Annotated in this window: 84 protein-coding genes, 2 rRNA genes and 2 riboswitches; of the genes, 67 read left to right on the top strand and 19 right to left on the bottom strand. The window is 45.1% G+C overall.

Translation table 11 applies throughout. The features are described 5' to 3' along the window. From rrf to AC4EHK_RS17410, 28 genes are all read left to right on the top strand, one after another. A 5S ribosomal RNA gene (gene rrf / locus AC4EHK_RS17545) occupies window positions 1–78 on the top strand; the annotation flags it as partial. 1784 nt (window positions 79–1862) lie between these two features. Further along, a complete protein-coding gene (locus AC4EHK_RS17540; protein WP_490980051.1) occupies window positions 1863–2384 on the top strand; it encodes a DUF2179 domain-containing protein in 522 nt (173 codons plus the stop codon). Beyond that, window positions 2381–2566 (top strand): NETI motif-containing protein, encoded by a 186-nt coding sequence (locus tag AC4EHK_RS17535; protein WP_490980045.1) that lies wholly within the window; start codon window positions 2381–2383, stop codon window positions 2564–2566. Before AC4EHK_RS17540 ends, AC4EHK_RS17535 begins: the two co-directional genes overlap by 4 nt. An 88-nt stretch (window positions 2567–2654) precedes the next feature. Then, a riboswitch (purine riboswitch) is annotated at window positions 2655–2754 on the top strand. A 140-nt stretch (window positions 2755–2894) separates the two neighbouring features. Further along, on the top strand, window positions 2895–3383 hold the full coding sequence (gene purE / locus AC4EHK_RS17530) for a 5-(carboxyamino)imidazole ribonucleotide mutase (protein WP_490980044.1): 489 nt from the start codon (window positions 2895–2897) through the stop codon (window positions 3381–3383). Then, window positions 3380–4504 (top strand): 5-(carboxyamino)imidazole ribonucleotide synthase, encoded by a 1125-nt coding sequence (gene purK / locus AC4EHK_RS17525; protein ID WP_490980043.1) that lies wholly within the window; start codon window positions 3380–3382, stop codon window positions 4502–4504. Before purE ends, purK begins: the two co-directional genes overlap by 4 nt. A 16-nt stretch (window positions 4505–4520) precedes the next feature. Next, window positions 4521–5816 carry an adenylosuccinate lyase gene (purB, locus tag AC4EHK_RS17520; RefSeq protein WP_490980042.1) on the top strand — a complete coding sequence of 432 codons (1296 nt, stop codon included), beginning with the start codon at window positions 4521–4523 and terminating at the stop codon, window positions 5814–5816. A 16-nt stretch (window positions 5817–5832) separates the two neighbouring features. Further along, a complete protein-coding gene (purC, locus tag AC4EHK_RS17515) occupies window positions 5833–6549 on the top strand; it encodes a phosphoribosylaminoimidazolesuccinocarboxamide synthase (RefSeq protein ID WP_490980041.1) in 717 nt (238 codons plus the stop codon). Further along, window positions 6546–6800, top strand: coding sequence for a phosphoribosylformylglycinamidine synthase subunit PurS (gene purS, locus AC4EHK_RS17510; protein WP_490980040.1), 255 nt, complete (start codon window positions 6546–6548; stop codon window positions 6798–6800). Before purC ends, purS begins: the two co-directional genes overlap by 4 nt. After that, entirely contained in the window at window positions 6797–7480 is a 684-nt protein-coding gene (purQ, locus tag AC4EHK_RS17505; RefSeq protein WP_490980039.1) for a phosphoribosylformylglycinamidine synthase subunit PurQ, read from the top strand. Before purS ends, purQ begins: the two co-directional genes overlap by 4 nt. Further along, window positions 7464–9689: a phosphoribosylformylglycinamidine synthase subunit PurL gene (gene purL / locus AC4EHK_RS17500; protein ID WP_490980038.1), complete on the top strand. Its 2226-nt coding sequence runs from the start codon at window positions 7464–7466 to the stop codon at window positions 9687–9689. The genes purQ and purL overlap by 17 nt, the downstream gene beginning before the upstream one ends. Next, on the top strand, window positions 9665–11086 hold the full coding sequence (gene purF, locus AC4EHK_RS17495) for an amidophosphoribosyltransferase (protein ID WP_490980037.1): 1422 nt from the start codon (window positions 9665–9667) through the stop codon (window positions 11084–11086). The genes purL and purF overlap by 25 nt, the downstream gene beginning before the upstream one ends. Before the next feature lie 12 nt (window positions 11087–11098). Continuing rightward, entirely contained in the window at window positions 11099–12157 is a 1059-nt protein-coding gene (purM, locus tag AC4EHK_RS17490; protein WP_490980036.1) for a phosphoribosylformylglycinamidine cyclo-ligase, read from the top strand. Then, the gene (gene purN / locus AC4EHK_RS17485) at window positions 12150–12719 is read left to right on the top strand and encodes a phosphoribosylglycinamide formyltransferase (RefSeq protein WP_490980035.1); all 570 of its coding nucleotides are present in this window, start codon (window positions 12150–12152) and stop codon (window positions 12717–12719) included. The genes purM and purN overlap by 8 nt, the downstream gene beginning before the upstream one ends. Window positions 12720–12752: 33 nt before the next feature. Beyond that, complete coding sequence (purH, locus tag AC4EHK_RS17480) at window positions 12753–14288, top strand: bifunctional phosphoribosylaminoimidazolecarboxamide formyltransferase/IMP cyclohydrolase (protein WP_490980034.1); 1536 nt, start codon at window positions 12753–12755, stop codon at window positions 14286–14288. Between the two features lie 15 nt (window positions 14289–14303). Beyond that, window positions 14304–15554, top strand: a complete 1251-nt coding sequence (gene purD, locus AC4EHK_RS17475) for a phosphoribosylamine--glycine ligase (RefSeq protein ID WP_490980033.1) — start codon at window positions 14304–14306, stop codon at window positions 15552–15554. 208 nt (window positions 15555–15762) lie between these two features. Continuing rightward, window positions 15763–16353 carry a GNAT family N-acetyltransferase gene (locus tag AC4EHK_RS17470; RefSeq protein ID WP_490980032.1) on the top strand — a complete coding sequence of 197 codons (591 nt, stop codon included), beginning with the start codon at window positions 15763–15765 and terminating at the stop codon, window positions 16351–16353. A gap of 142 nt (window positions 16354–16495) precedes the next feature. Further along, the gene (locus AC4EHK_RS17465; protein ID WP_490980031.1) at window positions 16496–18226 is read left to right on the top strand and encodes an adenine deaminase C-terminal domain-containing protein; all 1731 of its coding nucleotides are present in this window, start codon (window positions 16496–16498) and stop codon (window positions 18224–18226) included. Between the two features lie 6 nt (window positions 18227–18232). After that, complete coding sequence (locus AC4EHK_RS17460) at window positions 18233–19252, top strand: DUF3048 domain-containing protein (RefSeq protein ID WP_490980030.1); 1020 nt, start codon at window positions 18233–18235, stop codon at window positions 19250–19252. Window positions 19253–19284: 32 nt separating this feature from the next. Continuing rightward, entirely contained in the window at window positions 19285–19605 is a 321-nt protein-coding gene (locus AC4EHK_RS17455) for a YerC/YecD family TrpR-related protein (protein WP_490980029.1), read from the top strand. A gap of 75 nt (window positions 19606–19680) precedes the next feature. Beyond that, on the top strand, window positions 19681–20382 hold the full coding sequence (gene pcrB, locus AC4EHK_RS17450) for a heptaprenylglyceryl phosphate synthase (RefSeq protein WP_490980028.1): 702 nt from the start codon (window positions 19681–19683) through the stop codon (window positions 20380–20382). A 31-nt stretch (window positions 20383–20413) separates the two neighbouring features. Continuing rightward, on the top strand, window positions 20414–22627 hold the full coding sequence (gene pcrA / locus AC4EHK_RS17445; RefSeq protein WP_490980027.1) for a DNA helicase PcrA: 2214 nt from the start codon (window positions 20414–20416) through the stop codon (window positions 22625–22627). Window positions 22628–22642: 15 nt separating this feature from the next. Beyond that, window positions 22643–24649, top strand: coding sequence for an NAD-dependent DNA ligase LigA (gene ligA / locus AC4EHK_RS17440; protein ID WP_490980026.1), 2007 nt, complete (start codon window positions 22643–22645; stop codon window positions 24647–24649). Window positions 24650–24660: 11 nt separating this feature from the next. Beyond that, on the top strand, window positions 24661–25791 hold the full coding sequence (locus AC4EHK_RS17435) for a CamS family sex pheromone protein (protein WP_490980025.1): 1131 nt from the start codon (window positions 24661–24663) through the stop codon (window positions 25789–25791). 100 nt (window positions 25792–25891) lie between these two features. Next, complete coding sequence (gene gatC, locus AC4EHK_RS17430) at window positions 25892–26182, top strand: Asp-tRNA(Asn)/Glu-tRNA(Gln) amidotransferase subunit GatC (RefSeq protein WP_215102732.1); 291 nt, start codon at window positions 25892–25894, stop codon at window positions 26180–26182. 57 nt (window positions 26183–26239) lie between these two features. After that, window positions 26240–27670, top strand: a complete 1431-nt coding sequence (gatA, locus tag AC4EHK_RS17425; RefSeq protein WP_490980050.1) for an Asp-tRNA(Asn)/Glu-tRNA(Gln) amidotransferase subunit GatA — start codon at window positions 26240–26242, stop codon at window positions 27668–27670. Further along, window positions 27667–29097, top strand: a complete 1431-nt coding sequence (gene gatB, locus AC4EHK_RS17420) for an Asp-tRNA(Asn)/Glu-tRNA(Gln) amidotransferase subunit GatB (RefSeq protein WP_490980024.1) — start codon at window positions 27667–27669, stop codon at window positions 29095–29097. Before gatA ends, gatB begins: the two co-directional genes overlap by 4 nt. A 385-nt stretch (window positions 29098–29482) precedes the next feature. After that, window positions 29483–30043, top strand: coding sequence for a thioredoxin family protein (locus AC4EHK_RS17415; RefSeq protein WP_490980023.1), 561 nt, complete (start codon window positions 29483–29485; stop codon window positions 30041–30043). Window positions 30044–30119: 76 nt separating this feature from the next. Then, window positions 30120–31034 carry a diacylglycerol kinase gene (locus AC4EHK_RS17410; protein ID WP_490980022.1) on the top strand — a complete coding sequence of 305 codons (915 nt, stop codon included), beginning with the start codon at window positions 30120–30122 and terminating at the stop codon, window positions 31032–31034. A gap of 73 nt (window positions 31035–31107) precedes the next feature. Here AC4EHK_RS17410 and AC4EHK_RS17405 read toward each other — a convergent pair whose 3' ends face one another. Beyond that, window positions 31108–31536, bottom strand: a complete 429-nt coding sequence (locus AC4EHK_RS17405; RefSeq protein ID WP_490980021.1) for an NUDIX hydrolase — start codon at window positions 31534–31536, stop codon at window positions 31108–31110. Window positions 31537–31740: 204 nt separating this feature from the next. On the opposite strand from AC4EHK_RS17405, the gene AC4EHK_RS17400 reads away from it, so the two are divergent. From AC4EHK_RS17400 to fbpA, 5 genes are all read left to right on the top strand, one after another. Continuing rightward, a complete protein-coding gene (locus AC4EHK_RS17400) occupies window positions 31741–33087 on the top strand; it encodes a cytochrome ubiquinol oxidase subunit I (RefSeq protein ID WP_490980020.1) in 1347 nt (448 codons plus the stop codon). Continuing rightward, on the top strand, window positions 33084–34112 hold the full coding sequence (locus tag AC4EHK_RS17395) for a cytochrome d ubiquinol oxidase subunit II (protein ID WP_490980019.1): 1029 nt from the start codon (window positions 33084–33086) through the stop codon (window positions 34110–34112). The genes AC4EHK_RS17400 and AC4EHK_RS17395 overlap by 4 nt, the downstream gene beginning before the upstream one ends. 14 nt (window positions 34113–34126) lie before the next feature. After that, window positions 34127–34237, top strand: a complete 111-nt coding sequence (cydS, locus tag AC4EHK_RS17390) for a cytochrome bd oxidase small subunit CydS family protein (RefSeq protein WP_394122031.1) — start codon at window positions 34127–34129, stop codon at window positions 34235–34237. 230 nt (window positions 34238–34467) lie between these two features. Next, window positions 34468–35829 carry a 23S rRNA (uracil(1939)-C(5))-methyltransferase RlmD gene (gene rlmD, locus AC4EHK_RS17385; RefSeq protein WP_490980018.1) on the top strand — a complete coding sequence of 454 codons (1362 nt, stop codon included), beginning with the start codon at window positions 34468–34470 and terminating at the stop codon, window positions 35827–35829. Window positions 35830–35972: 143 nt separating this feature from the next. Continuing rightward, window positions 35973–36131 (top strand): Fur-regulated basic protein FbpA, encoded by a 159-nt coding sequence (fbpA, locus tag AC4EHK_RS17380; RefSeq protein WP_490980017.1) that lies wholly within the window; start codon window positions 35973–35975, stop codon window positions 36129–36131. A 167-nt stretch (window positions 36132–36298) separates the two neighbouring features. Here the strand turns inward: fbpA and AC4EHK_RS17375 are convergent, their stop codons facing one another. Beyond that, window positions 36299–37159 (bottom strand): TetR/AcrR family transcriptional regulator, encoded by an 861-nt coding sequence (locus tag AC4EHK_RS17375; RefSeq protein ID WP_490980016.1) that lies wholly within the window; start codon window positions 37157–37159, stop codon window positions 36299–36301. Between the two features lie 174 nt (window positions 37160–37333). Between AC4EHK_RS17375 and AC4EHK_RS17370 the strand changes: the two genes are divergently transcribed. From AC4EHK_RS17370 to AC4EHK_RS17355, 4 genes are all read left to right on the top strand, one after another. Further along, window positions 37334–38803 carry an MDR family MFS transporter gene (locus tag AC4EHK_RS17370; protein ID WP_490980015.1) on the top strand — a complete coding sequence of 490 codons (1470 nt, stop codon included), beginning with the start codon at window positions 37334–37336 and terminating at the stop codon, window positions 38801–38803. Between the two features lie 106 nt (window positions 38804–38909). Next, the gene (locus AC4EHK_RS17365; protein ID WP_490980014.1) at window positions 38910–40070 is read left to right on the top strand and encodes a DEAD/DEAH box helicase; all 1161 of its coding nucleotides are present in this window, start codon (window positions 38910–38912) and stop codon (window positions 40068–40070) included. Further along, window positions 40067–41296 (top strand): aminopeptidase, encoded by a 1230-nt coding sequence (locus AC4EHK_RS17360; protein WP_490980013.1) that lies wholly within the window; start codon window positions 40067–40069, stop codon window positions 41294–41296. Before AC4EHK_RS17365 ends, AC4EHK_RS17360 begins: the two co-directional genes overlap by 4 nt. 12 nt (window positions 41297–41308) lie before the next feature. After that, entirely contained in the window at window positions 41309–42220 is a 912-nt protein-coding gene (locus tag AC4EHK_RS17355) for an SGNH/GDSL hydrolase family protein (RefSeq protein WP_490980012.1), read from the top strand. A gap of 206 nt (window positions 42221–42426) precedes the next feature. Here AC4EHK_RS17355 and AC4EHK_RS17350 read toward each other — a convergent pair whose 3' ends face one another. Both AC4EHK_RS17350 and AC4EHK_RS17345 read right to left on the bottom strand, forming a co-directional pair. After that, window positions 42427–42573, bottom strand: a complete 147-nt coding sequence (locus AC4EHK_RS17350) for a hypothetical protein (RefSeq protein WP_185960110.1) — start codon at window positions 42571–42573, stop codon at window positions 42427–42429. Between the two features lie 65 nt (window positions 42574–42638). Further along, window positions 42639–43712 (bottom strand): M20 family metallopeptidase, encoded by a 1074-nt coding sequence (locus AC4EHK_RS17345; protein WP_490980011.1) that lies wholly within the window; start codon window positions 43710–43712, stop codon window positions 42639–42641. Window positions 43713–43858: 146 nt separating this feature from the next. Next, window positions 43859–43957, top strand: a riboswitch (TPP riboswitch). Between the two features lie 97 nt (window positions 43958–44054). On the opposite strand from AC4EHK_RS17345, the gene thiT reads away from it, so the two are divergent. Together thiT and map are read left to right on the top strand one after the other, a co-directional pair. Further along, the gene (gene thiT / locus AC4EHK_RS17340) at window positions 44055–44630 is read left to right on the top strand and encodes an energy-coupled thiamine transporter ThiT (protein ID WP_490980010.1); all 576 of its coding nucleotides are present in this window, start codon (window positions 44055–44057) and stop codon (window positions 44628–44630) included. Window positions 44631–44763: 133 nt separating this feature from the next. Beyond that, window positions 44764–45516 (top strand): type I methionyl aminopeptidase, encoded by a 753-nt coding sequence (gene map / locus AC4EHK_RS17335; protein ID WP_490980009.1) that lies wholly within the window; start codon window positions 44764–44766, stop codon window positions 45514–45516. A gap of 101 nt (window positions 45517–45617) precedes the next feature. On the opposite strand, the gene AC4EHK_RS17330 is transcribed toward map, so the two are convergent. Further along, the gene (locus AC4EHK_RS17330) at window positions 45618–46352 is read right to left on the bottom strand and encodes a TspO-related membrane protein (RefSeq protein ID WP_490980008.1); all 735 of its coding nucleotides are present in this window, start codon (window positions 46350–46352) and stop codon (window positions 45618–45620) included. Window positions 46353–46546: 194 nt separating this feature from the next. On the opposite strand from AC4EHK_RS17330, the gene AC4EHK_RS17325 reads away from it, so the two are divergent. The 3 genes from AC4EHK_RS17325 (at window position 46547) to AC4EHK_RS17315 (ending at window position 49466) form a co-directional block, all read left to right on the top strand. After that, the gene (locus AC4EHK_RS17325; RefSeq protein WP_490980007.1) at window positions 46547–48346 is read left to right on the top strand and encodes a M3 family oligoendopeptidase; all 1800 of its coding nucleotides are present in this window, start codon (window positions 46547–46549) and stop codon (window positions 48344–48346) included. A 1-nt stretch (window position 48347) separates the two neighbouring features. Next, window positions 48348–48896, top strand: coding sequence for a GNAT family N-acetyltransferase (locus tag AC4EHK_RS17320; protein ID WP_490980006.1), 549 nt, complete (start codon window positions 48348–48350; stop codon window positions 48894–48896). Between the two features lie 87 nt (window positions 48897–48983). After that, the gene (locus AC4EHK_RS17315) at window positions 48984–49466 is read left to right on the top strand and encodes a DinB family protein (RefSeq protein WP_490980005.1); all 483 of its coding nucleotides are present in this window, start codon (window positions 48984–48986) and stop codon (window positions 49464–49466) included. A gap of 7 nt (window positions 49467–49473) precedes the next feature. Here AC4EHK_RS17315 and AC4EHK_RS17310 read toward each other — a convergent pair whose 3' ends face one another. From AC4EHK_RS17310 to AC4EHK_RS17295, 4 genes are all read right to left on the bottom strand, one after another. After that, window positions 49474–50040: a beta-class carbonic anhydrase gene (locus AC4EHK_RS17310; RefSeq protein WP_490980004.1), complete on the bottom strand. Its 567-nt coding sequence runs from the start codon at window positions 50038–50040 to the stop codon at window positions 49474–49476. A 365-nt stretch (window positions 50041–50405) separates the two neighbouring features. Further along, the gene (mreBH, locus tag AC4EHK_RS17305) at window positions 50406–51413 is read right to left on the bottom strand and encodes a rod-share determining protein MreBH (RefSeq protein WP_490980003.1); all 1008 of its coding nucleotides are present in this window, start codon (window positions 51411–51413) and stop codon (window positions 50406–50408) included. Window positions 51414–51596: 183 nt separating this feature from the next. Continuing rightward, the gene (locus tag AC4EHK_RS17300) at window positions 51597–51737 is read right to left on the bottom strand and encodes a hypothetical protein (protein ID WP_490980002.1); all 141 of its coding nucleotides are present in this window, start codon (window positions 51735–51737) and stop codon (window positions 51597–51599) included. Window positions 51738–51822: 85 nt separating this feature from the next. Beyond that, on the bottom strand, window positions 51823–53055 hold the full coding sequence (locus tag AC4EHK_RS17295) for an aminopeptidase (RefSeq protein WP_490980001.1): 1233 nt from the start codon (window positions 53053–53055) through the stop codon (window positions 51823–51825). Window positions 53056–53201: 146 nt separating this feature from the next. On the opposite strand from AC4EHK_RS17295, the gene AC4EHK_RS17290 reads away from it, so the two are divergent. From AC4EHK_RS17290 to AC4EHK_RS17275, 4 genes are all read left to right on the top strand, one after another. After that, a complete protein-coding gene (locus tag AC4EHK_RS17290; protein ID WP_490980000.1) occupies window positions 53202–54296 on the top strand; it encodes a carbohydrate kinase family protein in 1095 nt (364 codons plus the stop codon). Beyond that, a complete protein-coding gene (locus AC4EHK_RS17285; RefSeq protein WP_490979999.1) occupies window positions 54293–55204 on the top strand; it encodes a pseudouridine-5'-phosphate glycosidase in 912 nt (303 codons plus the stop codon). Before AC4EHK_RS17290 ends, AC4EHK_RS17285 begins: the two co-directional genes overlap by 4 nt. 111 nt (window positions 55205–55315) lie before the next feature. Then, complete coding sequence (locus AC4EHK_RS17280; protein ID WP_490980049.1) at window positions 55316–56623, top strand: FAD-dependent oxidoreductase; 1308 nt, start codon at window positions 55316–55318, stop codon at window positions 56621–56623. Beyond that, window positions 56620–57606, top strand: coding sequence for a class I SAM-dependent methyltransferase (locus AC4EHK_RS17275; RefSeq protein WP_490979998.1), 987 nt, complete (start codon window positions 56620–56622; stop codon window positions 57604–57606). The genes AC4EHK_RS17280 and AC4EHK_RS17275 overlap by 4 nt, the downstream gene beginning before the upstream one ends. Before the next feature lie 232 nt (window positions 57607–57838). Here AC4EHK_RS17275 and AC4EHK_RS17270 read toward each other — a convergent pair whose 3' ends face one another. Both AC4EHK_RS17270 and AC4EHK_RS17265 read right to left on the bottom strand, forming a co-directional pair. Beyond that, window positions 57839–58060: a DUF1128 domain-containing protein gene (locus AC4EHK_RS17270; protein WP_490979997.1), complete on the bottom strand. Its 222-nt coding sequence runs from the start codon at window positions 58058–58060 to the stop codon at window positions 57839–57841. Window positions 58061–58118: 58 nt separating this feature from the next. Next, a complete protein-coding gene (locus tag AC4EHK_RS17265) occupies window positions 58119–59480 on the bottom strand; it encodes an alanine/glycine:cation symporter family protein (RefSeq protein ID WP_490979996.1) in 1362 nt (453 codons plus the stop codon). A 190-nt stretch (window positions 59481–59670) separates the two neighbouring features. Between AC4EHK_RS17265 and AC4EHK_RS17260 the strand changes: the two genes are divergently transcribed. After that, on the top strand, window positions 59671–60207 hold the full coding sequence (locus AC4EHK_RS17260) for a YtxH domain-containing protein (protein ID WP_490979995.1): 537 nt from the start codon (window positions 59671–59673) through the stop codon (window positions 60205–60207). Between the two features lie 70 nt (window positions 60208–60277). Next, window positions 60278–61114 (top strand): YihY/virulence factor BrkB family protein, encoded by an 837-nt coding sequence (locus AC4EHK_RS17255; RefSeq protein WP_490979994.1) that lies wholly within the window; start codon window positions 60278–60280, stop codon window positions 61112–61114. 160 nt (window positions 61115–61274) lie between these two features. Here AC4EHK_RS17255 and AC4EHK_RS17250 read toward each other — a convergent pair whose 3' ends face one another. After that, window positions 61275–61469, bottom strand: a complete 195-nt coding sequence (locus tag AC4EHK_RS17250; RefSeq protein ID WP_490979993.1) for an SE1561 family protein — start codon at window positions 61467–61469, stop codon at window positions 61275–61277. Between the two features lie 333 nt (window positions 61470–61802). Next, complete coding sequence (locus AC4EHK_RS17245; protein WP_490979992.1) at window positions 61803–62183, bottom strand: OsmC family protein; 381 nt, start codon at window positions 62181–62183, stop codon at window positions 61803–61805. 79 nt (window positions 62184–62262) lie between these two features. Between AC4EHK_RS17245 and AC4EHK_RS17240 the strand changes: the two genes are divergently transcribed. Further along, window positions 62263–63441: an MFS transporter gene (locus AC4EHK_RS17240; RefSeq protein WP_490979991.1), complete on the top strand. Its 1179-nt coding sequence runs from the start codon at window positions 62263–62265 to the stop codon at window positions 63439–63441. Window positions 63442–63862: 421 nt separating this feature from the next. Here the strand turns inward: AC4EHK_RS17240 and rlmD (AC4EHK_RS17235) are convergent, their stop codons facing one another. Both rlmD (AC4EHK_RS17235) and AC4EHK_RS17230 read right to left on the bottom strand, forming a co-directional pair. Further along, window positions 63863–65227 (bottom strand): 23S rRNA (uracil(1939)-C(5))-methyltransferase RlmD, encoded by a 1365-nt coding sequence (rlmD, locus tag AC4EHK_RS17235; protein WP_490979990.1) that lies wholly within the window; start codon window positions 65225–65227, stop codon window positions 63863–63865. Between the two features lie 41 nt (window positions 65228–65268). Further along, window positions 65269–66168, bottom strand: coding sequence for a TIGR01777 family oxidoreductase (locus AC4EHK_RS17230; protein ID WP_490979989.1), 900 nt, complete (start codon window positions 66166–66168; stop codon window positions 65269–65271). A gap of 211 nt (window positions 66169–66379) precedes the next feature. On the opposite strand from AC4EHK_RS17230, the gene recX reads away from it, so the two are divergent. From recX to AC4EHK_RS17215, 3 genes are read left to right on the top strand one after another with little or no spacing between them, the layout of a single operon-like run. Then, a complete protein-coding gene (recX, locus tag AC4EHK_RS17225; RefSeq protein WP_490979988.1) occupies window positions 66380–67186 on the top strand; it encodes a recombination regulator RecX in 807 nt (268 codons plus the stop codon). Then, window positions 67179–67511, top strand: a complete 333-nt coding sequence (locus tag AC4EHK_RS17220; RefSeq protein ID WP_490979987.1) for a YfhH family protein — start codon at window positions 67179–67181, stop codon at window positions 67509–67511. Before recX ends, AC4EHK_RS17220 begins: the two co-directional genes overlap by 8 nt. A 4-nt stretch (window positions 67512–67515) precedes the next feature. After that, on the top strand, window positions 67516–67767 hold the full coding sequence (locus AC4EHK_RS17215) for a YfhJ family protein (RefSeq protein ID WP_490979986.1): 252 nt from the start codon (window positions 67516–67518) through the stop codon (window positions 67765–67767). 86 nt (window positions 67768–67853) lie between these two features. On the opposite strand, the gene AC4EHK_RS17210 is transcribed toward AC4EHK_RS17215, so the two are convergent. Next, a complete protein-coding gene (locus tag AC4EHK_RS17210) occupies window positions 67854–68834 on the bottom strand; it encodes a metal-dependent hydrolase (RefSeq protein WP_490979985.1) in 981 nt (326 codons plus the stop codon). Between the two features lie 230 nt (window positions 68835–69064). Here AC4EHK_RS17210 and mutY point away from each other — a divergent pair, with 230 nt between their 5' ends. The 9 genes from mutY to AC4EHK_RS17165 all read left to right on the top strand — a co-directional run bounded on the left by mutY (window position 69065) and on the right by AC4EHK_RS17165 (window position 79085). Beyond that, a complete protein-coding gene (gene mutY, locus AC4EHK_RS17205; protein ID WP_490980048.1) occupies window positions 69065–70114 on the top strand; it encodes an A/G-specific adenine glycosylase in 1050 nt (349 codons plus the stop codon). A 2-nt stretch (window positions 70115–70116) separates the two neighbouring features. Next, on the top strand, window positions 70117–70863 hold the full coding sequence (gene fabL, locus AC4EHK_RS17200; protein WP_490980047.1) for an enoyl-[acyl-carrier-protein] reductase FabL: 747 nt from the start codon (window positions 70117–70119) through the stop codon (window positions 70861–70863). A gap of 103 nt (window positions 70864–70966) precedes the next feature. Further along, a complete protein-coding gene (ntdP, locus tag AC4EHK_RS17195; RefSeq protein WP_142829796.1) occupies window positions 70967–71512 on the top strand; it encodes a nucleoside tri-diphosphate phosphatase in 546 nt (181 codons plus the stop codon). Between the two features lie 59 nt (window positions 71513–71571). After that, window positions 71572–73317: an ABC transporter ATP-binding protein gene (locus tag AC4EHK_RS17190; protein WP_490979984.1), complete on the top strand. Its 1746-nt coding sequence runs from the start codon at window positions 71572–71574 to the stop codon at window positions 73315–73317. A gap of 150 nt (window positions 73318–73467) precedes the next feature. Continuing rightward, window positions 73468–74487, top strand: a complete 1020-nt coding sequence (locus AC4EHK_RS17185; protein ID WP_490979983.1) for an ABC transporter ATP-binding protein — start codon at window positions 73468–73470, stop codon at window positions 74485–74487. Further along, window positions 74462–75445, top strand: a complete 984-nt coding sequence (locus AC4EHK_RS17180; RefSeq protein WP_490979982.1) for an ABC transporter ATP-binding protein — start codon at window positions 74462–74464, stop codon at window positions 75443–75445. Before AC4EHK_RS17185 ends, AC4EHK_RS17180 begins: the two co-directional genes overlap by 26 nt. 29 nt (window positions 75446–75474) lie before the next feature. After that, entirely contained in the window at window positions 75475–77091 is a 1617-nt protein-coding gene (locus AC4EHK_RS17175) for an ABC transporter substrate-binding protein (protein WP_490979981.1), read from the top strand. A gap of 84 nt (window positions 77092–77175) precedes the next feature. Continuing rightward, complete coding sequence (locus AC4EHK_RS17170) at window positions 77176–78180, top strand: ABC transporter permease (protein WP_142829938.1); 1005 nt, start codon at window positions 77176–77178, stop codon at window positions 78178–78180. Window positions 78181–78233: 53 nt separating this feature from the next. Next, window positions 78234–79085: an ABC transporter permease gene (locus tag AC4EHK_RS17165; RefSeq protein ID WP_490980046.1), complete on the top strand. Its 852-nt coding sequence runs from the start codon at window positions 78234–78236 to the stop codon at window positions 79083–79085. Window positions 79086–79121: 36 nt separating this feature from the next. Here AC4EHK_RS17165 and AC4EHK_RS17160 read toward each other — a convergent pair whose 3' ends face one another. Beyond that, the gene (locus tag AC4EHK_RS17160; RefSeq protein WP_490979980.1) at window positions 79122–80207 is read right to left on the bottom strand and encodes an FUSC family protein; all 1086 of its coding nucleotides are present in this window, start codon (window positions 80205–80207) and stop codon (window positions 79122–79124) included. Window positions 80208–80247: 40 nt separating this feature from the next. Then, window positions 80248–81534 carry a glutamate-1-semialdehyde 2,1-aminomutase gene (locus tag AC4EHK_RS17155; RefSeq protein ID WP_490979979.1) on the bottom strand — a complete coding sequence of 429 codons (1287 nt, stop codon included), beginning with the start codon at window positions 81532–81534 and terminating at the stop codon, window positions 80248–80250. A gap of 125 nt (window positions 81535–81659) precedes the next feature. Between AC4EHK_RS17155 and bcp the strand changes: the two genes are divergently transcribed. From bcp to perR, 4 genes are all read left to right on the top strand, one after another. Next, on the top strand, window positions 81660–82136 hold the full coding sequence (gene bcp / locus AC4EHK_RS17150) for a thioredoxin-dependent thiol peroxidase (protein ID WP_490979978.1): 477 nt from the start codon (window positions 81660–81662) through the stop codon (window positions 82134–82136). 14 nt (window positions 82137–82150) lie between these two features. Then, window positions 82151–83092: a D-2-hydroxyacid dehydrogenase gene (locus AC4EHK_RS17145; RefSeq protein ID WP_490979977.1), complete on the top strand. Its 942-nt coding sequence runs from the start codon at window positions 82151–82153 to the stop codon at window positions 83090–83092. A gap of 2 nt (window positions 83093–83094) precedes the next feature. Continuing rightward, window positions 83095–83646 (top strand): cob(I)yrinic acid a,c-diamide adenosyltransferase, encoded by a 552-nt coding sequence (locus tag AC4EHK_RS17140; protein WP_490979976.1) that lies wholly within the window; start codon window positions 83095–83097, stop codon window positions 83644–83646. Window positions 83647–83767: 121 nt separating this feature from the next. Continuing rightward, complete coding sequence (gene perR / locus AC4EHK_RS17135) at window positions 83768–84211, top strand: peroxide-responsive transcriptional repressor PerR (RefSeq protein WP_490979975.1); 444 nt, start codon at window positions 83768–83770, stop codon at window positions 84209–84211. A gap of 91 nt (window positions 84212–84302) precedes the next feature. Here perR and AC4EHK_RS17130 read toward each other — a convergent pair whose 3' ends face one another. Beyond that, a complete protein-coding gene (locus tag AC4EHK_RS17130) occupies window positions 84303–84656 on the bottom strand; it encodes a YgzB family protein (protein WP_490979974.1) in 354 nt (117 codons plus the stop codon). A 261-nt stretch (window positions 84657–84917) separates the two neighbouring features. On the opposite strand from AC4EHK_RS17130, the gene AC4EHK_RS17125 reads away from it, so the two are divergent. Beyond that, window positions 84918–85784 carry a nucleotidyltransferase-like protein gene (locus AC4EHK_RS17125; RefSeq protein WP_490979973.1) on the top strand — a complete coding sequence of 289 codons (867 nt, stop codon included), beginning with the start codon at window positions 84918–84920 and terminating at the stop codon, window positions 85782–85784. Between the two features lie 641 nt (window positions 85785–86425). Then, window positions 86426–86624: ribosomal RNA gene (locus AC4EHK_RS17120) — 16S ribosomal RNA — on the top strand; the annotation flags it as partial.

Below are 86624 nucleotides of genomic sequence, written 5' to 3'. Positions count from 1 at the left end.
CCCGAACACGGCAGTTAAGCTCTTTTGCGCTGATGGTAGTTGGGGGTCTCCCCCTGTGAGAGTAAGACGTCGCTGGGCATTTCAAGACAAACAAGTCGTTACCGATTCCGGTAACGGCTTTTTTTGTATGACAAAACATCTCCGGTTATAAAAAGATGGCTGAAGCGCTAAACTTATGGGAATTCACCTTTTTATAATGCCGCAAAATAGCTTATATCTTAGTGCTTTAACCAGCCAGTCCATATGGTCAAAACTCAAATGCTGCTGATCTTTGAGATCTCCGATCCGACAACAAGCGGGATGGGAAATTCAACTTATTGAAAAAGTCGCTGCACTGCCATTTTGTTGCAAGTGGATGTGTTCTTATTAGTAGTTAAGTCTCAGTTTGAAGTATAACGAGAAAAAGAAGAAATCAGACGTTCAAAATGCGTGTTTTCGACTTACCTTACTTCTCTCAGTCCAGTGGTATCAGCTCGTATAGCTCTTCCGCTTTACTCTTTCACTTAGTCGTCGTCTTCTGCTACATGCAACAAAGCAGTTATGCAGTAATTTAGAGAAGTGTCCTTACACCAACTTCGGAAACGGAGGTGGCTGAGAGTCTATGGAGAGAGAAACGACTGAAAAGGTATGAATGCGAGTCCATGGCAAGCATCATAAACCTGTACATAGGAATAGTTGAAATCCTGATAGAATGAATAATATATTTTTTGTGTTTACACTGAATTCAACACTCCAGATGGCCGATAAGCTTTCTCGTAGCTATTGTTTCAACTACTCCAGCAGAAGTAATCTCTCTGCGCTTCAGATCTTGAGTGAAGTAAGTTTATCAGACTTCATACAGCGTTGGATAACTAAGATTCCTTTGTAGCAGCGCAGTTGAGACTAGTGAGAGGTAATTAGCTGAACCAACCACGTATAAAACGTGCGGTTCCTTCGGATAGAATTACTCCCTACTTGTTCATATCTGATCCGGCTTAAAGCCGGATCAGATATGAACAAGTCCAGACTGTCGAGAAACTGATAACAAGCCGTGGGTTTCCGAAGCTTACCGTTCGCTTTCCGCGGGCTCGCGTCCAAGCCTCCTCAGTCACGCTGTTCCCTGCGGGGTCTCGGCCGTCTCGCTTTCTCGCTAGAGTCGAACGGACGCTTCTCCAACCCACTTAGTAAAGACTCACTTTTTGAATGCAGCGGAAGGCAGCGACTCCTACGGGAACAGCGGCGGAGCAAAGCGACAGAGCGACACGAGCTAGAGCCACTAGACTGAGCAGAGCGAGGGAAGCGGCAGAAACCGTGCCCGTGGAATGCATCCGGCTGAAGCGAAATGGATGTGTGATGCCCTTTTTCAACAAGCTTTACTTGTTGCCGTTAGAACTTTGTCATTTATGTTTCTCTTCGCCAGCTTTATCCTCCTCTTCATTTTTCGATTCTAAGAAAGGAATAGATAAACTTCCTATTAATCAGCAACTAGCTTAGGGCGGGTATGTATATAAGCTAAATGTTAAAGGAGTATTCTTCGGTTCATGCTCATTTCTTGTTTGCTCTTATGCGGCTCAATTGGGTTAAATAGTGTGATTGAAAATTTAACTTGCACAAAACTATTCACTATGGGATAAACGCTATTTTTCAAAGAAGTTCATCCACTTTTTTTATTGATTCGATGTATAAAATAATTCTCCCGTCTGTAAACTGGTTCAAAATCTATTAAAGAAATTTGGATAATTGAATAGATTTCCATACGCAGTAAGACTTTTCAAGTTTTTCGTTCTTGCATTCTTTTGAAATTTCCCCTAATATGAAAACTAATTCTTGTAGGAAACTGAAAGATTGAAAGGGTGTAGAGATTGGATGTGAATCCGTGGCTTATGGTATTGATCATATTTTCGATCAATATCGTTTACGTAACATTTTTTACCGTGCGGATGATTATGACATTAAAAGGCTATCGCTATTTGGCTGCCGTTGTCAGTATGGTGGAAGTCGTCATCTATATAGTAGGACTTGGATTGGTTCTTGATAATCTTGACCAAATCCAAAACCTTATTGCTTATGCATTAGGATACGGGTCTGGCGTTATCATTGGTTCCAAAATTGAAGAGAAGATGGCTTTAGGTTACATTACAGTAAATGTCATCACCAGTGAGGCTGGGGAATATTTGCCGAAGCAGCTTCGGGAAAGAGGCTACGGCGTTACGGATTGGAATGCCAATGGCCGCGATGGCGGGCGGCAGTCGATGCAAATTTTGACTCCCCGAAAAATGGAAATGAAATTGTACAAGGCCATCCAGGAAATTGATCCAAAGGCTTTTATCATCGCGTATGAACCCAAAACGATCCATGGCGGATTTTGGGTAAAGACAGTGAAAAGGGGCAATTTGTTTAAATGAGTAAAAATACCACATGGTTCGAAGTTGAGGAACATGAATCCATCTCCCAATGCTTGGAGCGAATGAAAGAACAGGGCTATGCAGCGGTTGGCCGAAAAGAAGAGCCTTTATTTGAAGAAATAAATGGACAGCCGGTGCCGATCAGGCAAATTGTTAAATTTAAAGGGACTAAACTGGAATAATAACAAAATATCCCTTTTAAAACCGAACGATTGAAAATATGAATACCCTATTGTTCGACTTTATCATTGACGGACTTTAAAGAGCTTGTTATGATAAACAAGGATACCCCATATATGCAGAAGAATTGGCTTCTGCGTCTCTACCAGGACACCGTAATGTCTGGACTATGCGGGAAAGCAACTTAAGTGGGTCGTAAAACGAAGGATGGGCTTTTCTGCGCCATCATCCATGAATTCGTTTCATTTACAGTCCTTAAGTAAACTGCTTTTCACGTTATGTGAGCAGTTTACTTAAGGGCTTTTTATTTTTTAAAGGAGAGTGTAATCGATGAATCCGCGAATTGGCATCATTATGGGAAGTACGAGTGATTGGGAAACAATGAAACATGCGTGTGATGTATTGGATGAATTGGGATTGGCCTATGAAAAGAAAGTGGTTTCAGCACATCGGACACCGGATTTGATGTTCAGCTATGCCGAACAGGCACGTGAGCGAGGACTTCATGTCATCGTTGCGGGAGCAGGCGGAGCCGCGCATTTGCCGGGCATGGTAGCAGCAAAGACCACATTGCCGGTTATCGGTGTACCTATTCAATCCAAAGCGTTAAACGGCTTGGATTCCTTGTTATCCATCGTTCAGATGCCAGGCGGTGTTCCAGTGGCGACTGTGGCCATTGGCAAAGCAGGCGCAGTGAATGCAGGCCTGCTGGCAGCGCAAATACTGGGGACAGTCGATGAAGCAGCGGCACAAGCATTACAGGACAGACGGGACCGGACAGCGGCTGCCGTTATAGAAAGTTCAGGTGACTTGATATGACAAAAACCATTTTGCCGGGCCAAACCATTGGGATTATCGGTGGTGGACAGTTAGGACGCATGATGGCTTTGGCAGCAAAAGAAGCCGGATTCAAAATTGCCGTGCTTGATCCGGGAATGGATTCGCCAACAGGTCAAGTGGCAGACATCCAAATTGTTGCTCCTTTCAATGATCAGCATGCGCTGGAAGAATTGGCAGAAGTGAGCGATGTCATCACGTATGAGTTTGAAAACATCGATGTTGAGGGATTGACGAAGCTCGCAGAAATCGCCTATGTGCCACAAGGAGCCGAATTGATTCGTGTGACACAGGATCGGATTTTTGAGAAGCAAGCCATTTCAGAGGCTGGTGCAACGGTGGCTGACTACATAACGGCTGCTACATTTAACGAACTTAAAGAAAAAAGCAGTGGGCTGCCCCTTCCTTTCGTTGTCAAAACGGCACGCGGCGGATATGACGGCAAAGGACAGCAAACGGTTGCTTCTATAGATGAACTGCATTTGGCAGAACCGCTTTTTGAAAATGGTGAATGTGTGGCAGAAGCTTTTGTGAAATTCACGAAAGAAATTTCAGTAATCATTCAGCGCAATGTCCATGGAGAAACAGCTATTTTGCCCATCGGGGAAAATATTCACAAAGATCATATTTTGCATGAAACGATTGTACCGGCTCGAATCGGTAAAGAAACGCTCGTTCAAGCACAGCAAGCAGCTGAAAAAATTGCAGCACATTTAAATATGATTGGCACGCTGGCGGTTGAAATGTTTGTCTTGGAAAATGGCGGCATCATCGTTAATGAGCTGGCTCCGCGTCCGCATAACTCCGGACATTACTCAATCGAAGCCACAAACATCTCGCAGTTTCATCAGCATGTCCGTGCCGTTTGCGGATGGCCGCTGCGACAGCCGAAGCTGTGGTCAGACGCGGTAATGGTCAACATACTGGGCGAACATGTTGCTCCGCTCACTTCGAAAATCGCACAATTTCCGAATTGGTCAATTCATTTATACGGAAAAGACGAAGCGAAGCAGAAACGGAAGATGGGACATGTTACGATATTAACGGAAGACTTAGAGGCAACTTTGAGTGAAATAGACGCATCCGGCATCTGGCCGGAATAATTGGAGGAACTTACTAATGATCGCACGCTACACACGGCCTGAAATGGGCGCAATATGGACAGATGAAAACAAATACAATGCTTGGCTGGAAGTTGAAATTCTGGCATGTGAAGCTTGGGCTGAAATCGGCGATATTCCTAAAGAAGACGTGGCAAAAATCCGCAAGGGCGCTTCTTTTTCAGTAGACCGCATTTTGGAAATCGAAGAAGAAACCCGCCACGATGTGGTAGCTTTCACTAGAGCGGTATCAGAAACATTGGGCGAAGAACGCAAATGGGTTCATTACGGCTTAACCTCAACAGATGTGGTGGACACAGCGCTTTCATACTTGTTAAAGCAAGCTAACGTTATTATCCGTAAAGATTTAACGAACTTCATTGAAATTCTCGCGAACAAAGCGAAAGAACACAAAATGACGGTCATGATGGGCCGTACACACGGTGTCCATGCAGAACCGACGACTTTCGGTTTGAAGCTTGCGTTGTGGCATGAGGAAATGAAACGCAACTTGGAACGTTTTGAAGCAGCGGCGGCTTCCATTGAAACCGGAAAAATGTCCGGTGCAGTTGGAACTTACGCCAACATCGATCCGTTTGTGGAAGCTTATGTCTGCAAAGAGCTGGGACTTGCAGCATCGCCAATTTCCACACAAACCTTGCAGCGCGACCGCCATGCACAGTATTTAAGCGTTCTTGCATTGATCGGTTCATCCATTGAAAAATTCGCTACAGAAATCCGCGGACTGCAAAAATCCGAAACACGTGAAGTGGAAGAATTTTTTGCCAAAGGTCAAAAAGGCTCTTCTGCAATGCCGCATAAACGCAACCCAATCGGTTCTGAAAATATGACAGGGCTTGCCCGTCTGATTCGCGGCTACATGCTGACAGCTTACGAAAACGTTGCCCTTTGGCACGAACGCGATATTTCGCATTCATCTGCTGAGCGCGTGATTTTGCCGGATGCAACCATTGCGCTGAATTACATGTTGAACCGTTTTGGCAATATCGTCAAAAACTTGACAGTATTCCCTGATAATATGAAACGCAATATGGATTCAACGCTTGGCCTGATTTATTCGCAGCGTGTGCTATTGGCTTTGATCGATAAAGGGATGGCCCGTGAAGCGGCATATGACACAGTTCAGCCGTGTGCAATGGAAGCGTGGGAAAACCAGACGCATTTCCGCAAAATCGTGGAAGCAAATGAAACGATCACTTCTAAGTTATCTAAAGAAGAATTGGATGACTGTTTCGATTACAACCATCACCTGCAGCAAGTGGACATGATTTTCGATCGACTTGGACTAAACTAAACGGGGGCTTTTAAAAATGGAAAAAGGTCAGTTATTGTACGAAGGAAAAGCAAAACGCTTGTATGCAACGGACGAACAGGGAATTTTGTGGGTGGAATATAAAGATTCAGCTACGGCCTTCAACGGTGAAAAGAAAGAGGAAATTACCGGCAAAGGCATTTTGAACAATAAAATCACGTCACTGATTTTCACGAAATTGCAGGAAGCGGGCATTGCTTCTCACTTCATCAAGCAATTGTCTGACCATGAACAATTGGTGCAGAGCGTCAGCATCATTCCATTGGAAGTCGTGGTCCGCAACATTACAGCCGGCAGCATGGCCAAACGCCTCGGGATTGAAGAAGGTGTGGCTATCAGCCGGCCGGTAGTGGAGTTTTATTTGAAAGATGATGAATTAGGCGATCCATTGATCACTGATGAGCACGTCGACATGCTGAACTTGGCAACTGCAGAAGAAGTAGCAGAGCTCAAGCAAAAGGCGCGTGAAATCAATAGCATCCTCATCGGCTTTTTCAAAGAAGTTGGGGTCGATCTGGTGGATTTCAAGATCGAATTTGGCCGCGACACGGACGGCAACATTCTGTTGGCAGACGAGATTTCGCCGGATACGTGCCGGCTTTGGGATATGGAAACAAAACAAAAGCTCGATAAAGACGTATTCCGCCGCAATCTAGGGAACTTGACTGAAGCGTACGAACTCATTTTAACTCGTCTAGGAGGACAACACTCATGAAAAAAGTGAAAATCTATGTAACATTACGTGAAAGTGTATTGGACCCACAAGGTTCTGCAGTTATGGGCTCTCTTCATAAAATGGGCTATGGTGAAGTGGAAGACGTACGAATCGGCAAATACTTGGAATTGGTTATCGCAGACAGCGAACGGGATGTGGATGCATTGGTCAACGAGCTTTGCCATCGACTGTTAGCAAACACGGTAATTGAAGATTACCGGTACGAAATTGAGGAGGTTGTCTCGCAATGAAATTCGCAGTGATTGTTTTCCCCGGCTCCAATTGTGACTTGGATATGTACCACGCGGTCAAGGACGAACTAGGTGAAGAAGCAGAATACGTATGGCATGACTCGAAAGATTTGAGCAGCTACGACGGCATTTTGCTGCCAGGCGGATTTTCTTACGGCGATTACTTGCGCTGCGGCGCGATTGCCCAGTTTTCAGGGGTCATGGACGAAGTGAGAAAAGCAGCAGAAGCAGGAAAACCGGTTCTTGGAATTTGCAATGGCTTCCAAATCTTAACGGAGGCTGGACTATTGCCAGGCGTTCTTTTGCGGAACAAAAACTTGAAGTTCATGTGCCGTAACGTTGGGTTGAAAGTCGAGAACAATAATACGTTGTTCACCAACGAATACGCGCAGGGCCAGGAAATCCAAATTCCAATCGCTCACGGAGAAGGCAATTATTTCTGCGACGATGCAACATACACCCACCTCAAGGAAAACAATCAAATCGTCTTTACGTATGCAGATGATTTTAATGGCAGCCGAAACAATATCGCAGGCATCATCAACGAGCGCGGAAACGTGCTTGGCATGATGCCGCATCCAGAACGCGCGGTGTCCGACTTGATCGGCGGCAAAGATGGATTGGCTTTATTCAGATCAATCGTAAAACAGTGGAGGGAAGCACATGTCAGTCATGCTTGAACCAAATGCTGCTCAGATAAAAGAACAGAAAATTTATCAGCAAATGGGCTTATCGGATGCAGAATTCGCAATGGTCGAAGAGATTTTAGGAAGAACTCCAAACTACACAGAAACCGGGTTGTTTTCGGTCATGTGGTCTGAACACTGTTCTTATAAAAATTCAAAACCGGTCTTGGCTAAGTTTCCGACCAAAGGGGAACGCGTCCTTCAGGGGCCAGGCGAAGGCGCTGGAATTGTAGACATTGGCGACGGACAAGCGGTCGTGTTCAAGATGGAGTCGCATAACCACCCTTCAGCTATCGAACCTTACCAAGGCGCTGCTACTGGCGTTGGCGGAATTATCCGCGATGTTTTCTCGATGGGTGCACGTCCGATTGCATTGCTAAACTCACTGCGTTTTGGTGAATTGACGACTCCACGAGTAAAATACCTATTTGAAGAAGTGGTTGCAGGAATTGCAGGTTACGGAAACTGCATCGGCATTCCAACAGTCGGCGGCGAAGTCCAGTTTGATGAATGCTATGACGGCAACCCATTGGTCAATGCCATGTGCGTCGGGTTGATCAATCATGAAGATATCCAAAAAGGCATTGCAAAAGGCACTGGCAATCCCGTTATGTACGTCGGCGCTAAAACCGGGCGCGACGGCATCCACGGAGCAACCTTCGCTTCAGAGGAATTGACCGACGGCTCTGATAAAAACCGCCCAGCTGTACAAGTAGGCGATCCATTTATGGAGAAGTTGTTATTGGAAGCTTGCCTGGAATTAATCAAATCGGATGCGTTGATCGGTATTCAGGACATGGGTGCGGCCGGATTGACTTCATCTTCAGCTGAAATGGCTTCAAAAGCCGGATCAGGCATCGAAATGGATCTCGACCATATTCCGCAGCGTGAAACTGGCATGACGGCTTACGAAATGATGTTGTCTGAATCCCAGGAGCGCATGCTTATCGTGGTCCAAGCAGGACGTGAACCTGAAATTGTTGAACTGTTTGAGAAATATGGACTGGACGCAGTAACTGTCGGCACTGTGACAGACGATTCGACGCTTCGTTTGAAGCATAAAGGGGAAATTGTCGCAGAAGTGCCGGTTGATGCACTGGCAGAAGATGCACCTGTTTACCACAAGCCATCAGCAGTCCCTGCCTACTATACAGAGTTCCAGCAGTTGGACAATGTTGAACCAAAAATCTCGGATTACACCGAAACCTTGACGGCTTTATTGAAGCAGCCGACTATCGCTTCAAAAGAATGGGTCTACGATCAATACGATCACCAAGTGCGCACAAGTACTGTAGTCAGCCCAGGATCGGATGCAGCAATTGTCCGCGTCCGCGGCACCAACAAAGGCCTTGCCATGACAACAGATTGCAACTCGCGCTATATTTACCTGGATCCGGAAATAGGCGGCAAAATCGCAGTGGCGGAAGCAGCACGCAATGTGGTTGTTTCTGGTGCAAAGCCTCTTGCCATCACCGATTGCCTGAACTTCGGCAATCCGGAAAAACCAGAGATTTTCTGGCAGCTTGAAAAAGCGGCAGACGGCATGTCTGAAGCTTGTACCATCCTGGATTCTCCAGTTATCGGCGGAAACGTCTCGTTATACAATGAAACCAACGGCACCGCCATTTACCCGACGCCGACAATCGGCATGGTCGGTCTTGTTGAAGACCTGTCGCACGTTACGACACAAGATGCCAAGAAACAAGGCGACCTGGTGTATTTGATCGGGGAAAGCTTTACGGAATTCGGCGGCAGCGAACTGCAGAAAATGGTCGAAGGACGCATTTTCGGCAAAGCGCCAGCCATCGATTTGACCGTAGAAGCAAAACGCCAACAGGAAATTCTTTCAGCTATCCAGCAAGGCCTCATCGCATCAGCGCATGACGTAGCAGAAGGCGGCGTTGCCGTGGCATTGGCCGAAAAAACATTCGGCAACGGGTTGGGAATGGACGTTACATTGTCTGGGTCCGCGACAACGGCTTTGTTCAGCGAATCGCAATCTCGCTTTGTTGTAACGGTTAGCCCGGAGAAAGCAGCACAATTTGAACAGCTTGTATCAGACGCCAAGAAAATCGGCCAAGTCACGGGAGACAACTTAGTAATCAACGGTGAAGACGGTCCGGCTTGGGTCAACGATTCAGTCGCAACGCTTCGCTCAGCTTGGAAAGGAGCTATCCCATGCTTGCTGAAATCAGAAGCTTAAATGAAGAATGCGGTGTCTTCGGAATATGGGGCCATCCCAATGCGACTCAACTGACCTATTACGGACTGCACGCGCTGCAGCACCGAGGCCAAGAAGGCGCAGGAATTGTATCAACAGACGGAGACGCGCTTCGTGCATTAAAAGGCGAAGGCATGGTCAGTGAAGTGTTCACGCCTGAAAAAATAGAGAATATTGCGGGGCACGCAGCTATTGGCCACGTGCGTTATGCAACAGCAGGAGGCAGCGGCATTGAAAATGTCCAGCCCCTGCTCTTTAATTCAACTACTGGCAGTTTGGCAATTTCCCATAACGGCAATTTGGTTAATGCGACACAGCTAAAAGGCCATTTGGAACGCCAAGGAAGCATTTTTCAAACGACTTCTGATACAGAAGTGCTGGCACATTTGATTAAAAGAAGCGGCTATGCAACGTTTGAAGAGAAAGCGAAAAATGCTTTGTCTTTATTGAAAGGGGCATTTGCCTGCGTCATCTTGACCGAAGAAGCGATGTATATTGCTTTGGATCCGAACGGCTTGCGTCCGCTTTCTCTTGGCAGACTCGGAGATGCGTGGGTAACAGCGTCGGAAACCTGTGCGTTTGATATTGTTGGAGCGGAATTTGTCCGTTCGGTTGAACCGGGTGAATTTCTGATTGTCACAAAAGACGGCATGCGTGCCGAACGGTTTGCTTATCCGGAAGAGCGTTCGATCTGCACCATGGAGTACGTCTATTTTTCCCGTCCAGACTCGGATATCGATGGCATCAACGTTCATACAGCAAGAAAACGGCTTGGTGTGCAGTTAGCAAAAGAAGTGCAGATTGAGGCAGATGTGGTAACCGGCGTTCCGGATTCCAGTATTTCGGCAGCAATCGGCTACTCAGAACAAAGCGGCATTCCGTATGAATTGGGATTGATCAAAAACCGCTATGTGGGACGCACCTTTATCCAGCCTTCCCAGGACCTTCGCGAACAGGGCGTCAAGATGAAACTGTCGCCAGTCCGCCAAGTGGTCAAAGGCAAGCGCGTTATCATGGTGGATGATTCGATCGTCCGCGGCACGACTTCACGGCGCATCGTCAACTTGCTGAAAGAAGCAGGGGCAACGGAAGTGCATGTGGTCATCAGTTCACCGCCCATTAAAAATCCTTGCTTTTACGGCATTGATATCAGCACGGCTGGCGAATTGATCGCTGCCAATAATACAGTGGAAGAAATGCGTGAAATTATCGGTGCAGATTCGCTAACCTTCCTGTCAGTGGACGGCATGGTCCAAAACATTGGACGGACCGATCCAGGCTCGAAATGCGGCCATTGCCTGGCTTGTTTTACAGGCGAATACCCAACCAATATTTATCCAGATACAGTATTGCCGCATGAAAAAGAAAAGGTAAAATAAGGGGGAACCGGTGTGTCAAAAGCATATGAAAAAGCAGGCGTCAATATCGAAGCTGGCTATGAAGCGGTTAACCGCATGAAATCCCATGTGGAACGGACAGCACGCAAAGGAATGCTGGGTGCGTTCGGCGGCTTCGGCGGCATGTTCGATTTGTCTGAGCTGAAGTTGAAAGAACCGGTTCTTGTTTCGGGAACGGATGGCGTGGGCACGAAATTGAAGCTCGCCTTCATGGCAGACCGCCACGATACAATCGGCATCGATTGCGTCGCGATGTGCGTCAATGACATTGTTGCGCAAGGTGCTGAACCTTTGTTTTTCCTGGACTATATCGCAGTCGGCAAAGCGGTTCCTGAAAAGATTGAACAAATTGTCAAAGGCGTTGCGGACGGCTGTGTTCAAGCTGGAGCCGCATTGATTGGCGGGGAAACGGCGGAAATGCCGGGTCTTTACGAAGAGGACGAATACGATATCGCCGGTTTTGCGGTCGGTGCTGCGGAAAAATCCAAAATCGTCACCGGAGAAAAAATCGCAGCGGGCGATGTTCTGATCGGCCTTGCTTCGAGCGGCATCCATTCCAATGGCTATTCGCTCGTGCGCCACATCATCTTTGACCAAAACAATTTGACGCTCGACCAAAAAGTCGAAGGCTACGAAGCACTGGGTCCGATTGGTGATGTTCTGTTGACGCCGACCAAAATATACGCTAAGGCGGTTGCAGCCATCGGCAATGAAACGGCGATTCACGGCATGGCTCATGTAACAGGCGGAGGTTTTATTGAAAACATTCCGCGGATGATGCCGGACGGTTTAGGCGCGGAAATTGCCATTGGCAGCTGGCCGGTACTTGATGTATTCACCTTGTTGAAAGAAAAAGGTGAATTAGGCGACCGTGACCTGTATTCGGTTTTCAATATGGGCATCGGCTTTGTCTTGGCTGTCGCGCCTGAAGATGCGGAGCAGGTCCTGAAAACGGCGCAAGCAAACGGTGAGCAGGCGTTCCAGATTGGCCGCGTTTCCAGCACAGAAGGCGTTCAATTCGAAGGTGAACAGGACGGCACGCTGAATGAATAAACCAAAAATCGCTGTTTTTGCGTCAGGCAACGGCTCTAATTTCCAAGCCATTGCAGACGCCATCGCTGGCGGCAAACTGCAGGCAGAACTGGTGCTTGTTGTAACAGATAAACCGCAAGCCTTTGTCTTGGAGCGTGCGCGCAAGGCACAAGTAGCTGCTTTTGCTTTTGTGCCATCTGAGTTTGAATCCAAACAGCTTTACGAACAGATGCTCAAAGAAAAACTGCTGGAGCAGGGAGTGGAGTGGATCGTATTGGCGGGCTATATGCGCTTGATTGGTCCGGTTCTGCTGGCCGCTTATGAAAACCGCATCGTCAATATCCATCCGTCCGTCTTGCCGGCTTTTCCAGGCAAAGACGCCATTGGCCAGACGCTGGCAGCAGGTGCTGCAGAAGCGGGTGTCACCGTGCATTATGTGGATGCTGGCATGGATACAGGCAGCATCATTACACAGCAGTCGTTTCCCGTTGCGGGACGCGGACGCGAAGAAGTCGAACAACAGATCCATCAGATTGAACATGAATTATATCCTGCAGCTTTGCAGCAATTATTCGACCGGTAATACTGCCGGTCTTAATCTTTAGGAGGACTATTTGTGAAAAAAAGAGCGTTACTCAGCGTATCGGATAAATCAGGGATATTGGAATTTGCACAGGAACTGGAAAAGATGGGCTATGAACTGCTATCAACTGGGGGCACCAAGAAGTTTCTTGAAGAAAATGGAGTCTCTATTACAGCGGTAGATGAAATTACCAAATTCCCAGAAATTTTGGGTGGCCGTGTAAAAACCTTGCACCCGCTTGTTCACGGTGGATTATTGGCTAAGCACGATGATGCCGAACACCAAAGCCAGATGGCTGATAACGGCATTTCACCAATCGATATTGTGTGCGTCAATTTATATCCATTCCGCGAAACCATTGCCAAACCCGATGTATCAGTAGATGATGCCATTGAAAACATCGATATTGGTGGACCAACGATGCTGCGTTCTGCTGCAAAAAATCATGCTTACGTCACGGTCATCGTCGATGCAGCGGACTATCCTGCAGTATTGGCTGAATTACATAATGAAAAGGCAACCACATCTGAAACAAGACGCCGTTTGGCTGCGAAAGTTTTCCGCCATACTGCTGCGTATGATTCGTATATCTCCAATTACTTGACTGACTTGACGGGCGAAGAATACCCGGATCAATTAACGCTTACGTATGAATTGTCCCAAACCCTTCGCTACGGGGAAAACCCTCATCAAAAAGCCGCATTCTACCGCAGCCCGCTCGGATCGGATTTTTCTATTGCCAATGCCAATCAAGTGCATGGCAAAGAATTATCGTATAACAACATCCAGGATGCCAATGCTGCCCTTCAGATCATCAAAGAATTCAAAATGCCGGCAGCTGTTGCTGTTAAACACATGAACCCTTGCGGCGTCGGGACAGGCGAAACGATTGCGGAGGCTTTTGCAAAAGCCTATGAAGCCGACTCGACCTCAATTTTTGGCGGCATTGTCGCCTTGAACCGTGAAGTGGATGCAGAAACTGCCAAGCAATTAGCGACGATTTTCCTGGAAATCATTATCGCTCCAGCCTTTTCCAATGAAGCGATTGAATTGCTGACACAGAAAAAGAACATCCGTCTTTTGACGATTCCATTCGACAGCAAAACTACAGACAAATGGAACACGGTTACCGTTGAAGGCGGCTTGTTGATCCAGCAGCCGGACGTTTTCGGGTATGAGGATGCAGACATTCAGGTTGCGACAGAGCGCCAGCCGACTGCTGATGAACTAGCTGCACTTAAACTGGGGTGGAGTGTCGTCAAACATGTTAAATCAAATGCCATTGTCGTATGCAATTCTGAAATGACTTTGGGCATCGGAGCAGGGCAGATGAACCGTGTGGGATCTGCCAAAATCGCTTTGGAGCAAGCGGGTGAGGCGGCAAAAGGCGCTATCATGGCATCAGATGCATTTTTCCCGATGAACGATACAGTGGAAGCTGCTGCACAAGCAGGTATCAAAGCCATTATCCAGCCAGGCGGTTCCAAGAAAGACCAAGAGTCAATCGACAAAGCGAACGAATATGGAATTGCCATGGTCTTTACGGGCATCCGTCATTTCAAACATTAATCGAGGTGAAGCAAGATGAAAGTACTGGTCATTGGAAGAGGAGGGCGGGAACACGCCATCGTGCGTCAGTTCGCCAAATCACCATCCGTTACAAAAGTTTTTGCAGCACCGGGAAATGATGGAATGCGAGAAGACGCTGAAATAGCCGGGATTGATGAAATGGACTTTGCCGGTTTGGCGGATTTTGCTGAACAGCAGGGAGTGGACTTCAGTTTTGTCGGTCCTGAACAGCCATTGTCCCAAGGCATCGTCGATTTTTTTGAAGCCAAAGGGCTCCGCATTTTTGGACCATCTAAAGCGGCAGCTCAAATTGAAGGCAGCAAAGCTTTTGCTAAAGAATTGATGGAAAAATACAAGATTCCGACCGCAGGTTACGAAACGTTTACAGAAGTTGCTCCAGCAATTGCTTTTATCCGGCAGCACGGTGCGCCTATTGTCATCAAGGCTGATGGCCTCGCTGCCGGCAAAGGGGTTGTGGTGGCATTGACGGAAGAAGATGCGGTTAACGCGGTCAACGATATGCTGGCAGGACAAAAATTTGGCGGATCGGGATCCAAAGTGGTCATTGAAGAATTTTTGGATGGCGAAGAATTTTCATTTATGTCTTTTGTCTACGCTGGCAAAATTTATCCAATGGTTATCTCCCAAGACCATAAGCGTGCATATGACGGCGACCGTGGTCCGAATACCGGTGGCATGGGCGCTTATTCTCCAGTCCCACAAATTCCACAGGCGATTATTGATGAGACCTTTACAAAAATTGTGGAGCCGGCTGTCCAAGCGATGGCATCGGAAGGAACACCATTTAATGGCATTCTCTATACCGGCGTCATTTTGACAGAAAAAGGCCCTAAAGTCATTGAGTTCAACGCACGTTTTGGAGACCCGGAAACTCAAGTAGTGTTGCCCCGGATGACTACCGATTTTGGTGTTTTTATCGATACGGTTTTAAAGGGCCAGCAAGCTCCACTCGAGTGGGACGATCAAGCGATGCTTGGAGTGGTCATTGCGGCAGATGGTTATCCAGAGGCAGTGAAAAAAGGTGCTCCTTTGCCTGAATTGACCAAGCTTTCAGGAGTTGAAGTGACTCATGCTGGAACAAAGCTGTCGAATGGCAGCTATGTCGGCAATGGTGGCCGTGTGCTGCTTGTTTCTGCAAGCGGACCATCTATCCACAGTGCTCAGGAAAAAGTCTATGAGCAGCTCGAAAGTTTGCATTGGAACGGCTTTTTCTACCGCACCGATATCGGATGGCGTGCAAAATAATTTTATATATGCTATAATCTTAAATGACACAAATTCGACAAGAAGCTGTGTCATTTTTGTTTTATTGCCTGCCCTATAGGTGATAAAAGCCAAAGTTGAGGATTTTCAACAGCCCACGTTTACCTCTATTTAAACTCCAGAATGGCAAACCCGTTACGACCTCAGAAACAAAATTAGCAGGGCATTAAAAATTGAAGGGAGACAGATTATGAATTGGTATGAAAAATTAAATCAGTATTTTCCAGTTGAAGAAATGAAGTCAAAAGAGCACATGGATGCATTGCTTAAAGAAAAAGGCAGCGTCTACTACAAAGATGAGGGTCCTTACCATGTCTTGATGTATGCAGAGTTTCCGAACTTTACCTTTGTGGATTATTTGTTTGTTGCAAAAGAATCCCGCGGCATGGGTCTTGGTAAAAAGACCTTGCAAATGCTAAAAGACAAAAACAAACCGATCATCCTGGAAGTCGAGCCGGTCAATTACGAAGACACGGACACGGAAAAACGTTTGCGTTTTTACGCGCGTGAAGGATTCGAACATGCGTCCTCAATCGGCTATTGCCGACGTTCTTTAGCAACAGGTGAAGAAAATTCCATGGAAATTTTGTACTGGACTCCGAGCGGAGAAACAGAAGAACAGATTTTTGAAGGAATGCAGAAAATGTATCAGGACATTCACACTTACAAAGACGAACAGTTCTACGGAGAATCGTATGATTCCGTTTCGGACGTGTTAACTTTTCAAGAAGAAGAGAAAAAAGATGTCTTGAAACCATTCAGCGATCCAATCAATAATTAATCTAAAATCCACGCCCAAAGCGTGGATTTTTTGTGTCCCCGTTAATCAGAATGTTCCCTTTTTTAAAGGGGATAACTGTATTTCAGTGTATAATTATGCTACGATATTAAGTATTGAAATAGCAGAAAGAAGGTGCTGACAAATGGTAAATCCTCTATGGAAGAACACTGAAATTCGAAATCAATTAAAAATCGTCACAAAGGAAGTTGCACCAAATCTAGTGTTGACCAATGCAACTTATCTCCACGGGATCTTTAAAAAATGGGTAACAGGGAACATCTGGATATCGAATGACCGAATCGTTTATGCTGGAAAAGAGATGCCAAAAATCGATGACTCTACTGAAGTAGCAGACATGACGGATAAATTTATTGTGCCAGGTTACATAGAACCCCATGTTCATCCTTCTCAATTATACAATCCTCAAAGTTTTGCAGATTATGCAGCTCAAGGCGGAACGACGATGTTCCTCTCCGACAACTTGACATTTTTTTTAGCGCTTGAAAATGAGAAAGCGTTTTCATTGCTGGATCAACTGAGGGAGTTGCCTTTTAGTTTTTACTGGTGGACTCGTTTTGATTCGCAAACAGAGTTAACTGATGAAGATCAACTATTCACTTCGAAATCTGTTGGGGAATGGCTTGATCGCCAGGATGTATTATTGGGTGGAGAGTTAACCGGCTGGCCCAAACTGATGGCGGGCGACGACCAAATGCTGTACTGGATTCAAAAAGCCAAAATGGGTCTGAAGAAAATTGAAGGGCATTTCCCGGGTGCCTCGGAAAAGACATTGGCCCGCATGCGTTTGCTTGGCGCAGATGGCGATCACGAAGCAATGACAGTAGATGAAGTAGAAATGCGCTTGCTTCATGGCTATGGCGTAACGCTTCGGCATTCATCCATCCGGCCAGATCTTCCCAATCTGCTAAAAGGGATTGTTGAGCGGGACTTGAACGTCTTTGACAAGCTGATGATGACAACGGATGGCTCAACCCCGGCTTTCCATTTGGATGGCGTCATGGACCTGTGCATTAAAATTGCACTTGAAGCGGGAGTACCGCCGATTGATGCATACATGATGGCGTCTTACAACGTGGCACGTTATTACAATGTAACCAGCCTGCATGGATTGATTGCGACAGGCCGCTACGCCAATTTGAATATTCTCGATACGCTGGAAAATCCAGTGCCTTCGGGAGTGCTCTCCAAAGGAGTCTGGCTGAAAAGAGATGGTGAGAAAGTCCAATCATTGCCGAATATCGATTGGTCAATTTTGCCGGATCTTGACATCGACTATGAACTGACAGATGACGATTTCCAATTTTCAATGCCTTTTGGGATTGAAATGATCAACGATGTCATTACAAAACCATATACAGTTAGCGTGGACAGCCACGATTCCGATTTATCAAAATTGCATGATGAAAGCTTTTTAATGCTTATTGATAAAAAAGGGAAATGGCGCGTTAATACCTTGATCAAAGGCTTTGCACCGGGATTGGACGGTTTCGCTTCTTCGTATACGAATACAGGCGATATCATTTTGATCGGCAAAAGCCGGAGTGACATGTGGCTGGCTTTCAATGAATTGAAACGCCTGAAAGGCGGAATCATTCTGGCTGAGAACGGTGAAATTGTACAATCTCTTCCGCTTCCTCATGGAGGTGTGATGTCGGATCTGCCGATGGAACAGTTGATCGAACAGGAAAAAGAGCTGAAAAAAGCACTCAAAGAACGAGGCTATAAGCATGGCGATGCTGTTTACACACTGCTGTTTTTGCAAGCAACTCACTTGCCGTATGTCCGCATCACGCAAAAAGGAATTTACGATGTCATGAATAAAAAAATCTTATTTCCGGCGTTTATGAGGTAAAGTCCGATGAAAAATTTTGCGTTCATTATGGGAATCCTACTGGTGCTCGCGGCATTTACTGCAGGATTTTGGCTGATTTTAAAGGAAGACCCTGTTGAAGAACCGTCAATAAATGACGCTTTGACTATTGCTCCTTTCACGGGAGAAGAAGCGGTGCCGCCGGCAAATCGGCGAACGGTTATGGCAGTCATTAATAACCATCCGGATGCCCGTCCGCAAACAGGGCTTGCAGAAGCAGACATCGTTTTTGAAATGATTGCCGAGTATGATGTGACGCGTTTTGTAGCGCTTTACCAAAGTGATTTTCCGGATGTGTTCGGTCCTATCCGCAGCGCCAGGGAATATTTCGTCGGGCTTGCTGCTGCTTACGATGCTTTTTTTGTGGCTCATGGCTACAGTCCTGATGCACGCGTAATGCTGGAATCTGGAATAGTCGACCATGTCAACGGCATCCAGCATGATGGAACGCTTTTTCAGCGATCATCTGATCGCATCGCCCCTCACAATTCTTATATTACACTTGAGAATATCGAAGCAGCGATGGAAACTGTGCAGGCTTCTCCAGAATACAGCGGAAACTCGCCTTATTATTTCTCTGGCTCGGCTGAAAATGATAAACTTGAGGAACAGGCTCTTTCGGTGAGGGTGGAGTATGGGACAAACGAGCTGTTTTTCAGTAACTTTACATACGATGGCCAATCGCATCTGTACAGCCGATCGTCCGGCGGCATACCGACAACCGATAAAGAGACCCTGGAAACAGTTGAAGTTTCCAATGTCCTGGTTTTTGAAGCGCAGCACCAAACTGTCGATTCCGAAGGGCGCCAGTCAATCGATTTGGCCAGTGGTGGAAATGCACTGCTCTTCCAAGGCGGCGGTGTTCGTGAGATAGAATGGAGTTCGTTTGACGGAATGCTCGTGCCAACTATGGACGGCGAACCCGTGAACTTGGCACCGGGGAAAACTTGGATTCACATTGTCCCATCTTCCCCTGGTATGGAAAGCTCCGTCAGCCATACGCCATGACGATCAGAGCAATGAAAGGATGTTGAAGCTGCATGCAAGTTGATAAAATTAAAGGCCATCAAACCGATCAATTGATCGAAGCCGTGTTGGCTTTGAAGGATAAAGAAGAAGCCTATCGTTTTTTTGACGATTTGTGCACGATCAGTGAAATTCAATCAATGTCACAGCGGTTGGAAGTGGCGCATATGCTTCGCATGAAAAAAACGTACGAAAAAATAAAAAATGAAACAGGCGCCAGCACTGCCACCATCTCCCGTGTCCGCCGCTGCCTGAACTACGGCAATGACGGCTATGATGAAATGCTGGGCCGTCTTTATCCAGACGAAAAACCGTTCGAACTGCCAAAAGACTGAACAGAGAACCGACTCTGTTCGGTTTTTTTGTTATAATAAATTGATAATAAATGATGCAAAGTTGGGTGAAACGAGATGGATTTCAAAACATGGCGGCATGTCTTTAAATTAGATCCGGCAAAAGCGATACCGGATGGACATTTGGAACGAATTTGCACATCCGGGACCGATGCCATCTTGATTGGCGGCAGCGACAATGTCACACTCGACAATGTCCTTCATTTAACGGAGCGTGTACAAAGTTATGGCCTTCCGATGGTACTGGAAGTGTCCACCATTGATTCTGTGGCACCGGGTTTTGACTATTATTTTATCCCGACAGTACTCAACAGCGAGGACCCCAAGTGGATTAAAGGACTTCATCATGAAGCAATCCGCGAGTATGGAGAAATTTTGGACTGGAGCGAACTGATCCCGGAAGGCTATTGCATTTTGAATGGCGACTGCAAAGCAGCCCGATTAACTGGTGCCAAAACAGATTTGGCTGCGGATGAGGTTTTGGCTTATGCTCGCCTGGCTGAGCATTTTTTCCGGCTGCCCATTTTTTACATGGAATACAGCGGCATATATGGAGATATGAACCTGGTTCGCAAAGTGAAAGACGTGCTGGCTGAAACCCGTTTATTTTACGGTGGCGGCATCGATTCAGCTGGCAAAGCAGTTGCTGCATTAAACGTTGCAGATACCATTGTGGTTGGCAATATTATTTATGAAGATATCGATAAAGCGATTAATACCGTAGAGGCAGTTGCGGAAACGGCTGACAAATCGTTATAATAATAAGAACGAATGTTCGAGGTGGTGCACAATGGAATTGATAACGAAGAATTTATTGAACGGAATGAACCCGGAACAAGCAGAAGCAGTTAAGACGACTGAGGGGCCCCTATTGATTATGGCCGGTGCAGGATCCGGGAAAACACGGGTACTGACGCACCGGATTGCTTATTTGGTGCTTGAAAAACAAGTTTACCCATCCAATATACTGGCGATTACGTTTACTAACAAAGCGGCGCGTGAAATGCGCAACCGGATTGACGGATTGCTTGGGCATGGAACGGGCCAACGCATGTGGGCTTCAACGTTTCACTCGATGTGCGTGCGGATTTTGCGTCGTGACATCGACCGCTTAGACATGTCCAGAAACTTTTCAATCTTGGATACGACCGACCAATTGACGGTCATCAAAAATGTCCTGAAGCAGCAAAACCTGGATCCGAAAAAATACGAGCCCCGGACAATGCTCAATGCCATTTCGTCGGCAAAAAACGAATGTATTGATGCCACACAGTTTGCTGCAGACATGAATCAATTTAACCCGTATGAAAAGACCGTATCTGATGTTTATACAGCATATGAGAAAAGATTGAAGAAAAACCAATCGCTTGATTTTGATGACTTGATTATGACGACCTTGAATTTATTCAATATGGTCCCTGAAGTGCTGGAATATTACCAAAACAAATTCCACTACATCCACGTGGATGAGTACCAGGATACCAACAACGCCCAGTACCAGCTGGTCCAGAAGTTGGCCAGCAAGTTCAAAAATATTTGCGTGGTTGGTGATTCGGATCAGTCGATTTATCGCTGGCGCGGAGCGGACATCACCAACATCTTGTCATTTGAGAAAGATTACCCGAACGCTAAAGTGATTATGTTGGAGCAGAATTACCGCTCAACAAAGCGCATTTTGCAGGCTGCGAACGATGTAATTCAGAAAAACACCAGCCGCTATCCGAAAGAATTGCGGACCGACAACGACGAAGGACCGGCGATCACCTTGCACAAAGCAGGAGATGAACGTCAGGAAGCACAATTCGTTGTGCAAACCATCCAACGATTAATGGATGAAGAAAACTACAAGACTTCAGATTTCGCTATTCTTTACCGTACCAACGCCCAATCACGGATTATGGAGGAAATGTTCGTCAAATCGAATATGTCCTATACGATTGTCGGCGGAACCAAGTTCTATGACCGCAAGGAAATCAAAGATCTGTTGGCGTATTTGCGGCTGATCGCAAACAACGACGATGATTTGTCGTTAGCGCGTGTTATCAATGAGCCAAAGCGTGGAATAGGTGCCACTTCTTTTGAAAAAATGGCGCGTTTTGCGATTGAACAGGATCGCACCATCATGGATTCATTGCAAGAAGCTGACTTTATGGGGCTGACCGCAAAAACAGCGCAAACGGCACTGGAATTCCGCACCATGATTGATAGCTTTACGCAAATGCAGGAATATTTATCGGTCACAGAGTTGGTGGAGGAAGTACTAAAAAAATCAGGCTATCGCCAAATGTTACAGGCTGACAAAACGATTGAAGGTGAAAGCCGTCTGGAAAACTTGGAAGAGTTTCTATCGGTGACCAAGGCATTTGAAAAGCAAAGCGATGACAAATCACTGGTTGCCTTCCTGACGGATTTAGCGCTTATTTCAGATATTGATTCTTTGGATGATGAAGAAGATGCAGACGGTCCGATTATTTTGATGACAATGCATGCAGCAAAAGGTTTGGAATTCCCTGTCGTCTTTATTATCGGACTGGAAGAAAACGTCTTTCCGCATGCCCGTTCGAATAATGACGACGAAGAATTGGAAGAAGAGCGGCGTCTGGCTTATGTTGGAATTACGCGCGCTGAGAAACGGTTGTATTTATCGCATGCATCTTCCCGCACGCTGTTTGGCAAAAGCAATTTCAATATGCCATCCCGCTTTATTTCGGAGATTTCGGAAGACTTGATTGAACAAACCACAGCGCATCACCGTGCCGGTGCAGTTACAAGCTATAAACAAGTTCCAAAACGGGCAGCGGTAACACGTCCAGGCTACAACCAGTCGGGTGGAGAAAAGCTTGGCTGGAAAACCGGTGATCGGGCAGTGCATAAAAAATGGGGTACTGGTACGGTCGTTAGCGTCAAAGGCGAAGGCGAACAAACCGAACTGGACATTGCATTCCCAAGCCCTGTCGGCATCAAACGGCTGTTGGCCAAATTTGCGCCGATTGAAAAAGTATAATCGGGAGGAAATTTTATGGATCGCATAAAAGCGGAAGAACGCGTAAATGAATTGAATGAACTGCTACGGAGCTATGGCCATGCCTATTATGTGCTGGATAAGCCGGCTGTTCCCGATGCTATCTACGACCAACTATTGAATGAATTGATCCAGTTGGAGACCCTTTATCCTGATTTAGTGTTTCCGGACTCTCCGACTCAACGCGTTGGCGGAACTCCAATTTCCTCCGTTGCCAAAGTAACGCATGCCCGTCCGATGCTCAGTTTGTCCAATGTCTTCGGGGAAGAAGATTTGCAGGAGTTCGACAAACGAGTACGCAGCGGGGCAGGCGACGGCATCGAATACGTCTGTGAGCTGAAGATTGATGGCCTGGCGGTGTCGCTCATGTACGAAGACGGCAAGTTTGTCAGAGGGGCTACGCGTGGGGACGGGCGCATAGGGGAAGACATTACGGTCAACCTCCGGACCATCCAGTCAATTCCGTTAAGGCTGAAACAGCCGGTTACACTTGAAGTGCGCGGTGAAGTTTTTATGCCGAAAGGATCCTTCCTGGCTTTGAATGAACAGCGGGCCGAACGGGGCGAAGAACTGTTTGCCAATCCGCGCAATGCCGCGGCAGGATCGCTGCGCCAATTGGATCCGAAAATAGCAGCAAGCCGCAATTTGGATGTCTTCATTTATGGAATTGGCGGCGACGGAGAAACTTACGGCTTGTCCGAACATGATGAGTCGCTCAGTTACCTTTCGGAGCTCGGATTTAAGACCAATGAAGAACGGAAGGTTTGCACGAGTGTAGAAGAAGTTTTGGCCTATATTGAGAAATGGACAAAAAATCGTACTAAGTTATCTTACGAAATCGACGGCATCGTCATTAAGGTCAATCGTTTTTTGCACCAGCAGGATCTGGGGTTCACAGCGAAAAGCCCGAAATGGGCCACAGCATACAAATTTCCTGCAGAAGAAGTGATGACAACGGTCCGCAATATTGAATTAAGTGTTGGCCGAACAGGTGTAGTGACACCAACGGCCATACTGGATCCAGTTTCTGTTGCAGGCACAACGGTGCAACGGGCTTCTTTGCATAACGAAGATTTGATCAAGGAAAAAGATATTCGCATCGGCGACAAAGTCATTATCCGAAAAGCGGGAGATATCATTCCAGAAGTGGTTTCAGCCATCGTGGATCAGCGGACCGGGGATGAGCTGCCTTTCGAGATGCCGACCCATTGCCCGGCGTGCGACAGCGAGCTTGTCCGCATCGAAGGGGAAGTCGCTCTTCGTTGTGTCAATCCGCAATGCCCCGCACAAATTACGGAAGGGCTGATTCATTTTGTTTCCCGCAATGCTATGAATATTGACGGACTGGGTGAAAAAGTGATCGAACAGTTATACCGCGAAGGCCTGATTCGAGACATTTCCGACATTTACAAGTTGACTAAAGAACAGCTGTTAGAGCTGGACCGTATGGGCGACAAATCAGCTTCCAACTTGATTTCGGCCATCGATGCTTCCAGAAGCAATTCAATGGAAAAACTGCTGTTTGGCCTTGGCATCCGCCACGTAGGGGAACGGGGTGCACGTATTTTGTCCGAGCATTTTGGCACAATGGAGCAGCTGATGAATGCATCAAAAGAAGAGCTGGTTGACATCCATGAAATAGGTGAAAAAATGGCCGATTCCATTGTTGCTTATTTTGATAACGAAGAAGTTCGGGCGTTGATGGAACGTTTGCGCGAGGCTGACGTCAATTTAACATACACCGGCACACGGATCCGCGTAGAAGCAGGAGCCAATGCATTCGCAGGCAAAAAAATCGTTTTGACCGGCAAGCTGGAGCAATTGACCCGGCAGGAAGCCAGCGCGCAAATCGAAGCGCTCGGCGGCAAACTGTCTGGAAGCGTCAGCAAAAAGACCGATTTGCTGATTGCCGGCGAAGAAGCTGGTTCCAAGCTCGATAAGGCACTGGAGCTGAAGGTGGACATCTGGGACGAAGAACGTCTCGTTGAGGAATTGAACAAATAAGGGGATTTTATATGAAACGCATATGGTGGATTCCAATCAGCTTGCTGCTGTTGACGGGATGTGTTCCTTCCGGGACCGATGAAGAAGCGGAAGTAATAAATGAGGAAGAAGAAGTAGAGACGGCAATCATTCCAAGCATGCAGCTGAATGATCAGTTTTACCGTACTCTTCTGCCATATAAAGAAAGTGCCACGCGAGGGAAAATCGTCAATCGCTTAAACTCTCGCTATGACATTGCCGAGACTGAAAATGGTTTGCTGCGGTTGTCGCAAAGACAATTTTCACCTGACGATTATTATTTCCAGGAAGGCCAAAAGATTACCGATGAAGATGCGACTGCCTGGCTGCAACGGGCCAGCAGTGACAATGCGGCTGGCCTGAATGCAGCTGACGAACGCACACCGGCACAAAGAGAGGCCGGCGATCGGCCGCCTGCCGAAATACTGGCACACGTCATTGAACAAAACTACTTGGTGAAGACCGATGACGAAACCATCCGGCTTGGCGGCATTTCAGTAGGCTTGGCGCTAAACTCGGTGTATTACAGCTCTGAAGAAGGCATTTCCTACGAGGAAGAAATTCCGCGTGAGCAGATTGAACAAGAGGGCAAGCGTATGGCGGATGAAATCGTCAAGCGCTTGCGTGAAAAAGAAGGCCTTGGCGATGTGCCGATTGTTGTAGGACTTTTCGAACAAAATTCACGCAATGCCATGGTGCCAGGCACTTACTTCTCATATGGTGCAGCTCCAGGCGGCGAGGCAGCTGTAGCGAATTGGACAACAGTTAATGAAGCCTATGTACTGTTTCCAACGTCAGGTACAGATGAACGCTACCGGGATATTGATACGGCATTCCGCAATTTCAAGCAGGATGTCGAAATCTATTTTTCCAATTTCACGAGTGTAATTGGCACTGGGTTTTATCAGGAAAATGAATTGATGGAATTGAAAATTGAAATTCCAATTCAGTTTTATGGAGCAGCTGAAGTAATCGGCTTTACGCAATATGTGACAGGGCTGGTTGTTGAACATTTCCCTGAAAATGTACTGGTTGAAGTCAGTGTAACTTCGACCAATGGACCAGAGGCATTGGTCCTGCGGGAAGCGGGAGAAACTGAGCCGTTTGTTCACATTTACGAATAAGTGCATGAAAACAGGGATGGCCATGCGGCTGTCCCTATTCATTTTTTTAGAAAAATGTTATGATATAGCGTATGTTTACTGAATCCGGAGGTGTAGAAAAATGGCGAAAATGACTAAAGAAGAAGTGATCGAAGTCGCTCACTTGGCAAGATTGGCAATTACTGATGAAGAAGCGGAACATTTTGCAGATCAATTGGAAGCAATTACGAATGCAATGGAGTTGCTCAACGAATTGGATACAGAAAATGTTGAACCAACCACTCATGTTTTGCAAATGGTCAACGTATTGCGCGAAGACAAATCCATTCCTGGATTGGACCGTGAATTGGTTTTGAAAAACGTAAAAGAGCATGAAGGCGGACAAGTAAAAGTCCCAACAATCTTAGAGTAACGGAAGGAGGAACCGTAGATGTCATTGGTAGATAAAACAGCTGCACAACTGCAGGAAATGATACATACGAAAGAAACAACAATTGCTGAACTGACTGAACGAGCATTTGACCGCATCGAGGCCCTCGAGCCAAAAGTAGATGCATTTTTAGCATTGGACAAGGAACGTGCAACACAGCAAGCTGCTGAAATGGACAAAGTGCCGTTTGCTGAACGCGGCCCCTTATTTGGTTTGCCAATTGGCGTAAAAGACAATATTGTAACTGAGGGCCTAGAAACAACGGCTTCGAGCCGGATCCTTGAAGGATTTAACCCGATTTACAATGCAACCGTAGTAGAAAAGCTAAAAGAAGCCGGAATGGTAACCGTCGGCAAATTGAACATGGACGAATTCGCAATGGGTTCTTCCAATGAGAACTCGTACTACAAAAAAACAAAAAACCCATGGAACCTTGAAACCGTTCCAGGCGGTTCTTCAGGCGGCTCTGCAGCTGCTGTTGCAGCAGGAGAAGTACCTTTCACTTTAGGTTCGGATACCGGCGGCTCGATTCGCCAACCTGCAGCGTTCTGTGGTGTGGTTGGCATGAAGCCGACTTACGGACGGGTTTCCCGGTTCGGTCTGATCGCATACGCTTCTTCGTTGGACCAAATTGGCCCAATCACAAGAACCGTTAAAGACAATGCGTTGCTATTGAACGCCATTTCAGGGCATGACGACAAAGATTCAACTTCTGCCAATGTGGAAGTTCCAGATTTCGCTGCTGCTTTGACAGGCGACATTACAGGATTGCGCATCGGCGTTCCAAAAGAATATTTTGCTGAAGGTGTCGGCGAAGCAGCAAAACAAGCTGTTCATGACGCATTGAAAGTATTGGAAGAGCGTGGGGCAATCTGTGAAGAAATCTCACTGCCGCATTCAAAATACGCATTGGCTACTTATTATTTATTGGCGTCATCTGAAGCATCTTCCAACCTGTCCCGTTTTGACGGAATCCGTTACGGATACCGCACCGAGAAAGCAGGAAGCCTGCTTGAGTTTTACATGAATACCCGTTCAGAAGGATTTGGCGATGAAGTCAAGCGCCGCATCATGCTTGGCACATACGCATTGAGTTCAGGGTATTACGATGCTTACTACAAGAAAGCACAAAAAGTCCGTACCTTGATCAAAAAAGATTTTGACGATGCGTTTGAAAAATACGATGTCATCATCGGACCAACAACGCCGACGCCAGCATTTAAAATCGGCGAAATCATTGATGACCCATTGACAATGTACGCCAACGATATTTTGACGATTCCAGTCAATCTTGCGGGTGTGCCCGCAATTTCAATCCCTTGCGGATTCGAAAATGGCTTGCCCCTAGGGCTGCAGATTATTGGGAAATACTTTGATGAAGAAACGGTATACCGAGTTGCTGATGTATTCGAACAAGCAACTGATTTCCATAAAAAAACTCCTCAAACCTGGGAGGGAGCAGCACAATGAATTTCGAAACCATTATTGGGCTTGAAGTCCACGTTGAACTAAAAACAGATTCGAAAATGTTTTCTCCAGCACCTGCTCATTTCGGCGCTGAACCAAACACCAATACCAATGTCGTAGACCTTGGCTATCCAGGCGTTCTGCCGGTAGTCAACAAGCGCGCAGTCGATTGGGCGATGAAAGCGGCACTCGCATTAAACTGTGAGATTACCCGCCACACCAAATTCGACCGCAAAAACTATTTCTATCCAGACAATCCAAAAGCTTACCAGATTTCCCAATTCGACCAGCCGATTGGCGAACACGGCTGGATTGAAATTGAAGTCAAAGGCGAGAAAAAACGCATCGGCATTACACGCCTTCACATGGAAGAAGATGCAGGGAAACTGACGCATACTGGAAATGGCCATTCATTGGTCGACTTTAACCGCCAGGGCACACCGCTGATTGAAATCGTTTCAGAGCCGGATATCCGTACAGCCGATGAAGCTTATGCTTATCTGGAAAAAATCAAAGCGATCATTCAATACACGGGCGTTTCTGATGTACGCATGGAAGAAGGATCATTGCGCTGCGACGCAAACATTTCTCTTCGCCCATTCGGCCAAGATGAATTTGGTACGAAGACAGAACTGAAGAACTTGAACTCATTCAACTTTGTCCGCAAAGGCATTGAGCATGAGCAGGTTCGCCAGGAGCAGGTACTGCTTGCAGGCGGCATCATCGAGCAGGAAACACGCCGCTATGATGAATCGACTGGGAAAACCTTGTTGATGCGCATCAAAGAAGGATCTGACGATTACCGTTACTTCCCGGAACCGGATCTAGTCGACATTGTCATTGACGATGCTTGGTTAGAGCGTGTCCGTGCCGAAATTCCGGAATTGCCGGATGCCCGGAAAGCCCGCTACGTTTCAGAACTTGGCATGTCTTCTTATGACGCCATGGTGCTGACGCTGGCAAAACCGATTTCCGATTTCTTTGAGGCGACGGTAACTGCCGGCGCTGATGCGAAACTGGCTTCCAACTGGTTGATGGGAGAAGTATCAGCTTATCTGAATGCTGAGCAAAAAGAGCTGGAAGATACCGAGTTGACTCCTGAAGGTTTGGCTGGCATGATCAAACTGATTTCTGATGGTACGATTTCATCTAAAATCGCCAAGAAAGTCTTCAAGGAATTGATCGAAAAAGGCGGCGACGCAAACAATATCGTCAAAGCAAAAGGGCTTGTCCAGATTTCGGATGAAAACACCTTGCGTGAATTTGTTACTACGGCACTCGACAGCAACCCACAATCGATCGAAGACTTTAAAAACGGCAAAGACCGCGCAATCGGCTTCCTTGTCGGGCAGATTATGAAGCAAACAAAAGGGCAGGCAAATCCGCCGTTGCTCAATAAAATTCTTCTTGAAGAAATTGCAAAAAGATAAAGAACAGCTTATATGTGAGAAGATGGTCCGTTAGGGGCCATCTTTTTTTATGGGGTATAAAAAAGTACGGTTGTTAACAATCTTTTCGACGAAAGAAATCTGGACTGAATCTATCTGCGGGAACTAAGCTTAAACCAAAAGCGTCTTTTAAAAGATAGTTTTGTGTGCACTATACTCTGGTAAATCCGGGTTTTGGCATCTCTACCTTGAAGACTTTGCCGAGGAACAGTAAACTGGTAATAAAGACAAATGTAGCTAACTGGTACGTACTTTGTATAATAGTGGTAACAGAATAAAGATTTGAATGTATTAGATGAATAACACTGCCATGCCCAGTGCGGGAAACTAACTGAATGGCAAAGCAAGATAAGGGAGATGTGATTGTATGACGATGGAGCAAGAGTATTTCGAAAACGGCATTACTTTAGAAAGTTATATGGCTCAAATGGAGTCAAATCAACAAAAGTCTTACAGTATTTATGAAAAATTTAACCTTCCGGAAGATCCGGAATTTATGGCTTTGCTAAAAAACAAGAAACCTCACGTGTTGGTCATTACCGAAGACTGGTGCGGCGATGCGATGATGAACAATGCCATCCTGAGAAAAATAACAGATGGTGCTGGTTTAGCTGTCCATTGTGTATACCGGGATGAAAACCTGGAATTAATGGACCGGTATCTGACAAACGGCGGCCGCTCAATTCCCAAATACATTATTCTTTCAGAACAAGGCGATGTGTTAGGAGATTGGGGACCGCGAGCAGCTAAAGTCCAAGAGTTTGTCGATGAGAAAAAATCAGTGCTTCCTGAAAAAGATGACCCTCAATATGATCTACATATGAAAACAGTTATTGGCGAGATTTCGGATGGCTTTGTTTCTCACGAAGATTTTTGGCAAATTGTTTATGAAGATTTGCAAGAGGCATTTGAACGAGCGTTAGCATAAAATAAATTTAGCGGAATCCATCAAGGAAACCGTATTTTTTCTTATCTTTACAGAAAGTCCAGAAAGGCTGAATCTGATGAAACGTGCACGCATTATTTACAATCCTACTTCCGGACGTGAGCTTTTCCGGAAACACTTGCCCGAAGTTTTAGAAAAAATGGAGAAGGCTGGCTACGAAACATCCTGCCATGCAACCACCTGCGAAGGCGATGCTATTCAAGCTGCGACATTTGCTGTTGAGCGGAAGTTTGATTTGGTAATCGCTGTTGGCGGAGACGGTACGTTAAATGAAGTTGTTTCAGGAATTGCTAAATTTGAAGACCGTCCCAAAGTTGGCCTCATACCGATGGGAACAACCAATGACTTTGCCCGAGCGGTCCATATTCCGCGAGACATTACAAAAGCGGTGGACATCATATTGAAAGGGGATTCAATCCCCGTGGATATTGGCCTGATGAATGGCGACCGTTATTTTATCAATATTGCAGGCGGAGGCAGACTCACTGAATTGACTTACGAAGTGCCGAGTAAACTGAAAACCGTGCTTGGTCAAATGGCCTATTACTTAAAAGGCATTGAAATGATTCCTTCTATCCGTTCTTCGCGTGTACGCATTGAATACGATGGACAGGTTTTCAATGATAGTGCCATGATGTTTTTGATCGGGTTGACCAACTCAGTTGGCGGATTTGAAAAATTAGCGCCGGATGCCAGCATTAATGACGGTAAGTTTACGTTATTGATTCTTAAAGAACTTAACATGGCGGAGTTTATCCGCGTGGCTTCTTTAGCTTTGCGCGGGGAGCATTTATCAGACCCGCATGTGATTTATGCAAAAGCCAGTAAAATTACGGTAACTACCGAAGAGCGGGTGTTGTTGAACTTGGATGGAGAATATGGCGGGCTTTTGCCTGCTGTGTTCGAAAACTTAGCTGGCCACATTGAAATGTATGTGCCGATCGATTCTTTAAGCGAAAAAGACCGAAAATAAAAAGCTGGAAAACGGAGCTAATCCGTTTTCCAGCTTTTTTTGTTTGAAAGGAAAATCTTGCTTGCTGGAAGGCTTAAAGCAGTTCGATGGCTGTGTCCTGCTCTTCTGCCAACTGCGGCAGGTTTTTAATGGGTTCCCAGCGGAACAGCAAGGTCAATCCGTTGTCGCGGCCGTGGCTCTTAATAGTATGTTCAAACTGCTCAACCGGATCGCCTGTGTATTCAAAATGGAAAATGTTCCGTTCGTAAGCTTTATCCTGATGTTCAGGATAATACGTATACTTATGGATTTTGCCGACAAAATCAATTACTTCGCGGGGTAATCCTGTTTCTTCTTTCACTTCCCTGTACAAAGCATCGATTAACAGTTCATCGTCTTCAATGGTGCCGCCCGGTACTTGCAGCCCAACTTCGGGTTCGCCTTTGTACTCAAAGACAAGCAGTTCCCGGCTTTCTTCAACGCCTCTTGTGATATACGCAAATACTTTCCGTTTTGTTCTCATGATGCCTCACCCTTTTTCTTTATTATCTATAGAATACTAAAAATTGAGAAAAATTTCAATTCTATTTCCATTATCTCTGTCACAGCTTATTCAAAGTTTGGCTTAAAAACAAGGCTTGGGAGGCGTTTTGGAAAGTGGGTTTGATGTACAATAAGAACAAGAGTTACGGTAAATCACACGTTTGAAAAAAAGGAGACGAGTAGATTGGAATTTCAAGATCCGGCTTTTCTGAGTCGCATTCTAACGTTATTGACTTTATCATTCCATATTCTTTACGCAACGATTGGCGTAGGTGTCCCTCTCATGATTATGATTGCCCAGTGGGTGGGTATTAAGAAAAAAGATGAACATTACATTTTGCTGGCTCGCCGTTGGGCCAGAGGATTTGTAATTACGGTTGCAGTAGGTGTCGTTACCGGTACGGCAATTGGTTTGCAGTTATCGTTGCTGTGGCCAAACTTCATGCAATTGGCCGGTAATGTCATTGCTTTGCCATTGTTTATGGAAGTATTCGCATTTTTCTTCGAAGCTATTTTCCTTGGGATTTATCTTTACACATGGGACCGTTTTGAAGATCAACGAAAGCACTTCCTATTGCTTATTCCGGTTGCACTGGGAGCAGCTGCGTCATCTGTATTTATTACCATCGTCAATGCCTTCATGAACCAGCCGCAAGGTTTTGAAATATTGAACGGTGAAATGGTCAACGTCAGCCCGCTGTTGGCTATGTTCAGTCCAGCAGTGCCAACAAAAGTGGCGCACGTTATGGCCACGGCATTTATGACCAGCGCTTTTGTACTGGCTTCTATTGCAGCGCTTCGCATGTTGGGCGGCTCGAATCATATTTATCATAAAAAAGCATTATTTCTAACGATGAAATTAGGATTGGTATTTGCCATCGCTACCGCTTTGATCGGCGATTTTTCTGGTAAATACTTAGCAGAATATCAGCCGGAAAAACTGGCGGCTGCAGAATGGCATTTTGAAACAGAAGAAGATGCTGGTTTGGTTATGTTCGGTATTTTAGACGGCGAAGAGGTCAAGTATGCCATCAGAATCCCTTACGCACTGAGTATTCTGGCACACAGTGATCCGTTTGCTGAAGTGACCGGACTTAACGAATTCCCGGAAGATGAAAGACCCCCGCTTTGGATCCATTATCTTTTTGACACCATGGTGACCATCGGCATGTGGCTGGCATTCTTCTCGTTTGTTTACGTCGTTGCCGCTTTCCGCAATTGGTCGTTTATTCGCACAAGATGGTTCCGTTGGCTCACAGTGGCTGGAGGGCCTTTAGCGCTCATTGCCATTGAGGCAGGATGGTGGTTCACGGAAGTGGGACGCCAGCCTTGGATTCTTAGAGGCCATATGAGGGTAAGTGAAGGAGCAACCACCAGCGGAAATGTCGATTTGATGATTATTTTGTTTGCTGGCTTGTACCTTATTCTTGGTATCGGTACAGTCGTTGTCTTAACCCGGATGTACAAACGCAACCCGGTTGAAAAAGAGTTGGAGGCACGTAAATCCAGCAAGGGCGGTGAAGAAGAATGACATTAGAAATTATTGGCATATCCGTACTTTGGCTGTTTCTGTTTCTCTATGTCATCGTGGCGTCGATCGATTTTGGCGGCGGCTTCTTCAATGCTTATAGTGCGTTCGTTGGCAAACAGCATATTTTGACGGGAGTTATTCAGCGCTACTTGTCGCCGGTCTGGGAAGTGACCAATGTCTTCTTTGTGTTCTTCTTTGTCGGTGTCATTGGTTTTTTCCCGCAGACCGCTTTCTATTACGGCACAACGCTGCTGGTTCCAGCCAGTTTGGCGCTTATTCTGTTGGCAATTCGTGGTTCTTACTACGCATTTGCAACGTATGGCGCTAAAATCAATCATCGAGGCTACATTTATATGTACGGCTTGTCCGGTCTTTTGCTGCCGGCTGCCTTGTCGCCAGTACTCGCCATGTCTGAAGGCGGATTTATCTTTATGGATGACGGACAGCCTTACCTGGACTACTGGGCATTGTTCACAAGTCCGTTGATGTGGAGCATAGTGGTTTTGAGTTTGACTGCAGTTCTCTACATTTCATCGGTTTTCTTGACTTGGTATTCCGCTAAAGCCGGTGATGTGAAAGCTACTGATTTGATGCGCAAGTATGCATTGGTTTGGGCGGCTCCTGCCATCATCACAGCGACCGGAATTATCTATGAATTGCGCAGCCACAACCCTGAGCATTTTGCGCGTATTCTTGATTTGTGGTGGGCATTTGCCGTATCGTTCCTATTGTTCGCTGGAACGGTCTACTTGGTTTGGAAAAAGCGCCATTACGGGTGGGCTTTCATACTGCTGGTAGGACAGTTCTTTACCGCGTTTTTCGCATACGGCGCGTCGCATTATCCGTATTTGCTGTATCCGTATTTGACGATCTACGACAGCTTTACAAATGAAGCCATGGCAATTGCGCTGATCATTGCGTTTATCGCAGGCCTTTGCCTGTTGCTGCCATCGCTTTACTTGTTGTTCCGTCTGTTCTTGTTTGATAAAGATTACATTGAAGGCAAATCGGATTATCACGCATAGAGGAGGAATTGTTTATGCAGGATTTCATGATATTTTATGCACCATTTCTGGTGTTGTTCGGAGCCATCATTTTTGGTTTCTGGTTCTCGCTGAAAGATGGTCCCGCCACCAAAGACCGGGACTAAGAGCGCGTGCAGGCTTTTGCCTGCCGCGTTTTTTCTTGTTTAAATAAAATTTACAACTCTTTGTTTATTGTCTAGACTTTAGTGCCCAAATTCTAGGGTCATAAGCCATTCTGGCTATGCGGCTGAAAACATGCCACTTCGCCAGAATGTCTTATGCCCGTCGAATTTAAGACGGGCACTTTCGCTTTTCTTGTTGTATGATAAGTAGATGTGAAATGGAGTGAATAGTTTTGAAACCAGTGAATAAAAATGATCGGATCACGGTCCATGTAGAAGACTTAACGCATGACGGTGCGGGTGTAGCGAAAGTTGACGGCTACCCGTTATTTATCCCAGGCGCTTTGCCGGGAGAAGATGTGTTGGTCCATGTAGTAAAGACGTTGAAATCTTATGGCTTTGCGAAGCTCATTGACATACAACAAGCTTCACCTTTTCGTGTGGCTGCACCTTGCCCGGTGTTTGATACGTGCGGCGGCTGCCAGATTCAGCACCTTTCTTACGAAGGGCAGATGACGTTCAAGCAGAAATTGGTACGCGATGCTATTACCCGTATTGGTAAGTTGCCGGACGTGCCAGTTCATCCGGTAAAAGGTATGGATGATCCGTGGCGTTACCGCAATAAATCTCAGATTCCATTTGGTACGCAAAACGGCAACGTGGTGGCCGGATTTTATCAGCCGCGTTCGCATGACATTGCAGATACGGATATTTGCCTCATCCAGACACCGGAAGCAGACGCTATTATGGTGTCGTTGAAAAAGAATTTGGCTGAACTAGGAATCGAACCATATGAAGAAGCGACCCACCGCGGAATGCTGCGCCATGTAGTTGTGCGGAAAGCCCGGGCGACTGGAGAAATTATGGTAGTACTCGTTACCAAGAAAAAGAAATTCTCACAGGCAGCACGTGCGGTTGAGTTGATTCAAAAGACAGTTCCAGAAGTGACATCGATTGTCCAAAACATCAACACAGAAAAAACCAATGTTATTTTTGGAGATGAGACCTTGACGCTTTGGGGCAAAGACGTGATAGAAGACCAAATCGGCGATGTCCGTTTTGAAATATCCGCACGTTCTTTCTACCAGATCAATCCCGAGCAGACAGAAGTCCTTTACGGGCAAGCGCTCCAATATGCGCAATTGACCGGCCAAGAAACCGTCATTGATGCGTACTGTGGCATCGGAACGATTTCACTGTTTCTCGCACAGCGCGCTAAATTTGTCATGGGTGTCGAAATAGTTCCGCAGGCGATTGAAGATGCAAAGCGGAACGCTGAGTTGAACAGCTTATCCAATACGCTGTTCGAAGCGGGGCCTGCTGAACAAGTCATACCGCGTTGGTACAAAGAAGGCAAGAAGGCAGACGTATTGGTCGTTGATCCGCCAAGAAAAGGTTGTGATGAACAATTGCTGCGGACCATCCTTAAGCAGCGCCCGGCGCGCGTGGTTTATGTATCCTGCAACCCGGCAACCTTAGCACGTGATTTGCGGATACTGGAAGACGGCGGTTACCGTACGAAAGAAGTGCAGCCTGTTGACATGTTCCCGCAATCCACACATTGTGAAGCAGTAGCTTGGCTGGAACTGGCGTAACAAAAAGACCCAATCAGTGTTTCAGGCTGATTGGGTCTTTTTACTTTCAGTCAAAAATGACATTTTATTCAGTTACAGGTTTTAAGCAAACAGAGTATAGGGTAAAGAAAAAGGAGTGCTTCTAAAAGGAGAGAACGATGAAAATGGAACAGATACCAGAGTCAAAATTCACAGACAAACGTGAAACCGTCATTCAAGGGTTGGTCGAACAGAATATCTTTAAAATTAACGGACGCCAACTATATGAAACTTCACTTTACGAACTGCTGAAAACCTATACAGAAACTAACCAAGCCGGCTGATGCCGGTTTTTTTGTGGATTTTGCTGTATGAAATAAAACTGAGGAGCAGGTTGAAGCACGATCTACAGGAAGTAAAGTGCCCGCACTGGCTGGAACTACACATCACTATTCAATTTAGGTAAACCTTATTTAGATTTAGGAGCGAAGCCATTGAGGCTTTGCTCTTTTTAGTTGATGTCGGCTAAATGTTTCCAAATTTGCTCGATCATAATCGACAGTTCCGATTCGATTCGATCGTCATTGGCGAGTGTCGTCAGAACGCTTTCAATCAATGCTTTGCGTGGCATCTCTGCTGCCAGTTCACTTGAAAGAAATTGTGTCAGCTGTTTGATATTTTCCTGATTTTTTAATTTTAGCGCGTACTGTTCAAGCAAAGGAGAAAGCTCTTCTAGGGTGATGTCGTCAGCTGGCGTAGCGAGCGGCAGTTTCAACTCCCCGAAAAAAGTATCTTTTGCTGCTATTTGAAGAGCAATTGTTGCTTGCAGTCGACGAATAACGAAAGAAGAAAGTTTGTCTGCTGGCAAATTCTCGACAGATACAAGACGCCATAGGTGAATCAGTTGTTGAACGTATCCATGGACAAATGCTGCATTTTCCAAAGCATACGGTGCTGCCTCTTTACCGAAAACATCGACGATTCGCGAAGAAATCCATTCCATTTCCAATGAATACTGTTTGACGGAAAAGGATTTCAACTCCGGATCTTGCGAATAGAAAATGCTTTCGTAAAGCGCGAACAGGTTTTTTTCAAGGTTCAGTTTGATGCGGATATACAATTGTTCGGCCAAAACTTCCGGATCGTTGGCAGACATTCCAACAGCAGCTGCCATCCGCCGCTGCCGGATTTCGCTGCCAATCGATTCCATGATTGCCATGAGGCATTCGGATTTAGAACCGAAATAATTGTAAAACGTTCCTTTCGATACTTTAGCTCCATCCAAAATGTCTTGAATAGAAGAAGAGTTATAACCTTTATTGATGAAAAGCTCGTAGGCTGCATTTAAAATTTGTTGTTTTTTCGGATTCATTTACCTCACCTTTATACCGTTAGTATACTTTTATTATAGCTTAAAAAACCTGTTAAATCAATGTTTCGTAAAATTTATAGCAATATGCTTGAATTAAATGTACAGCAGGTATAGAATAATGCAATGGAGAAATAGACAAAAATAAACAGTATTATTTACGGAGGAAGCATGAATATGAACAATCAGAAAAAAACACCTTATGGCATTATAGCCATTCTCTTTAGCGGCGCATTTGTCGCCATCTTTAATCAAACCTTATTAAACATTGCATTGCCTGAAATTATGCTGGATTTGAATATCGACGCTTCTACAGCGCAATGGCTCGTAACAGGCTATATGCTGGTCAACGGGATTTTGATCCCGGCCAGTGCTTATTTTATTCAGCGCTACTCGAACCGCTCTATTTTTATCGTCGCGATGTCGCTGTTTGCGCTCGGAACCTTACTGGCGGCAGTGGCTCCTATATTCAGCATCTTACTAGTCGGAAGAATGATTCAAGCGGCTGGCGCTGCCTTGATGATGCCTTTATTGATGAATGTTATGCTGGCCGCTTTTCCAGTTGAAAAACGCGGATCTGCGATGGGCGTGTTCGGCCTGGTTATGGTTGTTGCACCTGCAATCGGCCCGACCTTATCCGGATTTATCGTTGAGCACTATTCGTGGCGCGTGCTTTTCTGGGTAGTCTTGCCGGTCGCTTTAATTCCACTAGCGTTGGGTATTTTCAAATTAAAAAACCTGACATTTCAAAACAGAGAAATATCGCTTGACAAAGCTTCGTTGGCACTTTCCAGCTTAGGTTTCGGCGGTGTGTTATATGGATTTAGTTCGGCAGGGACGCTGGGTTGGAGCGATCCGGTAGTTGTGGCAACGATTGTGATTGGTGTCATATCGCTGATTGTTTTTGGTTTGCGCCAGTTGAAATTAGATGAACCTCTGCTGGAAATTCGAATTTACAAATACCCGATGTTTGCCTTGTCATCAGCGATTTCAATCGCACTTTCCATGTCGATGTTCTCAGCGATGATCTTAATGCCAATTTATATTCAGACCATTAAAGGAATCTCGCCAATCGATTCAGGTTTGCTGATGCTTCCCGGCGCTTTGGCCATGGGCTTGATGTCGCCGATTACCGGGCGGCTGTTTGACCGGTTCGGCGCAAAAGTGCTGGCTATACCGGGTTTGGCAATTGTGGTCATCACTACCTATATGTTCAGCCAACTAAGCTTGGACTCCAGTTACATTAGCATCATGCTGATGTACACGCTGCGGATGTTCGGCATTTCGATGGTCATGATGCCGGTTATGACAAACGGCTTGAATACATTGCCGATGAAATCCTATCCGCATGGAACGGCAATCAACAACACCTTGCAGCAAGTGGCCGGTGCGGTTGGTTCTGCTTTCCTTATTACCATTATGAACACACGTACCGATTCAACAGCACAAACCTTGGCAGCGGAAGGGGCTGCTCCTGAAAGCATCATGAACATTGCCATGCTTGACGGTATTAACTTTGCCTTCTTCGTATCGACGTTTATCGCTTTGGTGGCATTGGTCTTAGCGTTCTTTATTAAAAAACCGGTGCTACAGGCAACGGAAACAGAAAAAGAAGTTGTTTATAGACAACAAGAAGCAACCGAATAATCTAGGAGGCCAGCCGCTGGTAAGGCTGGCCTTTTGCGTATCAAAAAAGGCGTTAAAACAGCTAATATGGTACACTAGAAGCATTGAAAAAAAGGTGGAATCGCAAATGACTTTTATAAAAGAATTGAGCCCCTTGTGGCAAGAAAAATGGGAAAAAGCAGGATTTGAAGCGGCAATGCCGATTCAGGAACAGATGATTCCGGAAATGTTGGCTGGCAATGATATCGTTGCAGAATCTCCAACAGGTTCAGGAAAAACCTTGGCATATGTACTGCCAATCTTACAGCGCGTCAACCCTGAAAAAAAGGCAATCCAAGCCATGATTGTAGCTCCGTCACAGGAGTTGTCGATGCAGATCGTCAATGTATTGCGGGAGTGGACAGAAGGAACAGACGTCACCGTGACGCAATTAATTGGGGGAGCCAATATACAACGCCAATTGGACACGCTCAAGAAAAAACCGACCATTGTTGTGGGTACGCCAGGGCGCCTAAATGAATTGGTTAAAACCAAAAAATTGAAAATGCACGAAATCCGGATGTTGGTCTTGGATGAAGGCGACCAGCTGATGGCTCGTGAACACCGCGGCATCATGAAAGACTTGATTGAAAAAACGCAGCACGACCGCCAATTGGTTTTGGTTTCAGCTACAATTACCGAAGAAATCGAATTGGTGGCCGAACGGTTGATGCAGCATCCGACACGCTTGCAAGTAACTGCGGAGGATCTGCCGATGTTCGGCAAAGTGACGCACTCATTTGTCAAAGTGGATGAGCGCGACAAAACCGAATTGCTGCGCAGCATTTCACATATTCCAGGCATGAAGGGATTGGCATTCGTCAACAACCTGGACCAATTGCTGATGAAGGAAAATAAATTGAAGTTCCGTGATGCGAAGATTGTCACCTTGCATTCGGAAATGAAAAAAGATGAGCGCAAAAAAGCATTGGACGCTTTCCGAAAAGGAGAAGTAGCTGTATTGATTGCAACAGAAGTGGCTGCCCGCGGATTGGATATCGATCAAGTAACACATGTTATCCATGTAGATGTGCCGCAAACGGTCGAGCAGTACTTGCACCGTTCAGGCAGAACAGGAAGAGCCGGAGCGGACGGGGAAGTGTTGACCCTCTTGGCATATTCCGATGAACGCCATTACAAAAAATTCACTAAAGAATTGCCTTCGAAAACCGTCCAGAAAGTAATCCATGGCGGGAAATTGATCGAAGGTTCCAGCAAAACGATTGCGGCAAAGGGGAATAAACGATGAACTTCCAGGAGAAACTTGAACAATATGCTGACTTGACTGTTTCGATAGGGTTGAATGTTCAAAAAGGACAAGTAGTTGTCATCAACACAACAACCGATACACTGGAATTTACGCGAATGGTTGTCAGAAAAGCCTATGAAGCAGGTGCTAAACGAGTACAGGTCAATTACGAAGACCCAGTGCAGACACGGACACATTTCGAATTGGCGCCTGATGATGCGTTCACAGAATACCCGGAATGGTCTGTCGTCCAGCGTGATGAAGTAATCAATACGGGCGGTTCTTTCCTATGGATTGATGCAGAAGATCCGGATTTGTTAACTGGAATTCCAGCGAAACGATTGGCTGATTCGCAAAAATCTGCCGGAAAAGCATTGGAACGTTACCGCCAGGCAGTTGGAACCGATAAAGTCGCGTGGTCAATTGTAGCCATTCCATCGCCGAAATGGGCGCAAAAAGTTTTTCCGGATTTGCCCGCGGAGAAGCAGATGGAAGCTCTTTGGCAGGCTATTTTCCAAACGGTTCGCATTGGTGAAGGAGATGCGGTCGAAGCGTGGAAAAACCACATCGCGCTGCTGGAGCAGCGTGCTTCTCAATTGAACGAAAAACGCTACATGAAATTACATTACAGTGCTCCAGGAACAGACTTGACGATCGAACTGCCGGACAAGCATATTTGGATGTCCGGCGCGTCAAAAACACCTCAAGGCAATCCGTTTATCGCCAATATGCCAACAGAGGAAGTGTATACCGTCCCGTTAAAACACGGAGTGGATGGCACGGTCCGCAATACCAAGCCTTTGGTGTACCAAGGGAATGTGATTGATGGCTTTACGCTGACGTTTGAAAAAGGAAAAATTGTCGACGCACAAGCGGAGACCGGGCAAGAACTGCTCAACGAAATGATCAGTGCAGATGAGGGAGCAGCTTATTTGGGAGAAGTGGCTTTAGTGCCGTACCATTCGCCGATTTCTGACTCGAACATACTGTTTTACAATACGCTGTTTGATGAAAATGCTTCGAATCATTTGGCAATTGGTGATTCTTATCCAACTTGCTACGAAGATGCGCGTGATTTGGAACGCCAACAATTGGCAGCCATCGGTTTGAATACTTCGATTGTCCATGAGGATTTTATGATTGGCAGTGACAAGATGGATATTGATGGCATTACAGCAGATGGTTCAAAAGAGCCCATCTTCCGCAATGGAAACTGGGCATTCTAAGAGGTGATTGAAATGAAGAAGTATTGGATAGCGGCAATGGCCGGATTTCTGCTGTTTAGCGGAACAGCTGCTGCACAGGCTGAACTTCAAATTCCAGCGGCTTATATCGCTATTGGCGATTCACTTGCAGCAGGGCAGACGCCTGACCGCCAAATAGATGCCGGTTACGCAGATTTGATCGCCCAAGAGCTGTCGCGCAATCAGCCGGTGGCATTTTATTCGAAAAACTTGGCTTTTCCAGGATTCACCACATCAGATGTATTAGACAGCATCCAAAGTGAGGAAGCGGAAGAAGTGTTGTCTTCAGCCAATCTTATTACTGTTTCGGCCGGGGCAAACGATCTTTTGCGCCTTGTCCAGGGAGACGCGGCACAGGGGTCTTTGACTTTCCAACAAGTTCAAGTGGATTTTGCGCTTAACGAGGCAAGACAAAATATGGATTTGATTTTGGCAGAACTCACGGAAAAATCCCCTGAAGCAACGGTTTACGTGATGGGGTATTACTTTGCTTACCCGCACGTTCGTGACAGCCAAAAGAACGGAACTGCCAAACAGCTTGACCGGCTCAATGAAATTCTTCAGCGATCGGCTGAAAAGGCAGGGGCTGTTTTTGTATCAGTAGACCAATCATTTGGTTCAAATGCAGTGGATAAAGTTCCGAATCCAGCGGATGTTCATCCGAATGCAGCGGGTTATCAGGCCATGGCGAATGCGTTTTTCAGTGAATACCAGGAAGCTTGGACGGTGGAAGATTTTGAAATGCCGCCGCCGAACCCATTGTCTTTCGAGCAAATTATGGAAGCACAGGATCAGGAAGAGCCAGAAAATGCTGAGGATAACGAAGCTGACGAAACAGCACAGCGGCCTTCTGACGATAGCCCAACCGGTTATTTTGCACTGCGCGAAGCAATGCCTTATATCTAGAAAAGCGGAAGCGCCCGTGCAGCTCTGCTGGGCATAAGACAGACCGGCAGTGTGGCGCTCTTTGCCCCACAGCTGGATTGGCTTATGCCCCAAAGAGCTGGGCGCTGGAGTCTGGACAAAGAAAAGCGGAAGCGCCCGTGAATTTTAAGCTGATTTCTTAATCCAAAAAAAAGTTCCGGCATGTGTATGCCGGAACTTTTTTTATTTTAGCGTTTTCTGCCACGCGTATCAGGCTGTTGAGGAGCTGATTGTCCAGCTTTGCCTTGTTTTCTTTTATTTAAAACTTTACGAATGATCGGGTACGCGATCGGTCCGTATTTTATCGCTGATTTCAATAGTCTGCCAATTGCCATTTAAATCTCTCCATTCATGGGGTTAATACTTATCATTTTCCCGAATTCTTCGGATTGCAAACCTTTTATGCAGATTGCGCATGTGCCAACAAGATATCTTTATAAGAATGGACACTTGAAATCAACACATATTCAGCGTTGCCATGCCAATCATCGCCGCTCGGGCCAAATTCAATAGCACCTTCGCCGCCGGTTACTGCCGCATAGTAGCGGGTGTCTGCTGCGCCGTGCTGGCCGAATAAAACGGGTTCTTGTTGAGTTGTGTCCAAAATCGCTTTTTGCAAACTTTGAATATATAAATTTTCTTTTGTCGTAGTAAGTGCAGGTGTAGAGCCTAAAGCTTTATATTCCATATCGACATCTAATGTATCAGCCAGTTCTACCAGTTGACGGATTATTTCATCTTTGTCCTGTCCTGGCATAAAGCGGATATCGTATGACATTTCGCAAATTTCAGGAACAACGTTATAGCGGTCGCCTGCTTTAATGATTGGCAGGTTGACGGAAGGGTGCTCGTAATATTCGGTTGATTCTTTTCGGAATGGCAGATCCGTGATCGCCATATGGAACTTCATCGCCGATTCAATGGCATTGATGCCTTCCCATGGACGGCTGCCGTGGGCAGGTTTGCCTTTGAACGTCATATCCATCCGCAAAATACCTTTGGACTGCAGGCCAACTTTCAGTCCAGTCGGTTCTCCGCAAATAACAAAGTTGCCATGGTATCCTTGTTCAACCAGCCACTTGGACGTGTTGCGGCCGCCAATTTCTTCATCGGTTACGATATGCAGTTGAACGATACGGTTAAGGCTGCTGCTGTCGAGTTCAATAAACGCCTGCATCATTGCGGCAACCCCGGCTTTCATATCTGCAGACCCCCGTCCGTAAAGACGGTCTTGTTCTTCGACTGGAGAAAATTGTTCTTTATGGCCTGGGACAACGTCTACGTGGCCGTTCCAAATTAAAGTTTCTTCGCCTTGGCCTTTAGTTGCGGTCAACATCAAATAGCCTTCGTTGTCATGGACAGTGACCGTTTCGCCTTTTTCCTTCAGCCAATCTGCACAAAAAAGAAGAGCCTCGTTTGCTCCTTCTTTTGTATCACTTTGAATTTTGATTAAGTCTTTTAATAGTTCAATCATTTTTTGGCAAGCCCGAAATCTCGGCTGCCTCCACCACCTTTCAATTAGCTTTTCTATTCATTTCTTTACCCTATCAGACTATCTTAAAACAGCCTTGCATTAAAGAGGAGGCTTGTGTACAATACAGGTGAAAGTCAAATAGTTGTATACACCACAAGGGGAGCTTTTGCTGAGAGTGAACAAATTGTTCTTACCCTTTGAACCTGTAAGTTAACACTTGCGCAGGGATGTGGATGGAAACCGGCCCTTACAACGGCGCCAGGCTCTGTCCTGGCGTCGTTTTTAATATGGTTTTATTCACGGCCCTTCTGGTGATGTGCATCACACATTAAGGAGGAAGTCATGAGAAATAAAAAAGTTTTGTTAATGATGGAAATCGCCATTTTCGCAGCTCTTGGGTTTGTTCTGGATTTTATTTCGTTCCGGATGCCACAAGGCGGATCTGTCAGTCTGGTGATGATTCCAATCGTATTGATCGCTTTTAGAAGAGGAGTCGGTGCCGGTGTGCTGACGGGATTCCTTGTGGGTCTGCTGCAAATTGTTTCCGGTTTTATCTCGGTCACACCATTGTCATTTGGATTCGTCGTCATGCAAGTGTTGTTGGACTATCTTTTGGCATATGGAGTGGTAGGTCTGGCAGGCGTCATGCGCACAAAATACTTGCAGCATGCACAAACCAAACAAACCGGTAAGATGCTTACGGTAATTGTATTGGGTGTATTGATTGCTTCGGCGCTTCGTTATCTCGTTCACGTGGTGACGGGGATCTTGTTCTTCGGCATGTTTGCTGAAGGCAATGTGGTCATCTACTCGGTCATCTACAATGCAACTTATATGATACCGGTATTTTTGCTGGCGGCTTTTGTCTGTGCTGCGCTTTTTGCGGCAGCCCCAAAGCTGGTGGATGCAGAAGCCTAAAAATGGGAAGGCTGTCCTTGGACAGCCTTCTTTTCTATGCCAACGCAAGGGATAAAATGGACCGAACCAGGAGCCTGTGATTTAATTTTGTGGTATAATTCTTGAATAGAAAAGCTTGAAAGAAGGGTCATTGATGATAGCAACTAATGAAAAAGATATTGAAATGTTAAAAAAAGCTGGCCAAATGGTAGCTGAAATTCGGGAAACGATGAAGGCTGCAACCAAAGCCGGCGTCACTACCAAGGAAATTGATGAATTAGGCGGTAAACTTTTTGAGGAGCTTGGCGGTGTTTCCGGTCCGAAATCGGAATATGATTTCCCAGGATTTACGTGCATCAGCGTTAACGAAGAAGTAGCTCATGGCATTCCGGGCGACCGCGTAATCCAGGATGGGGATATTGTGAATATCGATGTTTCCGGCTCATACGAAGGTTATTTCTCTGACACTGGCATTTCGTTTGTTGTTGGGGAAGGGCATGCGGACAAAGAAAAAATTTGTGAGGCGGCTGCTTCGGCTTTTGATCGTGCGATGACAAAAGTAAAAGCTGGTGCAAAGCTTAACCAAATCGGCAAAGCAGTTGAACGCGAAGCAAAAGAACAAGGATTGTTCGTCATCAAGAATCTGACCGGCCATGGCATCGGCAAATCGTTGCACGAAGCTCCTCAGCACATTTTAAATTATTACGATGCATGGGAGACGACCATCCTGAAAGAAGGCATGGTGCTGGCAGTAGAGCCATTTATCTCGCAGAAAGCCGAGCACATTGTAGAATCTGGCGATGGCTGGACATTTATTACGCCGGACCAATCTTTGGTGGCGCAGATTGAGCACACGGTTCTTGTCACAAAAGGCGAACCCATTTTGCTTACCAAGCTGGATAAATAACAAATTAAATAGAGAAACAAAAAGATCCGGTCCATAAACCGGATCTTTTTTTCTGCAAAAAAACTGCGGACCTACTCGTTTGTATCGAGTAGTCCGCAGTTTTATTGAACTGCTGGAGCCGTTCTTTTTTTGATGAGCAAAATACCGGTTAAGATAACACCGCTCAGGAAAAGAGAGGCTGTTGTTACCAGCATTTCACCTGTACCATGCTTGACGGCGATTCCGATAAATGCCCAGATGAAGACCGCGGCAAACGGAATATCGAAATGGTGGAAGCGAATATGCAAAGCGAGTGCAGTCGCCACTGTCAGCATGATTACTGTCCAGAGCTGATCACTGAGTCCCCATCCGCTCCAATTGTAATAAGTCAGAACAAAGCTGATATTGGCAATGGTTGCAACACTGATCCAACCCATATTAACTGAAATTGGAAGCCGTTCAGTAAAAGTTCGTTCCGAATTTCCATATTGCAGGTAAAGGGCGATCAACGCTACCAGGTATCCGAGCATTGCAATGATTGACCAAGCAAAAAACTCGTAATGCCACAACAGCAGCCAGCCGATATTAAAGATGCAGCTTAAGATGAAAAACAAAGCGATCTTGGATGAAGGAATCTCTCCCTTTTTAAAACGCACCCAGAAAGCAATGATCCAAACAGCCAGCAATAGATAAATGATAGACCAAATCGAAAATACATAGCCAGCTGGAGTAAATAGGACGAGAAGCCGATTAGAAATTTCGCCTGTGGTTTGGTTATTCAATGGCAAGGTGTTTGCTAAAGTATTCATGACAACTACGGATATAAAAGCGATTGTCATAAGCAAAATACGAATCATGCGGAATCCCTCCTTCATTTCAGTATAACGGTAGCCGTTTCAATCAACAAATATCCTTTTCCAAAAAAATTCCTAGAAATGGCGATAAGGTGAAGTGTTTTCTCGAGAAGTGGAATAATGTTCCGATTCCGGAAAGAAAAATGATATACTAAAGGAGCATTTTTAGAAAATTTAGTTTACCAGGGGGCAATGTCATGACAGTTAAATATCCGGAAGTATGGGACTTGGATACGCTATTTCCAGGAGGCAGTGAATCACAGGAATTACGGCTGCATATGGACGAAGCAGTAACAAAAATTTCTGCATTCGAACAGTTGGTCCACCAATTTGAAGTGCCGACTGAAAAAGAAGATGCTCAAAAAGTAGCCGATTTACTTGAACACATGAACAGTGTGATGCGGCATCTGAGCCAATCCGGTGCATTTATCGGCTGTCTGATGGCTCAGAATACACAAGATAAAAAAGCAGGCGTTTTGGAAAGTGAGGCTTCTTCTCTGTCAGCGCGCTTTCAAAATTCATTCCAAAAAATTCAACAAGATTTGTCGAAAACAGAAGAAGGGGTATGGACAGAGCTGCTCAAAGAAGAATCGTTGCGGGAGTTCACTTTTATTTTGAACGAATGGCGCGAAGAAGCGAAGATGCTGCTGTCTGAACAAGAAGAAAGCCTGATTACCGCTTTAGGCGTAGATGGCTACCATAGCTGGAGCCAGTTGTACGATATGCTGGTTGGAGAAATCCAAGTTACGGTTACTGTGGATGGTGAACCTAAATCGTTATCCGTTGGGCAGGCAAATAACTTAAGCTCACACAAAGACGCAGCAGTGCGAAAAGAATCTTACGAAAAACTGGAACAGGCTTGGACAGATAAAGAAGAGTTTTTCGCTAAGACTTTAAACTCCATCGCCGGATTCCGTTTGGAAACCTATAAAAAGCGTGGATGGGACAATCCTCTCCAGGAGCCGTTGCATATCAACCGCATGAAGCAGGAAACATTGGACGCTATGTGGGGAGCCATTAGCAACAACAAGCAGCCTTTCGTCAACTATCTAAACCAAAAAGGCAAACTGCTGGGCAAAGACGGACTGGATTGGTATGACGTGGACGCACCGGTAACAAAAAGCACCCAGCAGTTTTCTTATCAAGAAGGTGCAGAATTCATTCTTAAGCAGTTTGGGAAATTTGGACCTGAGCTGGAGCAATTCGCGCAGCAAGCATTTGAAAAAGGCTGGATTGAAGCCGAAGACCGTCCGAACAAGCGGCCAGGTGGATTTTGTACCGGCTTGCCACTGAGTGAAGAGTCACGTATTTTTATGACTTACAGTGGATCCATGTCCAATGTAGCGACCTTGGCGCATGAACTTGGCCATGCGTTCCATACTTATGCGCTTCGTCCTGTCCACTCTTTGAACCGGTCGTATGCAATGAATGTAGCTGAAACTGCATCGACATTCGCTGAAATGATCGTGGCAGATGCGGCAGTCAAAAATGCGCAGTCCAAGGAAGAAAAAATTGCGTTGCTGGAAGATAAAGTCCAGCGCAGTGTGGCGTTCTTTATGAACATCCATTCGCGTTTCCTTTTTGAAACCCGTTTCTATGAAGAACGCAAAAAAGGCGTTGTACCGGCATCCCGGTTAAATGAATTGATGGAGCAGGCACAGACAGAAGGATTTGCAGGCGGATTGGCATCGACGCACCCGCATTTCTGGGCATCTAAACTGCATTTCTATATTACTTATGTGCCGTTTTACAACTTCCCGTATACGTTCGGCTATTTGTTCTCTTTGAGTGTATATGCAAAAGCATTGGAAGAAGGGAGCGGCTTTGAAGAAAAATACCTGGCGTTGCTTCGCGATACAGCAGTGATGTCTGCAGAAGACTTGGCAATGAAACATTTGGGCGAAGACATCACGCAGCAGGCTTTCTGGGAAAAAGGAATCGCTTTATGTGTCCAGGATGCCGAAGAATTTATTTCGCTGACATCTGCTGAGGCCTAGTATGAACTTGCTTTTCGAAGGGCAGACTTGTTACCTGCGCAGTTTAACTGTGGACGATGCAGAAGAGATGGTGCAATTGCTGCTGCGCAACCGGGATTATTGGTCTGTATACGAACCGCGACACCGCGACAGCTATTTCTCAGCAGCAGTGCAGCGGGAAAAAATTCGGGAATCAATCTACCAGGCGAGAGAAAATCGGGAGTACAGCGTCGGGATTTTTGAGCATGAGACAAAAAAACTGATCGGTCATATTTCTGTCTACAGTGTGAAGCGTATGCCTTTTTTAAGTGCCTTGGTCGGCTACTCAATCGATGAAGCTTATATCGGCAAGGGCATTGCTACGGAGGCGGTCAAGCTGATGACTGTTTTTGGGTTCGAAGAACTTCGTCTCCACCGTATTGAGGCCTATGTGTCTCCGGATAATGAGGGATCAATTCGGGTATTGGAAAAAACCGGATTTCGTCGGGAAGGCTTGCTAAAGGAGTTTCTCTATATCAATGGCGAATGGAAAGACCATTATTACTACGCTATGATTGAGCAGGAATTTTGAAAGGGCAAGGCCACCTACAAAAAATGGTGGAAAGAAATGCAACGCTGGTTTGAATCGTAAGTAAAAGCGGAGGAAGGTGCGTAAAGGATGAATACAGAAAAACTGTTTTCTTATCACAAATGGGCGACACTGGCTTGCTTGGAACACGTTCAAAAAACCGGTGAGGAGTTTTATCAGAAAGAGGGAGCCAACTCTTTTTCTTCCATTCAAGCAACCATTGCGCATGTGATCGGTGTGGAAAAACTGTGGTTGCTGCGAATGTCTGGTATAGCCAAACCGGCATTCGAGCATTTCGAAGTAGGAACAACCCAACAAGCGATTGATGCTTTTGAGCTGCTGCATGCGGAAATGGAGTTGTTTTTCGCTTCGCTGTCCGAAGAGCAGTGGCAGGAAACACTTGAGTATCAAAATATGCGTGGAGATGATTTTTCTTCAACGCGTGAAGAAATGCTGTTTACGGTTGTGAATCATGCCAGTTACCATAGAGGACAGATTACCTCGTTTCTTCGGCAATTTGGCAAAGAGGGAAGAGCCCTCGATTATATCTATTATCAAAAACAAAACCGCTGAGAGTTTCTCAGCGGTTTTCGTTTCCATTTACGACAACATCCAGTTTGCCTGTGGTTGGATCGATAACAAGGCCATGGACAGGAACTGAAATATCGAGAAGGGGATGATTGCGCACCATGTTGACGCTATGTGCCACACTTTCCGTCACATCGTCGAATCCACGGAGCCAGCCTTTCAAATCCACTCCGGAATATTCCATCATATCAATGGTTTTTTCATCTACTCCGCGTTTTTTCATTTTCTCCAACATCTCTTCAGGTTTAATGGAAGCCATGCCACAGTCGTGGTGTCCGATAATATAGATTTCATCCGCATTCAATTCGTATACGGCTACCAACAAACTGCGCATGATGCCTCCGAACGGGTGGTTAATAACGGCTCCAGCACTTTTGACGATTTTGATATCACCGTTTTTAAAGTTCATCGCTTTTGGCAGCATTTCAAAAAGACGCGTATCCATGCATGTCAATATAACAACTTTTTTGTCAGGAAACTTAGTGGTCATAAATTCTTCGTAACGCTTTTCTTTCACGAACCCTTCGTTATATTCCAAAATTTCATCCAATAAAGCCATTGATATATCCTCCTTTTTGACTAATACGTTTTAAGTTTAATCTAAATTTCCGAAAAAGACGAATTGAATAACAGCTGTGCAGAAAATTAGGGAAAAAGTCATACTATTCATTGTTTCTGTCATAAAACGATGCTTTTGCAGAAATATTGCGGGAGTCCTGCCCGGAGCGATGGATAAACGTTTGCTTCTTCGGTTTATACAGCCGTTTTTCTACTGCGACAAGTGTCCGAATAACAAAAAGGCTGAAGGCAGAACCGAGGAGATCGGTATGTCTTCAGCTTTTTCGTTTTGAGATTCCAGGATCATAAGCCATCCGGCCTGTCTGAGGTCCATCAGAACTGTACGGTGCTTCCGTCTGTCGTAACTTAACGTGACATTTTTTCTAATTGCTTAATCATGCCGAGCGACAGTCCTGTTCCAATCGCGACTGACTCTAGAGGTTGCGGGGCGATGTGGACAGGAACTGAAATTTCTTTTGTGAGCCATTCCTCCATGCCTTTTAATAAGGCGCCTCCTCCGGAAATGACAACTCCCTGGTCAACCATATCGCCGGAAAGTTCAGCAGGGCAATTTTCCAAGGTTGCACGGATGCATTCCAAAATAGCGGATAGTGATTCTTTTAATGCTTGCTGTGTTTCAAGAGAGCTGATCGTGATGGTTTTTGGCAATCCGCTCATGATGTCGCGGCCGCGTATTTCCATGTGTTCCACTTCATGGGGAACGGGTGCATAACCGATTTCTTTCTTGATGTTTTCGGCAGTGCGTTCACCGATCAGGATATTATAATGCTTGCGGACGTATTGGATGATATCTTCGTCCATGCGGTCGCCGGCCACTTTGACCGTATTGGAAGAAACTACGCCGCCAAAAGAAATGATTCCGACTTCTGTCGTGCCGCCGCCAATGTCGACGATCACACTTGCGACGGGCTCGCTGATTGGCAAATCTGCGCCTATAGCAGCCGCTACGGTTTCTTCGATCAAGTGAACCGTTTTAGCACCGCTTTGCTTAACTGCGTCGTGGATAGCGCGGCGTTCTACTGTGGTAGCTCCTGAAGGTGTACATACCATGACGTTGGGTTTCCGAAACGCACTGCCGAGCTGTTTGGATGCTCGTTGCATAATGATTTTCAAGAGTTCCCTCGTCACATCAAAATCTGCAATGACGCCATCTTTTAAAGGTCGGACGACTAGAATGGAATCGGGAGCTTTGCCAAGCATGGCTTTTGCTTCATTACCGATGGCCAGGACTTCCCGTGTTTTTGAATCCAATGCAACCACAGAAGGCTCGTTGATGATAATGCCCTTTGCTTTTGTGTAAACCAATATGTTTGCAGTTCCTAAATCGATGCCGATATCTATTGCAGAAAACATATATAAATTCCTCCTATGAATAAAGACGCTAACTAGTACGGATTTTACCATTGCCAAAGCGGAAGTGATAGAGCCGAAGGAACCTAAAGAGTAGAGAACTGGATAAATTTTTTAAATTTTTGCAGGGCTTCGGGAGAAGATAACATAAAAACCGGCTTCAATGAAGAAGCCGGTTTTAGTCGCTTAGTATTTTTTTTCAGGAATTGGGTCTACGTGCTCTGCATCATGTGGATGCAACTCTTTTCCAAGAAAGTGTAGAAGCGTAAAGAAAAACATGAAGATCACGGCCATGAAGCCAAGAACAACAGTGATGCCATAAAACATAATGATAACTCCTCTCTAAACTGTAATTATCAATATTTAGTATACCTGATTTTGCCGGAAAAAATAAGTGTCGAATTATCGATACTTAAAATGCCCAGTTGCCGCCACGGAAAATGGCTTCGCGGGTGCCGTCTTCCAGAATTCCATCGATATCCATTTCTGAAGAGCCGACCATGAAATCAACATGTGTAATGCTTTGGTTCAAGCCATTTTTCAGCAACTCATCCTGAGACATTGTTTTTCCGCCTTCGATACAAAATGCATAAGCACTTCCAATGGCAAAGTGGTTTGACGCATTTTCGTCAAACAGGGTGTTATAGAATAAAATATTTGAATCGGAAATGGGTGATTGATGAGGAACCAACGCCACTTCGCCAAGGAAATGCGATCCTTCATCTGTAGCAACCAATTGTTTTAGCACATCTTCACCTTGTGCAGCAGTCACGTCAACAATTTTTCCATCTTTGAATGTCACTTTGAAGTCATCAATGATGTTTCCGCCATAGCTCAATGGTTTTGTGCTGGACACATAGCCATTGACACCAGTTTTATGCGGCACTGTGAACACTTCTTCAGTTGGCATGTTCGCCATAAAAGCATCGCCTTTTTCATTGATTGACCCAGCTCCACACCACAAATGCCCATCTGGAAGAGCGACCTCCAAATCAGTTTTCGGTGAAGTGTAATGAAGTTTTACATATTTTTTGTCATTCAAGTAATCAACCTTCGTATGGAGCAACTGGTCATGCTCACTCCACGCTTCAATTGGTTGGTCAAGATCTGCGCGTACTGCTTTAAAAATTGCATCCCATAACGTATCGATTTGCTGTTCTTCCGGTACATCCGGAAAGACTTTTGCAGCCCACTTTTGAGAAGGTGCTGCAATGACAGTCCAACTAATTTTATCCGATTGCACGTATTGACGGTATTTGCTTAATGCCTGCCCAGTCGCTTTTTGGAAAGCAGCGATGCGTTTTGAATCGATTCCCGACAAAAGGTCCGGGCTTTGTGACACAACGCTGATAAAAGCAGCCCCTTGCTCAGCCAACTGCTCGCGTTCCTGTACTTTCCATGCAGGATATTCTGTAAACGAATCTTCCGGTGCTAACTCAAAGCGCAAACGTGATACAGCATCATCGTTCCAGTCGACATACACCTGTTTTGCTCCTGTTTCATATGCCTGTTTTGTGATCAGGCGTACAAGCGGCGCCGCCTCAATTGCAGCAGCAATGTAAAGCTGTTGGCCTGGTTGAATATTTACACCCACTTTTACAGCCAATTCAGCATAGCGGGTTAACTTTTCATTAAAAGATGTCAAATAAATCTCTCCTCTCATCTACTCTATAGTAGCAATTTTCAGTCACCGCCTGCAATGTTTTATAACGATATTCGAAATAATCTTTTTCTTGCCTTTTTCATTATAAAAGTTTATGATTTAAACAAATGTTTAAAGGTGGTCATGAAATGAGTCAGAAAGAAGTAGAAGTGCTGGAACTGATTCGCCGCAATCCATATCTGTCTCAACAGGAAATGGCGGAGCACTTGGATATGTCCAGGCCTTCACTTGCCAACTTTATTTCAAATTTGATACGTCAAGGAAAGATTTTAGGACGTGCGTACGTATTGCCAGAAGAAAAAACAGTCATTTGCATCGGAGGCGCAAATGTCGATCGGAAATTCCTGATGGACCAGACGGCGCAGATGGGTACCTCCAATCCAGCATCGGTTTCGGGCAGTGTTGGGGGAGTCGCAAGAAACGTTGCGGAAAATTTAGGGCGGCTCGGCCGGTCGGTCAAGCTCCTGTCCATTGTTGGCAATGATCCGGAATGGAATTTGATTAGAGCAGCTTCGAGCTCTTTTATGTCGACTGAATTGACGAAAGCCATTGATGGACTTTCAACAGGAACCTATACAGCCATTTTAGAACCTGATGGCGAAATGCTGCTGGCCATGGCGGATATGAAAATATACGATTCGCTGACACCGGAGTACATTGCCAAAAATGACAGTGTCCTGTTGTCAGCAGCTTTTCTCGTCATTGATTTAAACTGTCCGCTGGAAACGGTGGAATATGTTCGGCAGCTGGCTTTGAGCCATCATATTCCGCTGGCAGTTATTCCGGTGTCGGCTCCGAAAATGGAACGACTGGGCAATGATTTGACAGCCATCAGCTGGTTAATTCTCAACCGCGGCGAAGCCAGCAAGTATTTGCAACGATCCATAGATACAATGGAAGATTGGCATCAAGCGGTTGGACAGCTTTTGGCTCGAGGTGCAGAAGCAGTGGTTATTACAGGAGGGAAAGATGGAGCGGTAGCCGGAAATGCTGCTGGCACCCGCCATTACCACTCCATGTCAGTCGAACAGGTTGAGGACGTAACCGGGGCTGGTGATGCATTTTCCAGTGCGATCGTCCACAGCGTGATGGATGGACAGGGGTTTGATGTTACGATTCAGACGGCTATGGTCAATGCAGCCAAGACATTGGAAAGCAATACGACTGTGCGCCTTGAATTAACAGCTGCACAATTACAAAAAGAATTGGAGGAATTACAATGACAGCAATGATTTCTTATTCAACTGAAGTACAGCAAGCAATAGAGGACAAAAAGCCGATTGTGGCCCTCGAATCGACGATTATTTCACATGGCATGCCTTATCCGCAAAATGTGGAAACAGCTCGTATGGTGGAACAAATTATCCGTGACAACGGAGCAGTTCCGGCGACTATCGCGATTATGGACGGCAAAATCAAAATTGGTTTGTCTGAGGAAGAGCTGGAGTTGCTTGGCAATAGCCCGGGCGTTTCCAAAGTATCGAGAAGAGACATCGGACAATTGATCGCTACGAAAAAAATTGGTGCGACAACAGTTGCTGCAACGATGATTTGTGCAGAGCTTGCAGGCATTCGGGTTTTCGCTACTGGCGGAATTGGTGGGGTACACAGAGGTGCTGAAACGACAATGGACATTTCAGCAGATTTAGAAGAGTTGTCGACCACGGGAGTTGCAGTTGTTTGTGCAGGCGCCAAATCGATTTTGGATATCGGCCTGACATTGGAATATTTGGAGACAAAAGGTGTTCCAGTTATTGGCTTCCAAACAGATGAAATGCCGGCATTCTATACGCGTTCAAGTGGCTTTGATCTAACGTTTCGCAGTGATGACTCAGTCGAATTGGCCAACGTACTGAAAGCACAATGGGATTTGGGAATAAAAGGCGGAGCGGTTATCGCCAATCCAATTCCTGCCGAACACGCCTTGGATGAATCGTTCATCAACAGCATTATCGCTCAAGCGATGGCGGAAGCAACTAGCAACGGCATTTCGGGAAAAGAAGTGACACCGTTTCTTTTGGGGAAAGTTAAAGAATTGACTGAAGGAAAAAGCTTAGTTGCCAATATCGAATTGGTTAAGCACAATGCTAAAGTCGGAGCTCAGCTTGCTGTGGCATACAACCAACTTTAAGAATAATTTGTGAAAAGAAGTCCATTTAAGGGCTTCTTTTTTTGTTGGAGAGGTTTAATGGGTTTTCACAGGCCTAAAGGCAGGGTAAGGAGAAAGAAGGGGATGAAGCAGATGAAAACTGACGTATTCATTGGAGGGGGTGGAATCGGTGGATTGACGCTTGCATTGAAACTGGTGCAGCGTGGAATCGACGTGGTTCTCGCCGAACGAATGGCTGTGAAAGCACCTACTTATAAGGGAGAGCTTCTTCAGCCAAAAAGTATGCAAATATTTGATGGCCTAGGACTATACGAACAGATATGTGATCGGTCAAATGAAATTAAAGTACTGGATATGCTTGAACTTTCAAGCTCCCTGCAAGTGAAAGATCAGGCATTCATGGATTACAGTGTGCTGCCCGGCAAGTACAATGCAGCATACATGATGCATCACGAAGAACTCAAAGCTGTTATTTTAAAAGCAGCTTCTGAACATGAAAATTTTCATTACCTAAAAGGCACTTCCTGCAAAGGTTATGGCGAAGGAACAGCATTGCTTCAAAAAGGGACGGAAAAATTTGAAGTCAAAGCCCAGTTTTTCTTTGGTGCTGAAGGCCGGTCTTCGGTCACGCGAAAGGCAATGGAAATCGAAGTGAAGCAGACTACTTATAACCATCATTTTTTAACGGTAACCTTTCCGCGTTCTGAAAATTTTACGGATGGCAAAATTATTTCTACATACAACCGATTTCTAGGCCTGTTTCCATTGCCTGACGACCAAGTGCGCAGCGTGTATCTGATTCCGCCAGGAGACTACAAGCAGCTGAAAGAAAAATCGATTACTCATTTTCATAAGCTGTATACTGATTTGGCACCTGCAGTAGACGGCTATGTTCAACGATTGACGGATTGGAAGAAAATCCAATTGATGATTCCCGTTATGTACCATGCCAATTCCTACGTGAGCGGCAACAAGGCCATTATTGGGGATGCCAGCCATGCTGTCCATCCGATGGCAGGTGAAGGCATGAATATGGCCATTCAAGATGCTGATATTCTGGGTGAATTGACCGCAGATATGTTTAAAGAAGGAAAAATGGCGCAAAGTAATTTAAAATGGTATCAAGACGTACGCTATAAACGAGCAGACCATGTGATCCAATTGAGCCATTTGGCGGCACTAGCCTATTCGTTCCCGTTTAAACCGGTTAGCTATATACGCCAGCGGACGTTTGAACGGATGGAAGAAGATCCAATCCTTCATTTTAAACAAATGTTGAACGTATCAGGACTCGGCATGTGGAAAGAAAATTTCCGTGACCGCTTTATCCAGGGAGGCATTATGCCTGTCCGCATGAAAGATCTATCGGATGATACAAAAGAAATGAAATATTACACACCAGAAGAAGATTACCCATGGAAAGCGGAGGGACTCACATGATCGATGTCATGAAGATGTTTAAAGCAAGAATGTATATGAAGCGCAACGAGCCTTTTTTGTATAGTTGGCATGCCTATGTAGGCTACGAATTGGATTTGTTTAAAGCGTTCGAACGCCCGGTGACTAAGTATGATGTGGCAGATGCTCTTCAATTGGACGAAGATCTGTTGAATCAGTGGGTGAACGTAGGTGTTTCGATTGGCCATTTGAAAGAGGCAGGAAGAAACCGTTACAAAACATGGAACGCTTGGAAATTACCGAAACCAAAAGGCAATAACTCTTCAGGTGTGTTGCTGAAGGAAATGATGGAGCTGCATATTCCTACATTATTGAGTTATCCAGAAATGATGCGCAAACAGGACCGCCTGCATTTTGATGAAGAAAAACATGCACCAACTGTTGCTGAAACGAGCCGTTTATTGGAAGTCTTGGCTTTGCCGAAAATGTCACGGCGGCTTAAAGGAAAAGAAGTGGATACGGTCTTGGATATTGGCTGTGGAGAAGGCGGCTATATCAAGAAATTGGCTGAACGTTTTCCCAAAACGCATTTCACGGGAATTGAGATTAGTCCGGCAGTAACTGAAGTTGCAAAAATCCTGACAAAAGAAAACAGCAACATCACTATTGAAAATGCTGATCTTTGGCAATACAAGCCTGCCCAACTACAGGGAATGGTCATGATGAACAACGTCATCCACTATATCGCCCTTGAAAAACGCCAGGATCTATTCACTGAACTGGCTAGCTGGATAAAAGAAGAAGGAATTCTTTCCGTAGTGACGCCGATTGCGGGAGATAGCGACAGCACACCATTCGCAAATGTCTTCAACAGCTTTTTTTCATCATTCGACAACCTTTATCGCTTGCCAACGCGCGAAGAATTAGCCCAATGGGGAGAAAATGCAGGACTCGAATTGCTCAGCATCCAAACCGTCATAAAAGAAGGCGGCTGGTACATCGTGCAGTATGAAAAGAAAAGCTGAGGAAGCCGTTAAGGTTCGACAGGCATAAGACAGACCGGTGAAGCGACGTGTTTTAAGTCGCACAGCCGGGTTGGCTTATGACCCGAGATCCTGGCTTCTGAAGCTGGCCAAAAAGAAAAGCTGAGGAAGCCGTTTTGCTCCGACAGGCATAAGCTGAGAATCGCTAAAGTTCAAAAATAGGTGAATCAAAAAAATTCCCTGAAGGAAAGCCTTCAGGGAATTTCTATTTGCCTTATTTGCGCAATGAACCAAGTTCAGTGGCAATGGCTTGCATCTCACTGGTGCTGAATTTGTCGCGGGTTGAAACCATTTCGTACAGTTCCTGCAAATCTTCGTATTGGGAAGCGTTAAAGTGTTCAGCTTTCATTGCATCGACATTGACCATGCGCAATTTTGCTTTTATTTCTTCAATCATAAAGCTGACGTTTTCTGGAGATGGGTTTGATAAGTCCATGATAAGTTCCTGCCTTTCGGGTGGGTATGCTTTATCATTTCATTATTCAAATGCAATGTCAATTTCCAGCTCGTTCGGCTTCTTTTTCTTCTTTGATCTTGGCGATAATACGTTTTGTCTCGTATACAATAACGCCCGACAAGCCAAGTAATCCAATCAAGTTCGGGAACGCCATCAAACCGTTCATAACATCAGAGAATGACCAAACAACATCAAGTGAAACTGTTGCACCGACGTACACCATTAACACGAACGCGATGCGGTAAACAATAAGCAAAGCCGGATTTTTGAACAAGTACTGGAAACATTTTTCTCCATAATAAGACCAACCGATAATTGTCGAAGAGGCGAAGAAAATCAAACCGATGGCTACTACAATCGGGCCAGCACCTCCCAGGAACTGTTCAAAGGCAGCTGTTGTTAGTGCAGCACCTTCAAGTGATTTGTCTGTATACAGACCAGACATTACAATTGTGACACCGGTAATCGAACAAATGATGAGCGTATCGAAAAACACCTGTGTCATGGAAACCAATGCTTGGCGTCCTGGAAGATCTGTAATGGCTGCAGCAGCAGCGATTGGAGCAGATCCAAGGCCAGCTTCATTGGAGAATACGCCTCGCGCCACACCATAGCGGATAGCTGCACCGATTGCTCCGCCGACTGCCGCTTCACCTGTGAATGCTGCACTGAAGATTGTAGCAAGAGCTCCAGGAATTAAATCCATATTGAAAATCATAATGATAATTCCAGCGATTATGTAGAATAACGCCATAAAAGGAACAAAGTATGAAGTGACGCGGCCAATACTCTTAATGCCGCCAAGTAATACCAATGCAGTGAACACAGTTAAAATAATTCCGGTGATCCATGTTGGGACACTGAACGTATCACGGACAACAGAAGCAACAGAGTTTGATTGGGTACCATTGCCGATTCCAAATGCAGCCAGTGCACCGAAGATAGCAAACATAACGGCCAGCCATTTCTGTTTCAACCCATGTTCAAGGTAGTACATGGGTCCGCCGGCCATTTGGCCTCTGGCATCAACCACCCGGTATTTGACTGCAAGAACAGCTTCCCCATATTTAGTAGCCATACCGAAGAATGCAGAAAACCACATCCAGAAAACAGCACCTGGTCCGCCGAGAATGACGGCTGTTGCGACACCGACAATATTACCGGTTCCAACTGTTGCAGCCATTGCTGTAGAGAGTGCCTGGAAATGACTGATATCTCCCTTGGAGGTTGTATCCGTGTTCTTGGTAAAGACCAACTTTAGGGCGTAAGGCAATAGACGGATTTGCAGAAGTCCGAGTCGGACAGTTAAGAAAATTCCAGTTCCTACTAATAAAATTAATAAAGGCGGTCCCCATACATAACCGCTGATAGTGCCCAATAGTTCTTCGATCTGTTCCATCAATGCTCCCCCTTTTTATCATCTTATCTTTCTTAAAAAACCTCCTGTAAACATAATATTCCGAAACTTTTTCAATATAGTCAAGTTATTTTTAAAAAATAACTTATGCATAAGTGTTTAGAATTTTAAAGATTAGGGAAAATTCCTAACAGATGTGAAAAACATATTTTAATACTGGGAGGAATTTAGGATGAGTCAAAACAAATTAATGACAGGTTTATTAGTAGGAGCAGCAGTGGGGGTACTTATCTCACTACTTGATAGCAATACAAGAAATGATGTTGTGCAAAAATCGAAAAAAGCAGGCAGCAGTGCAAAATATTATGCTTCAAATAAAGAAGAGCTAGTGCAAGCTTTCCAGCAACAAGCGGAAAGAGCACAAAACTTGTACTCACGCATTTCAGAAGATGCTTCTTACGTGGGCAGCAAAGTGAACGAACTGAAAGAAATGTCTCCACAAGTGAAAGAAATGGCTTTGGAAACAAAAGAAGCATTTATGGATACAAAAAATGCAGTTGTTGAAACGAAAGATGATGTAATTTCGGCTGTTAAAGAAGACAACCCATCTCCAACTTCTTCTTTGACAGAGGATAAGGATTCATCTTCAAAATCAAACAGCAACGCATCAAGCAACAATTCATCTTCAAACAATAATTCATCATCTAACAACAAATCAGGGACAGGCAATCAGTCTGGCACGAACTCAAATTCTGGGAATCGGTCATAAGCCGATTACTCCCTCAAAACCTGCAGGACAGCAAGAAAACCAAATCAGTGACCACACAGTAAGCTATGATGTGACCACGGGTAAAGGTTTTCTGAAAGAATTGCTCCAGCGGATTAAAGACGTCGACGTGCCAGGACTTGGAGCACAGTTGGCGTTTTTTTTCCTTTTGTCAATTTTTCCTTTGCTGATTTTCCTGGTAACCCTGTTGCCGTATTTATCGTTATCGCAAGATCAAATTTTTGGTTTTATGGAAGAAGTGGTTCCGGCAGAAGTTTATGTGTTGATTGAGAGCACCTTGGCAGAAATCTTAACGAATCAAAATACAGGGCTATTGTCGTTCGGTATTTTAGCAACAATCTGGTCGGCAAGCCTTGGTATGGATGCCTTGATCAAATCACTAAACCTCTCTTATAAGGTGACTGAAAACCGGCCGCTTCTTATCGCGCGTGGCATGTCGATTTTGATGACCATTCTATTGATCTTTATCTTGATTGTTGCTTTGGCATTGCCCGTATTTGGTGAGCAGCTTGGATTATTAATCTTTTCATTCCTCGGCTTGGAAGAAGGATTTCTCGCTTTGTGGAGCTCAATCCGATTTACCATTCCGGCCCTCATCACATTTGTCGCTTGCGCCATCATCTATTGGTTGGCTCCAAATGTGAAGATGAATATTTTAAGCGTGTTGGCGGGTGCCGCATTTGCAGCTCTTGGTTGGATTGTCACTTCTTACTTGTTTTCCATTTACGTCAGTAACTTTGGCAACTTTTCTGCCACTTATGGGAGTATCGGGGGCGTAATTATCTTGATGCTGTGGCTTTATATTTCAGCGATGTTATTGATTATTGGCGGGCAGATTAATGCCGTGATGAGAGAGCGTCGTCACTATAATAAACAGAAAGCATCTTGAACAACTGTTCAAGATGCTTTTTGTTTGTAGGACAAAGTGAATGTTCACCTTAGTGGGTCAGTTTCAGCTTCTAGTGTCGCATCACACTCCCACGTTTATAAAGCTTGCTGCATTCTATTAAAGAAAAAATCCGATGCCGGGTAGGCAACGGATTTTCTGCTTACTGTTCTTCGGTTGGACGGTCCTGAAATTGTTTCATCTTGTTGTCTAAGTCATCAACCATCGCAATTAACCGATCTATATCTTCGAGTTCTGTGTTCTCCGGTTCAATTGCATCTAATACTTCTAAAAACATGCTTAAGCGCTGTTTCATGTAAGAGACTTGCTGTTCTTTGTTTGTAATGGATTTTCCCATTGGTTACACCTCATTTCGCATGTTAATCGTAACGGATTATGGAGACGATTTCAATAACTATAGGTAGAACTAATTATTTTACTCGTTTATCTATTTAGAATATTTACTTAATATAAAGTTTGTGTTAAATTAAGTTTAATCAAAAGAGAGGGGAGGCCGAAGGGAATCAGCGAAACCAAACCACAACATCAGGAATATCAAAGGAGGCGGTTCGCACATTTCATCGGTGTCTTAACCGAAAATGGGATTATGAAACATAACTTACCTGTATATAAAACGTAAAGGCTCATCCACAATCTGGAAATCAGATGCGGAATGAGCCTTTTATGATGGTTAACGGATTTCGAAAGTTTCAATGATTTCAATTGAATCCTTGACCGACTGGACCATCGAACAGTTTTTTCGTGTTAACTCCATAATGCGTGGCATTTTTTCTCTAGTGATATCGCCAGTTACGACAAAATGCAGATGGACCTTTTCAACCCGATCTGCTTCTTCTGCATTGCGGACAATCTCTTTGACCTCGATTTGAATATCTTCAGCAGGCATTCTCATTTTATCAAGCACTTTTCTCATAACCCCACCGCTGCACACAGCCAATGATGAAACAAGTAATTGATACGGACGAAATCCATACTCTTCATTGCTTGAGATTTCGAGTTCACCAAAAGGTAAATATCCGGTAAAGCCATTTTTGTTCATAGAATAATTCATCTGTTAACGCCTCCCTATGTTAGAATTGTATCTGAATTCTTATTAAATACAAAAGAACGGGCTTGTTCGGGGAGGCATCATGAAAAGTTTTTTGAAAAGTGAACGTGGCCGGTTCTGGATTTTGGTGGCAATCGTCTCCATTTCTGGTTTCTCGCAAGGCATGCTGCTGCCGCTTATTGCAGTGATTTTTGAACAAGATGGTGTCTCGTCTGCATTAAATGGATTGAGTGCCACCGGCTTGTACGTAGGAACGCTGGTAGTCGCACCATTTATGGAGCCGCAGCTGCGAAAATTTGGCTATAAGCCGTTAATTTTAGTGGGTGGGGGACTGGTCATTCTTTCTCTTTTGCTTTTTCCGTTATGGAAATCCGTACTCTTCTGGTTTGTGCTCCGCATATTAATTGGGATAGGTGATCAGGCACTGCATTTTTCGACGCAAACCTGGATTACGAGTACGTCCCCGCAACACAGGCTGGGTCGCAATATCGCTATATATGGAATGTCATTCAGCATCGGTTTTGGGGCGGGTCCTCTGTTTGTGCCGATGGTAGAAGTGTTCGAGGCGTTGCCATTTATTGTTTCAGGAATTCTTTGTTTAATTGCCTGGTCATTGGTCTTTCTATTAAAGAACGACTTTCCGGAATTTTCTGGAGGCAGTATGACTGCAAGAGGAACATTAGGACGGTTTAAAGCAGCGTTGATTATCGCATGGGTCGCGTTCTTGCCGCCGCTTGGCTACGGTTTTTTGGAAGCCTCGCTTCATGCCATCTATCCGGTTTACGCTTTGCGGCAGTCGATAGAAGTAGGAATGGTTTCTATCATGCTGGCTGCTTTTTCACTGGGAGCGATTGCGACACAATTGCCACTGGGAAATTTAAGCGATCGGATTGGCAGAAGAAAGGTGTTATTGCTGATCTTAGCAGGTGGATCTGCAAGCTTTGCAACTGCAAGCTTCTACGAATCCAATGCCTGGCTGACCGTTTCACTTTTTGCACTGGCGGGCATGTTTGTAGGCTCCACGTTTTCGCTAGGCATTTCTTATATGGCAGATTTGATGCCCAAAGACTTATTGCCGACGGGGAACTTGCTGTGCGGAATCGCGTTTAGCATTGGGAGTCTGGCAGGACCATCACTCGGTGGATTATTTATTGAATACTCTGGAGGGCTCAGCTTTTTGCTTTTGATCTCCGGTATGTTGCTGTTGATTTTGCTGTTAATTGCGATGAAAGGCAACACTAAAAGAGTGGATGCGTTATAAAGTAGTGTTAAAAAAGCTGGACCGGAGAATAACTTTCTCCGGTCCAGCTTTTTTTGTTATTAAGAATTCAACGCACAGGGTCATAAGCCACTCTGGCTATGCTGCTGAAAACATGCCGCACAGCCAGCGCGTCTTATGCCCGTCGAATCTACACGGCAGCTTGCGCTTTTCTTTGTCCAGACTCCAGCGCCCAAGTCCTAGGGTCATAAGCCCCTCCAGCTGTGCGGCTGAAAATATGCCGCTTCGCCGGAGCGTCTTATGCCCGTCGGACTTACACGGGCGCTTGCGCTTTTCTTTGGTGTCCAGGCTTCAGCAGCCAGATTCTAGGGTCATAAGCCACTCTGGCTATGCGGCTGAAAACATGCCGCACAGCCAGCGCGTCTTATGCCCGTCGAATCTACACGGCAGCTTGCGCTTTTCTTTACTTCAATACCAATTTTGTTACGGATTCGACTTGTGCGGTTTGTGGGAACATGTCTACCGGTTGGATGTATTCGATTCGGTAGATTTTTGTTAGTTGCTGCAAATCCTTTGCCAATGTGGAAGGGTTGCACGATGTGTAGACAAAGCGTTTCGGTTTTACTTTCAAGATGGTTTTCAGCAGCGAATCCGCCAATCCAGTACGCGGCGGATCGACCGTCAGCACATCAGGAACGAATCCTTCGTTGCTCCAAAGCTCCAGCCATTTTTCTGCTGTACCTGTCACATACTTCGCTGCATAGCCTTGCTTTTTGGCATTGGCTTTTGCATCGACGACACTTTCGTGAATAACGTCCATCCCACGAATTTCTTTGGCACTGTCTGCCAGCCAAAGGCCGATGGTGCCGACGCCGCAATAGGCATCGACCACTTTTTCCTGGCCGGTCAATTCAGCAGCGCGTTTGATTTCATTGTATAAATGAACGGTTTGTGTTGGATTGAGCTGGAAAAAAGCACGTGCTGACAAGTCGAATGCCAATTCACCTAACTCTTCATGAATGGTGTCTTTGCCGAATAATGTGATCGTCTCATCCCCAAAAATAAGGGAGGTTTTTTCTTTGTTGATGTTTTGGACGATGGATACAAGGTTCGTATCAATTTTTTTCAGACGTTCCAGCAATAATTCTTTTTGTGGAATTTTCGATCGTGTTGTTACTAAAACCAGTTGGATTTCTCCAGTTTTAACACCGGTGCGGACGACAATCGTCCGGATAATGCCCTTCATGGTCTTGCCATCGTAAATCGGCATTTTAAGTTCTTCTAAAATCCGTTTGACTGCATTGGTAATCACCGTCGTATCCGGATGTTGAACGATGCATTGCTCAATATCCAACAATTGATGGGAACCTTCTGCGAATAAGCCAGCGATGACTTTCGAGCCTTTCAGGCGTGTTTGGAATTGGCTTTTGTTGCGGTAATGCCACGGGTCTTCCATGCCGATAGTTTTTTCGACATGGACTTTTGTGCCTTTCAAGTACCGCTCCAATGCCTGCACAACAAGATCCCGTTTTTCGACCAGTTGCTGGTCATAGGTCATATGCTGTAATTGGCAGCCGCCGCATGCCTCGTAAATCGTGCACGGGGGTGTTTGGCGGTGAGGTGAAGCCGTGCGCATTTTGACAATCCGTGCTTCTGCAAAGTTGCGCTTAACTACAGTTACTTGCGCGGTAATTTCTTCACCCGGCAATGCTCCAGGGACGAATACTACATTGCGCTTGAAATAGCCAATGCCTTCGCCGTTAATGCCGAGCCGTTTAATGGTCATCGGAAATTTTTGGCCTTCTTCAATAATGGGTTTATCGTTCATGGGTTTCACGTCCTTCAGCTAATCATCCCCCCATTATAGCCTTATTTGTAGATATCAGCCAGTGCCGATCGTAAGTTGGGGAACTTGAACTGAAAACCATGCTGTTCAAGTACAGTAGGCAGGACCCGCTGCCCTTCAAGAACCAATTGGCTTTTATCGCCTAAAGCTGTTTTTAATGCAAATGATGGCACTGGAATCCAATGAGGCCTGCGGAGCACATGTGCAATCTCTTTGCCGAATTCTTTCATTTGTTTTGGCTGTGGAGCTGCAACATTAAATGCCCCTCGTAGTTGATCGTTATCAATCGCAAAAATCAATGCCCGTGCGGTGTCTTTTACATGAATCCATGACAGCCATTGTCTGCCGGAGCCCACCGTGCCGCCTCCAAATAATTTATACGGCAAAGCCATGAGCGGCAGTGCCCCTTCATCTTTTCCAAGAACGATCCCGAATCTGCCGCACGCTACCCGCAATCCGTAATCCTCTGCTCGTGCAGCTAGAATCTCCCAATCACGGACAGTTTGTGCCAGGAAATCAGATCCGCGATCGGCGGAAGCCTCTGTATAAGTAACTGTTTCCGATGGTGGATAAATACCAATAGCGCTGGCGTTCACAAGCACTTTTGGTTTTTGGTTCAATTTCTCAAAAATTCGCAGCAATTCATTGGTAGCATCCATACGGCTTGAGTAAATCAGTTTTTTCTGTTCTTCACTCCAACGTCCATCATTTATGGAAGCGCCGGCTAAATTGACAAAAGCATCAATGCCTTCAAGCTGTTTTTCAGGAAGGGCCTTTTGTGTCAGCCATTCGACGTATGTAATATTACCGGAAGGGGCTTTTGGTTTTCTTGTCAAAATGATTACTTCATCCCCTCGTTCCAACAGCATGCGTGTGAGTTCTCTACCTACAAATCCAGTTCCGCCAGTAATTGCTACTTTCATTTTCAACGCCTCCAATTTTTATTGTAATTAGTAAAGCTAAAGGTCCAGCCATGCCATTTCTATGTCTTAGAGTTTTGACATTTGATAATGCTGGACTCAACTCCAGATATGCAAGGCATAAATATATATACAGCATACCCTTTTAGGCGTCCGGCTATGCCATTGTTTGCCTGGAAGGTGTATAATACAAGAAGAAGAGAGGTGCCAGTAAATGCCGATTATTTCAAAAATCACGCAGGGAAAGAAAAATCCTGAAAGGTACAATATTTTTTTTGAAGATAAGTATGCTTTTAGCGTGGATGAAGCGGTGCTTGTCAGGCATCAGCTCACAAAAGGGAAAGAGTTGGACCAATGGACCATCGAAGAAATTAACTTCGAGGATGAAGTCCGCAAAGCCTATAACAAAGCTCTATACTATCTTGGGTTCCGAATGAGGAGCGAAGGAGAAGTACGCCAGAAACTGAAAGAAAAAGAATACGGAGATGCCGTAATAGATGAAGCTGTTAAAAAATTGTATACGCATAACTTTCTGGATGATCAGCAATTCTCAGAGGCGCTGATGCGGACGCAAATCAAATCGGGCAAAAAAGGTCCGCGTTCAATTCAGCAGGATATGCAAAAGAGAGGGATTGACAAGCAAATGCAAAAAGATGTTCTGGATTCTTATTCCGAGGAAGAACAATTGGAAATTGCCAAAGCCCTTGCAGAAAAAATTGCACTTAAGGAAAAGATGAAAACACCAAGTCAAATCCACCAAAAAATCAGCGATACGTTGCTGAGAAAAGGCTACAACTATTCGCTGATTAAACTAGCGATTGCAGAGCTGGACCTCGAAAAAGATGACGATCAATGGTCGGAAATTGTCGCAGAACAAGGAGATAAATTATGGCGCAAGCACAGTTCGAAACTGACAGGCTATGATTTAAAGTCAAAAGTTAAACAGGGGCTTTACCAAAAAGGTTTTCCTGGTGAAGTGATCAATGATTACCTGGATAAAAAGGAGCTTGAAGATGACTGAAGAAAAGCGCTATAGCGATATGACAGAACATGAACTTCGCGGGGAGATTGCACGTCTGAAAGAAAAAGCCCGAAAAGCTGAACAGTTAGGCATTGTCAATGAGTTTGCTGTGCTGGAGCGAAAAGCCGTAATGGCAGCAGCTTATCTTGTAGACCCTGCTGATTTTAAAAAAGGAGAAGTATACCGCATTGAAGGAGACCCCAATGTCTATTTCCAAATTGATTACTTAAAAGGCCTTTTTGCCTGGGGGTATCGCATGGGTGGAGAAAAACATACAGAGGCGCTGCCGATTTCCATGTTGCGTCCGTTAAAAGAAGGGAAGTAAGCAGATGAAAGAAATTATTGATCAATTAACAATCGAATTAATGGAAAAAAATCCGAATTTATCAGAAGAAAAAGCACGGATTTGGATAGAGTTATTGGCTTCTGACTTTGAATCTTCCTACGCTAAAGCTGGATACGACTATCAGGGAACAGCGGTTGTGGAAAAAGTGATGCGCCAGTGGATTGACAGCTATGGCGACAAAATACATGAGTTTGCGAGCACCAATCCCAAATACACACACTTGCTTAAAGATTAACGAAAGAGTTTTAAAAGCTTGGTTTCTATACTGTTAAGTTTGCTCAAGCATAAAAAAGAAAACGCGCACCTTGAGGTGTGCGTTTTCTAATTGTGGCTAAAATCCAATTTTTTTCTTAGCTTATCTTCACTGAAGATCCATCCAGTGTAGGAATTGATGATTTTAAACTCTTTGTCCAGATGCGCCACTGCAACAAAAGGATAATAATCGTTGCTGCGGTAACGCAGATCAATGAGTCTTACTTCAAACACATCTCCGTATTCATTAATCTCCCAACGGTACAATGGTGAAAAGGAGATGAATGCGGCGATGTTCTTATCTTTTAACGCTGCTTGGATCAAGCTGTTCTCAGGCAACTCTTTTTTCATAAACTTATCATAGATATTGATGGTCCGACCGTATGCTCGGCCAACGTAATGGTGGCGGTCTGTATCTGCAGCTACCCGCCAATGGAAAAAGCGCATCGTTGGTGCGACAAAAACTTCTGCGGCCCCCGGAATCGTATTTCGCACGGCATGCTTGATGGCAGCCTGCACCGCAAATCTTGCAATATAATAGAAGAGCATAGCAACATACAAAATGCCAACAGTCCAAACAGGGTCGGCACCAAATGCCCAAATCGTTAAGGCCAGCACATGTGCTCCAAAAATGATGGGGTCAAACGTGTTGATCACGCCAAGTGCAACCCACCGATTGGAAAATGGACGGAGAGCTTGAGTCCCATACGAATTGAAGATGTCGACAAACACATGCATAAAGACGGCTAGAAAAGTCCAAAGCCATAGGTGGAGCAGATTGGCTTCTGGAAAAATAAGAGATAGCCCGCCCGCAATCAATAACGGCCACGTCAGTACTGCAGGAATCGAATGGGTAGCGCCACGATGATGCCGGATATATACGGCGTTGTCGCGAAGTTTTAGGACGGTGTCAACGTCCGGTGCTAAAGAACCGATAATGACACCGGAAACAACTGCGGTCATGGTGACGGGGTGGCTGGCGACAGCCGGATCGGCCATTGCGAGGCCGCCAAGAGCAATGCCCATGACGATATGCGTTCCTGTATCCATTGCCTCATTTCCCCTCTCTAACGAAGTTAATTTTCCCCCACTTTTACGGACAGCAAAACTCCCACTTGAAGGTGGGAGATCCACTGACCGTAAAAGTCTGATTGAAGTTTCTCTTTATGGGGAATTGAAAAGTTTTGTTAAAATAAACTCATTCCTCACTTCCGTATATACCCGAAACGTGATTGGAATAATCAAACCGAATGGAGGCAGACCTTATTAATATAGAAAAGATGCAATTTCAACATGACTTGATCAGCTGGTTTGCGGCAGAAAAAAGAGATTTGCCTTGGCGACGAACAGCAGATCCTTATCAAATCTGGATCTCAGAAATTATGCTGCAGCAAACACGAGTAGATACGGTTATCCCTTATTATAAACGCTTTATCGAGAAATTTCCTACTTTGAATGACTTGGCTGAAGCCGACGAACAAGTCTTGCTGAAGCAGTGGGAAGGGCTGGGTTATTATTCCCGGGCACGCAACCTCCAGGCCGGAGTCAAAGAAGTAGCTGAGAACTATGGCGGAATTGTTCCGAATAACCGGAAAGAAATTTCTTCTTTAAAAGGTGTTGGCCCTTATACAGCAGGTGCGGTCTTGAGTATTGCATACGGTGTTCCGGAGCATGCCGTAGATGGCAATGTTATGCGTGTATTATCACGCATCCTGCTGATAGAGGAAGATATCGCCAAACCGAAAACACGAAAAATCTTTGAAGAAGCTGTTACCGAAATCATCAGCCATGAAGACCCTTCATCATTTAACCAAGGATTGATGGAGTTGGGTGCCTTAATCTGTACGCCTACTTCACCAAAATGCTTGTTGTGTCCAGTCCGTGAACATTGCGCCGCTTTTCACGAAGGCAAGCAGCATGATCTGCCAATCAAAACCAAAGCGAAAAAAACAAAATCACTGCAATACGCTATGGTTGCAATCCGCAATCAAAACAAAGTGCTGATGGAACAGCGTCCGACGACTGGATTGCTGGCAAATATGTGGCAATTCCCGATGCTGGAAACGACAGCAGATGTGCTGCCGCTCGAAATCGAAGAGCAGCTGTCTGAAAGTTTGAAAGGCGTGGTGGACAAAGCCGAGAAAATTACTTCTTTCAAACATGTCTTTTCTCATTTAACATGGAATGTGGATGGCTTTATTGCCGACAGTGAAAACATTGTTGCACCTGCTCATATGAGATGGGTGACAGCCGAAGAATTGGATTTATTGCCGATTGCAGGACCGGTCCAAAAAATGAAAACAGCTTTACAGCAAAGAGGAGATGTTTGATGATGACAGAACAAAAAGTAGCATTGGTGACAGGCAGCAGCAGAGGTCTCGGCAAGGCGATGGCGATTGCTCTTGCAGATCAGGGGTATGACATCGTTGTCAATTATGCACGCAGCAAAACCGCGGCACTTGATACCGTAAAAGAAATCGAAGCAAGAGGACAAAAAGCTTTATTGGTCCGTGCAAATGTCGGAGATGTCGAGAAGCTCCGCGGCATGTTTGAGACCATTAAAGAAGAATTTGGCCGCCTGGATGTTTTCGTATCGAATGCAGCTTCCGGTGTGTTGCGCCCAATCATGGAATTGGAAGAGTCTCATTGGGATTGGACTATGAATATCAACGCGAAAGCGATGCTGTTTGGCGCGCAAGAAGCAGCGAAATTGATGGACAAAGGCGGCAAAATCGTTGGCATCAGTTCACTTGGATCGATTCGTTATTTGGAAAATTATACAACGATAGGAGTTTCAAAAGCAGCGGTAGAGTCCATTACACGCTACTTAGCTGTTGAACTGGCACCCCTTGGAATTGCTGTCAATACAGTGTCTGGCGGAGCGCTTGATACAGAAGCATTAAAGCATTTTCCAAACCGTGAAGATTTGTTGAACGATGCCCGCGTCAATACACCAGCAGGCCGAATGGTCGAGATTGAAGACATGGTCAAAGCTGCTTTGTTCCTGATTTCTTCTGATTCAGATATGATCCGAGGCCAAACAATTATTGTGGATGGTGGGCGTTCGGTCGTCATGTAATCCCTTGGTTCTTCTGCCTTATTGCTGTATGTTTTCAGAATTGATTGATATAATACTGAAATAGCAGATAAATAAAGGCTTAGACAAGAAGGTGGGATAGTACATGGCGATTCCTGCGGAGGGTGAAACAATCCAAATCCACAGTTACAAACACAACGGCCGAATCCACCGTGTCTGGCAGGAAACAACTGTACTGAAAGGTACGAACAACATTGTAATTGGTGCAAACGAACGGACGCTAGTGACAGAATCCGATGGCCGAACCTGGTTGACGCGTGAGCCGTCAATCTGTTATTTCCACGCAGAGCATTGGTTCAATATCATCTGTATGCTCCGAGACGACGGTGTTTATTATTATTGCAATGTCAGTTCCCCATTCGTTTATAATAATGGCTCGTTAAAGTACATCGATTATGACTTGGATGTAAAAGTGTTTCCAGACATGTCTTACACGTTGTTGGATGAAGACGAATATGAAGACCATAAGCGGCAAATGGGTTATCCTGAAGTGATCGATCAAATTCTCCATCGAAATGTGGAGAAGCTGATTGGCTGGATCAAACAGCGCAGAGGGCCATTTGCCCAGGACTTTATCGAAGTATGGACGAACCGCTATGAATTTCATAGATTAAACCGGATTCGTGATTAAGATGAAAACCTGTTGCTTGCCAACAGGTTTTTCGTTTTGAATAGAATGGAGTGAAAGTGTTGAGCAGTATGAAACGCTATATGCAATTCGTCAAACCGTATTATTGGCAAATTGCGCTAACGATTTTTATCGGGATATTCAAGTTTGCGATTCCGCTTTTTATCCCATTGCTGATTAAAATCGTCATTGATGACATTATCGGTGCGGATGCACTGTCGAATGCTGAAAAGCTGGAACAACTTTATTTATGGCTTGGAGGAACGGCAATTGTCTTTTTCCTCCTGCGCCCACCAATTGAATACTATCGCCAATATTATGCACAGTATGTCAGCAATAAAATCCTTTACGACATCCGCGGCTATCTTTATGGCCATTTGCAGCGGTTGAGCTTGCGCTATTATGCCAATACACGCGCAGGTGAAATCATTTCACGCGTCATTAATGATGTCGAACAAACTAAAAACTTCGTTATGATTGGATTAATGAATGTTTGGTTGGATCTCGCAACAATTCTGATCGCGATCATCATTATGCTGACGATGGACGTATCTTTAACTATCGTGGCGTTGTTGGCATTCCCGTTCTACGCATTCAGCGTCAAGTATTTCTTTGGGCGGCTTCGCGACTTGACCCGGGAGCGTTCGCAAGCTTTAGCCAATGTTCAAAGCTACTTGCATGAGCGTGTGCAGGGCATGAGTATTATCAAAAGTTTTGCACTTGAGAAGCATGAACAGAAAATTTTCAATGACACAAACGATCAGTTTCTGGAAAAAGCCATCGACCATACGAAATGGAATGCCAAAGCATTTGCGGTCGTCAATACCATTACGGACGTTGCGCCTTTATTGGTTATCGGCTATGCCGGTTACCAAGTGATTGAGGGCAATCTGACGCTGGGTACGATGGTAGCATTTATTGCTTACATTGAACGGCTTTATAATCCACTGCGCCGTTTGGTGAATTCTTCAACGACGCTGGTGCAGTCACTGGCCTCTATGGACCGCGTTTTTGAGCTGATCGATGAAGATTATGATGTGACCGACAAGGAAAAAGCGCGCGACTTGAAAGTAGTCGACGGCAAACTGGAATTCCGCAACGTTTCTTTCCATTACAATGATGGCGGATCGGAAGTGCTGACGGATTTAAACTTTACCGTGAAACCGGGAGAAACGGTCGCATTTGTCGGAATGAGCGGCGGCGGGAAATCGACCATCGTCTCGCTGATTCCTCGATTCTACGATGTGACAAGCGGCGGCATCTACATGGATGACCACGATTTGCGTGATGTGACGACCCATACTTTGCGTGATCAAATCGGTTTGGTTTTACAAGACTCCATTCTCTTCAGTGATTCTGTGAAAGCCAATATCCTAATGGGGAAACCCGGAGCAACGGATGAAGAAGTAATCGCAGCTGCGAAAGCAGCCAATGCGGACGAATTCATTTCGCAGCTTCCGGAAGGCTATGACACGAAGGTCGGAGAGCGCGGCGTGAAATTATCCGGCGGGCAAAAACAGCGTGTAGCGATTGCACGAGTGTTCTTGAAAAATCCCCCAATTTTGATTTTGGATGAAGCCACATCTGCCCTCGACCTTGAAAGTGAAGCATTGATTCAAGATTCATTGGAGCGTTTGGCACATGACCGGACGACGCTTATTGTTGCACATCGTCTTTCGACGATTACTCATGCGGACCAAATTTTAGTGATTGATCACGGCAAACTTGCCGAAAGCGGGACGCATAATGAACTAATGAAACAACAGGGCGTTTATTCTAGCTTGTTCCAAGTTCAGCATTTTAATTGATTTTTTCTCGAAGCCTCCAGTTTTTGGAGGCTTTTTTCTATGCTCCCAATTTTCTGCAGACTAAAAAAGATATTGCATTAATAATACTATTACGTATAATTGAAAGAAGGAGAATAATCTGAATCATTTTTGTGCAAAAGGGGGATCATCATGAACGAACGCAAAACCATCTTAGACGTTAAAGGTTTGAAAACATCCTTTTTCACAGATGATGGAGAGATACCAGCAGTAGACAATGTAGATTTTTACATACGAGAAGGTGAAGTCCTTGGCATCGTCGGTGAATCAGGATGCGGGAAAAGTGTTACCTCACTATCGATAATGGGGTTGGTTCCAAGTCCTCCAGGAAAAATTACAGGAGGCGAAATTTTATTTCAGGATAAGGATTTGACAAAATTATCCGAGAAAGAAATGAGGGGAATCAGAGGCAACGATATTGCGATGATTTTCCAGGAACCGATGACTTCGCTCAATCCATTGTTCACGATTGGCGATCAACTTCGTGAAGCAATCAAAATCCACAAGCGGGATTGGTCGAAAAAACAAATTCAAGAACGCGGCATCGAAATGATGAAGTTGGTAGGTTTGCCACGTCCGGAAGGATTGATGAAAGAATATCCGCATCAGCTTTCAGGCGGCATGCGCCAACGAGTCATGATCGCAATGGCCTTGTTATGCGACCCGAAAGTATTGATTGCAGATGAACCGACAACAGCACTTGATGTCACAATTCAATCGCAAATTTTGAAACTGATTAAAAACTTAAATGAACGCTTGAATACGGCTGTTTTGTTAATTACTCATGATTTAGGGGTAGTGGCCGAAACTTGTGAACGGGTTGTTGTCATGTATGCGGGCAAGGTGGTTGAAGAAGGTCCGGTCCATACCATATTCAACGATCCGCAGCATCCATATACGAAAGGTTTGCTGGAATCGGTTCCTGATATGCGTTTTAAAAAAGAGCGTTTGTACTCAATTCCTGGCAACGTTCCAAAGCCGGGAACGATCAAAACGGGCTGTAAGTTTGCTGCGCGCTGTGAGTTTGCGTTTGACCGCTGCATAGGAGAAACGCCGGAACTGTACCAAACAGCGGATAATCACCAAACCCGTTGTTTCCTATTTGATCCGAAGGAGGTACAGTCGCATGACAGAACCGTTGTTAAAAGTTGAAGGGCTGAAAAAGTATTTTCCGATTAAATCAGGCATCTTAGGCAAAGTCAGCAACCATGTAAAAGCAGTAGATGATGTGTCATTTACTGTTCAAGAAGGTGAGACTTTGGGTATTGTTGGCGAATCAGGCTGTGGGAAATCCACGACTGGACGCATGCTGATGCGCCTTCTGGAACCAACAGAAGGAACCGTAACCTTTGATGGCCAGGAATTGACCAGCTTGTCCAATAACGATATGCGCAAAGCACGCCGGGATATTCAGATGGTTTTCCAGGATCCATATGCGTCATTAAATCCTCGCCACACGATTGAAAAAATACTGATGGAGCCGCTCAATGTCCACGACATTGGCGACCCGAAAGAACGCAAAAAGAAAGTTCACGAGTTTTTGGAAATTGTTGGCCTGAGCAGCTATCACGCAAAACGTTACCCGCATCAATTCAGTGGTGGGCAGCGTCAACGGATCGGCATTGCACGTGCCTTGATGACAAATCCAAAACTGATTATCGCGGATGAACCTGTATCAGCACTTGATGTATCGATTCAGGCACAGGTTTTAAACTTGATGCAGGATCTACAAAAAGAGCTGAAGCTGACATATATTTTCATTGCCCATGATTTAGGGGTGGTTCGCCATATCAGCGATCGTGTCGGAGTTATGTATCTCGGGCAAATGGCAGAGCTTGCGAATACCGAAGACTTGTACGAAAAACCATTGCATCCCTATACACAAGCTTTATTAGCTGCTGTTCCGGTACCTGACCCTGCGTTCGTCCGGGAAGAAGTCGTTATTACAGGAGATGTTCCAAGCCCGGCAAATCCACCGAGCGGATGCAGGTTCCATACGCGTTGTCCGTTCAAAATGGATATTTGTTCACAGGCTGCGCCAATTTTTGCAGAAGTTGAAAAAGGTCATTCTGTAGCTTGCCATCTTTACGAAGAATGCAAGCCGCAATGATAATAAATAGAAAAAATGGAGGGGTTAATTTGGGGAAGAAAAAGTTCTTAACATGGGCATTTCTGTTGCTGTTATTAGTATCGACAGCTCTTTATGGCTGTAGCTCTGATGATGCATCAGAAAACGGCGAAAGCGGCAGTGAAGGTGAATCTGCAGAAGAGAAAACATTGATTTTTGGGCGCGGAGGCGATTCGGTATCTCTTGATCCAATTACAGTTACAGACGGTGAATCTTTTAAAGTGACAAAAAACATTTTTGATACATTGGTAAACTTCGGTGAACAGGATACAGAAATCGAACCTGCGTTGGCTTCTGAATGGACAGCTTCCGAAGATGGCTTGACGTATACATTCACATTGACAGAAGGCATTAAATTCCATGATGATACTGATTTTAATGCAGAAGCAGTAGTGAAGAACTTTGAACGCTGGGCAGCTGGTGACGGCGAACAATTCCCTTATTACGGTTCTATGTTTGGCGGATATGGCGATGATGAAGGACATGTTATCGAATCTGTTGAAGCAACAGGTGATTATGAAGTGGTCTTCACGTTAAAACGTCCTCAGGCACCATTCCTTAAAAACTTGGCAATGAGCCCATTTGCGATTGCATCACCAACTGCATTTGAAGCAGCAGGCGATACTTTCGGCGATAATCCAGTCGGGACAGGACCATTCGAATTTGTTGAATGGAAACGCAATGACACAATCACAATTGCAAAATTTGATGATTATTGGGTAGAAGGCGAGCCGAAATTGGATCAAGTGGTATTCCGCGCGATTCCAGATAACTCAGCTCGTTTAAACGCTTTACTATCAGGAGAAATTGATTTGGCAGACGGAATCACACCTTCTGATGGTGCGACAATCGAAGCAGATGAAAACCTCCAATTGTTTGAACGTCCATCTATGAACGTTGGCTACCTTGGCATGACGGTAACACGCGAACCTTTCGACGATCCTTTAGTGCGTCAGGCATTTAACCATGCAATCGATAAGCAGGCACTTGTAGACGCATTTTACGAAGGCCGTGCTGAAGTAGCGAAAAACCCGATTCCACCGGTAATCAGTGGCTATAACGACAGTATTGAAGGTTATGAATTTGATCCTGAACGTGCAAAAGAATTATTGGCTGAAGCTGGTTTCCCAGACGGCTTTGAGATGGAACTTTATGCAATGCCAGTTCCACGTCCATATATGCCGGATGGCCAAAAAGTGGCAGAAGCCATTCAAAAGAACTTGGCTGATGTTGGCGTAACTGCTGAAATCGTGTCATTCGAGTGGGCGACTTACCTTGAAAAAGCTGCAAACGGAGAAGCTGATGCATTCCTATTGGGATGGACTGGCGATAACGGCGATGCCGACAATTTCCTTTATGCATTGCTTGACCAAGACAATGTCGGTACAAATAACTACACATATTACGAAAATCAAGAACTGCATGATGTCTTAATCCAGGCGCAATCAGAAGTAGACGAAGACCTGAGAAATGAATTGTACATGCAAGCTCAGGAAATCATCCATGAAGATGCTCCGTGGGTACCGCTTGCGCACTCTACCCCGCTACTTGCTGGTGGTAGTAACGTAATCAATTTCAAAGCACATCCAACAGGTTCTGACAAATTGGCTTCAGTAGATTTAGAGTAGGCAATACTCAGGGAGGAAGTCGGATGATTTCCTCCCTTTTTTCTTCCTGTTATACATATTGCAAGAGATGGAGAGGTGAAGAAGATGCTTCACTATATCGGCAGGCGGCTTCTACAGTTAATCCCAGTTTTACTCGGTATGACATTTATCGTATTTATGATCATCCGCGCAATTCCTGGTGATCCTGCACAAGTCATCCTTGGCCAGCAAGCATCCGAAGAAGCGATAAAAGCATTACGAACAAATTTGGGGTTAGACAATCCCTGGTACATTCAGTACTTTGATTACTTAAAAGGACTGGTAACAGGAGATTTAGGAGAGTCACTTCGTACACGAACTCCAGTAGTAGATGAAGTATGGCCTTATTTAGCGGCAACAATTGAACTTTCTTTATTTGCTATTATTATTGCAGTTGTAATCGGAATCAATGCAGGCATTATTTCAGCCTGGTTCCAGAACTCTTGGTTTGATTACACGGCAATGATCGTTGCATTGATTGGTGTATCTATGCCCATCTTCTGGTTAGGTTTAATGAATCAATGGATTTTCTCTATTGAACTTGGAATTCTTCCAACAACGGGGCGTGAAAACGTTCGGGATCCTGTAGACGTCATCACCAATTTTTATGTAATTGATACCTTAATTGCAGGAGACTTCGATCAATTGGCTACGGTTTTGAAACACCTAGTATTGCCGGGAACGGCGCTAGCGACAATACCGATGGCGATTATTGCCAGAATGACGCGTTCAAGTATGCTAGAAGTGATGCGATCAGATTATGTCCGCACGGCTCGTTCGAAAGGCTTATCGATGTTTTGGGTCGTTTACAAGCACGCACTTAAAAACGCCATTATTCCTGTATTGACGATTATCGGACTTCAAATGGGACTGTTGCTTGGCGGAGCCATTTTGACAGAAACCATTTTCGGTTGGCCTGGAATTGGACGGTATATCTACGAAGCAATTGGCTTCCGTGATTATCCAGTTATTCAGTCAGGCATTTTAATTGTCGCGTTTATCTTTGTTATGATCAATCTATTTGTCGATCTGCTATACGGCTTGGTCGACCCACGCATTAAATATGATTAGGAAGGAGGAGACGTACATTGGCTGAAACAGTAATCAAACAAGAAGAAGCGGAAATGCAAAAAGTCGCAGGTCCTTGGAAAGAAGCTTGGCGTGGTTTTCGCAAAAGTAAAGTAGCCGTTGTCGGAATGGGGATTGTCATTTTCTTTATTCTGCTCGCCATTTTTGGACCGCTTCTTACACCGCAAGGCATCAATGAACAAAATCTGTCTCAACGGCTTATGCCTCCTTCTTCTACAAATTGGATGGGGACGGACGATTTTGGCCGGGATATCTTATCCCGTGTTGTATACGGCGCTCGAATTTCATTATGGGTCGGATTTTTAGCGGTAATCGGTTCGGTGGTTGTCGGAAGTATTCTAGGAATTTTAGCTGGTTATTACGGGCGCTGGGTGGATACAATTATTTCCCGCATCTTCGATATCATGCTGGCATTCCCAAGTATCTTATTGGCAATTGCAGTTGTATCGGTTCTTGGACCGTCATTGCGCAACGCTTTGATCGCGATTGCAATCATCAACGTACCAAACTTTGGCCGGTTGATCCGTTCCAAAGTATTGAGCATCAAAGAAGATGAATACATTATGTCGGCAAAAGCAATCGGCATGAAAGATAATCGGATTTTGGTATCGCATATCCTGCCAAATTCGATGGCACCAGTTATTGTCCAAGGGACACTCGCCATTGCGACTGCTATTATTGAAGCGGCAGCGCTTGGGTTCCTTGGACTTGGGGCACAGGCTCCATCACCAGAATGGGGCAAGATGCTGGCAGATTCGCGTTCGTATTTGACGAATGCGCCTTGGACCATGATTTTCCCTGGGGTTGCCATCATGTTAACCGTGCTTGGTTTTAACTTAATGGGCGATGGTTTGCGCGACGCATTAGATCCGCGAATGAAGTCATAAAAAAAACGTGTGAGGCCCATGGCCCCACACGTTTTTTTATATCGCGTCTTCAAGATCGCTGTCAACTTCTTCTGAATGGTAATTCAAGTATGCAATAATCAGCAAATCCAAATGTTCCAGTTGTTCTTCGTAATCCAATATTGCCGATAGCACATGCATTAAATGATAAACCGAAAACTCATCATCATTTTCTTCGTGTGCCAAATTGATTTCTTTTACAAAAATGGTCATGACTTCATTGCGTTTCATAATGGCATCTGCACCAGATCCTTCGCTATGATCTGGCCGCAGTTTGCCGACGTATTTCATGTAAAGCTGTTCGTGGTAGCTCGCTAAACTTTCCAGTCGCTCTTGGACCATCATGTGAAAGTGCTCGGGTAGTTCCATCAATTCATTTTCAAAGCGATTCAAACGCCTCAAAACTTCCAAGCTTTTTTTGGAGGTGGCAATCATTTGACGATAAAGCACCAATTTACGTGCTTTGGCATATTGTTGTTTTTTGGTGTAGCTGCGTTCTTCCTTGTAAAACAAATACCATTGATCGACTTTTAATAGCTTTTCCGTTAATTTTTCGATATCTTCTTTAACCGATGCATGATCAGATGCGTGGCGGATCGATACTCGGATCCAGCGAATGACTTCTTCGCTGACCTCATGGATGGACGTGAAGAGCCGTGTTTCGTATTTGGGTGGCAGGAAAATCATGTTCACCACAAAGGCCGATAGAATACCAAGCATGACCGTACCGATTCGCAGAGAAGCAAATGTCAAGAAATTACTGGAGTGGGAATCCATAATGATGATAATGGTGACCAGAGTTAACGGAACGGTATTTTCCAGTTTTAACTTCAACATAAGTGCAATCGCTAAAATTGCGGCCGCACCGATCGTTAAGTAATTGCTGCCAAGCGTCAAGACGAAAATAATAGCAATGGCTGCGCCAATCAAATTTCCGTAAATCTGATCGAGCAAAGTAAGATAAGAGCGATAAATAGAGGGCTGGATAGCGAAAATAGCCGCGACGCCGGCAAAAACAGGAGAAGGCAATTCCAATAAGTTGGCCAAAAACAAGGCCAAAGAAATGGCCACGCCGGTTTTTAGAATACGTGCACCTAATCTCATTGACTCAAGGACTCCTTCCTCATAATATGATTTTTACTAATTATAACTGTTTAAATGCTTCGCGGACGGCTTGAATGGAAACTTCCACATCTTCTTTTGTATGTTCAGTCGTTAAAAACCACGCTTCGTACTTGGAGGGAGCCAAATTAATTCCTTGTTCGAGCATTAATTTAAAGAAGCGGCCAAAGATTTCCCCATCCGTTGCTTCTGCTTGTTCGTAATTTTCGACGGTTACATCGGTAAAGTAAATGGTCAGCGCACCTTTTAATCGATTAACGGTAATGGTCACACCAAATTCTTTAGCAGCAGCTAAAATGCCTTTCTCAAGCTGAGCGCCGAGTTTGTCCATTTTCTCATAAACGCCTTCTTCGCGAAGTACTTCTAAACAAGCAATGCCGGCTTGAATTGATGCGGGATTGCCTGCCATCGTGCCTGCTTGATAGGCAGGTCCTAAAGGAGCTACTGTTTCCATAATCTCTTTTTTCCCGCCATAAGCGCCGATTGGAAGCCCACCGCCGATGATTTTTCCAAGTGCTGTCAGGTCCGGCACTAATCCAAGCATGTCTTGAGCCCCGCCGTAATGGAAGCGGAAAGCTGTGATGACCTCATCATAAACAATCAAGGCCCCTTTTTCATGAGCAATGCGGTGAACTTCCTCGAGGTAGCCTGGTTTCGGTTCAACGATTCCAAAGTTCCCGACAATCGGCTCGACTAAGAGACAGGCAATTTCTTCGCCCCATTGCTCCATTGCTTCTGAGAATGCCTGCGGATCGTTGAAAGGAATGGTGATCACTTCTTCTGCGATTGATTTTGGTACGCCAGCCGAATCCGGTGTACCGAGTGTCGCAGGACCCGACCCGGCAGCGACAAGAACCAAGTCGGAATGGCCATGATAGCAGCCAGCAAATTTCATGATTTTGGTCCGGCCGGTATAAGCGCGTGCTACACGGATCGTCGTCATGACTGCCTCGGTCCCGCTGTTGACGAAACGAACACGATCCATGTTCGGCATTGCTTGTTTCAGCATCTTGGCGAAAGTGATTTCGTGGCGCGTTGGCGTACCGTACAACAGTCCGGTTTCTGCTGCATGTGTAATGGCCTGCGTGATATGCGGGTGCGCATGTCCGGTAATAATGGGACCATAAGCCGCCAAATAGTCGATGTATTTATTGCCGTCAACGTCCCAAAAATAAGCGCCTTTTCCACGTTCCATGGCGATGGGAGATCCGCCGCCTACCGCTTTAAAAGACCTGGATGGGCTGTTAACGCCACCTACGATATGTTCTAATGCTTCTGCGTGAAGTTCCTCTGATGTCGAATGATTCATTGGGTAAATTGCCTCCTATTGATTAATCTATTCCTTATTGTAGACAAAGTCGTTCGGAAACGCCAAAGAAATTGAAACTGGCGCCCTGGTTCGGTACGATAGAGAAAAGAAAAGGAGTGATGAAGATGGCTGCATTGGAAGGTACACTGGCACCAGAATTCTCATTAAAAAATGAGGCAGGAGAAACAGTTTCACTGAAAGATTTTTCTGGCAAAAAATATGTGGTTCTTTATTTCTATCCAAAAGATATGACACCTGGCTGTACAACACAAGCATGTGATTTTCGTGATGCACAGGCAGATTTTTCAGCACTAGATGCCGTTATTTTGGGTGTCAGCGCCGATTCAGAAGACCAGCACAATAAGTTTATTGAAAAACATGGCTTGCCATTTTCGCTCTTGGTAGACGAAGATCACCACGTTTCGGAAGATTATGGTGTATGGGTTGAAAAAAATATGTACGGCAAAAAATTCATGGGCATTGAACGCGCGACCTATTTGATCGATCCGACAGGAACGGTAGTAAAAGAATGGCGCAAAGTAAAAGTTCCGAATCATATTGAGGACGTACTGGAAACTTTGAAAACGGTCAGCAATCAGTAAGAAAGGGGACAAGCATGGAAATTCTCTTTACATTTATTCCAAAAGAAGATCAACAGCAGAGACTGAAAACTGAATTTCCGCAAGTTGAATTCCATTTTCTTTATAAAGACAAAACGCGTTTGGCGTCTGCCGACATTATTGTGACGTACGGGGAAGACCTGACAGCAGAAGATATTGCAACTGCTGAAAAAGTGCAATGGATTATGGTTGCCAGTGCCGGCATTGAAAAGCTGCCTCATCAAGCTATTGCAGAACGCGGCATAACTGTATCCAATGTGAAAGGCATCCACAAAATACCGATGGCTGAATCTGCTTTGGCTCATTTATTGTCGGTAAAACGGTCACTTCCGGCGATTTATGAAAATCAGCGCAACCAGGAATGGAATCGAAAAGTCCGTTCATCCGAGTTGCATGGGTCGACAGCGCTCATTCTGGGGCCTGGCGCCATTGGTTCTGAAATCGGCCGTTTGCTTCAAGCGTTCGGTGTCCGTACAATCGGCTGCAACCGTTCTGGAAAACAAGCTTCGCATATGGATGAAATGGTCTCTTTTGAAAATATTTTGGACAAGCTTCCCCAAGCAGATTATGTGCTTTCAATTTTGCCGAGTACCGAGGAAACGAAATACTTGTTAACAAAAGACCATTTTAGCGCAATGAAAAACACCGCCATTTTCATGAACTTTGGAAGAGGAGACTTGGTGTCGGATGACGTTCTTCTTGAAGCGCTGCAAAAAGAAGAGATTGCCTATGCGGTATTGGATGTTTTCGAGCAGGAACCGCTGCCGGCAAATCATCCTTATTGGGCGATGAACAATGTAGTTGTGTCGCCTCATGTTTCCAGCCACTCCGGCAAGTATGTGGAACGCGCACTGGATCTCTTTATTCCGGATCTCAAAAAATGGCTCGCTGACCAAAGCGTCCCGGCAAATCTGGTCAATATGGAAAAGGGGTATTGAGCATGAAAATTTACACGAAAACTGGCGATAAAGGAACGACTTCACTGGTTTATGGCGCACGGATTGCAAAGAACGATGCGGTAGTTGAGGCATATGGAACGTGTGACGAAGCGAATTCATTGATCGGCCTGGCAATTGGGCACATGAATGCCGAGTTTTTTGAGGAAAAAGAAGCGCTTTGCGAAGTTTTTCATGAAATCCAAACGACTTTATTCCATGTAGGCGCCGAACTGGCTACGCCCAAAGGAAAAGAAGTGAAATGGAAATTAGAAGAACAGGATATTTTTAAGCTCGAGCAATGGATCGATCTGTACGATGCTGAGGTTCCGCCGCTCAGCAACTTCATCCTGCCGGGAGGTCATCCGTCCGGTGCCGCTCTTCATGTGGCACGAACAGTTGTCCGAAGAGCTGAACGTACGGCTTTGTCGATTGGGTCCGATGTTCCCCCGAACGTTCTGGCTTATTTAAATCGCTTGTCCGACTTTTTGTTCGTCGCAGCACGTCTAGTTAACCAACGTCTTGGGCGTAAAGAAAAAGGGCTGCACGAAAAATAAACCGAATCATGCGTGGCAAACGGCGGCACTATAGTGATTTCTTGACATCCACCACACTCATTAGGTACACTGTTTATAACGATTATAATGTAAGAATATCTATGAAGTGAGGTGCACAGCGATGTCTGAAGTAAAATTAAAAGACGCGCTTGATGCTTTGAAGTCAACAGGTGTAAGAATCACACCCCAACGCCACGCGATTTTGGAGTACATGATTCATTCTACAACGCACCCAACAGCGGATGACATTTATCGCGCGCTTGAAAAAACGTTTCCTAATATGAGTGTTGCAACTGTTTACAATAACTTACGCGTGTTTAGAAAAGCGGGACTGGTCAAAGAATTGACGTATGGAGATTCTTCAAGCCGTTTCGATTTTGTTACACACGACCATTATCATATTATCTGCAACGATTGCGGAAAAATAGTTGATTTCCATTATCCAGGACTGGATGAAGTTGAACATTTAGCTTCCCATGTCACAGGATTCCAAGTAGATTATCATCGCCTCGAAATTTATGGAACATGCCAGGGGTGCTTAGGAAAAACGGCAAAAGCCCAATAATCTTGTAAGCAAAGAAGCTTCTCGCTAGCTAGCAGGAAGCTTCTTTTTTGATGCAAAAACACCCAGCGAAGTTTTGATTCGCCGGGTGTTTTTATTGTTGTGAACTTTTTTTGTTGTAGTCCTGATCAAATTCTTTTCCTTCAAGCGAACGGTCCATCGTTAACGGCTCATTGCAGTGCATGCAGATATCTACACGGCCAAGCATTTTTGTATGTTTTCCACAATTAGGACATTGGACGGGAACAGTTTTCATAGACAGCAAACCGATCCAACCGTAGACAGCTGTACTTCCGATAATCGCGACAACACCCAGCAGCATGAAAATTACCATAACAACAGGATAATTTCTGAAATAAATGCCGACATACATGATGACGATTCCGATGAAAATAAGCGCTAATGCAAACGTCCGAATGCGATTGATTTTATTTTTATAAGGTTTCATGGTTTATTTCCTCCTTGCATCCATCATACTATATCATAAATACCCTTAAAAAGTGATATCGGTTTTCAAATGAAGGAATTGGCAATAAATATGTCGAAATAAAGAAAAGCGGAAGCCAGTACACCTGGTTTCAATGTCTGAGAAACAGAGAACGGGAATCCCGGCAGACTAAAGGGGAAATCGAACGCGCTGCAGTTCATTGGCATTCATGCTGTTTGGTTTATAGCGGAATGCGATAAAGACAGCAAGGAGTGAAAATTGATGGAACAAATCCTACGACCCATTTATCAGGAACGCGCCAGCCAAGAAAGTACACTTGGGGTGATTCTAGTAGAGAAGAGAGAAAAGGTCAGCCAGATAACAGACACCTTTGATTCGATTCTGCTGATCATCACCAAGGAAAACGAAACACCTGTTTTTACTAAGCATTATACGTATCTAGATAAAAAGGCCGCTATGCACATCGTTACGGAAAAACAACTACATAAATGGCTGTTGCTGGGCACGAACCGGAAAATCGTTGACTGGCTTTTTTACGGCCGTGTTATTTATGACCGCAATGAATTCATGGAAAAGCTGAAAACGGAATTGAAAGACTATCCGTTCTATGGCCGGAAAATTAAGATGGGCATAGAATTTGCCAAGCTGATACGCCGCTATATGGAAGGGAAAGTTTTCTTCGAAGAAAAAAATTACATGGATGCCTATCATCACATGGTGGAGTCATTGCATCATTTAGCGCGGCTGGCTGTGCTTGAAAATGGGTTGCCGCCAGAAGTGACGGTCTGGTCTCAGGTGAAGCAAATGGAACCTGCTATCTATAAGCTTTACGAAGAATTGATATCCAGCGACGAGCCCATCGACAAACGTCTGGAACTTTTATTTCTGGCTAGTGAGTTTTATATCCATTCACGGACGCAGGACGGCGCTCTCCATATAAGAGAAGTTATGGAAAAACAAAGCAGTTGGACTATACAGGAATTGCACGAACAGGAAGAGTTAAAAAACTATTCGTCTAATCTGGAAGTATTTATCGAATACCTGATAGATAAAGACTTGATTTTTATTAACGGGGTTACCACTAAAAGTGAGGGGATCTTCCATCGCTATTATTATGTAAAAAAATAAAAAAGAGTGAGTGGTGATTTTTTTCACTTTTTCTTGGGAACGAAAAGTTTAGCATGGTGCATTTACTGGTGATTCAAGCTGGAGTTTTGTTTTAGTTAGATTGATAACTGAAAAAGCGGGTAGCATAATCCTGCTGCGGCACTTAAGAGTAAATAGATACGATGTTTCTTAATGAAGTATAATATGAAGGAAGTAGAGAAGCCCTTGCTGGAATCTGTCTATTCGGACTCCGTCAACGGCTTCTTTTTTCTGTGGCACCAATGGTTTAAAAAGTAAAGGAATAATGATTTATTGAGATGTTTGTTTTTTTATTTACGATGTTTAAACTTTTTTTGCTTTAATCGTTGACATTCTCCAATGAAATGTATTATGATAATACACGTCGCTAAGAGAAATTAAGTTTTTCGCAATAATAAAAAGGCTTGACTCTTTCATCAAACGGTGATAACTTAGAGAAGTTGCTTTTACAGGACGGACACATTGAACCTTGAAAACTGAACAGCAAAACGTCAACAAAACGCAACGGCCGCGCAAAACGGCCCGCGCAAAACTACTGATCAGCGTTATGCAGATCACGAGCGAATCGCGCGTCTTGTAGACCGCGAAACGCCAGCAAGTATTTGAGCAATCAATACTACTCTATAATGGAGAGTTTGATCCTGGCTCAGGACGAACGCTGGCGGCGTGCCTAATACATGCAAGTCGAGCGGAACTTTTGGAGCTTGCTCCAATCGTTTAGCGGCGGACGGGTGAGTAACACGTGGGCAACCTGCCCTGCAGATCGGGATAACTCCGGGAAACCGGTGCTAATACCGAATAGTTTGCCGCCTCTCCTGAGGC

It is taken from the genome of Planococcus sp. TJ-307 (assembly GCF_058268435.1).
Note: the sequence above shows the minus strand (reverse complement) of the source record. Positions and strands in the feature narration are given on the sequence as shown.

Coding starts and splice junctions, on each gene's coding strand:
- AC4EHK_RS17540 (WP_490980051.1), top strand. CDS start 1,863: ATGGTATTGATCATATTTTCGATCAATATCGTTTACGTAACATTTTTT.
- AC4EHK_RS17535 (WP_490980045.1), top strand. CDS start 2,381: ATGAGTAAAAATACCACATGGTTCGAAGTTGAGGAACATGAATCCATC.
- purE (WP_490980044.1), top strand. CDS start 2,895: ATGAATCCGCGAATTGGCATCATTATGGGAAGTACGAGTGATTGGGAA.
- purK (WP_490980043.1), top strand. CDS start 3,380: ATGACAAAAACCATTTTGCCGGGCCAAACCATTGGGATTATCGGTGGT.
- purB (WP_490980042.1), top strand. CDS start 4,521: ATGATCGCACGCTACACACGGCCTGAAATGGGCGCAATATGGACAGAT.
- purC (WP_490980041.1), top strand. CDS start 5,833: ATGGAAAAAGGTCAGTTATTGTACGAAGGAAAAGCAAAACGCTTGTAT.
- purS (WP_490980040.1), top strand. CDS start 6,546: ATGAAAAAAGTGAAAATCTATGTAACATTACGTGAAAGTGTATTGGAC.
- purQ (WP_490980039.1), top strand. CDS start 6,797: ATGAAATTCGCAGTGATTGTTTTCCCCGGCTCCAATTGTGACTTGGAT.
- purL (WP_490980038.1), top strand. CDS start 7,464: ATGTCAGTCATGCTTGAACCAAATGCTGCTCAGATAAAAGAACAGAAA.
- purF (WP_490980037.1), top strand. CDS start 9,665: ATGCTTGCTGAAATCAGAAGCTTAAATGAAGAATGCGGTGTCTTCGGA.
- purN (WP_490980035.1), top strand. CDS start 12,150: ATGAATAAACCAAAAATCGCTGTTTTTGCGTCAGGCAACGGCTCTAAT.
- purD (WP_490980033.1), top strand. CDS start 14,304: ATGAAAGTACTGGTCATTGGAAGAGGAGGGCGGGAACACGCCATCGTG.
- AC4EHK_RS17470 (WP_490980032.1), top strand. CDS start 15,763: ATGAATTGGTATGAAAAATTAAATCAGTATTTTCCAGTTGAAGAAATG.
- AC4EHK_RS17465 (WP_490980031.1), top strand. CDS start 16,496: ATGGTAAATCCTCTATGGAAGAACACTGAAATTCGAAATCAATTAAAA.
- AC4EHK_RS17460 (WP_490980030.1), top strand. CDS start 18,233: ATGAAAAATTTTGCGTTCATTATGGGAATCCTACTGGTGCTCGCGGCA.
- AC4EHK_RS17455 (WP_490980029.1), top strand. CDS start 19,285: ATGCAAGTTGATAAAATTAAAGGCCATCAAACCGATCAATTGATCGAA.
- pcrB (WP_490980028.1), top strand. CDS start 19,681: ATGGATTTCAAAACATGGCGGCATGTCTTTAAATTAGATCCGGCAAAA.
- pcrA (WP_490980027.1), top strand. CDS start 20,414: ATGGAATTGATAACGAAGAATTTATTGAACGGAATGAACCCGGAACAA.
- ligA (WP_490980026.1), top strand. CDS start 22,643: ATGGATCGCATAAAAGCGGAAGAACGCGTAAATGAATTGAATGAACTG.
- AC4EHK_RS17435 (WP_490980025.1), top strand. CDS start 24,661: ATGAAACGCATATGGTGGATTCCAATCAGCTTGCTGCTGTTGACGGGA.
- gatC (WP_215102732.1), top strand. CDS start 25,892: ATGGCGAAAATGACTAAAGAAGAAGTGATCGAAGTCGCTCACTTGGCA.
- gatA (WP_490980050.1), top strand. CDS start 26,240: ATGATACATACGAAAGAAACAACAATTGCTGAACTGACTGAACGAGCA.
- gatB (WP_490980024.1), top strand. CDS start 27,667: ATGAATTTCGAAACCATTATTGGGCTTGAAGTCCACGTTGAACTAAAA.
- AC4EHK_RS17415 (WP_490980023.1), top strand. CDS start 29,483: ATGACGATGGAGCAAGAGTATTTCGAAAACGGCATTACTTTAGAAAGT.
- AC4EHK_RS17410 (WP_490980022.1), top strand. CDS start 30,120: ATGAAACGTGCACGCATTATTTACAATCCTACTTCCGGACGTGAGCTT.
- AC4EHK_RS17405 (WP_490980021.1), bottom strand. CDS start 31,536: ATGAGAACAAAACGGAAAGTATTTGCGTATATCACAAGAGGCGTTGAA.
- AC4EHK_RS17395 (WP_490980019.1), top strand. CDS start 33,084: ATGACATTAGAAATTATTGGCATATCCGTACTTTGGCTGTTTCTGTTT.
- cydS (WP_394122031.1), top strand. CDS start 34,127: ATGCAGGATTTCATGATATTTTATGCACCATTTCTGGTGTTGTTCGGA.
- fbpA (WP_490980017.1), top strand. CDS start 35,973: ATGGAACAGATACCAGAGTCAAAATTCACAGACAAACGTGAAACCGTC.
- AC4EHK_RS17375 (WP_490980016.1), bottom strand. CDS start 37,159: ATGAATCCGAAAAAACAACAAATTTTAAATGCAGCCTACGAGCTTTTC.
- AC4EHK_RS17370 (WP_490980015.1), top strand. CDS start 37,334: ATGAACAATCAGAAAAAAACACCTTATGGCATTATAGCCATTCTCTTT.
- AC4EHK_RS17365 (WP_490980014.1), top strand. CDS start 38,910: ATGACTTTTATAAAAGAATTGAGCCCCTTGTGGCAAGAAAAATGGGAA.
- AC4EHK_RS17360 (WP_490980013.1), top strand. CDS start 40,067: ATGAACTTCCAGGAGAAACTTGAACAATATGCTGACTTGACTGTTTCG.
- AC4EHK_RS17355 (WP_490980012.1), top strand. CDS start 41,309: ATGAAGAAGTATTGGATAGCGGCAATGGCCGGATTTCTGCTGTTTAGC.
- AC4EHK_RS17350 (WP_185960110.1), bottom strand. CDS start 42,573: ATGGCAATTGGCAGACTATTGAAATCAGCGATAAAATACGGACCGATC.
- AC4EHK_RS17345 (WP_490980011.1), bottom strand. CDS start 43,712: ATGATTGAACTATTAAAAGACTTAATCAAAATTCAAAGTGATACAAAA.
- thiT (WP_490980010.1), top strand. CDS start 44,055: ATGAGAAATAAAAAAGTTTTGTTAATGATGGAAATCGCCATTTTCGCA.
- map (WP_490980009.1), top strand. CDS start 44,764: ATGATAGCAACTAATGAAAAAGATATTGAAATGTTAAAAAAAGCTGGC.
- AC4EHK_RS17330 (WP_490980008.1), bottom strand. CDS start 46,352: ATGATTCGTATTTTGCTTATGACAATCGCTTTTATATCCGTAGTTGTC.
- AC4EHK_RS17325 (WP_490980007.1), top strand. CDS start 46,547: ATGACAGTTAAATATCCGGAAGTATGGGACTTGGATACGCTATTTCCA.
- AC4EHK_RS17320 (WP_490980006.1), top strand. CDS start 48,348: ATGAACTTGCTTTTCGAAGGGCAGACTTGTTACCTGCGCAGTTTAACT.
- AC4EHK_RS17315 (WP_490980005.1), top strand. CDS start 48,984: ATGAATACAGAAAAACTGTTTTCTTATCACAAATGGGCGACACTGGCT.
- AC4EHK_RS17310 (WP_490980004.1), bottom strand. CDS start 50,040: ATGGCTTTATTGGATGAAATTTTGGAATATAACGAAGGGTTCGTGAAA.
- mreBH (WP_490980003.1), bottom strand. CDS start 51,413: ATGTTTTCTGCAATAGATATCGGCATCGATTTAGGAACTGCAAACATA.
- AC4EHK_RS17300 (WP_490980002.1), bottom strand. CDS start 51,737: ATGTTTTATGGCATCACTGTTGTTCTTGGCTTCATGGCCGTGATCTTC.
- AC4EHK_RS17290 (WP_490980000.1), top strand. CDS start 53,202: ATGAGTCAGAAAGAAGTAGAAGTGCTGGAACTGATTCGCCGCAATCCA.
- AC4EHK_RS17285 (WP_490979999.1), top strand. CDS start 54,293: ATGACAGCAATGATTTCTTATTCAACTGAAGTACAGCAAGCAATAGAG.
- AC4EHK_RS17280 (WP_490980049.1), top strand. CDS start 55,316: ATGAAAACTGACGTATTCATTGGAGGGGGTGGAATCGGTGGATTGACG.
- AC4EHK_RS17275 (WP_490979998.1), top strand. CDS start 56,620: ATGATCGATGTCATGAAGATGTTTAAAGCAAGAATGTATATGAAGCGC.
- AC4EHK_RS17270 (WP_490979997.1), bottom strand. CDS start 58,060: ATGGACTTATCAAACCCATCTCCAGAAAACGTCAGCTTTATGATTGAA.
- AC4EHK_RS17265 (WP_490979996.1), bottom strand. CDS start 59,480: ATGGAACAGATCGAAGAACTATTGGGCACTATCAGCGGTTATGTATGG.
- AC4EHK_RS17260 (WP_490979995.1), top strand. CDS start 59,671: ATGAGTCAAAACAAATTAATGACAGGTTTATTAGTAGGAGCAGCAGTG.
- AC4EHK_RS17250 (WP_490979993.1), bottom strand. CDS start 61,469: ATGGGAAAATCCATTACAAACAAAGAACAGCAAGTCTCTTACATGAAA.
- AC4EHK_RS17245 (WP_490979992.1), bottom strand. CDS start 62,183: ATGAATTATTCTATGAACAAAAATGGCTTTACCGGATATTTACCTTTT.
- AC4EHK_RS17240 (WP_490979991.1), top strand. CDS start 62,263: ATGAAAAGTTTTTTGAAAAGTGAACGTGGCCGGTTCTGGATTTTGGTG.
- rlmD (WP_490979990.1), bottom strand. CDS start 65,227: ATGAACGATAAACCCATTATTGAAGAAGGCCAAAAATTTCCGATGACC.
- AC4EHK_RS17230 (WP_490979989.1), bottom strand. CDS start 66,168: ATGAAAGTAGCAATTACTGGCGGAACTGGATTTGTAGGTAGAGAACTC.
- recX (WP_490979988.1), top strand. CDS start 66,380: ATGCCGATTATTTCAAAAATCACGCAGGGAAAGAAAAATCCTGAAAGG.
- AC4EHK_RS17220 (WP_490979987.1), top strand. CDS start 67,179: ATGACTGAAGAAAAGCGCTATAGCGATATGACAGAACATGAACTTCGC.
- AC4EHK_RS17215 (WP_490979986.1), top strand. CDS start 67,516: ATGAAAGAAATTATTGATCAATTAACAATCGAATTAATGGAAAAAAAT.
- AC4EHK_RS17210 (WP_490979985.1), bottom strand. CDS start 68,834: ATGGATACAGGAACGCATATCGTCATGGGCATTGCTCTTGGCGGCCTC.
- mutY (WP_490980048.1), top strand. CDS start 69,065: ATGCAATTTCAACATGACTTGATCAGCTGGTTTGCGGCAGAAAAAAGA.
- fabL (WP_490980047.1), top strand. CDS start 70,117: ATGACAGAACAAAAAGTAGCATTGGTGACAGGCAGCAGCAGAGGTCTC.
- ntdP (WP_142829796.1), top strand. CDS start 70,967: ATGGCGATTCCTGCGGAGGGTGAAACAATCCAAATCCACAGTTACAAA.
- AC4EHK_RS17185 (WP_490979983.1), top strand. CDS start 73,468: ATGAACGAACGCAAAACCATCTTAGACGTTAAAGGTTTGAAAACATCC.
- AC4EHK_RS17180 (WP_490979982.1), top strand. CDS start 74,462: ATGACAGAACCGTTGTTAAAAGTTGAAGGGCTGAAAAAGTATTTTCCG.
- AC4EHK_RS17170 (WP_142829938.1), top strand. CDS start 77,176: ATGCTTCACTATATCGGCAGGCGGCTTCTACAGTTAATCCCAGTTTTA.
- AC4EHK_RS17165 (WP_490980046.1), top strand. CDS start 78,234: ATGCAAAAAGTCGCAGGTCCTTGGAAAGAAGCTTGGCGTGGTTTTCGC.
- AC4EHK_RS17160 (WP_490979980.1), bottom strand. CDS start 80,207: ATGAGATTAGGTGCACGTATTCTAAAAACCGGCGTGGCCATTTCTTTG.
- AC4EHK_RS17155 (WP_490979979.1), bottom strand. CDS start 81,534: ATGAATCATTCGACATCAGAGGAACTTCACGCAGAAGCATTAGAACAT.
- bcp (WP_490979978.1), top strand. CDS start 81,660: ATGGCTGCATTGGAAGGTACACTGGCACCAGAATTCTCATTAAAAAAT.
- AC4EHK_RS17145 (WP_490979977.1), top strand. CDS start 82,151: ATGGAAATTCTCTTTACATTTATTCCAAAAGAAGATCAACAGCAGAGA.
- AC4EHK_RS17140 (WP_490979976.1), top strand. CDS start 83,095: ATGAAAATTTACACGAAAACTGGCGATAAAGGAACGACTTCACTGGTT.
- perR (WP_490979975.1), top strand. CDS start 83,768: ATGTCTGAAGTAAAATTAAAAGACGCGCTTGATGCTTTGAAGTCAACA.
- AC4EHK_RS17130 (WP_490979974.1), bottom strand. CDS start 84,656: ATGAAACCTTATAAAAATAAAATCAATCGCATTCGGACGTTTGCATTA.
- AC4EHK_RS17125 (WP_490979973.1), top strand. CDS start 84,918: ATGGAACAAATCCTACGACCCATTTATCAGGAACGCGCCAGCCAAGAA.